The organism is Rhodopseudomonas sp. (assembly GCF_013377015.1).
Lineage (GTDB): Bacteria > Pseudomonadota > Alphaproteobacteria > Rhizobiales > Xanthobacteraceae > JARJEH01.
This window is the reverse complement of record NZ_JACABA010000002.1, coordinates 453255-564473: the sequence shown is the minus strand read 5'-3', so window position 1 is coordinate 564473 and position 111219 is coordinate 453255. Positions and strand designations below refer to the sequence as shown.

Genomic DNA, 111219 nt, shown 5'->3' with positions numbered 1-111219 from the left:
CGCCGGTTTCGTCGACATAGAGCGGCAGCGATTGCAGCTCGATCGAATAATCCCTGATCTTGTCGAAATCGGCTTCGGAGATGCCGCCGCGCCGGATCGTCGAGGAGGCGATCCCGGTCTGCTCGGCGAGAATACGGGTGGCGAGCTGTTCGGCCGACATTTCGCAGGAGAAGAATCCGACGATGCCGCCATTGACGGTCTTGCTGGTGCCGTCGGCCTGCAGTTCGGCGCGATGCGCGCGAGCGACATTATAGGCGATGTTGGTGGCCAGCGCGGTCTTGCCCATGCCGGGGCGGCCGGCGACGATGATCAAGTCGGACGACTGCAGTCCGCCCATCTTGTTGTCGAGATCGCGCAGCCCGGTCGCGATCCCCGACAATTTGCCGTCGCGCTGGAACGCCTTTGCCGCCATATCGACCGCGACCGTGAGCGCCTGCGAAAAACGCTGGAAGCCGCCGTCATAACGGCCGGATTCGGCCAGTTCGTAGAGGCGGCGCTCGGCGTCCTCGATCTGCGCCTTCGGGGCGAAATCGACCGGCGCGTCGAACGCGACATTGACCATGTCGGTGCCGATCCCGATCAGGTCGCGGCGCAGCGCCAGTTCGTAGATGGTCCGGCCATAATCGTGAGCGTTGATGATGGTGGTGGCTTCGGCGGCGAGCCGGGCAAGGTACTGACCGACGGTCATGCCGCCGAGATCGGTGTCGGCGGCGACGAACGTCTTCAGCGTCACGGGGGTCGCGACCTTGCCGGCGCGGATGATGCTGGACGCTGTCTCGAAGATGGTCTGATGGACCGGCTCGAAGAAATGTTTCGGCTCGAGGAAATCCGAGACCCGATAAAACGCATCATTGTTGACCAGAATGGCGCCCAGAACGCTCTGTTCGGCCTCGATATTGTGCGGCGCGGTCCGGTAGGCCGGAGTTCCCGGATCGGGCGTCAGCTTGAGAACGTTCGAATCGAATGCGGCCATGAGTTGGATTGTTCTCTGGATAATGTCGGATGCGGGGCGCGACTAAGCGCCACTCCGCGGACGGGTGAAAGCGCGTACGTGCCTTATGCCCGATTCACACAATGCTGGGGATGAAACCTGTGCCTCCCGACGACAATTGGCTTGACGGGCTACCGCGGCTGGCAACGGGGCGCAAATTTGGGCGCGGGGACGCGCAGCCGGCGTGAACCTCTCGGTGCGTGGCGCAGACACATCTCAATTGCGCCGGTTTGGTCAGATCAGAACGAGATAGATCAGGCCAATCAGGCCAGCCACGACTCCGGTCGCGATCAGGGCGTAATCGATGGCGATGTCCTTCGGCACTTCAAGGATGGATTTGGCGGATTTCTTGGCCATGAAATCGGGTCTCTTGGTGATGAAATGCATCGTGAAATTTGTTTACGACCCCGTGCCCGGTCGTTCTGTGAGAAAAATCACATAAAAAATGAACCCCGAAGCTAACGCTGCGGGAACTGCAGATGTGCGATTGGGTTGGTTACAAGGAAAATGAGGCAGCGTGCGATGGCTCCCCAGCAACAGGATAACTCCCGAAGCGGCAACGAGCTGTCGTGGCTGGCGACGCTAATTGAATCCTTCGAGCGGGTCTCGCGTTCCGATATCAGGGCAACGCCTTGCGATCCTTCCGTCTTGATGGCGGTGCGGGAACAGCTGGCGCGCCCCGCCGCGGCGCGGCCGGCTGATGCGGGGCACAGCCCGGCATGGCTGCGCTCCTCGGGCGCGTCGGATCTTCATTCTCCCGCCAATTGCAGTCGCGGCCGCTGGTCGCGCTCGACGCCGCGCAACCGCGCTTCCTCGCGAATGATATAGTCGCGGGTGATCGGGACCACGCCTTGGCGTTTGCTCATCTGGATCTGGAACACCATGGTGTTCTGCTTGCGAAACGTCATCTCGGACGAGGCGAGATAGAACTCCCACATCCGCACGAACCGCGCATCGTAGAGTTTTTCAGCCTCTTCCCTGCGCGCCAAGAACCGCTCGCGCCAGGCCTTCAGCGTCTCGGCATAATGCAGGCGCAAGATCTCGATGTCGCACACCAGAAGTCCGGCACGCTCGATCGCGGGCAGCACCTCGGACAGCGCCGGCAGATAGCCACCGGGGAAGATATATTTGGCGATCCAGGGATTGGTGATGCCGGGACCTTCCGAGCGGCTGATCGAATGCAACAGCATCACGCCGTCGTCGGCGAGAAGCTCGGCGCAGCGTTTGAAATAGGTGTCGTAATGGGCGATTCCGACATGCTCGAACATCCCGACCGAAACGATCCGGTCGAACGGGCCGGGGACGTCACGGTAATCCTGCGCCAGGAACCGCGCCGATCCGGTCAGGCCTTTTTCGGCGGCGCGCGCATTCGATGCCCGCAACTGTTCGTCCGACAGCGTAACGCCGGTGACGTCGGCGCCGCAGCTCTCCGCGAGATAAATGCCGAGGCCGCCCCACCCCGAGCCGATGTCGAGGATGCGGTGGCCGGGCGCGACCAGCAGCTTGGCGGCGACATGACGCTTCTTGGCGAGCTGGGCGTCATCGAGCGTGGCGTCGGCGCTCTCGAAATAGGCACAGCTGTATTGCTTGTCGGCGTCGAGAAACAGCGCGTAAAGCCGGCCGTCGAGATCGTAGTGATGCGAGGCGTTGCGCTTGGCACGCCGGCGCGGATTGAACTGTATCAAATAGCGGCCGAGGTAACGGAACCACCATTGCAGCTTGGCCCAGCCCGGTGCGAGGTCGGTCTGATCCATGGCGATCGCAAGCACGTCGGCGATCGATCCGCGCTCGACCACGAATTCGCCGTCCATGTAGATCTCGCCGAACGCCAGCTCCGGGTCGATCAGGAACCGGCGTTGCGCCGATGCGGTCAGGAACCGGACCGCGACCGGCGCGCCGCTGCCGTCGCCGCATCTGAACGATGTGCCGCACGCGGTGGTGAAGAGCAAATTGCCGCGGCGGATGAATCGACGCAAAAAGAAACGCAACAGGCGGTCCATCACAAGCACCCAACGATGAGCAGGCCTGAACCGACATCGCGGCCCGTTCGGCAAGGTCAAATCTCTCAGCTTGTCTCCCGGTTCCTTGATGGCATCATAATAATGCAAAATCGCCGATGCCAATGCGCCAGTTGCAGGGCTGATATCCCGCGCTCCGCCATTCACGAAGATGCGTCATCTGTCCGCTTCCATTCATTTCACAATCGGCTAAAAGGTGACCGCCGCAACCGAGGCGAATTCCGCATCTGGAGGATCAAATGTTGAGCCGAGCGCTCAGTTTAGCGACGGCGATGCTGCTGATGGTCTCATGCGCTGCGCCCCAGGCCCTGGCGCAGGCTCAGAACCTGGAAGCCGGCAAAAGCGCTGGCCAGATTTTCAACGGAACCTGCACGGTTTGCCACAAGAGCGCGCGCGGCCTGCTGAAGACGGTCGCTCCCGGCTCGCTGCCGGGCTTCCTGCGTCAGCACTACACCACCAGCAGCGACATGGCTGGGATGCTCAGCGCGTTTCTGATCTCCAATGGTGCGACCGACAAGCGCTTTGGTGTGGCGCCGCCGAAGGAGAAAGACGCGAAGTCGGAACCGGCGCAGGCCGAGGTCCGGCCGGGCCACAGGCAACGGCCGACGCCGACGGCGCAGGAGGCCGACAAGCCGGCCGCTACCCCGGAAGACCGCGAGGCGGCTTCGACCGCCGCCGAGGTCGAGGAAAAGTCGTCGGCCAAGGGGAAGCGGAAGCTGAGCCGGAGAGGCAAGCCGACTCCGGAAACTCCGACAGCCGCCGAGGCGGCCAAGGATTCGACCAAGGATTCAGCGAAGGGCGAATCGCGCAAGGATCAGGCCGCCAAGGGCGAGGCGGCGAAGACCGACGCCGCGAAAGCCGAGGGCACGAAACCTGACGACGGCAAGGAAGCAGCAAAGTCTGAAGCAGCAAAGCCAGAGGAGGCGACGTCCGAAACGGCCAAGCCTGACACGGCCAAGCCTGGCACTGCCAAGACCGAAGCCGCCAAGACCGATGCCGCCAAAGCTGACGACGGCAAGGGTGAGGCGAGCAAGGCGGATATGCCGTTGCGGGCCGATCCGGTTCCGGCGGTGACGCCGGCACCGAAGGCCCCGGCGGATGCGCCGATCGAGGCCACCACGCCGACGCCGGCCGCATCGCAACCGGCATCGGCCGCCTCGACGGAAACGCCTGCCGCCGGGCCAAGCGGTGGAGCCGCCGCGCCGGCCGCGACCAAACCTGCTCCGGCGCCCGCCGTCGCGGCCTCCGAGGCGCCGCCCGCGGGGCCGCCGGCGCCGCCAATCTCGCGATAGCAACGGCGGGCGTCCGCAGTTCGATACAACAAGCGCCAAAAACAAATCAGCCCGGCCTGACGGCCGGGCTGATTGCTGTGATCGCGGGCTCGCGTTTTGCGGGCGATTACTCCGAGGCGGCTTCGCCGTCCTGGGCTTCGTCGTGATGCGCCTCGGGATCGAAGAATTCGCCGGCGGCGGCGAGCGCTTCGGCGGCGGCGTCTTGATCTTCCTTGCGGCTCGAGATGTCCTCGCCGCGGTTGATCCGTTCGGCCTCATCGGCGCTGCGCGCGACGGTGACCGAAACGCTGACCTCGACCTCCGGATGCACCGCGATGGCGATCTTGTGCTTGCCGATGGTCTTGATCGGGGCATCGAGCATCACCTGGCTGCGGCTGATCATGACGCCATCGCTCTCGAACGAGGCGAGGATGTCGCGGACCGAAACCGAGCCGAACAACTGGCCGGTTTCCGAGGCCTGACGCAGCACGACGACGTTGCGGCCAGTGATCTTCTCGGCGACCTTGCTGGCCTCTTCCTTGGCCTTCAGATTGCGGGCCTCGAGATCGGCCTTCATGTGCTCGAACTTCTCGCGGTTGTCGGCGGTGGCGCGCAATGCCTTGCCGCGCGGCAGCAGGAAATTGCGGGCAAAGCCGTCCTTGACGCGGACCAGTTCACCCATTTGGCCGAGCTTGGCGACGCGTTCTAGCAGAATGACTTCCATGTTGTTCTCCTTGTGGGTTGTTGTTGGAATGGCGTGGGTTGAAGGGGAAGTTTAGGTGGCGGTCGGCGGTGGCCGGCGTTGAAAGTTGCGATGGCGAAGCCCCAGCACCGCGTCGGCGATTCCGAGCGCGACCAGCGCCATCACTGGCCAGCCGAACACCAGCACCAGCGCGTAGGTCGAGCTGAGCCAAAACGAGCGATGACGGACCGGCAGCGTCAGCGTATGCAGCGCGGCGAAGCCGGCCAGCGCATAGGCCATCGCCAGCGCCGCGCTGACGGTCTGCCCGAACAGCGCCAGCAGGCCGCCGGCAAAACACAAGGCGATTGCCGCCGACAGCGCCGCCAACGTCATCGGCGGCAGTTCGGTGTCCTTCAGATCGGGCCATGGCCGATGCAGCCGGCCCGACGTCTTGGCGATCTTCGCCGCGAGAAACAGATTGAGCGTCAGCGTGATCATCGCCACGATCGCGGCGGCCGCCGGCGCAATCACCGCCAGCGCATCGGCCAGCTTGGCGGCGTCGGCGGAGGCGGCCGCGTCGCGGGCCCCGATCACCCGCAGCAGGCCGTCGCGCAGCGCGGTGGTGATCGTCGCGCCGTCGGTGCCGAGGGTGAACAGCGCGGCCATCGTCGTCAGCGCGGCAAAGCCGGCGATCCAGGCGACGATGCGCCCGACCGGGTACCATTCCACGGCGGCTGCGACCGCCGCCGTGCCGCTGCCTAATGCGGTTGTCGCAGCCGCCGGCCGCCCGAGCAAGGCGATGTGACCGAGCCAGCAGGCCGGCAGCGCGACGGTGAGGATGAAGGCGAGGGCGTAGGGCAGGCCGAGCAGCGCGCCGAGCCGGGGGCGCCCCAGCCGAGCGCCGCGACCATCAGCGGCAGCGGCGCTAGATAGAAAAGCACGAGCGAGATCAGCGCGCCCGAGACGATCGAGGCGAACATCAGCGCCGAGGCGCAACTCGCCGCGAGGGCGATCAGGAGGTGCATCATCAGCTGTCCCGCTCCCTTCGAGCGGTTAGAGGTCATTGACCCCAACCATCGGCGACCGGACGACCCGGAAGCCTTATGACTGAAAAACAAGTCCCGCGGCGCGAACGCCGCGGGACAAGAAATGTTAGCGAATGACGTAGGGCAACAGGCCGAGGAAACGCGAGCGCTTGATGGCTCGCGCGAGTTCGCGCTGCTTCTTGGCGGAGACGGCGGTGATGCGGCTCGGCACGATCTTGCCGCGCTCGGAGACGTAACGCATCAGCAGCTTGGAATCCTTGTAGTCGATCTTCGGCGCATTCGGACCCGTGAACGGGCAGGTCTTGCGGCGGCGGAAAAACGGACGGCGGGCACCTGCTTCAGCCATGATTCTTACTCCTCAACCGATGCAGCGGGGGCGTCGGCGTCGTCACGCGGACGGCGCGGACCACGGTCGCCACGGAAGCCACCGCCTTCGCGGTCACCACGGAAACCACCTTCGCGGTCGCCACGGAAGCCGCCGCCACGGTCGTCGCGATCACGATCGCGATCGGCCTTACGCATCATCGCCGAGGGACCTTCCTCATGCTCTTCGACGCGGACGGTAATATAGCGAATGACGTCTTCGTTGATGCGCTCCTGGCGCTCGATCTCGGCGACCACCGCGGAGGGGCCGTCGATGTTCAACAGCACGAAATGCGCCTTACGGTTCTTGTTCATCCGATAGGTGAGCGAGCGCACGCCCCAGCTCTCCATCTTCACGACTTTGCCGCCGAGGCCTTCGATCACGCCGGTGATCTGGGTCGTCAGTTCTTCCACCTGCTGGGTGCTCGCATCCTGACGCGCGAGAAAAACATGCTCATAAAGAGGCATGGCTGTCCTTTCCAAGGTTAGCGCGGTTCCCGGCGGCAAGCCCTTCGAGGCCTTCGGAAAGGACTCGGAAATGCTCAGAAGGCGGAAGCACGGGACGACGGGCCAACTGGCCCTGCCACATCAGTTTCGCCCAAAGGTGAAATTGCTGAGACCGTCCGTTCAGCTCCCGGCCGGGATCTGCGGATGGCGCGGGTTATACGGAATCTGGCCGAAATGGCAAGGGATCACGGCGGATCGCAGCCGGAAAGGCGTCACCGACCGGATTACCCGGCAAACCCGGCGTATTTGGCCGGATTCGCCGCGTCCCGCGCTGCGTTCTGGCGTCGGCATCGGCCGCGGGGGCGATCGACGGCGTCTCGGACCGGTGCACCACATGGAAGCCCTTGCCGCGCCGCTTCGCCTCATACATCGCCGTGTCGGCCGCCAGCAACAGTGCGTCGGCGGTGTCGCCGTCGCGCGGGAAGCAGGCGCTGCCGATGCTGACGCCGATCCTGAGCGGCGAGTCGACGCCGGGATCGAACGGTTCCGAGATCCGCCGGATGATGCGGCTGGCAAATGCATCGGCTTCGGCGGCCACTACGGTGGGCAACAGCACGACGAATTCATCACCGCCGACCCGGAAGATGGCGTCGTCGGCACGAACGACGTCGCGCAGCCGCTCGGCCACGGCCACCAGGACGCGGTCGCCCGCCGCGTGACCAAATCGGTCGTTGATCGTCTTGAAGCCGTCGAGATCGAGCCAGAACACCGTGAACGGGTGCCGGCCGCCCGAGGAGGAAACGGTTCCGTCCAGCAATTCGGCGAGGCGTTTGACCTTCATGGTGCGGTTGGGGAGGCCCGTCAGCGCATCGTAGCTCGCCAGCCGGTGATTGGCGTTCTCCGACAGCACCAGATCGAGCAGCAGCTGGTAATTCTCCAGCAGGATCACCGCCAAGCCGATCGCATAGATCGGGCACACCACGGCCACGACGATGATATGCGGGATCGGCGAGGCGATCGAGGCGAGGGCAGTGGGCAGGATCAGGATGCAGACCTGGGCGATGCCGAAGCGGGGCGTTCCGGCGTTGCGCGAGGAGATGCCGCCGGTCAGACCGGCCACCACGATGCCGGCCAGCATGGTCAGGACCGGGTCGCCCGATCGCACGCACATCGCGCAGCCGATCGCAAAGGTCACCGACCAGGTCAGGGCGAGCACGATTGGCGCGGTGGTATTGCCTTTGCGGCCACTCGCCGTCGCCCGTTGCAGCGAGCCGACCGCGATCAACCGGGCGAAGTTCAACGAAAGGTCGACGCCGAGCCAGACAGAGGCCCACAGCGCGCCAGTAAAATATGCCGCGGCGATCACCGTCACCGTGGTACCGGCGATCGCCAGCACCAGCGTCGGCAGCTTGGCCTGGCTCTGCAACAGCAATCTTTCGACGACGGGCGCCGGCTGCGGCCGGTGGCCGCTGGTCAGCCAGGCGATGAACCTGGCAAAAAGGCCGCCCGGAACGACATCGTCGCTCCGCCGCAAGGGGCTGTTGGATGCAAAGTGGGCGATCATCGGGGTACTATTCTGCCGTTTGTTCTTCCTCGGCAAACTACCGGGGAACTTCTCAATGCGATTTAAAGGCGGCGGTTCTGATTAGGATCAGGGTGAACACTATGCTTCCGGAGCGGCGCGACCCCTGAAAGCCTGCCGGGTGCAAGGCGGGGTCCGGGGGCTCGCCGCGCCGCGCGGCCCCCGCGTCCAGCTTCTGTCCAGCTTGACACGGCGGGGCCGGGCAGTGTCTTACGGCGCGACTTGCCGGACTTCGGATCTCAGAGGCGCCAATGACCGCAGCATTTACCTTTCCCGGGCAGGGCTCGCAGACCGTGGGCATGGGCAAGGCGCTCGCCGATGCGTTTCCGGCCGCCCGCGCGGTGTTCGACGAGGTCGACGCGGCGCTCGGCGAAAAGCTGACCGCGATCATCTGGGACGGCCCCGCCGAAACCCTGCAGCTGACCGAAAACGCCCAGCCGGCGCTGATGGCGGTGTCGCTGGCGGCATTGCGGGTGCTGGAGACCGAGGCCGGATTCTCGGTCGGCCGGGACGCGGCGTTCGTGGCCGGGCATTCCCTAGGAGAATATTCTGCGCTGGCCGCCGCCGGCAGCTTCACCATCAGCGATACCGCGGGGTTGCTGCGCACCCGCGGTCTGGCGATGCAGAAGGCGGTGCCGGTGGGTGTCGGCGCGATGGCGGCGTTGCTCGGGCTCGATTACGAGGCCGCGGTCGCGGTCGCCGACGAGGCCGCGCAGGGAGAGGTCTGCCAGGCCGCCAATGACAATGGCGGCGGGCAGGTGGTGGTGTCCGGCGACAAGGCCGCGGTCGAGCGCGCGCTCGAGATCGCCAAGACGAAGGGCGCCAAGCGGGCGATGTTGCTGCCGGTGTCGGCGCCGTTTCACTGCCGGCTGATGCAGCCGGCGGCCGAGGCGATGGCAGAAGCGCTCGCCGGCGTCATCATCAAGCCGCCGGCGTCGCCGCTGGTGTGCAACGTGCTGGCGGCGCCGATCACCGATCCCGACGAGATTCGCCGCCGCCTGGTCGAACAGGTCACCGGAACGGTGCGCTGGCGCGAATCGGTGGCCTATATGGCCAGCCATGGCGTCACTCGTTTCTTCGAACTCGGCGCCGGCAAGGTGCTGAGCGGATTGGTCAAGCGCATCGCCGACGGCGCGGTCGGAGTGTCGGTAGGCGGCCCCAGTGATATCGCAGCGGCGAAGGACGCCATGGCTGCCGCGCGTCCGGCGTAAGCGGCGAAGGAGACGAGATGTTCGATCTGACAGGCAGAACCGCGCTGGTGACAGGCGCGACCGGGGGCATCGGCGGCGCGATCGCGCAGGCACTGCACGCCCAGGGCGCCACCGTGGCGCTGTCGGGGACGCGACGCGAGGTGCTGGAGACGCTGGCCGGCAAGCTCGGCGAGCGCGCTTACGTGCTGCCGTGCAATCTGTCCGACGCCGCCGAGGTCGAGGCGCTGGTGCCGGCGGCCGAAAAGGCAATGGGCCAGCTCGATATCCTGGTCAGCAATGCCGGAATCACCCGCGACAATCTGTTCGTGCAGTTGAAGGACGAGGATTGGGACGAGGTCATCAATGTCAATCTGACCGCGACCTTCCGGCTGGCGCGCGCGGCCACCAAGCTGATGATGCGCAAGCGGTTCGGCCGCATCATCGCCATCACCTCGGTGGTCGGCGTCACCGGCAATCCGGGGCAGGGCAACTACACCGCCGCGAAGGCCGGGCTGATCGGCATGATCAAGACGCTGGGCGCCGAATACGCCAAGCGCAACGTCACCGCCAACTGCATCGCGCCCGGATTCATCGCCACGCCGATGACCGACGCGCTGAACGACAAGCAGCGCGAGGCAATTCTGACCAAGGTGCCGGCCGGGCGGCTGGGCACACCGGACGACATCGCGGCGGCGGCGGTCTATCTTGCGTCCAACGAGGCCGCCTATGTCACCGGCCAGACCATTCACGTCAACGGCGGGATGGCAATGATCTGACGCCACTTGCGACCATTTGACGGTGTAAATCGGTGTCCGGAGCTTGGTCCTGGCTTGTGGTCAAGGCAACGGAAGTATGATAACCGAACCACCGGCGGATAGGCAAAGAAGGCCATTGCAGGAATTCGAAACCCTGTATATTGGCGGTGCAGAGCCTGCCGTTAAATATTCGGGCTTCGACCTCGGGGACGGGGCAAAATCAGTACACTGCGCGATTGCGACGGTACCTTAACGAGTTAACGCACCACGATGGCTCGTATCGTCTGTCGGTCGGGTCCAATGGAACAGCACGGGGTTAAACGATGAGTGAGATTGGCGAGCGGGTTAAGAAGATCGTGGTGGAACACCTTGGTGTCGAACCTGAAAAAGTGGTCGATGCGGCAAGCTTCATCGATGACCTCGGCGCCGACAGTCTCGACACAGTCGAACTCGTGATGGCGTTCGAAGAAGAGTTCGGCTGCGAGATTCCCGATGACGCCGCCGAAACCATTTTGACGGTTGGCGACGCCACCAAGTTTCTCGAAAAGAACGCGAAGAGCTGACGCCCCCGCGCGGTGTTGATGAAGCCGGACGGGCCGCGATCGAGCGGTCCACCGGCTTCTTGTTGTGGGCGGCTATTGTTGGGCCGGAGTGCTGGATATGAGGCGGGTTGTCGTCACAGGCCTTGGCATGGTTTCGCCACTCGGCTGCGGCGTTGAGGCGACCTGGAAACGTATCCTGAACGGCGAAAGCGGCGCCAAGCAGATCGACACGTTCGACGTTTCCGATCTGACCAGCCGGATCGCCTGCGTGGTTCCGCGCGGCGACGGCACCGACGACACCTTCAATCCCGATCAGTGGATGGAGCCGAAAGACCAGCGCAAGGTCGACGATTTCATCATCTACGCGATGTGCGCCGCCAAGCAGGCGCTCGACGACGCCAATTGGCATCCGTCGACCGAGGAACAGCGTTGCGCCACCGGAACGATGATCGGTTCGGGGATTGGCGGGCTGGCCGGCATCGCCGACACCGCCTTGCTGCTCAAGGAACGCGGACCGCGGAAGATTTCGCCGTTCTTCATTCCCGGCCGTCTGATCAATCTCGCCTCCGGCTACGTCTCGATCGCGCACGGGCTGAAAGGTCCGAACCACGCCGTGGTGACGGCCTGTTCGACCGGCGCGCATGCGATCGGCGACGCCGGTCGCCTGATCGCGCTCGGCGACGCCGACGTGATGGTTGCGGGCGGCACCGAATCTCCGATCAGCCGTCTGGCGATGGCGGGATTCTGCGCCTCCCGGGCGCTGTCGACTGGCTTCAACGACACGCCGCAGAAGGCATCGCGGCCTTATGACAAGGATCGCGACGGCTTCGTGATGGGCGAGGGTGCCGGCATCGTCGTGCTCGAAGAATACGAACACGCCAAGGCTCGCGGCGCGCGCATCTACGCCGAGTTGATCGGCTACGGCATGTCGGGCGATGCCTATCACATCACCGCGCCGACCCCCGACGGCGACGGCGCCTTCCGCTGCATGAGCGCGGCGATGAAGCGCGCCGGGATTTCGGTCTCGGATCTCGATTACATCAACGCGCATGGCACCTCGACGCCGCTCGGCGACGAGATCGAACTCGGCGCCGCGCAGCGGCTGCTGGGCAATACGGCACCGACGGTGTCGATGTCCTCGACCAAATCCTCCACCGGCCATCTGCTCGGCGCAGCCGGCGCGGTCGAGGCGATCTTCTGCATCCTGGCGATTCGCGACAGCGTCGCGCCGCCGACCATCAATCTCGACAACCCGTCGGTCGACACCGCAATCGACCTCGTGCCATGGAAGGCCCGGCCGCGCGAGATCAATGTCGCGCTGTCGAATTCGTTCGGCTTCGGCGGCACCAACGCGTCGTTGATCGTCCGGCGCGTAGCCAGCTAGCGCGCGATGCGAGACCTCCACCGTTTCGCCGCAATCGCTGCTAAACCCTAAGACATCGCGCCCGCGGGCGCGGTCTGGAATGGTTCCGGTCGGGCGGCGATCACCAAGTTCAGGTGTGGCGCCGGCTCTGAAACACGCTAAAGGAATCTCCGCAGGCGGGGCCGCGTTCGAATCGGAACCGGCGCGCACCGGCGAATGCGGTCGTTGCGACAAGTCAGAATTGAACCGACAGGACTCAGGTTGCACCGATGAGCGAAAGGCCGCCGATTTCACCGAGAAGCCCGCGCGCAGCGTTGGAGCCCGAGCAGGTTCCGCCGCCGCCGAAGCGCTCCGATCGCGCCCGCAATCCGTTCATCGTGATCGGCAATGCCATCATAACGGTGCTGCTGGTGGCGATGCTCGGCGCCGGCGGCATCTACGTCTACGGCAAGCAGAAGATCGAGGCGCCGGGGCCGCTCAAGGAAGACAAGGTCGTCAATATCCCGCAGCGCGCCGGAATGGGCGACATCGCCGACATCCTGCAGCGCGAGGGCGTGATTGACAACAACCGTTGGGCGTTCATCGGCAGCGTGTTCGCGTTGAAGGCGCGCGCCGACCTGAAGCCCGGCGAATATTCGTTCCAGAAGAACGCCAGCCTCCGCGACGTGATCGGCACCATCGTCGAAGGCAAGGTGGTGCAGCACGCGGTGACGATCGCCGAAGGCCTGACCTCCGAGCAGATTGTCGCCAGGCTTTCGGAGAACGAGATCTTTTCCGGCACCATTCGCGAAATGCCACGCGAGGGCACTTTGCTGCCGGAGACCTACAAGTTTCCGCGCGGCACCACGCGCGAGCAGGTGATCCAGCGCATGCAACGCGAGCAGAAGCGGGTGCTGGCGGACATTTGGGAACGCCGCAACCCGGATATTCCGGTGAAGACGCCCGAGCAATTGGTGACGCTGGCATCGATCGTCGAGAAGGAAACCAGCAAGGCGGACGAGCGCAGCCGGGTCGCCGCGGTGTTCGTCAACCGGCTGCGACAAAAGATGAAGCTGCAATCCGATCCGACCATCATTTATGGATTGGTGGGCGGTAAGGGCACGCTGGGACGGCCGATCAAGCGCAGCGAGATCCAGCAACCGTCGCCCTACAACACCTACGTCGTCGATGGTCTGCCGCCGGGGCCAATCGCCAATCCCGGCCGCGCGTCGCTCGAAGCCGCCGCCAATCCCGCGCGCACCCGCGATCTGTTCTTCGTCGCCGACGGCAGCGGCGGTCACGCCTTCACCGAGACCTACGACCTGCACCAAAAGAACGTTGCCAAGTTGCGCGCGCAGGAAAAGCAGCTTCAGAACGATACCGTCGAGCCGGCGGATGACACCCCGCCGACCGCTACGATCGCGCCGGACGCCAATGCCTCCGCGGCGTCGGATAAATCCGAACCGGCTGCGAAGCCGTCCAAGAAACGTGTGCGTGCCGGCGCCGCCCGACAATAGCATCGATGGTCAAGACGCTCACTTTCCGGGCGGTCATGGGCTATGGTCGACGTCGTCGTCCGAACGAATCTCACACCTGAAATCTGCGGAGATCATCACGCGATGTCGTTGTCGAGCATGACCGGGTTTGCGCGCAGCCACGGTAGCAGTGGGCCCTATACGTTCGAATGGGAATTGAAGTCGGTCAACGCCAAGGGCTTCGACTTCCGGATGCGGCTGCCGCCCGGCTGGGACGATGTCGAGCTGGTCGCTCGCAAGCGCGCCGCGGAATTGCTGTCGCGCGGCACGGTCTACGCCAATCTGAGCGTCAAGCGCGCGGGCGCGCTGTCGACGGTCCGCATCAATGAAGAGGTGTTGAATTCGATCCTGAAAGTCGCCGCCGATCTGGCCGGCAAGATCGATGCGGTGGCGCCGAGCGTCGACGGGCTGTTGGCGATCAAGGGCGTGATCGAGGTGGCGGAGCCGGAAAGCGACGAGGCCGAGGACAAGGCGGCGCGGGTTGCGGTCGAGGCCGCGTTCGAGCAGGCGCTGGCCAGCCTGATCGAGATGCGCAAGCGCGAAGGTGTAACGCTCGGCGAAATCCTGTCGCTGCGGCTAGACGAGATCGAGGCGCTGGCGAAGAAGGCCGAGGCCGCGCCGGGGCGCAAGCCCGAGGCGGTCAAGGCCCGTCTGGCAGAGCAGATCGCGGCGCTGCTCGAGGCATCGGACCGTTTCGATGCCGACCGGCTGCATCAGGAAGCCATCATGATCGCCACCAGGGCCGACATTCGCGAGGAGCTCGACCGCATCGCTTCGCACATCGCCCAGGCTCGCGAGATGATCGGCAAGGGCGGCGCGGTCGGCCGCCGGCTGGATTTCCTGTCCCAGGAATTCAATCGCGAGGTCAACACCTGCTGCTCGAAGTCGAACGATCTGGAATTGACCAACACCGGGCTGGCGATGAAGAACGTGGTCGAGCAATTCCGCGAGCAGGTGCAGAATCTGGAGTGATCATGACGGCCTCTGGGCACGGCTTCGAAAGTCTCGAGCGGCGCGGGCTGATGTTCGTGCTGTCGTCGCCGTCGGGCGCGGGCAAGACCACGCTGTCGCGCCTGCTGATCGAGCGCGTATCCGGGTTGAAGATGTCGGTGTCGGCGACCACCCGGACCAAGCGTCCGGGCGAACAAGAGGGACGCGACTACTACTTCGTCGATCATGCCCGGTTCGAAGCAATGGCTGAAAATGGCGAATTGCTGGAATGGGCCAACGTGTTCGACAATCGCTACGGTACGCCGCGCGCGCCGGTGGAAATGGCGCTGGCGGCCGGGCAGGACGTGCTGTTCGACATCGACTGGCAGGGCACCCAGCAACTGCGCGAGAAGGCCCGCGACGACGTCGTCAGCGTGTTTATTTTGCCACCCTCGGCCGCGGATCTGGAAAAGCGGCTGCACACCCGCGCGCAGGATTCCGACGAAGTGATTCGCGGTCGGATGAGTCGTGCCAGCCATGAGATGAGTCATTTCGCCGAATACGATTACATCGTTATCAATCACGACATCGACGAGGCCTTCGCCGAGGTGCAGTCGATCCTGAAAGCGGAGCGGCTGAAGCGTGAACGCCGCACCGGGCTGACCGCCTTCGTGCGCGATCTGCAGAAGCAGCTGGAGCGGTAGTCGCAACGTTAGGCAAGACAGACTGCGGAAAGGCGCGAGTTCAATGGACCATACGAAATACTTCGTCCGGACCGTCGTTTTCGCCGCACTCTGCTTCGGCTGCGCGGCCGCGCACGCCAACGATACAATGGCGGCGCTGACGACCGGCGGTCTGGTGTTCCAAACCAATCCGAATATCGAAATGCGCTCCGAAGATCTGTCAATCTCGCGCAAGCGGATCGACGTCCGTTACCGCTTCTTCAATCACGCCAGCGTCGACCAGACCGTCACCGTGGCGTTTCCGCTGCCGGAAGTGGACGCTCAGGAAGCTAGCAATATCGCGGTGCCGGATGACGATTCCGACAATTTCCTGCAGTTCCGCACATTGATCGACGGACGCGAGGTCAACGCCCGGATCGAGCAAAAAGCGTTCCTCGCCGGCCGAGACGTCACCGCGCGGCTGCAGGCACTGAAATTGCCGCTGCAGCCCCGCGCCAAGAAAACTAACGCGGCGCTCGATGCGCTGCCACCAGACCTGGAGCAGCAGCTGACGAAGGAAGGGCTGGTCCATGACGGCTCCTACGACGCCGGCAAGGGCATGGAGAAGCATGTCGCGCCCGATTGGAGCCTGCGCACCACTTACTACTGGGAGCAGACCTTTCCAGCCGGTCGCGAACTCATCATCGAGCATAGCTACGCGCCGAGCGTCGGCGCAAGCGTGCAGACCGCCGTGGCGTCGAAGGATGCCAGCGCGCAGGAGAAGCGGGAGTATCTGGCGCGGTTTTGCACCGAGACTTCGTTCATCTCCGGCGTCGCCGCCATGACCAAGAAGAACGGCGGCGCGCCGCCGCCGGAATTTCGGATCGCCTATGTGCTGAAGACCGGCGCCAACTGGGCGGGGCCAATCGGCGATTTCCGGCTGACCGTGGACAAGGGCGAGCCGACGGCGCTGGTCAGCTTCTGCGAGACCGGGGTGAAGAAGGTCGGTCCGACCACGTTCGAAGTGCGCAAGACCAATTTCACGCCGACGCGCGATCTCGACATCCTGATCGTCGACCTGTCGCCACAATAACGGTCAAGCCGCCGCTGACCTCGCGCGGCCGAGTCGTTCGGGCGGTCGCGCTCAGCCCGGTCGTTTGGCGGCGCCTGACAGCAATCGTTCGATTTCGTCGCTGCGGTCGAGCGCGGCGTGGCGCTCGCGCGCGATCTTGATCCAATTCATTGGCGACTCCGCGGGCTGCTCGGTCAAGGGCAGATCGTGCTCGACCGCGCCCCAGATGTCGGGCCGGCCATTGGCGTCGCGCCGGACCGCCGGCCTGCTGCCGCCGAATTTCATGACCGCCGCTACGGTCAGGCCGGCCACAGCCAACGCGGCCACCAGCGCGCCGAGCAGCGTCCAGATCGAACTGCCGGCGGGTTCCGTCGACGGGGCCACGGCCGGTGCTGCGATGGTCGCGGGCGGCGGCGCTTCAGCGCTGGCGATGGCCTGCGGAGCCGCGGTGGCGGCGCCCGACTCGCGATCGGCCGCGCTGAGCGTGTTGCCCTGATCGGCCCAGCGCCCCGCCAGCTGCCAATTCGGCGCGGTCATGGCTTGCGGGCCGGTCGCGCTGGGGTCGGACCCGGGGTTCGGGAATGGCGCAGTGGTCGGCTGCCGCGCGGGGTCCGGTGAGGGGGCCAGTTCGGCACGGGCATTCGCCACCGCCGGCCGCAGCGCGGCGCGGGCTTTGGGCGCCGCCGGCGTCTCCGGGGCGCGGTCCGCGGTCGCCGGGTTCGCCGCGGACGGCTGCCCCGCGGCGCGGACGTACCAGCAATTGCGTTTGCTGGAGCGGTCGACCCGGTAGTACCAATGACTGCCTTGCGGCGCCGCGGCATTCGGCTTGGCCAGACATTCGGCGGCGGCATGCGCGGTGAAGCCGGTGATCGCCGGCAATACGACGCCCGCCGCAACTCCCACGAAGACGATCGATACGAATTTCGCGGTTCGATTCTTCATTGCATCCCCCGATAAATTGACACGACTGAAACGGGACCCTGAGGCTCCCGTTTCTGGGTGGAAAATGGGGTCGCAATAAGCCGCAAATCCGGACGGTATTAGGCAAGAATCTGGCCGCGGACGCGGGCTCCTTGGGTGGAGTCCGCGCCGCAACTACGCGCGATGACGGCGCTTAGTTCTTCAGCATGATGCGGCCGACCACCTTGCCGGCGCGCAGTTCGTCGATCCATTTCTGGACCTCGCCCATCGGCTCTTCCTTCATCGGCGTCGGCTTGATCTTGCCAGCGCGCGCCAGCGCCATCAGTTCCTTGGCTTCCTCGAGCGTGCCGACCATGAAGCCTTCGATGGTCATGCGCTTGTAGATCCACTGCACCATCGGCAGACTGAAATTGCCGCCCATCAGGCCGGACACCACGATCTTGCCGCCGCGCGCCACTGTGGCGACCGCAAAATTCATCGACTTGTCGTTGCCGGCGAAGTCGACCACGGCATCGAAGCCGCCTTCGGTCTCCTTGATGATGCGCTTGACCACGTCGGGCTCCGACGGATCATAGGCGAACGACGCGCCGTTCTGCAGCGCGGTGTCGCGCGCCGCCGGGCTGAGATCAGCGACGGAAATCTTCTGCGTGAACATCGCTTGCGCGAACGACAGCCCCATCATGCCGACGCCGCCGAGACCAATCAGCAGGATATTGCGCTGCCGCGGCCGGTCGACCAGGCGCTTCAAGGCGCCATAGGCGGTGATGCCGGAGCACATCAGCGTCGCGGCGACGTTGACCGGCAGCGGATCGTAATCCAGCAGATACTTGGCGTCCGGCACCAGCACATGTGTGGCGAAGCCGCCGTCGATCGAGACGCCGAGAAAGCGGTTCTTGGCGCAGAGGTTTTCGTCGCCGGCGAGGCAATCGCGGCATTTGCCGCAGCCGATCCAGGGGAACACCGCTTTCTTGGTGCCGATAAGATCCTTGGAAGCATCAGGGCCGACTTCCTCGACGACGCCGGCGATCTCGTGGCCGAGCGTGAACGGCAGCGTCATGCCGCGCGTGGTGTCGAGCTTCTTGCCGCCGCCGAGGTCGGCATAGCCGTCCTGGATGTGCAGGTCGGAATGGCACAGGCCGCAGCGTTCGATCCGCACCAGCACCTCGTTGCCCTGCGGCTTCGGGGTATCGACGATGGTCTCGCACAGCGGGGCATCGAATTTGACGAGCGATTGGCGACGCATCAGCGCCATGGTGTGTCTCTCCCTTAAGCCAGGTTTGGTTTTGTGGTCCGTATATCGGTCAATTCATTGGCCATGGCAACAAAGCCCGAGACCGGGACGGTTTCGGCGCGGCGGGAGGCATCGACCCCGGCCGCCGCCGCCAGCCGTGCCGGATCGACGCCCAGCGATTTCAGGCTCTGCCGCAGCATCTTGCGACGCTGGCCGAACGCCGCCGCCGCGACCTGTTCCAGCGTCCTGCGGTCGCACGGTTGTGGCGCCGCGCGCGGCAGCAGTCGCACCACCGAGGAGGTGACCTTGGGCGGCGGTACGAAGGCCGCCGGCGAAATGTCGAACAGCATCTTGGTTTCGGCGCGCCAGTTCGCCAGCACTGCGAGCCGGCCATAGGCTTCGTCGTCTTCGTGGGCGACGATCCGCTCGGCGACCTCGCGCTGGAACATCAGCACCATGGTGTCGTACCAGGGCGGCCACGGCTCGACGCTGAGCCAGCCGATCAGCAGCGGGGTCGCGATGTTGTAGGGCAGGTTGGCGACGATCTTGGCGCGCTCGCCATGCAGCAATGGCCGCGGATCGAATTCCAGTGCATCGGCGCAGATGATTTCGAGCCGGCCGGGATAGTGCGCGGCAATCTCCTGCAACGGGCCGAGCGCGCGCTCGTCGCGCTCAATCGCGATCACCCGCTTGGCGCCGAGCGCCAGCAGCGCGCGCGTCAACCCGCCCGGGCCGGGACCGATTTCGATCACGGTGGAATCCTCAAGCGGACCCGCGGCGCGAGCGATCCGCGCGGTGAGGTTGAGGTCGAGCAGAAAATTCTGGCCCAGCGCTTTGCGCGGCGCCAGATCGTGCCGTTTGATCACGTCGCGGAGCGGCGGAAGATCGTCGATCGTGTTCATGCCGGTTGTGCCGCCGCCATGCGCGCCGCGAGCCGCAGCGCCGCGATAAGGCTCGACGGATTGGCGCGTCCGCTGCCGGCGATATCGAAGGCGGTGCCGTGATCGGGCGAGGTGCGGACAAAGGGCAGGCCGAGCGTGACGTTGACGCCTTCGTCGAACGCGATGGTCTTGATCGGGATCAGCGCCTGGTCGTGGTACATGCAGATCGCGCAGTCGTAGTTTTCGCGCGCGGCGGCGTGAAACATGGTGTCGGCCGGCAGCGGGCCGCGCGCCTCGATGCCGGCGCGGCGCAGGATCTCGACCGCCGGCGCGATGATGGCGCGGTCCTCGCCGCCGAGCGCGCCGTCTTCGCCGGCATGCGGATTGAGGCCGGAGATCGCCAGCCGCGGCTGGGCGATGCCGAAGCGGTTGCTCAGCGCCGCTGCGACGATGCGCGCGGTCGAGACGATCAGATCGGTCGACAATTGAGCAATGGCGTCGCGCAGCGAGACATGGATAGTCACCGGCACCACCGCGAGCGAAGGGCACCACAACATCATCACCGGCTGCGGCGCCTGGCCGTCGCCGCCAGCAAGGGCGGCGAGAAATTCGGTGTGACCGGGATGCGCGAACCCGGCCTTGTACAGCACGCTCTTGGCGATCGGATTGGTGACGATCGCGGCGGCGCGCCCCGCCGTCACGTCGGCGACGGCCTGTCGGATCGAGCCGATCGCGGCGGGTGCGCTGGAAGCGTCGGGATGACCGGGACTGGCGGTCGCGCGATCGCCGGTGCCGACCACCGGTAGCGCGCGGGCGAAGTGATCGATCGCCTGTTCGGGGCGCACATCGGCGCATGCGACGTCGAGCCCCAACGTCCTGGCGCGTTGCGCCAGAAAGTCGCGGTCGCCGAGCAGGTAGAACGGCGGAAGGTCGAGTTCGTCGCGCCGCAGCCATGCGGCGAGCGCGATATCCGGACCGATTCCCGCGGGTTCGCCGAGCGTCAGCGCCAGAGGTTTTGCCATGTCGCCGACCTGAATGCCTTCGTGTGCGAGGTTCGCCGGACGCGAACGCCGACGCCTATTTTGCCGAGCGGTACTCGATCATCGCCGCCTTGCGGATTTCCTGCAGATAGGCTTTCGACTTCGTTTCATATTTCTTGGAATACAACTTTTCCCGGATCTCTCGCTTCTTCGGCGTGTCGGCGGTGGTTGGCTTGCGGCTGCAAAGCACGACCATTTCGATCCCCCGCTTGGTGACCTCGGGTGGGGTCAGATGGCCGATTGGTGTCTTGTCGAGAACCTCGCGTAGCACCACCGGCAGATCAGCCGAGGTCTTGGTGACGGTACTGCGAATGGCGGCATTCCGCATGGTCTTGAAGAGGTTGTTGGCCTCGTCGCAGCTCTGCACGCGCTCGCGCAGCGTCTCGGCCTCCTTGCGTCGGGATTCCAGGTCCGAGCCGCGCGGGGCGATCAGGACCACCGGCTGCATCTGGTATTCGAAACTGTCGACCTCCTGCTTGTCCTTGCTGTCGAGCAGGGCTTCGACGTCTTTCTCGCCGACCAGCAGGCTGTCCTTGAAGCGACCGCGCACCAGGCTGGTCCAGACCATGTCGGCCTTCATCCGGCTCTTCAGCGTTTCCGGGCGAACACCCTGGCTCTCCAGCGACTTGGTCATTTGCTCCGGCGAGATCCGCAGCCGCGTGGCCATGCTCGCGAACGAAGCGTCGATATCCGAGGCGCTGGGATCGACGCCGAATTTCTTGCCTTCCTTGATCTTCACCTTCTCGTCGATCAACTCGTCGATCACTTGCTGACGCGTCGGAGTCTGACGGGTCGAGACGACGAGCAGCTTGGTGCGCTGCTCGATGTCAAAGTTGGTGATCGGTTCGCCATTGACCATGATGGCGACGGATTGAGCGCGCGACGAACCCATGCCGACCATCAGCATCACGGCGCAGCACAGCAGTAGGCAGAGGAGGCGATTACGAAGCATTGTCATCATGGTCAAGTCTGCCATCCAGCGAATCGAGGTTTGCCCTGTTTCGAATGCGACGCCATGGCGCCGCGATGGCGCATCTCCGCGCTATTGGCCCAACGCGCCGCTCGCTGCGCCAGTCAGGGTCTGCTGGACCGCGCCCATACCGAGCGTCCGTAGCCCGATCTGCAGCATCACCGAGTGACTGAGCGTCGGCGCCGCAGCGTAGTTGGAGTAAGCATACGCGGTCACATAATTCAGTGCCAGAACGAAACAGTCGTCGACGTAACCGGCACCGACGATATATTGGTCGATCTTGCTGGCCTCAAGATCCCAACGGGCGCCGCCGGAGACTACCCAATTCGATGCCAGCTTGATGGACGCGGTGCCCAAAATGCCTTGGCGTCGTGTCAAGAACCCGAGATCCGGCTGCGCCGCATAATTTCCGTAGATCATACTGACCGACCAGCGATTGAAATTCGCGCTGGCCTCGGCTTCAAAGCGATTGACGTCGAGCGTCGCCTGATCCAGTCGCACTCGTGTGGTGAACTTGTAGGTGCTGTTGGGCGAGTACGACACCCGGCCGACATAGTCCGAGCGCGGCGTCGTCAGTCCGGAGTCGACCCCGGTATTGGTCAGATCCCTGACCGCGAATGAATTCATTCCGAACAACTGATAGGACTGGCCGAACAGCACATTGATCGCGCCGCCGCGGTCGAATTGCGTGGTGGCCTGAATCCCGACATTGGCGCGTCCGCCACCTTCGGCGCGGTCGTATCCGGAAAACTTGTCGACGCTGAACAGGTTGCTGGCATCGAAGATCATGCTTTGCGCGTCTTCGTTGGGCAGCTTGCCGGCGTAGGTTTCGTTCGGCCGGACGATCACCTGTGCGATCGGTTCGATCGTCGTGGTTCCCCAGGGCTGAACGTTGATGAAGGGATAGCGATATTCGAGGCCGACCGTCGGCATCACGCGCACCGTCTGGGTGTCGCCGACCGGCAGGAAGTTGGAGACGCCCGGCTGATTCGAGATCGATGCGTCGATCGCATCGGCGCGAAGCGAGGCGAACGGAGTCCATATCTGTCCGTAGGGGTCGGTGAAGGAACGCCGCCACTGCGCCTCGGCGGTCAACCGCGAATAGGTGCCGGGAACGCCGCGTAGCAGGCAGCTCGCCGGCATCCGGGCCAGCGGGTCGGCCGAAGCCGACAGACACAGGCCGCTGGTGTTGGCGATCGTCGTCACCGGATCGAACGCGGCGTTCTGCCGGCTGATGCTGGTCAGGTTGGTCTTGTAACTGAATTCGCCGCCCAGGATCGAACGATCCAGCACGTTCGAATAGTCGATCACCGGATGCACGACCGGGATCTGGGCCTGGATGTCGGCTGCGGCAAAGCCGAGATAGTAGATCGTGCGCGCATCGAAGTAGCTGCGGTTGCCGACGCCGGTCAGATATAGCTGCGAGACGCCTTCGGTCGTTTGCGTCAGGAACGAGCCCCAAGCGTCCTTGTACTGCGACAGCCGATAGTCGACAAAAAACGCCTTGTCGGACAAGGCCACGGCGTCCCAGCCCCAGACCCATTTGTCGTTCAGCGCGAACTGGCCCTTGGACTCGACGCCACCGCGAAACGCGCGGTCGCCCGGCTGTCCGGCGAAGGTCGACTGACTCATCTGGTCGATGCCGTAGGCGCGAATTTGATAGGCGCCATCCATCAGGCGCTGCCGGAACTCACCCTGCATCAGCAAGCCCTGCTTGGTGGTGTAGCGCGGCGACAGCGTGAGGTCATAGTCCGGCGCCAGCGCCCAGTAGAACGGCGTCTCGAAACCCGAACCGAAGGTGGTGTTGGTGGTGTAGAATGGCATCAGAAAGCCGGTCTTGCGTTTGACCGTCGGATCCGGCGTCGAGAAATACGGCAGATAGGCGAGCGGCACGCCGAAGAATTCCAGCTGCGCGTTCTCGAAATACAGCATCTTTTCAGTTTGATTGTGGATGATCCGCGCGCCCTTCACCTGCCAAAGCGGCGGCTTCTTCGGATTGTCCTTGCAGGGGGCGCAGGCGGTATAAACGCCATTCTGAAACACGTTGTAGTTGCCGTCGGTGCGGTCGGCACGCGACGCGGCGATCCGGGTTTGATCCGCAGTATCGACCCGCAGCGAATCGACAAAACCGTCACGATAATCGTCGCTCAGATCGATCTGGTTGGCATAGGTGATCCTGCCGTCCGCGTCCGTCATGCGGACATTGCCCTCGGCCTGCAGCCGCTTGGTCTTCTGGTCGTAGACGATCCGGTCGGCCTCGACATTGGTGCCGTTGTAGAACATCTGCACGTTGCCGACCGCCGACACCCGCGAGTTGTTGTAGTCGTAATTGACCTCGGTGGCCTGCACGAACATCTGGCCGTTGTTTTCGGCCGGGCGAGGGGTCTTCGGTCGGACTGGAGGCTGGTTATAGGTGAAGCCCTGGGCAGAAGCTGGCGTTGCGGCGGTAAGATCAATTGCGCCAGCGAGCATGATCGCCAGCAACTGGCCCAGCCACACAGCCATGGCTCTGCGACCGCCGCGCATGATAATGCGCTGCCGAAGCGTGGACAGCTTTCCTTGGAGGGCGGCGATAACAGCCACTACCCGTCCTCCTGGTACAGCAAGGCCAAAAAACCAGCGAGGCCACCCACCGAGACAGGTAGCCACGCCGCAGCGAGCGGATGCATTAACTCAGCCTTGCTCAAATCCTCGGTTACTTTCGACAGGATATAGAGCAGAAAGCCTGCTGCCACGCCACTCAAAACCATCTTTTGCACGCCGCCGAATCGAAAGAATCGCAAGCTTACAGAAGCCGCTAGCATCACCATTGCGGCCAGCAAAAAGGGCTTCGCCAGCAGCTTATGGTACTGCAGGCGATAGCCTGATGTGGCGAAGCCGGAACTCTCGGATGACCGGATATAATTCGGCAGTTGCCAAAAGGACACACTCTCCGGGGTGGTGAAATTGTTGCGGATCTGGGCCTCGGTCAGCGTGGTCGCCAGCCGGAAGGTCTCCTCGTCGACGGGAAGCGCCCCGAGCGTATAGCGGCGCACATTCTTGAACAGCCAGAAGCCCGGCTCCAGCGTCGCCTCGCGGGCTTCGATCCGCTCCTTGAATTGGAAATCGGGCTCGAAACGGAACACGGTCAGTCCGCTGAGCAGCGTGCCCTGTCGCTGGCTCCGCGCCGCATTGATGATGGCCTGGCCCTCATTGGTGACCTGATTGATCCAGAAACCGTTGGCGTCCTGCAGCCCGCCCGCGCCGTTGCCGAACAGTTCCGCCTCCATCTGCTTGGCGCGTTCCTGCATGTAGGCCGACATCGGATTGAACACCGTGCTGGCGAAAACGCCGAGCGCCAGCGCGCTCCATAGCGCCGGCGAAATGAACTGCCAGGCGGACATGCCGGCGGCGCGCGCGATGACCAGTTCGAGACGGCGCGACAGTGCCAAATAGCAGCTCATGCCGCCGATCAGGATGCAAAACGGCATCATCCGTTCGAGCAATTGCGGGACCCGGTAAAACGACGCCTGAGCGATCACGAAGGCCGAGACGGCGAGCCCGCCGGCGCGTCGCAGCAAGTCGATATAGTCGACAAAAACCAGCAACACGAACAGACCGAAGAAGACGCCGAGCGAGGCCGACACGAAGCGGCCGGCGAAATAGCGCCCGAGAATGCCCCCCATCTCAGGCCCCGCTTTCGGATGGCTGCATCCGCCGGACGAGCCGCGCCAGCGAAGCGCTCAGCGCGTCTAATCCCTCGGTCAGCTTTGCCGGCGGCTCGATCACCACATGGCGTGCGATCACCCAAACCCCGCCCGAGATCGCAGCGGCCAGCAGCAGGTACTGAACGGCGGCGACCCATAGCGTGTTGTTGGTCATGACCGAACACGCAAAGCCGGCCAGCCGCACGGCGAAGGCCACGAAGATCGCGCCGACCATCGAGAAGTTTCGGCTCTGCCTGGTGGTGCGGGGCAGGCCCAGGAACATGAACGCGATCGAGGTGAACACGAACGGATAGACCGATGCGAGCAGACGCTCGTGCATTTCCGCGCGAAATCGGACCGGCAGCGCGATGTAGAGCGGATCTTCTTCCGCGGGCCACATCAATTCCCACAAATAGCGCTCGCGAATTCCATAAGTAACGTCGCGGGCGCGGGAGAATTTGGACATATCGAACGCATAGCGGCTGAACGCGACCAGCGCCGGATCGTTTTTCCCGACTTCGAATCGCTGGAGATTGCCGTCCTCGAGAACGAGGAACGATCCATCGTCGTTTTTCACCACCGAACCGTGATCGGCGATGATGCTGACGCGCTCTTTGGGGTCGCGGCGGTCGTCGATGAAGACGCCGACCAGCAGCCCGCCGGGCTGCCGTTCGCGCACCCGGATGGTCAGATTCGGCTCGATCTGCGCGAAGCGCCCAGGTTGCAGGATATTGGCAAGGATGTCGGCGGTGATCTCGCTGTCCCAGCGACTGATGCGGCGAAGCCCATCCGGCGCGATATAGGCGGAAATAACCGTGACCAAGATCGAGACCGCGATGGTGGCGTAGATGAACGGGCGGAACAGACGGATCGGCGAAAGCCCGGCGGCGTTCATGACGATGATTTCAGAATCGGTGGCGAGCCGGTTGAGGCTGTGGGCGACCGCGATCATCAGCGCGACCGGAGCGATCACCAAAATCAGCACCGGAACGGCGAGGCCGGTCAGACCGAGAAAGGTCACGATGGTCTGGCCCTGACTCGTCATCAAGTCGATGCCACGCAACGCTTGGGTAATCCAGATCACGCCGGTCAGGCTGGCCAGGACCACCGCAAACGACGTCATCGTCGTGCGAAAAATGTAGCTGTCGACAGACCCCATCAGTCGGTACGATCCCCGTTTGATCCGAAACCAGCCGACGCCAGGATTCAGCGAATCCCCCCATGGCAGCCAAGCTGGCTCCGGTCCCAGAGTGGCATTACCATCTGTTTGATCTGTCAACAAAATGGCTGAGCTGTGATGCGGTCGGAATATGGTTAACGTTCACCGGAGTGTCGCCCGAAAGACACGTGTCGCTATGTCGTAACGGTGTCTGGGCACCGTGGGGTGGCGATCGTTGCCAGCGGCGATTCGGCATGTGGTTCGACGCGATCCGAGGCCGACTCGACCGAATCGGCCGCGCGCGGTTTTTCCAGAGTTTGAAGGTGGTTCAGAAGCTGCCTTGACATAACGGCTCAGGAAACCAAAACCTCTTGCAGACCATTGCGCAGCGGAACTCTGTTACCCTGCGCCAGCCCTGATTTGGAGGATTGCCCATGTCCGACGCCGTCAAAGTCGGCTTCGTCCCGTTTTCCGCGAGTGCCCGCGGCACGTTGTTCGTGTTCTGTGACGACGCCCTGAAATTCGGCGTGGCGACCGGCAAAGCTCTCGGCGCGGCGGCGAGTCTCGTCAAGCGCGCGGCGACAACCAACCAGTTCAAGGGTAAGTCGGGGTCTGCTCTGGATATTCTGGCGCCGGAAGGCCTCAAGGTCGGCCGGCTGGTGGTGGTTGGGACCGGCAAGGCGGCGGCGATCAAGGATCACGACTTCCTCAAACTCGGCGGCACCATCGCCGGCAAGATCAATGCGGCCAGCGACGCCGTCACGGTGATCGCGGAGCTGCCGTCGGCGGCGCTGAAGCCGGCGCAGGCCGCGGCGGTGGCGTCGGGCATCCGGCTGCGGGCCTACAAATTCGATCGTTACAAGACCAAGAAGAAGGACGACGAGCAGGATCCAGTCAGGGCCAATGTCGCAATCGCGGTCGCCGACGTCGCCGCGGCGCGCAAGGCGTTCAGCCCGGAAAGCCATGTCGTCGACGGCGTCATCATCGCGCGCGAACTGGTCAACGAGCCGCCGAACGTGCTGTATCCGGTCGAATTCGCCCGCCGTGCGGCGCAATTGCGCAAGCTCGGCGTCGGTGTCGAGATCCTCGACGTCAAGGCGATGACGAAGCTGAAGATGGGCGCGCTACTCGGCGTCTCGCAGGGCTCAAGCCAGCCCGGCCGCACCGTGATCATGCGCTGGAACGGCGGCAAGCGCGGCGAACAGCCGGTCGCATTCGTCGGCAAGGGTGTCTGCTTCGACACCGGCGGCATTTCGATCAAGCCGTCGGGCAGCATGGAAGACATGAAGGGCGACATGGGCGGCGCCGCCTGCGTGGTCGGGCTGATGCACGCGCTCGCCGCGCGCAAGGCCAAGGTCAACGTGATCGGTGCGATCGGCTTGGTGGAGAACATGCCCGACGGCAACGCCCAGCGTCCCGGCGACATCGTCACCTCGATGTCCGGCCAGACCATCGAGATCATCAATACCGATGCTGAAGGCCGTTTGGTGCTGGCCGACGTGCTCTGGTACGTGGCGAAGAAGCACAAGCCGAAATTCATGGTCGATCTCGCCACGCTGACCGGCGCGATTCTGGTCGCGCTCGGCACTGAGCACGCCGGGTTGTTCTCCAACAACGATCAGTTGGCGGAACGGCTGACCGCGGTCGGTTTGTCGACCGGCGAGCGGGTTTGGCGGATGCCGATGGGGCCCGAATACGACAAGATGATGGATTCGCAGTTCGCCGACATGAAGAACGCCGGCGCCCGCAATGGCGGTTCAATTACGGCGGCGCAATTCCTGCAACGCTTCGTCGATGGCACGCCGTGGGCCCATCTCGATATTGCCGGCACCGCGATGGGTGCGCCGAAGACCGAGATCAACCAAAGCTGGGGATCGGGCTACGGCGTCCGGCTGCTGGATCGGCTGGTGGCGGAGTATTACGAAGCCAAGAAGTAGTCGCGCGCGATGACCGAAGTGCTGTTCTATCATCTGCAAAACATCACGCTGGAGCAGGTGTTACCGCCGCTTCTGGAGAAATCGTTGGAGCGTGGCTGGCGGGTCGTGGTGCAGGCCAGTTCGGAAGAACGTACAGATGCGCTGGATGCGCATCTGTGGACCTATCGCGACGATTCATTTCTGCCGCATGCGAGCTGGCGAGTAGCGGATGCGTCGCATCAGCCGATCGTACTGATCGCGGAGGACGGCAATCCGAACCGCGCCAATGTCCGCTTTCTGGTCGACAACGCCGCCTTGCCCGCCGATCCGGAGGCCTATGAGCGGATGGTGCTGGTTTTCAACGGCGACGATGCCGATGCGTTGGCAATGGCGCGCGCCGCCTGGACCGAGAGCAAATCTCGCGGCTTCGAGGTCACCTATTGGCAGGCGGACGAGGCCGGTCGATGGCGGCGGCGGAATTAGCGATAATAAGAGGTTAATGATATTCTGCGTTGCTGGGACGGCGCGATATGGCCATGGTCGTGCCGTAAATTGACGATTATACAAGCGCTTAAGCCTTGGGAGTGGGACCAACTTGATCGTGCGGCAGCATTCTTCTCATCGATACGCCCTGGTTGCTCTGGTGCTGACGGCTCCGCTGTTTGCCGGCTGCTCCGGCACGGCCGACATGTTCTCGTCCGATTTGCTGTCGCGGGATGCGGCGTGGTTTTCGCGCTCTGGTCGACTTTTCATCAAGAACGTCTCGATCGAAACGCCGCCGCTGACGCCGGACAAGCCGGTGACTCCTGACGACCTGATCAGCGCCGACGGCATGTGTCCGGGAATGGCGCCGCCGCCGGGGCCGAGTGAGGCCAATGCCTTGTCGGACAGCGATGCGACGGCCGCGGCGCCCGGGCCGGCGACGCGGCCGGGAGTTGTGGCGCTCGGGCATACCGAGTGCGACGTCGCGCGCGGCGCCGGCGTTCCCAACGAGGTCAGCATTTCGGCCAATGGCCGCGGCGACCGCGTCGCGCTTCTGACCTATTCGAGCGGTCCGCGCGCCGGCATCTATACGTTCACGGCCGGACGGTTGAGCTCGATCGAGCGCGGACCGGAGCCGCTGGTGCAGCCGAAGGCCGTCAAGCCGAAGGCGAAGAAGAAGCACGCCGCGACCTGAGTGACCTTCGTCGCCGTGGCTTGAACTCGGTTCAGCCGTTCGCCTCATCGTAGGATGAACTTGCCGCCAGCCATTGCTCTTCGGCGCGCTGAAGCGCGCTCTCGGCGCCGGCGCGCGCCTTGCTGAGCTGCGCCGCCTGTTTCGGATCGCGCTTGAACAGATCCGGCAGCGCCAGCGCGGTGTCGATCTTGGAAATGATCCCAGTGATGCGTTCGATCTCGGCCTCGGCATCCGAGATCTTCTGCTTCAGCGGCACCTTCTTTTCTGACTTGGCACGCGCCGGCTTGTCGCGGCCGTTGCCGCGCTCCTGCGCGTTGCCGCCGCGGTCGCGCGAACTGCTGCGCATGCCGCGCGACGACAGCACCATGCGGCGATAATCGTCGAGATCGCCGTCATACGGCGTGACCTTGTGATCGGCCACGATCCACAATTGATCGGCGCAGGCCTCGATCAGATAGCGGTCATGCGAGACCATGATCACGGCGCCGGGATAGTCGTTGATCGCCTCGGCCAGCGCGGCGCGGCTGTCAATGTCGAGATGGTTGGTCGGCTCGTCGAGGATGATCATGTTGGGGCCGAAGAAGGTCGCGAGCCCCAGCAACAGCCGGGCCTTCTCGCCGCCCGACAGGCTTTTCACGATGGTGTCGCCAGCCTTGCCGGAGAACCCGATCGCGCCGGTGCGGCCGCGGATCTTGGTCTCGGTGGCGTCCGGCATCAGCTTGCGGACGTGGTCGTAGGGCGAGCCGTCCTCGTTCAATTCGTCGAGCTGGTGCTGGGCGAAATAGGCAATCGCCAATTTGTCGGCGCGGGTCACCGAGCCGGAAAACGGCGCCAGTTTGTTGGCGAGTAGTTTCACCAGCGTCGTCTTGCCGTTGCCGTTGGAGCCAAGCAAAGCGATGCGATCCTCGGTGTCGATCCGCAGCGTGACATGCTTCAGCACCGGGTGCTTTTTGTCGTAGCCGACGGTGACGTCGTCGACAGCGATGATCGGCGGCGACAGCATCTTCTCCGGCGCCGGGAAATGGAATTCCTTGACGTCCTGCGTCACCAGCGCCGACACCGGCTTCATCCGCTCCAGCATTTTCACGCGCGACTGCGCCTGGCGTGCCTTCGAGGCGGTGGCCTTGAAGCGATCGACGAAGGACTGCAGATGCTTGCGCTGGGCTTCCTGGCGTTTGGCGTTTTTGGCGTCGAGCGCTTCCTTGTTGGCGCGGAATTCCTCGTAGCCGGAATAGGTGCCGCGGTAATGCACCAGCTTGCCGCGATCCAGATGCAGGATCTCGTTGACCGAGGTGTCGAGCAGATCGCGGTCATGGCTGATCACGATCACGGTGCGCGGATAGTTGGCCAGATGGTCTTCCAGCCACAGCGTGCCTTCGAGATCGAGATAGTTGGTTGGCTCGTCGAGCAGCAGCAGGTCGGGCGCAGAGAACAGCGTCGCGGCCAGTGCTACCCGCATCCGCCAGCCACCGGAGAATTCCGAGCAGGAGCGGACCTGGTCGGCGGTGGAGAAGCCGAGGCCGCTGAGGATCGCAGCGGCGCGCGACGGCGCCGAATGGGCGTCGATGTCGACCAGCCGGGTCTGGATCTCGGCGATCCGGTGCGGATCGTGCGCGGTTTCGGCCTCAATCAGCAGCGCGTCGCGCTCGAGGTCGGCCTTCAGCACGACTTCGAGCAGACTTTCGGGGCCGTTCGGGGCTTCCTGGGCGAGGCTGCCGATCCGCCAGCGCGGCGGCAGCGAGATGCTGCCGGTCTCGGTCGGTAGTTCGCCGCGGATGGCATGAAACAGCGTCGACTTGCCGGCACCGTTGCGGCCGATGAATCCGACCCGCGCGCCAGGTGCGATCTGCGCTGAGCCGTGATCGATCAAAAGCCGTCCGGCGATCCGGATCGAAATGTCTGTGATTGAAAGCATTCGGCGTTTTGACCGGGACGGGGGTCAAACGCAACAATTATTGGATCAAATCTTCGCTCAGCGCCGGCGCGGCGGCCCGCGGAGGGCTCAGTTCTGACGGTCCGGTTCGTGCAGGCTTTGACCTTCCCGGCGCCGCATCTCGTCGAGCAGGTTTCGCAGCGCGGAGGGCAGTTCGGAGCCATCGGGCCGCATATTGAGCCGCAAGCGTTCGCCGATCGCGCCACAGATCGACCGACTGGTCGCGCGATCAATGGTTTCGGAGTCGTCGGTGATTCGCATCTGCATCGCGAGTTCCATTTCGTCTGTATCTGGTCGCTGCATACCAAGTCTCGGGGGTGCCAATTGTTTCGTGCCAAATGGATTGCATTCCCAATCGGTGAAGATCTAGTGAAAGCCGACCGATCGCCGCCCCGGCGGCGCGGCTTGCCGTGCGGGAACAGCGTCGATATAAGCGCCGCAACCAACTGACCACCTGCGTATCAAGGACGAACTCATGGCGATTGAACGGACTTTCTCGATTCTCAAGCCCGATGCGACCGAGCGCAATATTACAGGCGCGATCAACGCCTTGATTGAAAAGGCCGGATTGCGGATCGTGGCGCAAAAGCGCATCCGCATGACCCGCGAGCAGGCCGAGACCTTCTATGCGGTTCACAAGGCCCGCCCGTTCTTCGGCGAGCTGGTGGATTTCATGACCTCCGGCCCGGTGGTGGTGCAGGTGCTCGAAGGCGAAAACGCCGTGCTCAAGCATCGCGACGTAATGGGTGCGACCGATCCGTCGAAGGCGGCTGACGGCACCATCCGCAAGCTGCATGCGAAGTCGATCGGCGAAAACTCGGTACATGGCTCCGACGCCCCCGAGACCGCGGCGATCGAAATCGCCCAGTTCTTCTCCGGCAACGAAATCGTTGGCTGAGCGTTGCCGCCAGTGATCACCGCGGACGCTGATCAACAGCGCCGCGGTCGATCTTTTCGGCCAACCCGGGAGTAGCGGTGAACTGGGTTGCGCAAATCTTTGATCCGGCGACGCTGTGGTCGCTGACCGCCCAGTTTCAGGGCGAAATGCAGCAGCCGGCGTTCTGGCTCGCGGTCGGCAAGATCATCTGGATCAACGTGCTGCTGTCCGGCGACAACGCGCTGGTGATCGCGCTGGCATGCCGCGGCCTCAGCCCGCGCCACCGGCTGTGGGGCATGGTCCTCGGCGCCGCGATCGCCGTCGTCCTGCGCATCATCTTCACCGGCATCGTCGCCACGCTGATGGAATGGCCGTACCTCAAGCTGGTCGGCGGCCTGGCCTTGCTGGTGATCGCGGCCAAGCTGTTGGTGCCGGAAAACGAGGACGAGGACAGCGTCGAATCCGGGGTGCATCTGTGGCACGCGGTGCAGATCGTCGTCGTCGCCGACATCATCATGAGCCTCGACAATGTGATCGCGGTCGCCGCCGCCGCCAATGGCAGCGTGCCGCTGCTGATCCTCGGGCTCGCGATCAGCGTGCCAATGATCGTCGCCGGCGCCGCGCTGATCATGCTGGTGCTGACCCGGCTGCCTCTGCTGGTTTGGGCCGGCGCGGCGCTGCTCGGATGGATTGCGGGCGAGGTGATAGCCACCGATCCGGCGGTCCACCCGCTGATGTCGGTGTTCGACAGCCCGGTCGGCGCTAAGCTTGACGCGCTGCTGGCGATGGTCGGATTGGCGCCGCACTACGGCATCAGCGGTAGCGCCGGCGAACATACCCTCGCGCTGCTCGGCGTGATCGTCGTTCTGGTCGCCGGGTCGATCTGGCGGCGTTCGCAATTGGCTCGAAATGGCCTGGACGAGCCCTCGGCCAAACAGGCCGACAGCTCGTCCCACGGGACCTAGCGACGGCTGCGTACCACCTGCATCGCAACGAAAACCTACGGCACGCCGGAACAGCTATTGCGCAAGGGGAACCGTCGTGAGCACATTCCTGCTCCTTGGCGCAACGAGAGCCGTCGGCGCCCACCGCGGCGCTCGACTGGTCGCAATGACTGACGCCAGATACTTGTTAGCGCCGATCAAAAAGAGGAAATGCCGCGATGCCCAATAACGCCGGAAATATCACCGCATTTTGCAGCAACCAGCAGTTGTCCGCGACCAGCGCAGGTGGCGGCTTGAAAGGGCGCTTCTCGCCCGCCGGTTTATTGGCGTCGCTGGCCATGGCCTTCGTCGTCGGCGCGGTCGGGCTTGTCCTTGCGGACAACGCAAACGCCGCGCCGCTGTCGCCGGGCAAAGCGGGCCTCCAGGGCGATCTGATTAAGGTTCGCGACGGCTGCGGCCCGGGCATGCGTTTCAGTCACAGCCGGGACACCTGTGTTGAGGATTCCCGGCGACGGGACGATTTCCGCGATGACCGGCGTTTTCGCGACGAGCGGCGTTTCCGTGACGACCGGCCTCGTCGCGACGACGACGGCGCGGCTGCGGGGCGCGGGGGTGACCGTTTCCGAAACGACAATAACCGGCGCGATGGAGACCGCGGCAATCGCGGACGTCTGGACAAGCGCGATTTCGGCACCGACGGCCAGGACGACTAGCTGACGACCAACTGAGCCGGGGGCCTACGCCCCGCCCGGAGACTTGCGAACGCGGTATTTTCATGTTGCAATCGGGTCGCAATCGGATTTGGGCCGTTCGGCTGTATGTTTCGCGACTCGGAAATTGGGCAGGCATCGGGATCGCCGTTTGTGGCGTGGCGCGCGTGAAGCGTGCCACGTCTTTTTTGTATCTCAATCAGGAGACAGGCGATGCAGAAAGGCACCGTCAAGTGGTTCAACCCGACCAAGGGTTACGGGTTCATCCGGCCGACCACCGGTGACAAGGACGTGTTCGTTCACATCTCGGCGGTCGAACGTGCCGGGCTCAGTACGCTCAATGAAAACCAGCTAATCGAATACGAGCTGGTGGAGAATCGCGGCAAGACCTCGGCGGAAAACCTGAAGGTCTCGTAGCTTCGCTGCGGCGGCCGGATCCTGCTGACCCCCGGCCGCAAGCCGAATCTCAATCCAGTGCTGGCGCGATCAGGACGTCCGCGGGAGCGCTTTGCGCGGCCGTTCTGCAGACGTCGCCGTCGATCCGCGTGCCGCCGGATGCCACCAGCCGCAGCGCATCGGGGTAGATGCGGTGTTCGACCGTGAGCACGCGCGCGGCCAGCGTGTCCGGCGTGTCGTCGTCGCACAGCGCGACCGCGCCCTGCATCACGATCGGGCCGGCGTCGGTTTCCGGGATCACGAAATGCACAGTGGCCCCGGAGATCTTGACGCCGGCGCGCAACGCCTGGCCATGCGGGTCGAGCCCCGGAAACGATGGCAGCAGCGACGGGTGGATGTTGAGCATCCGGCCGTGCCAATGCTGCACGAACTCCGCGGTGAACAGCCGCATGAAGCCACCGAGGCAGATCAACTCGATCTGTCGTGCGTCGAGTGCGGCCTGCAACATCGCCTCGAAAGCGGCGCGGTCCTTGCCGAACGGCTTGCTTTCGATCACCAGCGCCTCGACGCCGCTGCGCGCAGCGATCGCAAGGCCGCCGGCCGCCGCGGTGTTGGCAATCACCACGACAATCTGTGCGGGAAAATCCGGGTCGGCCGCCGCCGCATCGATCAGCGCGGCCATGTTCGATCCGCGGCCGGAGATCAGGATCGCGACGCGGCGCTTCATGGCGTCACCAGGCGAGGTCAAGATGACCATCATACACTACGCGATGCTCGCCCGCGGCGGGGATCACCTCGCCGAGCAGGTGGACGCTTTCGCCGTTCGCGGCGAGCACATCGGTCACCTGGTCGACCGCGTCGGCCTTCACAATCGCGATCATGCCGATGCCGCAATTGAAGGTGCGCAGCAATTCCAGTTCGGCGACGTCGCCTTGCTCTGCCAGCCATTTGAACACCGGCAGCACCGGCAAGCGCGGCAGGTCGATCCCGACGCCGAGATGCTTTGGCAGCACGCGCGGAATGTTGTCGGTGAAGCCGCCGCCGGTGATGTGGGCCAGGCCCTTGATCGCGCCGCTCTCGCGGATCGCCCGCAGACATGATTTGACGTAGAGCCGGGTCGGCGTCAGCAGCGCGCCGCCGAGCGTCATCACCGGCGAGAACGGCGCCGGCGCATCGTAGCCGAGGCCCGATCGCTCGACGATTCTGCGCACCAGCGAAAAGCCGTTGGAATGCACGCCCGACGACGCGAGTCCGATGACGGCGTCGCCGGCGGCGATGTCGGGGGAGGGCAGTAGCGTACCGCGCTCGGCGGCGCCGACCGCAAAGCCGGCGAGATCGTAGTCGCCATCCTTGTAGAGGCCGGGCATTTCCGCGGTCTCGCCGCCGATCAGGGCGCAGCCGGATTCCCGGCAGCCTTCCGCGATCCCGGCGACGATCGCAGCCGTCGCGTCCGGGTCGAGTTTGCCGCAGGCGAAATAATCCAGAAAGAACAACGGCTCGGCACCCTGAACCACGAGGTCGTTGACCGACATCGCGACCAGGTCGATGCCGATCCCGGCGTGCAGCCCGGCTTCGATGGCGATCTTGACCTTGGTGCCGACGCCATCGGTGGCGGCGACCAGGATTGGATCCTTGAAGCCGGCGGCTTTGAGGTCGAACAATCCGCCGAAGCCGCCGATCTCGGCGTCGGCGCCGGCGCGTGCGGTCAGGCGCACCATCGGCTTGATCAGGTCGACCAGACGGTTGCCGGCGTCGATATCGACGCCGGAGTCGGCATAGGTGAGGCCGTTCTTTCGATCGGTCATGGTCGGTTCCCAAATCGTGCTTGCGGTGGCCTGCACCACAGTTTCAGACAGATGCTCGGTTCAATTTACCGTGTGCGACAACGCTAGACCAAAGCCCACTTGCCGCCGCCCGCCGTTGCATTTTGGGGTGGTTACGTCGGATTCCGCCAGCGTGCAATGGCTCGCAAGCGTGGCCGGCCTGTACTATGTAGACACCAGCCGGTCGGGGTCGCAGCAGTGCGGTTCGTTGGCGAATTCGGGCCGGGAGCCGGGAACGTCGTGTGAGTATTCCGAATATCATTACGCTTGGCCGCATTCTGCTGGTGCCGGTCATTGTCTGGGCGATCGCGTCAAGCCAGATGGAAATCGCCTTCGCGGTGTTCATCGTCGCCGGGGTCAGCGACGCGGTCGATGGCTTCCTCGCCAAGCGCTTCAACATGGCTAGCGAACTCGGCGCGCTGCTCGATCCGCTTGCCGACAAGGCGCTTCTGGTGTCGATCTATGTCGCGCTCGGGATCTGGGGCGCGGTGCCGCGCTGGCTGGTGATCCTGGTGGTCTCGCGTGACATCATGATCGTCGGCGCGGTGATGATTTCCTGGCTGTTCGGCAAGCCGATGCCGATGAAGCCGCTGATGGTCTCGAAGCTGAATACCGTGGCGCAGGTGGCATTCGCCGCATTGGTGCTGGCGTCGCTCGGCTTCGGCTTCACGCCGGTGCCCTACGACCTTATTCTAATGGGCTTCGTGACCGTCTTGACCTTGGTTTCGGTGTCCTTCTATCTCGTCGAGTGGATGCGGCATATGAGCACGATCGAACCTCACCAGCCGCCTGCGTGAGTCAGGCGCGCCGCAGGTCGGCATGGAGCAATTGCGTGGCATCCCCGATTCAACCCCGACAGCTCGCTTTGGCCCTGCCGCACGCCGAGAGCCTGTCGCGCGATGACTTTCTCGAGGGCACCGCCAATGCTGCAGCGCTGCACCTGATCGAAAGTTGGCCGGATTGGCCGAACCGGATCATGCTGCTGGTCGGCCCGGAGGGTGCCGGCAAGAGTCATCTGGCCGCGATCTGGGCCGAGCAGGCCGGCGCGCGGTCCATCTCTGCGCACGCCTTGACCGCGGCGGCGGTGCCGGCGGCGCTGGCGACGGGCGCGCTGGTGGTGGAAGACCTCGTGCCGGGCAGCTTCGACGAACGCGCGCTGTTTCACCTGCTGAATCTCGCGCGCGAAGACGAAGCCTTCGTGCTGATCACCGCGCGGGTGCCGCCATCGGCGTTTCCCGCCGAGCTGCGCGACCTGCGGTCGCGGCTGCGCGCGGTACCTGTGGTGTCGTTGCTGCCGCCGGATGATCAGCTTTTTCGCGCCCTGATCGTCAAATTTTGCGCGGATCGGCAGATGAGCGTCGACGAATCGCTGGTCGGGTACCTGGTGACCCGGATCGACCGCTCCTTCGCCGCTGCGAGGCGGACCGTCGAGCTGCTCGATACCGAGGCGTTGCGGCTTGGCCGGCCGGTGACCCGGGCGCTGGCGGCGGAGCTGCTGCGCGACGGCTAGCTCGCCGCGGCAACTTGCCGACGGGCCTGGCTTGACGCCGCGACCCCAAGGTCGCTCAATGTCATGGGAACGTCATCCCGCTGCCGCAAGGTTCGCGGCGAATCGACCTCACTGCTTCGCGCTCCCGACCGCGATTGGACCGGCTTTCCATGGATTCTGACCAAGCTATTGCAATCGAAGAAAAAAAGGGTGAGGCCGAGTCCGCGTCGACGATCGCGTCGGGACCTGAGCGGTTCATCAATCGGGAACTGTCCTGGCTCCATTTCAACCGCCGGGTGCTCGAGGAGTCCGTCAATCCCGGACATCCGGTGTTGGAGAGGGTCCGGTTCCTGTCGATTTCGGCCAACAACCTTGACGAATTCTTCATGGTCCGGGTCGCCGGCATCAAGGCCCAGGTGCGCGAAGGCATTACCGAGCGCAGTCCGGACGGCCTTTCTCCGTCCGAGCAGCTGACGCTGATCAACGAGGCGGTCTCCCGGCTCGCCACCGATCAGCAGGCGATCTGGCGCGACCTGCGCGGCGTCCTTGCCGACGCGGGGATCGTGCTGCTCGACGGCCGCGACGCCACCAAGGCCCAACGGAACTGGATCGAGGACCATTTTCTCCACAACATTTTTCCGCTGCTGACGCCGCTGGCGATCGACCCGGCGCATCCGTTTCCGTTCATCCCCAGCCTCGGCTTCACCATCGGGCTGCAGCTGGCGCGGGTCTCTGACGGCCGGCCGATGAACGCGCTGATCCGCATGCCGGGCAAGATCGATCGCTTCATCCGGCTGCCAGCCGGCGGCAAGGACGGCTTGATCCGGGTGATGACGCTGGAGCAGGCCACCTCGCTGTTCATCGGGCGGCTGTTCCCCGGCTATGTCGTCAAGGGGCAGGGCTCGTTCCGGATCATCCGCGACAGCGAGCTGGAAATCGAGGAAGAGGCCGAGGATCTGGTGCGGCTGTTCGAGACCGCGCTGAAGCGGCGGCGACGGGGGTCGGTGATCAGGCTCGAAGTCGAATCGACAATGCCGGAGGAGTTGCGCGCCTTCGTGCAGCGCGCGCTGCCCGCCGCCGACGACGAGGTGCTGCTGGTCGACGGTGTGCTGGCGATGAACGAATTGTCGCAGCTGACCCGACTCGATCGGCCCGATCTGGAATTCGTGCCCTATGTGCCGCGCCATCCGGAACGGGTGCGCGATCACGGCGGTGATATCTTCGCGGCAATCCGGCAGAAGGATCTGATCGTCCACCATCCTTACGAGTCGTTCGACGTCGTGGTGCAGTTCCTGCAGCAGGCGGCGCGCGATCCCGACGTGGTCGCGATCAAGCAGACACTGTATCGCACCTCCAACAATTCGCCGATCGTGCGAACCTTGGCGGAGGCCGCCGAGGCCGGCAAATCGGTCACCGCGCTGATCGAGTTGAAGGCGCGGTTCGACGAGGAAGCCAACATTCGCTGGGCGCGCGATCTGGAACGCGCCGGCGTGCAGGTGGTTTACGGCTTCCTCGAACTGAAGACCCACGCCAAGCTGTCGCTGGTGGTGCGTCGCGAGGGCGGCAGCCTGACCACCTATGTTCACACCGGCACCGGCAACTATCATCCCGTGACGGCGCGGATTTACACCGACCTGTCATATTTCACCTCGGACCCGATTATCGGACGCGACGCGGCGCGGGTGTTCAACTACATCACCGGCTACGCTGAGCCGAGCGACATCGAGAAGATGGCGGTGTCGCCGCTGACGCTGCGCAAGACCATGCTCGAGCACATTCGCGGCGAATCCGCCTTTGCCCGCCACGGCAAGCCGGGGGCGATCTGGTTGAAGATGAACTCGCTGGTCGATCCGGAAATCATCGACGCGCTGTACGACGCCTCGAAGGCGGGCGTCTCGGTCGAACTGGTGGTCCGCGGCATTTGCTGCCTGCGGCCCGGCGTTCCGGGGCTATCGGAGAACATCCGCGTCAAGTCGATCATCGGCCGCTTCCTCGAGCACGGCCGAATCTATTGCTTCGGCATGGGGCATGGCCTGCCCAGCGCCAAGGCGGTGGTGTACATTTCGTCGGCCGATCTGATGCCGCGCAATCTCGACCGCCGCGTCGAAATCCTCTGTCCGCTGCAGAACCCGACGGTCCATCAGCAGGTTCTCGAGCAGATCATGGTCGCCAACCTGAAGGATACCGAGCAGAGTTGGCAGTTATTGCCGGACGGGTCGTCAACGCGTATGAAGGCCGCGAAAGGCGAGGAGCCTTTCAACGTGCACAATTACTTCATGACCAATCCGAGTCTGTCCGGCCGTGGAAAGTCGCTCAAGGAATCTTCGCCGCGACGCCTCACGCGCCGTTCGGAGCGCCATCAATCTTCTTAAGGAATTCGCGCGGTGACGAAGCGGGCGCGCAAGCGCGAATCCAGCGTGGCCGTGATCGACATCGGCTCGAATTCAGTGCGTCTCGTCGTCTACGCGTCGCTGGCGCGCAGCCTTATCACCGTGTTCAACGAAAAGGCGCTGTGTGGCCTGGGCAGCCAGGTGCAGAGCACCGGTCTGCTGGCGCCGGATGCTGTCGTCAAGGCGCTCACGGCGCTGCGTCGGTTTCGCGCGTTGATCCGGGTGATGCGGGTCGGCCGGGTTCACGCCATCGCCACCGCGGCCTGTCGCGACGCCAGCAACGGCGCCGAATTCATCGCCAGCGCGGAAAAGATCTGCGGCGTGCCGATCGAGATTCTGTCCGGACCGCGCGAGGCGAAATTATCGGCGCTCGGGGTGATTTCCGGCGTCCACAAGCCGAACGGGATCGTCGGCGATCTCGGCGGCGGATCGCTGGAACTGATCGGCGTGCGCGGCAACCGCGTCGGCAGCGGCGTGACGCTGCCGCTGGGCAGCCTGGCGCTTCAGGACGCCTCGCAGAAATCGCTGAAGCGCGCCGAACACATCGTGCAGACCGCGCTCACCGGCGCAGTGCCGCTGAAGGCCGGGCGCGGGCTCAATTTCTACGCGGTCGGCGGCACCTGGCGCGCGCTGGCGCGGATCCACATCGTGCAGAGCGGCTATCAGCTCAAGGTGATGCACGGCTACACGCTTCCGGCCGCCGAAGCGCTGGCGTTTGCCAGGCGGCTGCGTCGGCTGGTGGCCACCAATACGCTGGCCGACATCGAATCGATCGCCGAGGCGCGGCGGCCGTTGTTGGCCTATGCGGCGCTGGTTCTCGAATACATCATTCGGGTGGCGCAACCGAAGGCGATCGTGTTCTCGACCTACGGCGTGCGCGAGGGCCTGCTGTACGAATTGCTACCGGCGCCGGAGCGCGCCAAGGACGGCCTGATCTGCGCGGCGCAGACGCTGAACGAATTGCTGTCGCGGTCGGCGCGTCACGCCGAGGAACTGATCGGATGGACCGACCGGTTTTTCCGGATCACCAAGCTGCGGGAGACCGAAGAGGACCGCCGGCTACGCCACGCCGCCTGTCTGATGTCCGATGTCGGCTGGCGGGTGCATCCCGACCATCGCGGCGAGCAGACGCTCAACCTGATCACCAACGGTAATTTCGGTGACGTCAGTCACCAGGGCAGGGCGTTCATGGCGCTGTCGGTGTTCTATCGCTATGCCGGGTTCAGCGAGCAAAACGAGCCGCCGGCCTCGGTGCGCGAACTGGTGACACCGGCGATGGACGAGCGGGCCAGGCTGCTCGGCGCGGCGTTTCGTGTCGCCCATCTGATCAGCGCGGCGATGCCGGGCGTGCTGCCGGCGACGCATTTCTCCAGCAAGGGCCGCAAGCTGACGCTGGTGTTCGAGCATCGGCTGGTCGATCTGGTCGCCGACCGCGTCGGCAGCCGGTTCAAGCAACTGGCGCGCCTGACCGGTCGCTCGGGTTCGATCCTGCGGCGTTAGATCAGCGGCTATTCCCGATCGACCTTGACGACACGACCCTTTTCGATCGCCAGCGCCGAGCGGCCCTGTTTCAACGCCAGCGCCGCTTCGCCGAACAGTTCGCGGCGCCAGCCGCGTAGCGCGCCGACATCGGCGGCATCGTCGGCGGCGATCTGTTCGAGGTCGTCGACCGTGGCGATCACCTTGGCGGCCACCGCATGGCGCTCCGAGGTCATCCGCAGCAGCACTTTCAGCAGTTCGACGATTGCTGCACCATTGGAATTGCCGCGCGGCTTTTCGATCTTGGGCAGGCTGGCTGGATCGCGGGCGATGCCGCGTTGCACGGCGGCGACGATGTCGGCGCCCCATTTCGAGCGATCGAAGCCCTTTGGCAGCGAGCGCAGATTGGCCAAGCGCTCCAGCGAGGTTGGCGCATGGGTGGCGATGTCGCCGAGCGCATCGTCCTTCAGCACCCGCGAGCGCGGGACGTCGCGGCTCTGCGCTTCCTGTTCGCGCCAGGCGGCGACTTCCATCAGCACCGCCAGTTCCTTCGGCTTGCGCACCCGCGTCTTCAACCGTTCCCAGGCGCTTTCGGGGTGGAAGTCGTAGGTCTTCGGCGATGTCAAGACCTCCATCTCCTCGCTGACCCATTCGCTGCGTCCGCGCTTCTTCAGATCGGCGTCGAGGGCCGCGAAGACGTCGCGCAGATGGGTGACGTCGGAGACCGCGTAGTGCACCTGTTCCTCGGTCAGCGGCCGCCGCGACCAGTCAGTGAAGCGGTGGGTCTTGTCCGGGCGGTGTCCGCAGATGCGCTCGACCAGCTGGTCATAGGCGATGGAATCGCCGTAGCCGAGCACCATTGCGGCGACCTGGGTGTCGAAGATCGGATGCGGCACGATGCCAGCGCGGTGCCAGACGATTTCGATATCCTGCCGAGCGGCATGGAAGACCTTCAGCACCTTCTCGTCGGCCATCAATTCGAAAAATGACTTGAGGTCGATGCCGGGCGCCAGCGTATCGATCACCACCGCTTCCTCGGCGCTGGCCATCTGCACCACGCAAAGCAGCGGATAATAGGTGGTCTCGCGGAGGAACTCGGTATCGACCGTGATCACGGGGTGCTTGGCGAGGCGGGCGCAGACAGCTGAAAGCTGATCGGTGGTGGTAATCAGGTCCATGAAGGTCCATCACACTTTGAGAGCGGCGTTCGGCTGAACGTGCTGATGTGGCGAGCTCTTTCGCACATGAACCCAGTCGAATCCGATGCACTAGACACGCTCGACTGGCCGCGATCAAGTTCCGCAAAACGTTTCCGTAACCCGCTCATGCGGCTGCGGCGGATCGGCATAGCGGGCAAATTCCGGCTGGTCCTCGAACGGTCTGGCGAGCACCGCCAGCAATTGCCCGAATGGCGCGAAATCTTCGCGGTTGACTGCGGCGTCGATCACCGCCTCGACCCGGTGGTTGCGTGGGATGAAGGCCGGATTGACCGCTCGCATCGCCGCTTGCCGCGCGGCGCCGTCCTGCGGCTGGGCGGCGAGGCGTTGCTGCCAGCGCGCGCCCCAGTCGTCGAACCCGGCCGGATCGGCGAACAGCGCCCGCACCGCGCCGAGATCCGACGGGTCGATCGCCGCGTCGCTGAGCCGCCTGAAGGTCAGGGTGAAATCGGCCTGACCCTGTGTCATCGCGACCAGCAGATCCTGCAGCAGTGCCAGATCGTCGGCGCGGCCGGTGGCCAGTCCAATCTTGGCGGTGAAGCCGGCCTGATAGGCGGCGTTGAAGGTCTCGGCAAAGCCGCCGAGCGCCGCCTCCGCGGCCGCTATGCCCCGATCCTGGTCGTCCGCCAGCAGCGGGATCAGGCATTCCGCCAGCCGGGTCAGATTCCACAATCCGATCGCCGGCTGGTTGCCATAGGCGTAACGGCCCATCTGATCGATCGAGCTGAACACCGTCTTGGGATCGAACGCGTCCATGAAGGCGCACGGCCCGTAGTCGATGGTCTCGCCGGCGATCGAGCAATTGTCGGTGTTCATGACGCCGTGGATGAAGCCGACCTGCATCCAGCGCGCGATCAAACTGGCCTGCCGGGCGATAACCGATTCCAGCAGCGCCAGATAGGGGTTTTCGGCAGTCGTCGCATCGGGATAGTGCCGGGCGATGACGTGATCGGCGAGCCGGCGGACGCCGTCGTCGTCACGGCGCGCGGCGAAATACTGGAAGGTGCCGACCCTGATGTGGCTCGACGCCACCCTTGTCAGCACCGCGCCGGGCAGCATGCCGTCGCGGGCGACGCGCTCGCCGGTCAGCGCCGCGGCGAGTGAGCGGGTCGTCGGAATCCCGAGCGCCGCCATCGCCTCGCTGACGATGTATTCGCGCAGCACCGGTCCCAACGCAGCGCGGCCGTCGCCCCGCCGCGAATACGGGGTCGGGCCGGAGCCCTTGAGCTGGATGTCGCGGCGCTGGCCGTCGCGGTCGATCACCTCGCCGAGCAGGATGGCGCGGCCGTCGCCGAGTTGCGGCACAAACTGGCCGAACTGGTGCCCCGCATAGGCCATCGCGATCGAGGCCGCGCCGTCCGGAAGCCTTGTGCCGGCGAGGATCTCGGCGCCGGCCGTGCTCTCCAGCAGGTCCGGGTCGAGCCCGAGCTGGATCGCGAGCGGCCGGTTCAGCTTCACCAGCCTTGGCGCCGCCACCGGGGTCGGGGCGACCCGGGCGAAGAAGCTGTCGGGCAGCGCGGCGTAACTGTTGTCAAAGGGGAAATGAACGGTCATCAGGCACCAGATAAGCAGCCATCGAGCCCAGACAATCGGCTAGAAGCCGCGTGGCTTCAATATGTTCCGCGGCTTTCCTGACCCGGCGGGGCAGCGCCGTTGATTTCATGGCGATTTTCCCGTGCGGCACCGCCGCGATATGGTGCTCATCGCGGCTCATTCAGTTGCCGCGATGGGGCGGCTCGGCTAAACCCTGACGCTCTCCGCAAGGCTGCGGAACCGCTTGATTCTGCCCTCCGACGGCTTTCCAGGATTTCCATGCACCGTTATCGATCCCATACCTGCGGCGCGCTCCGCGACAGCGACATCGATCAGACCGTCCGGGTGTCCGGCTGGTGCCATCGCATCCGCGACCATGGCGGGCTGCTGTTCATCGACCTGCGCGACCATTACGGCCTGACGCAATGCGTCGCCGATCCGGATTCGCCGGCGTTCAAGGATGCCGAGAAGCTGCGCGCCGAATGGGTGGTGCGGATCGACGGCAAGGTGCGGCGCCGTCCGGAAGGCACCGACAACGCCGACCTGCCGACCGGGCAGGTGGAAATCTTCATTACCGAGATCGAGGTGCTGGGTCCGGCCGGCGAATTGCCGCTGCCGGTGTTCGGCGAGCAGGAATATCCTGAGGACATCAGGCTTAAGTACCGTTTTCTCGACCTGCGTCGCGACAAGCTGCACCAGAACATCATGACCCGCGGCGCGATCGTCGATTCGATGCGCAAGCGGATGAAGGAGCAGGGCTTCTTCGAATTCCAGACGCCGATCCTTACGGCGTCGTCGCCGGAAGGCGCGCGCGACTTCCTGGTGCCGTCGCGGATTCATCCCGGCAAATTCTACGCGCTGCCGCAGGCGCCGCAGCAGTACAAGCAGTTGCTGATGATGTCGGGCTTCGACCGCTACTTCCAGATCGCACCGTGCTTCCGCGACGAGGACCCGCGCGCCGACCGGTTGCCGGGCGAGTTCTATCAGCTCGACGTCGAAATGAGCTTCGTCACCCAGGACGATGTGTTTGCTGCAATGGAGCCGGTGATCACCGGCGTGTTCGAGGATTTCGCCAAGGGCAAGCCGGTGACGAAAGTCTGGCCGCGGATTCCCTATGCGGAGAGTCTGAAGAAATACGGCACCGACAAGCCCGACCTGCGCAACCCGATCGAGATGCAGAACGTCTCCGAACATTTCCGTGGCTCCGGCTTCAAGGTGTTCGCGCGGATGCTCGAGGAAGAGCGCAACCAGGTCTGGGCGATCCCGGGACTCGGCGGCGGCAGCCGCGCCTTCTGCGACCGGATGAATTCCTGGGCGCAGGGCGAGGGCCAGCCCGGGCTCGGCTACATCTTTTGGCGAGAAAAAGCCGAAGGTTTGTCCTCAACCGAGTGGAAATTGCTCGAAAGCGGCATCACAAAGGCATTGGAAAATGGACAGCATGAAGAGGCCCGCGAGTTATACGAAAAGTGGGCTGAAGGTGTTGAGGCTGCCGGTCCACTCGCGAAGAATATTGGAACGGAAAGAACCGAAGAGATCAGAAGGCAACTAGGATTGGGCGCCGGTGACGCCGCGTTCTTCGTCGCGGGTGATCCCGCCAAATTCGTCCGCTTCGCCGGTTTGGCGCGCACCCGGCTCGGCGAGGAGTTGAACCTGATCGACAAGGAGCAGTTCGCGCTGGCCTGGGTGGTCGATTTTCCGATGTACGAATACAACGAGGACGACAAGAAGGTCGACTTCTCGCATAACCCGTTCTCGATGCCGCAGGGCGGCATGGACGCGCTGCTCAATCAGGATCCCCTGACCATCAAGGCGTTCCAGTACGACATCACCTGCAACGGCTACGAGATCGCCTCGGGCGGCATCCGCAACCATCGCCCCGAAGCGATGGTGAAGGCGTTCGAGATCGCCGGCTATGGCGAGCAGGAAGTGGTCGACCGCTTCGGCGGCATGTACCGCGCCTTCCAGTACGGCGCACCGCCGCATGGCGGCATGGCGGCCGGCGTCGACCGCATTGTGATGCTGCTGTGTGGCACCAACAATCTGCGCGAGATCTCGCTGTTCCCGATGAACCAGCGCGCTGAGGATCTGCTGATGGGCGCGCCCTCCGAGGTCGCCCCCAAGCAGTTGCGCGAGTTGCACATCCGGCTCAATCTGCCGGACAATAAATAAGCCGCCGAAGTTTGAATTCGGGGCCGACGAAAGTCGCCGGGAGAATGCATGGCGTCCAATTCTGAAGATATGCAAACCGCGGCGCTGGCGTATCACCGCCTGCCGCGTCCGGGCAAACTCGAGATCCAGGCGATCAAGCCGCTCGCCAATCAGCTCGACCTGGCGCTGGCCTATACGCCCGGCGTCGCCGCCGCGTGCCTGGCTATCGCTGCTGACCCGTCGCAGGCCGCCTCGCTGACGATCCGCGCCAATCTGGTGGCAGTGGTCACCAACGGCACCGCGGTGCTGGGGCTTGGCAATATCGGCCCGCTGGCGTCGAAGCCGGTGATGGAAGGCAAGGCGGTGCTGTTCAAGAAGTTCGCCGGCATCGACGTGTTCGACATCGAGATCGCCGCCGACACCGTCGAGCGCGTGGTCGAGACCGTCGCGGCGCTGGAGCCGACCTTCGGCGGCATCAATCTCGAGGACATCAAGGGTCCGGAATGTTTCGAGATCGAAGCTCAGCTCAAGGAGCGGATGAAGATCCCGGTGTTCCACGACGATCAGCACGGCACCGCGATCATCGTCGGCGCCGCGGTGAAGAACGCGCTGCTGCTGAACGGCAAGAAGTTGGAAAACGTCAAGATCGTTACCGCCGGCGCCGGCGCCGCGGCGCTGGCCTGTCTCAATATGCTCGTGTCGCTCGGCGCACAGTGCAAGAACATCTGGGTCTGCGACCTCGACGGCCTGGTCTATGACGGCCGCAATACGCTGATGGATCGCTGGAAGGCGGTCTATGCGCAGAAGACCGACAAGCGCGCGCTGGCCGAGGTGATCGGCGGCGCCGACATCTTCCTCGGCCTGTCCGGTCCCAACGTGCTGACGCCCGACATGGTCAAGCAGATGGCCGACAAGCCGCTGGTGATGGCGCTCGCCAATCCGACCCCCGAGATCATGCCGGACGAAGTCCGCAAGGCCCGCCCGGACGCGATGATCTGCACCGGACGGTCGGACTTTCCGAACCAGGTCAACAACGTGCTGTGCTTCCCCTTCATCTTCCGCGGCGCGCTCGACGTCGGCGCCACCGCGATCAACGAGGCGATGAAGCACGCCGCGGTCGACGCGATCGCCCAGCTGGCGCGCGATCCGCCGTCGGAGGCGGTCGCGGTCGGCTTCGACGGCGACGAGGTGATGGGGTTCGGCGCGGGCTCGCTGATCCCCAGCCCGTTCGATCCGCGGCTGATCCTGCGCATCGCGCCGGCGGTGGCGATGGCGGCGATGGATTCCGGCGTCGCCACGCGGCCGATCACCAGTTTCGACGACTACTACGCGCAGCTCGAGCGCTTCGCATTCCGCTCCGGCCTCGTGATGAAGCCGCTGTTCACCAAGGCAAAGGCGCAGCCGGTCCGGGTGATCTACGCCGAAGGCGAGGACGAGCGGGTGCTGCACGCCACCCAGACCATCCTCGAAGAGAAGCTGGCGCGACCGATCCTGGTCGGGCGGCCCTCGGTGGTGGAAGCGCGGATCAAGCGGTTCGGGCTGTCGATCCGGGCCGGGCAGGATTTCGATCTGGTCAATCCCGAGGACGATCCGCGCTACCGTTCCTATGTGCAATCCTATATCGACGTCGCCGGTCGCCACGGCGTGACGCCGGAAACCGCCCGCACGGTGGTGCGCACCAACGCCACGGTGATCGCGGCGCTGGCGGTGAGCCGCGGCGAGGCCGACGCGATGATCTGCGGCGTCGATGGCCGCTATATGAGCCATCTGCGGCATGTCCGCGAGATCATCGGCTCGCTGCCCGGCATCACCGATTTCGCCGCATTGGCGCTGATGATCACCAGCAAGGGGGCGTATTTCATCGCCGACACCCAGGTGCGGCCGAATCCGAGCGCCGAAGAACTGGCCGAAATCGCCGCGCTGGCGGCGATCCATGTCCAGCGCTTCAACATGAAGCCGAAGATCGCTTTTGTGTCGCATTCCGATTTCGGTAGTTACGACACCGAGTCATCGCGCAAGATGCGCCGCGCCACCGCGATCCTGGCGCAGAACCATCCGGAGATCGAGGCCGACGGCGAGATGCAGGGCGATACCGCGCTGTCCGAGGCCGCGCGGCAGCTAATCCTGCCGCATTCGCGGCTGGAGGGCGTTGCCAACGTGCTGATCATGCCGAACCTCGACGCCGCCAACGTCGCCTATCAGATGGTCAAGGTGTTGGGCGATGCGCTGCCGGTCGGTCCGATCCTGATCGGTCCGGCTCGCCCGGCGCACATCCTCACGCCTTCGGTGACGGCGCGTGGCATTCTCAACATGACCGCGGTCGCGGCGGTGGAAGCGCAAGAACGCGCCGGCCGGCATCAGCCGACCCTGTTCAGCTAGCGAGGCGAGGATTTCATCACCACCACATCGACATTTGATAGTTTGAAAACGTCCGGCGAACGCTCATAATCCCGCGTCATCGCGTCGCGTCGGCTGCACTCCAGTGAGGTTTGAAATGCCTGCGTTTATTTCTTTCGGGCGATTTTTGTTCGCCGTGCTGTTCATCGTGGCCGGAGCGTCAAAGTTGTTTGACATCGCGGCAACCGCTGAATCGATCAAACCACAGCTGGCGGTCCTTCCAGAGGTGCTGAAGACCTACTCCGCGCAGGTCGAGACCATGACCGGCATGCTGATGCCTCAGATGCTGGCGATCATGGCGGGCGTGATCGAACTGGTTTGCGGCCTGATGATCGCTCTCAATTTCGGCGCGCGCTTCTTTGCCATCCTGCTCATCCTGTTCGTGATCGTGGCGACCTATTATCAGCACGATTTCTGGAACCAGACTGGTGCCGAATCGCGCAACAACATGATCCATGCGCTGAAGAACCTGTCGCTGATCGGCGCACTGTTTATCATTGCCGGCATCGGACGCGGACCGCGGCAGACGGAAACCAGCTATACCGACGCTTAGCTAAGCGCGACGCCATGCCGTGACGCTGACGTCATGCGCGGCGTCGAGGATTTCGGTCTCGGCGGCGCGCAGGCCATGTGCCGCAAGGATCTGTTGCGGCGTGCGCTCGGGCACGCCGGGCAGGCATGGCTCACCGCCGGGCAACCGGACCCGCGGCGCCTGCGATAACCAGAACGTGTCGTAGCCGTCGAGGAACATCGCGAAAACCTCGGGCCCGCCGATGATCGCGACCGTGCCTGCGGCGGCACCGGCGCGCTCGCAGGCCTCGGCGAACGACGCGCCCGCCGGATTCCACAGCGTGGCTTTCGGGTTGGCCGGATCGGGCGCGAGTGCCGCGATCGTTCGGGTCAGCACGATGCGTGTGCGCCGTGGTGAGTTCGGCTGGTCCTCGAAGGAGTGGCGGCCGTGCACGATCAGCGCGGCGCGGTCGAGTGCCTCGGCGAAAAAGCGCTGGTCGCCAGGGATTTTCAGCACATCCGGCATCACACCAGAAGCGTCTGCCAGCATCCCGTCGGCGGAGACGATGACGTAGCCTTCGATCCGCAACGCAGTCGTGGCGGACGTCACGGCACACAGACCCGCGGCATCGGGCTATTCCGAAATCGTCTGCACTACGCTGCTGATCGGCCGGGAGCTGACCGTCGGAAGCGCGACGTTCTTCAGCAGTTCCTCGTCATACTGCGCCATCGTCTGCACCGGCGCCTTGGCCTTCATCTGCACCACCTTGTAACCGCCGGCTTTCAGCTTGCGCAGCAATTCAGGCAGCGCTTCGGCGGTGTGCTTCTGGAAGTCGTGCATCAGGATGATGCCCTTGCCGAGCTTGTCCAGCTTCTTCATCACGGTGTCGATGATCTGCTGGCCATTGCGCGCCTTGAAATCGAACGAATCCAGGTCGCAGGAAAAGCTCGCGACGTCGCGGGTGCCGAGATAGGTCACCATCTCCGGCGGATGCTGCAGCGCCGGGAAGCGGAAGAACGGCGAGGGCGAAGCGCCGAGTGCCCATTTCACCGCGCTGAATCCCTTTTCGATCTCGTCCTTGCGCTGCTGCTCGTTGAGCTTCTTGTTGTTGAGGTTGGCATGCGACCAGGTGTGCGAGCCGATGCTGTGGCCGGCCGCGGCGACCTGTTTCAGAATCTCCGGGTAGTAGGTGGCGTGCTTGCCGATCGGAAAGAAGATCGCCTTGGTGCATTGCTCCGCCAGCGTCTTCAGCACCGACGGGGTGTTGACCGGCCAAGGGCCGTCATCGAAGGTCAGCACCACTTCCTTGTCGCGAAGGAAATCGAGCTGCTTGAAATGCTCGAAGCCGAAGCCCGGACCACCAGTGGTGTCGATCTGCACCACGCGGGCAACACCGAGCGCATCGGGATTGGCGCAAGCTGGTGTCGCCGCAGCGGCGACGGACGCGGGCTGCGGTGCTGCGGCAGCAGGCGCGGCTGCAGTGGCGGCCTGCGGTGCGGCACCGACGGTGCGGGGCGCTGCCTGCGACCAGACCACGCTCGAGGCGCAAACCGAAACCGCTCCAGCAAAGATCAAACCCGCCGCAATCCGCATGTCGTTTCCCTTCAGCGATAGGCCCGCGACCGGGATCAATTGACCGCGGAAATGGTGGCATTCGCCTAACTTGGCCGCAGCCTAGAGGCACCCCAGCCATGACGGCAACGGTTTTTATGCCCGCGCGGCGATTTGCCGGTGAGTCAGGCAAATTCCTGTGCATAGCGGATGAGGTGTCGGCGAGCGCAACGGCGACCGCGGTCTGGATCCTGGTGTCGATGGGCCGACCGACTCCCGAAACACCTCGGCAAACTAGCCGTCGGGGCGGTCAACAACCCGTTATGACCCCGATCGGGTCGCGCGAACCTAGCGCAGCCGGATGATGAAATCGGTGCCTTCTCCGGTCTCGCCGGCCGCGATGCCCTGATCGGAGACCACGATCGATCCGCCGGTCGAAAGCGCGTCGGCAATCCGGGCGATCGCATCGGCTGGAATGGTCAGGCGATCCAGCGCCTCGGCGGCGCTATTTGGCAACGGAATGGGCTTGGTCTCGATGGCGCCGGCGGCCTTTCTGCGCCGCGAGACGCGGTCATCGCGATCGCTTGCGTCGGCCTGGCGCGACGTCGCCGGCAGCGACACCACTGACCAATGGAAGGTGTCATCCTTGTCGGCTTGCGCGGTGAAGACATGGGTGCCGAGCGGACGATCGCTCGGCGCTATCGTGACCGGCGCATCGAACAGCGGTGTGAGATTCTGCCGGACGTAGATCTTGCCGTCCTTGCGGCTAACGAACACGGCGATCCGACCGGCGGGCTTGGGCGCGGCGGCTGGTTCGGCCTTCGCGGCGGCTTTCTCGGTATCGGGCGAGCGGGTCTGATGCTTGGCGGGATCGGGCCCGGAGGCCGCGCCGCTCGCGGCTTGGGTCGCTGGCTATGCCGCCTCCGATGGCGTGGCTTTGCCGCTGGTGTCGTCAATCTTGGCGGCGTCGCGCTTGACCGGGTCCGCGGCTTTGTCGGTCGCGATCTCATCGCCATTGGTGGCTTCGGTCTTTTCGGTGGCGGTCGCTGGTAGCGGCGCCTTGACGCTGTTCGATTCCGGGACGGTCGGGACCGCTGCAGCGGCAGCTTCGTCGTCGGTCCGGGGTGCCGCCTTGGCGCTGGACACGGCGTCGGACAGTACGACAGACTCAGCGACGCTGGGCAGGATCGGGCTGGCGTCCGCGGTCCGCACCTGATCGTGCGATGCCGCCGAGCCGCCGTCGACGCCCTCCGGCTTGTGATCGTCCAGATTGACGCTGGAGCGCAGTTCGGCATGCGCCGATCCGACCGTTGGGTTGGCCGTCGTATCGGCAATTGGGGTCTTGTCGGTGTTGCCGGTAGCGGAGTCCGGTTTTGGCGTCAGCGATGCCACCGGGGTTTCCGGGACTGGCGCGGGCTTCTTGGCAATCAGCAGCGGATGCGAAAAGTTCTCTGGGGTGATTTCGCCCGGGGTGACGATCACCCGCGCGCCCATCTTGGTCCAGCCCCACATCTTGACCGCGAAATTCATCGGCATTCGGATGCAACCATGCGACGCCGGATAGCCCGGCAGCACACCGGCATGCATCGCGATACCTGACCAAGTGATTCGCTGCATGTAGGGCATCGGCGCGCCGCTATAGATATTGGAGCGATGGTATTTGTGTTTCTGGATCACGCTGAAGACGCCCAGCGGGGTCGGATGTCCGCGCATCCCGGTGGAGATCGGCGTTTCGGCGAACAATCCGTTGGCGTCGTAGACCTTGAGTTTCTGGTTCTGGATCGAGACCGAAATGATCAGCGGTCCTTGCGGTTTGGCGGCCTGCTTTTCCTGCTGCTCGAGTTTGGCGTCGTGATGGCGAGGCGCCTTGTGTCGCCGCTTCGGCACCGGCTGCACGGGGCGGGTATAGCTGGTGTCGCTATCCGGCCAGAACAGTGAGTGTGAGGCAGCCGCTTCGGCATAGGAGGAGACCCCGAACACGGCGGCCGCAGTCAAGGCGCCAATTCGCATCAGCGATCCGGAAAAGCTCAGATCAACCCCGACATACCGTTTGATGGTCCGCGTTTGATACCGCCCGGCCAAAATCGACATCTGCTGCGTGCTCAAGCGATCGCCCCCGAATCCGGTTGACAATTAGTCTCATAATAAGTCTCGCAGATGCGAGATAAGTTCACCAGCGCGGGCCGCCAATTCACTGCGCAATTGATTCCAACAGTAACAAAAAAGCCTCACAGCTGGTTAATGCCAGGTCACCAAATGCGGTCAGCACCTTTCAGGACGATTCTTCCGACCCCACATGGGAGGAACCATTGTTTACGGAGATTTCGATGAGCGTTCGCGAACCCCGACATTCTGTCACACGTTTGAAATCATGTGCGCTGGCCGCACTTGTCCTGGCTGCCTTGTCGGGGGCGCCAGCAATCGCCGCCGACGAGCCGGACCTGATCTTCCGCCGCTCCACGGTGTTCAAATTGCTCAGTCCGAACGACAAGCTGGCGACCTATGCGGTCGACGATCCCGAGGTCGACGGCGTGGCCTGCCACTTCACGGTGCCGGAGAGGGGCGGTTTCAAGGGCTGGCTGGGATTGGCCGAGGAGGTCTCGGACATTTCGCTGGCCTGCCGGCAAATCGGCCCGATCCACTTCAAGGCCAAGCTAGACCAGGCCGAGGACATGTTCAGCAAGCGGCGTTCGCTGTTCTTCAAAAAGATGCAGATTGTTCGCGGCTGCGACGCCAAGCGCAATGTGCTGGTCTACATGGTGTATTCGGACAAGCTGATCGAGGGCTCGCCGAAGAACTCGACGTCGTCGGTGCCGATCATGCCGTGGGGAGCAGCCGCTCCCGTCGAGCAATGCGGCGAATTCATCAAGTAGGTCGCGCTGATTGGTCAGGTAGTGACGAGCGATCGCGCTCGTCACCAGGCGATCACGACTACTTCGCCTCGTGGCGGGGCGGCCGGCCGGTTGCGGCAGACCTGGAGGGATCGCGATATCCCACCAGTTGCACCAGCTTCTGCGGGGCCGATTCGTTTCCGTGGTGATCGATGAACCCTTGCAAGGTCATCTCTCCGGCGGTGTCGCAGCCATAATCGGAGGCCGCGGAAACGCTTTTTGCCGCGGCCGCCGGTGGAGCCGCCTTGGCTGACACTGCCTCAGAAGACGCCGCGACGACGGTCGCGTGTGGAATGTTGCCCTGATCGAAGATGGTATGGCGGCCCCCGCCAAGCCTGTTGCTTCCCACGGATGCATCCTCCCTTGACGTGACTGCATAACGCGCAACTCGCTGAAATGTTGCGTAAAGGGGCCAGGCAATTTGACGACGGTCGGCTCCCCGGCCGATGCCGAATCTCGATTCGTTGAAATTGCAGGTGTTTTTCGTCGTTTGCTTCGTCGTGCCGATGGTGACGAAACAATTCCGGCGGGCGACGAAACCATTTTGCGCATTGACGCAGAGATCCGGAAACAGCGTTTGGTTAATCAGGCTGCAACCAAACGGCGGACGCGGCGCGCCCCAATTCGGAGACAGTCAGATGCGGACCCTCAGCTTCATCTTCGCTTTCGGCATCGCCCTGATCGGCTCCTCGATGGCTGGATCGCCCGACCGCGGCCAGCCCGGAATCGGCACCTTCTCCTACATCGGTTCCCCGGTCCTGACCGATGCGGTCATGGTCGTCGCAGCGCGCTGAGCAGCCGGCATCCCTTCCATCAACCGCCGGTCCCGTATTGATGATGTATCGCATCGCTTCGCTCACGCTCGCCAGCTTCGTGCTTGTCTGTAGCCCGGCGCAGGCCCAGTTTCGCTCACTGTTGAACACACCGGATCCGCGCGCCGAATTCATTCGGCAGTGCACCACGCATATGGCCGGGCGCTGGGCGCATCCCGACGCGGTCTGCGGCTGCCTGCACGATCACGCCGCGGCGGCGATCGAGGACAGCGATCTGCGCGCCGCAGTGTTACGCGGAATCAGCGAGAGCGGGGTGCCGAACATCGACAACGGCTGGGTGCCGGCGTCGAAGCAATCGCAGATCAGCGCCACATTCACCGTAATCGCGAAACCGACACTGCAGTGCATGTTCGCGCCGCTGGATTAGTTGCGAGGCGGCGCGCTGGCGCGTTCTAGCGTTTGATGAATCGCGGCACGCATTTCTGTGACCGGGTAACCCCCGCCGCGGTCAGATTGGTGCCGGTCACTTCCTTCATCTGGCCGGCGGGGCAGGAGCCGTCGTCGACCAAAATCTTTTGCCCAAGCCGCAATCCGACGATGTCCTGTTCGCGCGACACCTGTTCGGCCGCGGCCGGCCCCGCGAGCGTGACAAACGCCGCTGCGCCGAGCAGCGCGACGAGCAAACACGACGAACGAATCAATGCAGGCATGGAACCGGACCTCACTTGCTCTGGATCTTCAGACCATCGGGGCCGACATTGATCTGAACGCCGCTCGGTTCTTTCTTCGCCAGATAGAGATTGTAGCCGAGCACACCGATTCCGACGATCAGCGCGCCGACGATCAGGTAAAGGAAATTGCGATTGGCGGGCATGATGCCTCCTGGTTGTGAGCGCGCACGTTAATCGGGCAATGGCGATTCTGAAAGCGATGCAAGGTGCCTGCAAAGTCCGGCGATCTATGATTTGATCGCGATCGGCCGGTTCCGGGCAGTCGGATCACCCACGGGAGCAATCAGCGTATGAGCGTCACCGAACAGCATCGCAAAATCCTTGACGCCGTCGATGCCGGCTTTGACGCCCAGCTCGCCGCGACGCGGGATTTCGTCGCGATTCCCAGCACCCGCGGCGCCGAAGGGCCGTGCCAGGACATGATCGCGGACCTGCTGCGGCAGCGTGGTTACGAGGTCGACGACTGGCACATCGACGTCGAGGATTTGAAGGACCTGCGCGGCTTCGGGCCGATCGAGCATGATTTCTCCAAGGCTCGCACCGTGGTCGGTACCTATCGGCCGGCGACCAACGCCGGAAGATCGCTGATCCTGCAGGGCCACTGCGACGTGGTGCCGACCGGGCCGCTGGAGATGTGGGAGACGCCGCCGTTCTCGCCGGTCGTGAAGGACGGCAAGATGTTTGGCCGCGGCGCTTGCGACATGAAGTCCGGCACCATCGGCGCGCTGTTTGCTCTCGATGCGATCAAGGCGGCCGGGCTGAAGCCGACCGCGCGGATTCATTTTCAATCGGTGATCGAGGAGGAGAGCACCGGCGTCGGCGCGCTGTCGACCCTGCAACGCGGCTACCGCGCTGATGCCTGTTTCATCCCGGAGCCGACCTCAGGCAAGATGGTGCGGTCGCAGGTCGGGGTGATCTGGTTCCGCCTGAAAGTGCGCGGCCATCCGGTGCATGTGTTCGAGGCCGGTTCCGGCGCCAACGCTATCACCGCGGCCTATCACCTGATCCAGTCGCTGCAGAAGCTGGAAGCGGACTGGAACGCGCGCGCGGCGAGCGATCCGCATTTCAGGACGGTCAACCATCCGATCAATTTCAATCCAGGGATCATCAAGGGCGGCGACTGGGCCTCCAGCGTTCCGGCCTGGTGCGACGTCGATTGCCGGATCGCGATCCTGCCGGGCTGGTCGGTGGCCGATCATCAGGCGGAGATTCTTGCCTGCGTCTCGGCCGCCGCGCGCGACCATCGCTTTCTGTCGAACAATCCGCCGCAGGTGGAATGGTCCGGGTTCCTCTCTGAAGGCTATGAGCTGAAAGATTCCGCGGCGCCGGAAGCCGCATTCGGCAAGGCCTTCAATGCGGTTTATGGTGGAGCGGTGCCCGACCTGGTGTTCACCGCGCTGACCGACACCCGGTTCTACGGGCTGAACTACAACATTCCGAGCCTGTGCTTCGGCGCCAGCGGCGGCGCGATGCACGGCTTCAACGAATATGTCGATCTCGCCTCGCTGCGCCAATCCACCAAGGCCACCGCCTTGTTCATCGCGGAGTGGTGCGGCGTGGAGCCGATCTGATCCACGCCGATCGATCGTTCGTGCAATTCAAAAAAGCGCCTGCGCGATCAAGCCAGGCAATTTCGGGGAGGTTTCTTCATGACACCGCTTGAGCTGATCAATTCGCGGCCGCTGCCGTTCGCGGTGCTGATGGGCATCGTCTTTACCGAGGCCGAGAAGGAACGCGTCGTCGCCACCATGACGGTGCGGGGCGATCTGTGCACCCTGGGCGATGCCGTCCATGGCGGCGCGGTGATGGCGTTCGCCGACACCGTCGGCGCTGCGGCGACCATCGTCAATCTGCCGGCGGACGCCACGGGCACCACCACGATCGAGAGCAAGACCAATTTCATCGGCGCGGCCAAGGCCGGGGCGACGATCCGAGCCACCGCGACGCCGATCCACCGGGGCAGGCGGACCCAGGTCTGGCAGACCCGGCTGGAGACCGAGGGGGGGCGACTGGTCGCGGTGGTAACCCAGACCCAGATGGTGCTGTAGCCAGCCCGGATGCCCCCGTAAGACTACCAGAGTGCGGTGCAAAATGCGGTTTTGGCGGTCCGGCGGCCTGGTTTTTGAGTTGGCTCAAGCGATTGTTAAGCCGCTTGGAATATGAAGATATTGAGAAACGTTCGGGGTCGGCAGCACATTCTTTGATGTCGCTGCCCGCCAAATGATCTTGAATATTATTGTGCGTCGCACAATATAGGCTGTCTAGGGATTCGAACGCCTCCTTGAGGGCCGTCCAAAAGGAGAGATGCAATGCACGACGCTGTAATCGAGGGTTTGACGGGGTCAAAAGGCACCATCCGGTCCTTGATCAATCAAGAACTGCCGTTGCTGAGGGATCATCTGCTGCGTCTGGATCCGGAAAGTCGGCGCGATCGGTTCAACGGCTATGCCGATGAAGGTTTCGTTGATCGCTATTCGAAGAAGTGCGCCAGCGATGGAACCATCATCATCGCGTATTTTGCCGAGGATGGCACCGTCCACGCCGCTGCGGAGTTGCACCAGCCCGATCTTTCCACCGACTCACTGCCGGAGATCGCATTCAGCGTCGAGGGCCATTTGCGACGGAAGGGGATCGGCAGCATCCTGTTCAAGCAGCTGATCGCGGTCGCCCGGTCGCTCGGCTACGAGAACCTTCGCATCACCACCGGTTCGCAGAATCAGGCGATGCGAGCGCTGGCCAACAAGTTCGGCGCGCATCTGACGTTCCGCCAGGGTGAATCGACCGGGACTATCAACCTCTATGATGAACAGTCCAGTGCCGATCAGCCGACGATCGAAATCCCGGCCGGTGCCGCTAGCGCACTGATCGATTTCAATCAGGCGTGCTGGAGATTGTTTCTGAAGATGTCGGGGATCGGCAAGGCCGCCTAACCGACCTCGATCGCCGCTCATTCATCATGCCGCGCTTCACAGCGCGGCATTTGTCGTGTGCGCAGGAAAGAAGTTCCGCACGAGCATCGGCGGTTAGGAGCCGACCCGCTTGTCGTTGCCGAGTATCTTGCGCGACACCCGACGCTCGACCACGATCGAGCGCTGAAATCCCTGCTCGCCGGTGATCACCCGCGTAGTACGCGCTGCGGCGCGCCCGGCCTTCTTGACTTCGGTCTGCACCGCTTCGAGCGGCAATCCCATCAGCGAAGCGGCGATCTCGGCCTGCGACTCCAGATCGTCGGTAATCCCCATCGCCGCGAAGATCGCCTCGTCCAGCGTTGGCGGATCACGCCGCACGCGTCGCGAGCCATATTTCGTATTCCAATCTTCACTCATCGACCGCCCCGATTTGACTACAGCTTACCTAGTGGAGCCGATGCTGCATTGCAATATGTGAATCGGCAGCGCCGCTATAACAATGGTCGAATGTGCTTGATCGGCAATTGCGGCAAATCAACTCGGCCGCAAATCATGGCAGCTGTGCGCTGTTTGCGCCGTGAAGTTAACTTTGCGTTTGCGATGTAGTGTTCGCAAATTTGTCTTTCTCAAGTCTTCGGACCCGGTCGGACGTGATGAGCGATGGTCGCCGCTGCGTCGTGGTTCGTAATCGATGTGATCACCGTCACAGTCAGATGCAATCGGAGCGAGCAGGGTGTGCCCATCCACGGCGATGCATTCGGAGGTCGACATGACCAGGAACCGTTCGGGCCAATCTCCCCTGGCCAACACCTGTTCGACGCCTCTCCGGTTCGGATTGACGATTGCGCTGGTCGCGGTCTCGCTAACGGCGGCGGCAACGGCGAGCCAGGCCTTCACCGCCGACCAGCAGAGGCTGTGCACCGGCGATGCGTTCCGGCTGTGCGGGAGCGAAATTCCCAACATCGATCGCATCACCACGTGCATGCGGCAGAACAGGTCGAGTCTCAGCCAAGACTGCAAATCGGTATTCGACAAGTAAGCAGCCCAGGCGTTTTCCGATTGCAGCAACCGGCCCCGTATCGCGATACGGCAAGACCCGCTAGATTGAACCGGGATGGCGCCGAGGGAACGTGGTTAGTGTTGGAGGGGTTCTACAAAGTCAGATATCAGGTCGACGATGCGGTCGGCCGCAGCGTGATGTATGTGCATGACGGCAAGATGCTGGGAGGCAATTCGGCATTTGCCCATTTCGGCACCTACCGCGAGGCCGACGGTGTGGTCACCGCCGAGATTACCAGCCAACGCGCCCACCAGGACCCGAACTATCCGTCGCTGCTGGGCGCTGACATTGCCACCATCGAGGCGACGGGCAGGGCGCAAGGCAATGTCTATCACTTCCGCGGCGGTTCCGCGCAGATGCCCGGCGCGGTGTTTCAGTCGATGATGACGCCGATCGACCACGACACCAAGCCTCCCGACGGCGCGGTCGGTGAAGGCGGTATCGTCAACGGCCTGTATTCGATCCACATCCGGATGCTCGACGGCGTCGAGGGCCGGTTGACCGGGATGCTGTTGCTGTCCGACGGACGGATTCTCGGCGGCGACGCGTTCTTCTACTATCAAGGCACCTACACCTCGGCGCTGGGCCGCTGGAAGGGCCAGATCCTCAATCAGGAACATACCCCGGCCAAAATTGAGCATCCGATCTTCGGCGGCCATGAAGTCGGGATCGGCTTTTCCGGCAGCTGCGACCAGGAGGCGGCGGAACTGGAAGCGATGGCGCTGGTGGGAAAGCGCAGCATCCGGCTGTCGGCGTCACTTAAATTGATGCGACGGGCATAGCAGAGCAGGTCCTCCGGGCACGCCGGAGCAAATCGGCGCCTTCGGGCAGATCGGGCGCGGCAGGCCACAGAATACCGCCGCCGCCAAAGCGGACTATGAAAAGGCCGCGGCACTCGGTAATGACGTGGCCAAGACGGCGCTGAAGCGTGCGGATTGCCGGTTTGCGATTAGGGACAAGTTTGACCAATCCGCACCTCTAGCTGCGTACTTCGCCGCGCTTCTGAACTGAAAAATAATTCAATGAATCAATGAGATATGTGTCTTTCGCCGGGGCGGCGACAGCTCCGTCCTGATCCAGCTCCATAACAAAGCCGGTCCGATGTGGAAAGAAGAAACCATTGCAGAATCGTGCGCTAGCAGGATGGGTATCGCAGCAGAGCCAATGCTCCTTGATGCCGGAATTGGCAGTTCGGTCGGTTCGAGACCAGATCTCGCCTTGGCAAATCGATTGACGCGGGCCAGGGGCGGGCAATGAGCGAACACAACAAGAAGGGCGCGGGCCTGATCGTCAGCGCCATCGGGGTCGTCTATGGCGATATCGGCACCAGCCCGCTTTATGCGCTGAAGGAAACCTTCGCCGGCCACCATCCGATTCCGGTCACGCCGGACAACGTGTTCGGCGTGCTGTCGCTGGTGTTCTGGACCGTGATGCTGCTGGTCACGGTGAAATACGTCATCATTATCATGCGCGCCGACAACCACGGCGAGGGCGGCAGCCTGGCGCTGCTGGCGCTGGTCACCGAACTGACCAAGGGCCGCCGCGTCGCCTATCCGCTGATGCTGCTCGGCGTCATCGCCGCGGCTCTGTTCTACGGCGACAGCATGATCACGCCGGCGATCTCGGTGTTGTCGGCGGTGGAAGGCCTCGAGGTCGTCACTGCCGACCTCAAGCCGTACGTCGTTCCGATCACCGCGGTGGTGCTCACGGCCTTGTTCTTCATTCAGAGCCGCGGCACCGGCCTGGTTGGCCGGCTGTTCGGACCGGTGATGTGCGCGTGGTTTGTGGTGCTCGCGGTGCTCGGCATCGCCAATATCGCGGCGGCGCCGGTGGTGCTCGAGGCGATCAGTCCGACCTTCGCGGCCGCCTTCATCTACGCCAATCCGATGCTGAGCTTCTTCGCGCTCGGCTCGGTGGTGCTCGCCGTCACCGGCGGCGAGGCGCTGTACACCGACATGGGACATTTCGGCCGTTTCCCGATCCGGGTGGCGTGGTTCTGTCTGGTGCTGCCGGCGCTGCTGTTGAACTATTTCGGTCAGGGCGCGCTGCTGGTCACTGATCCGGGGGCGATTCAGAATCCGTTCTTCCGGCTTGGGCCGGAATGGATGGTGGTGCCGATGGTCGGACTTGCGACGCTCGCCACCGTGATCGCCTCGCAGGCGGTGATTTCCGGAGCTTACTCGGTCGCCCGTCAGGCGATTCAGCTCGGCTTGCTGCCGCGTATGACGATCGTGCACACCTCGGGCGAGGAAGCTGGGCAGATCTACGTCCCGTTCACCAACTGGACGCTGTACCTCGCGGTGATGGCGCTGGTGATCGGCTTCCAGTCGTCGAGCAATCTCGCTGCCGCGTACGGCATTGCCGTCACCGGCACGATGATGATCGACACCATCCTGGTCTCCTTCGTGATGTCGCTGCTGTGGCGTTGGCACTGGACTGCCGTCGTCGCGGTAGCCGGCACGCTGCTGCTGGTCGATTTCGCCTACTTCTCCGCCAACATCATCAAGGTCGCGCAGGGCGGTTGGTTTCCGCTGTTCGTCGGCTTCATCTCGTTCACGGTGCTGACGACCTGGCGCCGCGGCCGTTCGCTGGTGCGCAAGCAGCTGAAGAAACAGGCGGTCCCGCTCGACGTGGTGATGCGGGCGCTCGGCCCCAACGTGTCGCGCGCGCGCGGCACTGCGGTATTCCTGACCGCCGCCACCGACGGCGTGCCGCCGGCGTTGCTGCATAATCTCAAGCACAATCAGACCGTCCATCAGCGCGTCATCCTCGCCACCGTGATGACCGCGGAGACGCCTTACGTGCCCGACTCCGAGCGGGTCGAGATGACCGATCTCGGCGACGGCTTCCATCGCCTGACCATCCGCTACGGCTTCATGCAGACCCCCGACGTGCCCGCCGCGCTGGCGCTGTGCAAGAAGTTCGGCCAGGAGTTCAACATGATGTCGACCTCGTTCTTCCTCAGCCGCGAGACCTTTGTGCCGAGTCTCAATCCCGGCATGGCGCTGTGGCGGGAGCGACTGTTCACCTTCATGACGCTGAATGCCACGCGGGCGACGATCTTCTTCAAGATCCCGACCGAGCGCGTGGTCGAGCTCGGCACCCAACTGGAAATCTGACGCGCGCGCCGCGCGGCGTCAGGATTCCAGGTAGCGCCGGTCGAGCGCGGCCTGTTCGCGCGCGCCGATGCCAAGGCCGTCCGCGAGATAGGCGTCGAGACTGCCGTAGTCGGCATGCACGGCCTCGAACGCCGCAGCGAGGAACGATTCCTCGACCGAAACCAGCACCGCCTTGACGTCGTCGGGCAGCTCGATGCTGCGCGCGGTCGCCGGATCGATCCGGTAATGGCGATTGGTCAGCAGATAATCTTCGACGATCAGATCCTCGGACACGCCGAGTGCGTTCAGGATCAGCGCGCAGGCGAAGCCGGTGCGGTCCTTGCCGGCGGTGCAATGGATCACCAGCGGCGCGTGGTCTTCGAGCAGATGCGCGAACAGGGCGCGGAACGCTGGGGTGTTCCGCCGCACATAGTCGCGGTAGGAATCGCGCATCAGTTCCGCGGTCTCGGCGGCGGTCAGCGGCTCGGCGCTGAGCAGCCGAGTTTTCAGGGCCACCAGGACTGCCGGCTCGATCGGTAGCGAATGGACCGTGATGGCGTCGAAGCAACACATGCTCGCCAGCCGCTCGTCCGCGCCGCGCAGATCGAATGCGCTCTTCAAGCCGAGGCCGCGCAGCACGTCGATATCCTGCGCGGTCAAATCGCCGAGATGATTGGAGCGGAACATCCGCCGCCAGCGGACCAAGCGGCCGTCGCGTCCGGGATAGCCGCCGAGATCGCGGAAATTGCTGGCGCCGGTCAGCGCGAGATGACGCGTCGGAGAATCGAACATGAGATCAACCTACGCGATCGGAGCGGCGAATGAATGACAGTAGGTTTGCGTGCTGGTGATGGCAGGCCCGCTGATCGGCGATTGCCGCGTCCGTTCACGCCAGTCCGAGCGAAAACGCCAGCGTCCCGATCGCGGCGTGGGAGATGATCAACGGCCAGATGTTGCGCATCCGCAGATAGGCGAAGCCCCACACCACGCCGAGCAGGAAGGTGTTCAGCAGCAGCGCGGTGTCGCCATAGGCCAGATGGATCAGGGAAAACATCGTGGCGGAATATAGCACATAGGCCCAGCCGTTGGTTTGCAGACGGTCGGTCATGAGTTTGGGGATCGACCGGCACACCACCTCCTGACATGGGCTGGAGACCAGCACATAGAACGGCGCAAAGCTCAGCCAGACTGGTTGCTGATGATCGAAGCTGAACAGCTTTGTCGCCAGCACCATGATCGCGGCAAGCCCGACCGTCAGCGTGCCGCAACCGATCCAGTGCCGACGTGACGAGGGCCGGCCGAGGCCGAGCTCGGCGTATGAAAAGCCGGCCAGCAGGCACAGCGCTATGCAGACGGCCGAAACCACCAACAGCGCGTATATTCTGTACTCGAACGGCAGCATCCCGGACTGGATCGCAAGTCCAGGCAAGGTGAGCAGGACCGCAAATCCGGCCAGCGGCACGATCGGTCGCAGTTGACGCAAATATGTCATCGAACTGTCAAGATAACATAGTGCGACTGGTTCCGAGCAGCAAAACGCGCCCGTGCCGATCACATTTCCGTCCCCGTAATTGCCCGGGGCCGGCGGCCAAGAGCGGCCAAATATGCGAAATCCAAGACGAGCCGGCGAGCGGAGGCATTGCACAACAACAGGCTGCCGCGCGCCTGCGGGGGCGGGGGCGGGTTAACGCGAGCGACCGCCGGCGCCAACGCTGATGCTGCCGCCGATCCTGACGCAGGTGGAAGTGCCCTCTACCATCACAAAGCCCGGCCCGAACGCGGCGCAGGGGTTGGTCTTGGCCTGCCGCGGCGGCAGCGGCTTGACGGGGCGTTTGTCCTCGGCCATCGCCGCGATCGGCAACGCTGCAATGATGAACACCGCGAGGATAAATTGCATCTGCCTTGATAGCGCAGCCGGGACGCTTGTTCCAGCCGGCATCGTCTTTTCAGCGCTTGCGCACGAACACGGTGCCGGCCGAGTAGCCGGCGCCGAACGAGCAGATCAGGCCGACGTCATCCGCCACCAGATCGTCGGAGTGCTTGTGGAAGGCGATGATCGAACCTGCCGACGAGGTGTTGGCATATTGGTCGAGGATGATGACGTTCTCGTCCGCCGTCGGCTCGCGGCCGAGCACGCGGCGGCCGATGATCTCGTTCATGTTGATGTTGGCCTGATGGAGCCACATCCGCTTCAGCGCCTGCGGGTCGAGGCCGAGATCGCTGGCGTGCTCCAGGATCATCTCCGAGACCAGCGGCACCACCTCCTTGAACACCTTGCGGCCCTGCTGGACGAACAGCTTGTCCGGCAGGTCGCGGCCCTCCGGCGCAGCGCGATTAAGGAAGCCAGAATTGTTGCGGATGTTGTTGGAGAATTGGGTTCTCAGCCTGGTGCCGAGAATATCCCAGCCACCCTCGGCCTGGTCGGCGCGTTCGACGATCACTGCGGTGGCGACGTCGCCGAAGATGAAGTGGCTGTCGCGATCGCGGAAATTGAGATGGCCGGAGCAGATCTCGGGGTTGACCATCAGCACCGCGTCGACCGATCCGGTGGCAACATAGTCGGCCGCGGTCTTGATCCCGAACGTCGCCGACGAGCAGGCCACGTTCATATCGAAGCCGAAGCCGCCAAGCCCCAACGCAGCTTGAACCTCGACCGCCATCGCCGGATAGGCGCGCTGCATGTTCGACGCCGCGCACAGCACGGCGCCGATTCGCTCGCGCGGCTTGCCCCAGCGCGTCAGCGCATCCTCGGCGGCGGCGACCGCGATCTCGGCCAGGATCGAGATTTGTTCGTTGGGACGCTCCGGAATCACCGGCCGCATCACCGCGGGGTCGAGGATGCCGGACTTCTGCACCACGAAGCGCGACTTGATGCCGGAGGCCTTCTCGATGAATTCCACTGACGACGGCTGCAGCGGTTCGATCCGCCCGGCCTCGATCGCGTCGCGATTGTCGGCGTTGAAGCGTTCGACATAGGCGTTGAAGGCGGCGACCAGCTCGGCGTTCGAGACGCTGTCGGGCGGGGTGTAGAGGCCGGTGGTGGCAATGACGGCAGGGCGCACCGTAGACTCCAGATCGGATGGTTGAGGGGGCGCGGCGGCCGGCGGATAGAGGACGGGCCAAATACCCGCACAAATATCCGACGCCGATTTCAGGCGGCATGCCTTGACGCCAGACAAAATGATCCCGGATTTCGGGTTCGTCAATCCGGACCGTTCGCAGGGCCGCTCGGCTCCGACCGTTGCGGGGCTTGACGCCGCGCCGAGTCTTCGATTTGAGGGGGACGCGAACAATGCCGGCCGCGCGCTGCGATGCGGTGCAATCGATGAGGGATCCGATGAGAGCGTGGTTGATACTGGGCGCGATGCTGGTTTCGGCGACGGCGCTGGCGCAGAGCCCGCCGCCGATGGTCGGCGACAAGCCGCTGGTGCAGATCAAGCCGAAGCAGGCCAAGCCGGCCGGCGCGGCCATCAAGCAGCCCGGCAAGCCGCAATCGATCGCGGTGCGGCTGCAGGCCTGCCTCGACATCGAAGACGGCTCCAAGGAGCGGCTCGACTGCTACGATGCGGTGTTTCCGCCGAAGGCCAAGCCCGGCGCCAAGCCGCCGAAGGCGGCAGCGAAGGCAGTCGCCGACTGCCGTTTGCAGCCCGAGCAGGACGAGCGGCTGGCCTGCTTCAACGGCTTTGCGGACTCGATCCCGAAGCTGCCGCGCTGAGCGTCAGATCAGCGGGCCAGCGACAGCGCCATGCCGCTGAGGTCGAGACTGACCATCAATCCGGTCTGCCGGCCGCTCAATTCCAGCAGCGCGCCGTTCTGATTGGTCAGCACGATCGCCTGCGCGCCCTGCACCACGGTGGCGCCGGCGCCGGCAGCGCCATAGACGCCCTCGACATCCTGCGGGCGGAAGATGTTGCTGACCCGGCCGTGCAGATCGGTTTGCGAACCGCCGAAGGTGAGGCCGTAGCTGAGGCCGCCGATCGAGAGCGGATAGGTCCGGCCGCGAAACGTCAGGGTACCGCTGCCGAACGAGCCGCCGATCACCCAGCCGGCCTTCAGGAACGAGATGTGGATGGTGCCGCTGTCGGCGCGGGCCGGCGGCGCCAGGCCCGCCGCCAGCAGCGCGATCAGGGCGACGACGAGAGTACGAACGCTGCGCAATGACATGGCGGATCCTTTGGGGTTCGCGAACACGCTGGTGTTCCGGTCACATCGACGCCGCGGCGGATGTTCGCTGCGAGAGAGCCACACGAATCGGACGCGCGCAACGGCGGCGGTTCGATCCGGTTGGCGAACCGCAAGGTGTCTGACGGGCGATTTCTGCGGGTGATGCATATCAACGACATCCCCGGCGGGTTCGCTTGTGATGCCGGCGTTGTCATGCCAACATACTGTAATCATTACTGAAATAGGTATTAGAAAACCTTTTGACTGGAGGGTGTCCGATGAAATTGATCTTGAGCGCCGCGCTCGTCGTTGCACTTGGTTCAACAGCAATCGCCGGTGGCGGCGCGTCTTTCGTCGACGGCGTCTGGGTCGGCAAGGGCACCTTCCAGATGGCCGACAAGATCTACAGCTGCGGCGACATCAAGATGAAATTCGTCGGCAGCGAGACCAGCTACCAGGTGCATGAAGCCCACATGGTATGCGACGAGCTCGGCAAACAGACCTTCGCCGAAATCGACAAATTCACCATCGACAAGGACGGCGTCATCACCTTCGTCGAAGGCACCGCGACCACGCTGAAGCCCAACACCAAAGTGGGCTCGGTCAAGGGCGAGAGCCTGGTGACGCTGAACCCGATCGACAATGACAAGATCGACGATATCAAACTGCGCCTCGACGGCGACTTTCTGATTTACGACCAGATCGCCAGCAAGCCGGGCACGACGCCGGACTACGCGCTGGTCGCGATCCTGACCAAGGAGAAGCCGGCGACGGAACCGAAGAAGTAGTCGGGCAAGGCGGCCCGGATCGAGCAATGCCGCATCGCTATCGAAATCCACGCCGAATCCATGCCCAAGAATTCCCGCGATCTGATCTCGGGCTAAGAGTCGTCGTCATCCAAACGCTGCCGAGCGGCATGATGAATGTGCAGGATCTCGACGGCATCAGCGGTGACGCGATAGAAGATCAGTTATGGATAGCGCCCGAGCGGCACCACGCAAACGTTCGGCCGGCCGGCGGACCGTCGCGCGCTTTGCGGCCAACGCGCGATGTGGGCCACGACGCTCTGAATGCGCCGCCCGACGGCCGGCGCGACCGTCGGGTAGTGCGCGGTCAACCAATCGGCGATGGCATCGAGATCACGCAGTGCTTCGTCGGTATAGACGACCTTCATTGACCGCGAAATTTGGCGAACGCGGCTTCGACCTGCGCCTCGCTGGCAAAGCGGCCTTCCGCCGCGTCGCGCAATCCACGGTCGATTCCGGCCAGTTCCTCCGGCGTCGGCTGATAGTCGCGACCGTTGGCACCGGCGTCGAGCTCACGCGCGAAGGCGGCCAGCTCGTCCTGCAGATGCGGCGGCCAAGTTTCGACCCGCGCGAGAATGTCGGTCAGCGGTTTGGTTTTCATGGGATGCAATCTAGCATGAGGCTGGAGCGCTGTCAGCGTCCGGCGGACTGGACTGCAGCGGGCGACGCTGCGCGCAAGCGGCCGAAGCTCGATTTGCACCCAGATTTGAATGGCCTGCCGGCAGCCGAGCGTCTATCGTCGACCGATGTCGCGCCTCATCTGTCTATCGATCGCTGTCGTCCTGTCGCTGCTCTCCGCCGCTGCGCAGGCTGCGCCGGTGCACAAGCGGTCGCCGCCGCGCTGGCATGGCTACGGCTTCCTGCCGGGCTATCATCAGCCGCTGAGCAACAGCGTTCCGCTGTTTCGCCAGAAAGCTTCGGATCTGCGCATGGCCCGCCGCAACCGGCGCCCCTGGTATATCGACCCGACGCCGCGCTATTACGGATGGGACGGGGAATTGCACTATGTCGGCCGGCCCGGCTTCTACGGCGGCCGCTACAATGGCGGCAGTTTTGGTCCGTGCTGGACCCAGACGCCGATCGGCCCGATCTGGAATTGCGGCAGATGAAGCGGCAAAGCGCCGAGCGAAGCCAGTAGCCCTGATGAAGCGCAGCGTAATCCGGTGAGGTGCGTTTCAGTGCTGAGCGAGGTCCCGGATCGCGCTGCGCTGGATCCGGGCTACGCTCGCTGTTGCAGTTGAACCCAGGCGAATGTGGCGCGACTAAACGTCATGCTGCAAAGCCTGCTCAGCGCGATCGTGGAAACGCTCGTCACGGCCACGGGCCACGCCATCCTCAAATTCCTCGGCTGGGACCAAGCTGCCGAGTTCGTCGGAGCTGTTGTCGGGCTGGCATGTATCGCGACCGGCTTCGCGATCTGGTGGCTGGGCTCCTGACGATCCAATCGCAAAGCGAGACGTCGATGTTCGAGGTGTTTTCGTTTTGGGGGCGGGTCTGAAGCGGCATGAATGAGGGCCGGTAGCCCGGATTGAACGCAGCGCAATCGCGTTAACCACGAAATCAAGAGTCATGGATTGCGCCGCGCTTGGTCCGGGCGACGCTTGCCAGAAACTACCTGCGTCTGTAGTTTGAAAGAGGTAGTTAATTTTCCGTTAATGGATCGGCTGAAAATGACCGCAATTCAGGGCGTGGCGTCGGAACAAGGCGCGGACCATAAAATGCCGCCGGGCGTGCTGGTCGACGGCCCGGTGGTCGAGGCCAAGTTTTTCGATTCCTATATCGCCTTCGGCTTCATGATCGGAGGCTCGATCGCAGGATTGCTCTGGGCCTTCACCCAGGGCATCGGCCGGGTGGAGATCGCGGTGTTCGCCGGCATGTTCATGCTGACCACGATCGGGATCGGCGTCGCCATGCACCGGCTGTTCGTGCACCGCGCCTTCCGCTGCGGTCCGGTGATGCGGGCGCTGTTCGCTGCGATCGCCACGATGGCGGTGCAGGGCTCGGTGCTGAAATGGGTCTCCAATCATCGCCGACACCATTTGCACACCGACAAGCCCGGCGACGTCCACAGCCCTTACTATGACGGCGGCGGCAACCGCATTGCCGGCTTCGTCAAGGGCATGGCGCATGCGCAAGGCGGCTGGGTGTGGGATCGGGAAACAACCGACGCCGAATTCTACGCCAAGGATATTCTGGCCGATCCGATCGCGATGTTCTTCACCCGGACCCGCTGGTACTGGTACGCGCTGTCGGCGGTGATCATTCCGGGCGCGATCGGCTACGCCTTCGGCGGCGTGCATACGATGATCGGCTGTGTGCTGTTCTCCGGCTTGTTCCGCAGCTATGTGATGACGATGGCGACCTCGCTGGTCAATTCGGTCTGCCACAGCGACGGCCGCTACGGCTACCGCCGCTACGAGATCAATGACGGCACCACCAACGAGCTGGTGACCACGATCCTCACCTTCGGCGAGGGGCTGCACAACAACCATCACCGCTTTCCGCGCGACGCCTATCTGTCGCACGCCTGGTACGAAATCGACATCAACGGCCTGATCATTCTGGGGCTGGGGAAACTCGGGTTGGTGCACGACATTTTCATTCACCCCGCATCCAGCGCTGGGGCCGTCGCCGTCCAGACTGCATCCGACGGCTTGGCCGAAGACCTCGGCGCGTCCGGCGCAAGGTAGCTCAGCCGCGCGTCGCGAAAGCCGGGCCGCTCGCTCCCGGCTCCGAACGGCGGAACTCGTTCAATCCAGATGCGGAAGCGATGGCCTGAAGCAACCCTGTAGCCCGGATGGAGCGCAGCGCAATCCGGGAACGACATTTCAGCGATGAGGGAGGACCCGGATTTCATCCGGGCTAGCTTGCTGGCTAACCGATCAAGCGGTCGTAGTCGGCATGCGAGCCGATCCAGAACCAGACGAATTCACCGTCGGCCTCGACGGCGAGGGCGCGATAGCGCAGGCCGACGCGAACCGACCAATAGCGGCCGACCTTCTTGAACTGCAATGAGGGGTGCCGCGGATCGGTCTTCAGCAAGGCCTATTGGGCGTCGGCGAATTTCCTGATCGGCGCGGGGAGGTCGTCATACGCCGCCCAGAATCGCGGCGTCGCCTTGTGGGTCACAGCTCGCGCGACAGGCCGGCGCGATGCGCGGCGACGGCTTCCTCAGCCAGGGCATCGAGCTTGCCGGCCGCGGCATCGCGCGCAATCGCCGCATCGAACCGCTCCGCATCGAACGCCTCGAACCAGGCGCGAAACCGCGCCAGCTCGCGGGAGCTGAGTTGTTCGACGGCCTTCTCGATGTCCTCGGCGGTGGTCATGAAGCCAATTTAGCATGCGGCGCAGGTGAGAGAAAAGACCTGTAGCTCGGATGGAGCGAAGCGCAATCCGGCAGCGGCATTTCAGCGGGGAGGGAAGACCCGGATTGGCATCCGGGCTACGCTTGCTAGTGGTGTGAGCGAGTAGCCCCGTAGGCGCAATAGCGAAGCGTATTGCGCCGCTCGAATCTTATGCAGATAACTTATCGATGAGCTTGTAGATGATCTCCGAATCCGCACGGGTCCTCCAGTCGGGTAACGTGGGGTCGAACGTAAATGGTATTCCTACGATATCTTGGGGAATGCCAACGAATTTCGTTTTGTCGAGGAAGATCGGAATCACGCTCGCACTCGCCACTCGGGGTGAGAACACTTCTCTTTCAAAAGTAGGCCAGATTTTGTTTGCATGATTCTGGTCTAGGAGGCAGACAACGTATCGGCTCGATTTGCCGAATATTTCTGCGAATTGAGCCGACCACGCTTTTCCAAGGTAGTTTGCTTCGAACATTGCGTCATAAAACACAGTGACATCAAGAGTTCGAAGCCCTTCGTAGATGTGCTGAGCTAGTTCTCGATTCTCACCTGCAAACGACAAGGCAACGTCGAACTGATAGTCATCGCTGCTCTCTCTAAATCCACAGTCCTGACGAAGTTGGTTCCAATCAAGATGTTTGATGAAATAGAATAGGGCAGGATCTTCGATCGCGAACGTCTTCGTATCAGTGTTGTAGTAAAAATGAGTTGCGACCAGGGGTTTTGATTCGATTAAGATCTGAAGGCGATAGTCTTTGATGTTATTTATGCTGCCACGAACGGTTGGTACCGCATTGGCCATCTCGGTAAGGTCAACTATCGAAGATTCCTGCTGGCCGACTTCTCGAAGGAGCTTAAAGTACGGGTCATTGCTCGGTCTGAAGCGCCTACCGCGGCAAAATTCTTTAACTGCTGGATAGTAGGCCGCCCTGAGCCTTTCGACGACGCGCTGCCGTATTTCGTCTATATTGAACTCTATTGATTTTATATCTTCTTGCGTCTGAGTCACGTTGCTAGAGATGCAAATGGATTGGCAAAGCTGCTGAGTCAGCCAGTAGTCACCGCGACTTTCGTTATAAATGGCGTCTGAATTGACAATTTTAACATTGAGGCTGGAGCACCCGCTTTCAACGAGTTCAGCGATGTCGGCTTTCCGGCCCGGGGAGATTCTGTGAATTCCGGTACGTTTCGCAATATCCGGAACAAGTTGAATCAGAGCAGAGCCGACCTGATTGATGCCAATAATGATTAGCTTTGGTAGGTCTGCTTCGTCGCCCAACTCTGCCGAGAGTTTGGCGACGTTAGCAATCTGCTCTTGTAGGGGCTGAGACAATCGATGGAAATCGTCGATTACAAATCGACCTGTGAGATGCTGTTGAACAATAGTTTCTATTCGTGACACGTGAACAGGATTGCGAGCAGTCAGGTATTCAGTCTGAAGTCCATCACCCAACTCGGCAACAATCCGCTTGACGCAAGTTGTCTTTCCCGTGCCCGACTGCCCCTCTAGAACGACCGGCTTCCCCGACCTGCGGATGTCCAAAAGGATCTCCGAGTAATTCGGCGGTGCGACGAATGTGAATTCCGGTACGCCTTCCGTGCGGAATACTTCTTCGAGAAGCAAAACCATCGGGATTCCATTTACGATGTTTCAAGGCGGCGCAATAGCGAAGCATATTGCGCCGCGCTGAGCGCGAGGGCATTACGCTCCGCCAACTCGCCTCACGGGTCAGTCTTTGCTCACCCGAAGCGACGCTAATCCTCCTTGCGGACACCTTTGAAAGGTTTGCCGTCGGACTTCACGTCCATGAATCGACCAGTATCGGTGTCGCGTTTCACCCAAGTTTCGGTCTTGGTGTTGTACGTCTGCGATCGTTCTTTCACGGCGCCGTTGCGATGTCCGTCGCCTTTAGGTGGGTTCGTTGCCATGGCTATTCTCCTACGTGATACAGGTGGCATAGTTCGTGATTTGTTCTGATGTGTCAAGGGCGGCGAGTAGTCGCCGCCCTTCTACCTGTGGATTAGTAGCTCAGCTACACCCCGTCGTTGACCCGCACGTATCGCACTTCATGCAGGTGCCGTTCCGTACCAGCGTGAAATTCCCGCATTCCCCACATGAATCGCCTTCGTAGCCGCGCGCCTTGGCTTCGGCGCGGCGTTCGGCTTTGGAGGTGACGGGCTGGGCATGCGCTGCGGCGCCGGCGCGGCTCCATTGCAGGGCTTCGAGCTTTTCGGTCGGCGACAAATCGTGCTGGGCTTCCTGCTTCAGCGCGGTGGCGCCTTCGAGCGCATCGGCGACGCGGGCGGAGGAGAGGGACGTGACGCCGCCCCTGTTGGCCTCAGACACCGGGCCGGCGGTGGGGGAGGGTGTCGCGCCGCGCGTGTCGCTGGAGCGCATCACCACCAGATTGTCGGTGCGCGAGCGGGTCAGGCCCTTCGACAGATACTTGTTGTTGGGCTGCTCCGGCGCGCGGCCTTCCTCGACGCCCTTGCCCATGGCGTCGAAACCCGACTCCGAGGGATCGACATGGGCGAGGTCGAAGCGGCCCATGTAGCTGACCGCGAGTTCGCGGAACACGTAGTCGAGGATCGAGGTGGCGTATTTGATCGAGTCGTTGCCCTGGACCGGGCCGGCGGGCTCGAACCTCGTGAAGGTGAAGGCGTCGACATATTCCTCCAGCGGCACGCCGTATTGCAGGCCGAGCGACACCGCGATGGCGAAATTGTTGATGAAGGAGCGCAGCGCTGCGCCTTCCTTGTGCATGTCGATGAAGATCTCGCCGATCCGGCCGTCGTCATATTCGCCGGTGCGCAGATAGACCTTGTGGCCGCCGACCACCGCCTTTTGGGTATAGCCCTTGCGGCGATCCGGCATCTTCTCGCGCTCGCGCATCACCACGATGCGCTCGACCAGCCGCTCCACCACCTTTTCGGAGATGTGCGCGGTGCGCGCCGCCATCGGCTTGTCGTAGAACGCCTCGATGGCGTCGTCCTCGTCCTCGTCGTCGCTGATCAGCTGCGAGTTCAAGGGCTGCGACAGCTTCGAGCCGTCGCGATACAGCGCGTTGGCCTTCAGCGCCAGCTTCCACGACAGCAGGTAGGCGGACTTGCAATCCTCCACGGTGGCGTCGTTCGGCATGTTGATGGTCTTGGAGATCGCGCCCGAGATGAACGGCTGCGACGCCGCCATCATCCGGATGTGGCTCTCGACCGAGAGATAGCGCTTGCCGATCTTGCCGCAGGGATTGGCGCAGTCGAACACGCCGTAATGCTCGGCCTTCAGATGCGGCGCGCCCTCGATGGTCATGGCGCCGCAGATGTGGATGTTGGCGGCCTCGATCTCGCGCTTGGAAAAGCCGATCGCGGACAGCAGGTCGAAATTCGGCGCCGCGATGGTCTCGGCGTCGAGCTTCAGCGCATCATGCAAAAAGTCCTCGCCGAAGGTCCATTTGTTGAAGGCGAATTTGATGTCGAAGGCGGTCGGCAATGCTGCCTCCGCCTTCTTCAGCGCCTCGTCGGTGAAGCCCTTGGCCTTCAGGGTCGAGACGTTGATCGCCGGCGAATTGCTGAGCGAGCCGTGGCCGACCGCATAGGCCTCGATCTCGGCGATCTGGTTTTCCGGATAGCCGAGGATCCGCAGCGCGGCGGGCACCGCGCGGTTGATGATCTTCCAGTAGCCGCCGCCGGCGAGCTTCTTGAATTTCACCAGCGCGAAATCGGGCTCGATCCCGGTGGTGTCGCAATCCATCACGAGGCCGATGGTGCCGGTCGGCGCCACCACCGTGGTCTGGGCGTTGCGATAGCCGTGCAGCTCGCCGAGTTCGAGCGCCTTGTCCCAGGCCGCCTTGGCGTGCTCGACGGCGTCGGGCAGCGGGCAGGAGATCTGGTCGAGCGGCTCCGGCGACACCGCCAGGCCCTCATAGCCGCGGGATTCGCCATGCGCGGCGCGGCGATGATTGCGGATCACCCGCAGCATGTGGCTGGCGTTCTTCTTGTAGCCGGGGAACGGGCCGAGCTCCTTGGCCATCTCGGCCGAGGTGGCGTAGGCGACGCCGGTCATGATCGCGGTCAGCGCGCCGCACAGCGCGCGGCCTTCCTTGGAGTCGTAGCTGAGGCCCATGGTCATCAGCAGGCCGCCGATATTGGCGAAGCCGAGGCCGAGCGTGCGGAATTCGTAGCTCAATTCCGCGATCTGCTTCGACGGGAACTGCGCCATCATCACCGAGACTTCCAGCACCACGGTCCACAGCCGGCACAGATGCTCATAGGCTTCGATGTCGAACACGTTCGCGGTGGTGTCGTAGAAGGTCAGCAGATTGGCGGAGGCCAGATTGCAGGCGGTATCATCCAGGAACATGTATTCCGAGCAGGGATTGGACGCGCGGATGTCGCCCGAGGCCTTGCAGGTGTGCCAGTCGTTCATCGTGGTGTTGAAGTGGAGGCCGGGATCGGCGCTGGCCCAGGCGGCGTAGCCGATCTTCTCCCACAGATCGCGGGCCTTGATCGTCTTCATCACCTTCTTGTTGGTGCGGCCGATCAGATTCCAGTCGCCGTCGGTCTCGACCGCGCGGAGGAAATCATCCTTCAGCGACACCGAGTTGTTGGAGTTCTGGCCGGAGACGGTGAGGTAGGCCTCCGAATCCCAGTCGGTGTCGTAGGTCGGGAAATCGATTTCCTTGTAGCCCTGCTTGGCGAACTGGATGACGCGCTTGATCATCGCGTCCTGCACCATTGCGCGGCGCGCCAGCTTGACCTCGCGGCGCAGCGCCGGGTTCTTGTCGGGATCGAAGCAATCGTCGCCGCTGCCTTCGCAATTGACGCAGGCGCGCATGATCGCCTTGAGGTGCTTCTGGTTGATCTTGGAGCCGGTCACCATCGCGGCGACCTTCTGCTCTTCCTTCACCTTCCAGTCGATATAGGTCTCGATGTCCGGATGGTCGGCGTCGACCACCACCATCTTGGCGGCGCGGCGCGTGGTGCCGCCCGACTTGATCGCGCCGGCGGCGCGGTCGCCGATCTTGAGGAAGCTCATCAAGCCGCTGGAGCGACCGCCGCCCGAGAGTTTTTCACCTTCGCCGCGCAGCCGCGAGAAGTTGGAGCCGGTGCCGGAGCCGTACTTGAACAGCCGCGCCTCGCGCACCCACAAATCCATGATGCCGCCCTCGTTGACGAGGTCGTCCTGGATGCCCTGGATGAAGCAGGCGTGCGGCTGCGGGTGCTCATAGGCCGATTTCGACTTGGTCAGCTTGCCGGTCTGCCAGTCGACATAGAAATGGCCCTGGCCGGGGCCGTCGACGCCGTAGGCCCAGTGCAGGCCGGTGTTGAACCATTGCGGCGAATTCGGCGCCACCATCTGCTTCGCGAGCATGTAGCGCAGCTCGTCGTGGAAGGCGTGGGCGTCATCCTCGGAGGTGAAGTAGCCGCCCTTCCAGGCCCAATAGGTCCAGCAGCCGCTGAGGCGATCGAACACTTGCTTGGACGACAATTCGCTGACATAGCGCTCGTGCTCGGGCAGATGGGCCATCGCTTCGGTGTCGGGCACCGAGCGCCACAGCCACGACGGCACGGTCTCTTCCTCGACCTTCTTCAGACGGGCGGCGACGCCGGCCTTGCGGAAATATTTCTGCGCCAGCACGTCGGAGGCGACCTGCGACCAGAACTCCGGGACCTCGACGTTTTCGAGACGAAACACCACCGAGCCATCGGGATTGCGAATCTCGCTGGTGGTCATCCGGAACTGGATCTCGGCGTAGGGTGACTGGCCGTCCTTGGTGTAGCGCCGCTCGATCTTCATCTCGTGCCCCGTTCATAAGACCGGACCCGCATCTTATGCGGCCCGGCGAGTTCAACCATCGCGAACTTTGTTCGCAGCTCGAGCCGGTATCCCGACCCTGTTTCTCTTTTGCCGCTTCGCCCACCCTGAGCGCCGCTCAGGTTCACGGGGGCGATGCTGTTCAACGCCTTGCACGCTCGTCGGAGCCGTTGTCCGGCTCGTTTTTTTGTCGCCCAGACGCCGGTTCGCGGCACAGACAAGCCCACGCCCCGTTGCCGCGCCGGCTGACGGAGTTGGCCTGTTGGATACCCTTCTGGGAGTGTCCGGCGGGACCCAAAACAACCCGCGTTGGACGGTCCAAAACTAGGCCGACTCCGTTGCGCCCGTCAAGAACTAGTGCGAGTTCCTGAATCAAATACTAAATATGGTGGAAAATCGGAAATCACAGGGGGCATGGCCGCGTCCTGATGGTGGCAAGTATCGGTGAGTCCTCACGGAATCGGAAGCGCAAAAAAATGGCCGAGGCGGTTCGAAACCGAGCTACACCCACTGTTCACAGGCAGGTATTTTTTCTCCGCGCGGGGTTGCCAAAGCGCGACTCAGGCGCCGCGAATGGCGGTATCGCTTTCCGGGTGGTGCCAAGGCTCCAATACCGGCAATGTGAGCCGGTCCTACCCACCGGATGCATCATGTCCGATCTCGACATATCCCCCGCGCGCAGCCGCGCCGCGGCCACCGGCTTTGTCCTGCTCGCCGTCACCTCGGTGGCGTGGGGCCTGAGCTGGCCGGTCACCAAATTCGTGATTTCGGAATGGCCGCCGCTGCCGGCGCGCGGCTTCACCGGCCTTGCGGGGTCGCTGGCGCTGTTCGCCTATGCGCGGCTGCGCCGCGACGATTTGCGGGTGCCGCGGGCGCAGTGGATGCGGGTTCTGGTCTCGGCCTTCTTCAACGTCACGCTCTGGATGGTGGTGATGGGGATCGCGCTGTTGTGGCTGCCGGCCGGCGAGACCTCGGTGATCGCCTTCACCATGCCGGTGTGGACGGCGCTGCTGGCGTGGCCGCTGCTCGGCGAGCGGCTGACGTCGCTGCGCGTGCTGGCGCTGATCATGGCGTTCGGTGGCATCGCGGCGTTGCTCGGCGCCAACGGCTTCGCCGCCAGCCTCGCCAAGCTGCCGGGCGTGCTGCTGGCGCTGAGCGGCGCGATCGGCTTCGCGCTCGGCACCATCTTCCTGAAGCGCTTTCCGATCGCGCTGCCGGGCGCGACCTCCGCGGCCTGGCAGATCGGACTGGGCTGCATTCCGGTGACGCTGATCGGCCTTGCGTTCGAGGTGCCGCGGCTCGACGCGCTGTCGCCGCTCGGCTGGGCGGCGCTGATCTATCTGACGCTGATCCAGTTCTGCGTCGCCTATTTGTGCTGGTTCGCAGCCCTCGAACGACTGCCGGCCTCGGTGGCGGCGATCGGTACGCTGGCGGTGCCGGTGATCGGCGTGGTGGCTTCGGCGATCGTGCTGCATGAACCGCTGGGCTGGGGCCAGATCGCGGCGCTGATCTTCACGCTAGCGGGCGTGGTGCTGGCGACGCGGTCGTGATGCCGCGAACGGCCCGGCGCTACTTGCCGTTCGGCTGGCTGACCGATTGCGGCACGACGTGAGGCGCCGTCTTCGGCTTCAGCGAACCGGCGTAGAACGACAGCCCGCCGATCAGGACCACAGCGATCAGATACATCACATAGGATTGCGGCGGCTGCATCGCCCACCGGACAAAGCCTCGGATCGTTCCCGCATCGGTTTCATCTGCCATGGCGGCGTTCTGCAAGAAAATCGCGGCTAAGGAAAGCGGGAAGATCGTCGATTCGCGACAGGCTACCTGGCGCGCGCCCGCATCGCGTACAGCGCCAGTGCCAGCCCTGACGCGCCGGTCAGCACCATGCCGAGCCCGGTCATCGCGTCGGGGTGAACCGTGGCGGCGAGCCAGACCCCGATGGCCGCGCCCATCATCTGCCAGAAGCCGAGCAAAGCGGAGGCGGCGCCGGCCTTGTCGCCGAACGGCGACAGCGCCTGCGCAGTGCCAAGCGGATTGACGATCCCCATGCCCAGCAGGAACACCGAGATCGCCGCCAGGAACGGCAGGAACCGGCCGTCGAACAGCGCCACCAGCAGGATTGCGGCGCTGCCGGTGGCGGCAATCCACAGCCCGGCGCGGATCGCGCGATCAAGCCCGAACCGCGGCGCCAGCCGGGTCGCCAGCATGCCGGCGCCGAACACCACCAGCACGGTGCCGGCGAAGAACAGGCCGAGCGCGATCGGGGTGAAGCGCAGGCCTTCGATCAGCACCCGCGGCGCTGCCGAGAACATCGCGAACAGCCCGCCCATGATCAGGCCGACGGTGGCGGCCGGCACCAGGAAGCGGCGGTCGGTGGCGAGGCCGTAGTAAGTGCGGGTGATCGCGAACGGGTTGAGCGGGATTCGCAGCGAGCGATGGGTCTCGCCCAGCACCGCCGCGTAAGCGAGTGCCGCGACCGCGGCGAAGATCGCAACGAACACGAACTCCGAGCGCCAGCCGAAATAGTGATCAAGCGCGCCGCCGAGCAGCGGCGAGAAGCCGGGCGCCGCCGCCATCGCGATCATGATCAGCGCCATCGCACGGCCGAGCGCCGCACCGCTGAACAGGTCGCGGGCGATCGCGCGCGACAGCACCGAGGTGGCGCAGGCGCCGGATGCCTGGATCACCCGGCCGATCAACAGGCCGGTGAGATCGGTCGCCAACGCGCAGCAGATGCTGCCGGCGATGAACACGACGAATCCCGCCAGCACCGGAACGCGCCGTCCGTAGCGATCCGAGATCGGTCCGACTGCGAGCTGGCCGGCCGCGAACACCGCCAGAAACACCGTGATCGACGCGGTGACGGCCGCGGTCGAGACCCGCAGCGACGCCGCCATCTGCGGCAGCGACGGCAGCAGGATGTTGGTCGCCAGTGTGCCGATCGCGGCCAGCGCTGCCAGCACCGCGATCTGCGGCGTGGTCGAGGCGGCCGCGGCGGGCGGCGTCTCGACGATCGTGGTGATGGCCTGGTCGGTCATGGCGCTGGCTCCGCTCTTTAGATGATCTACATCATCTAAAGAGCGGTCGTAAAGCCCACGTTTCCGTGTTCGGGGTTCAGGCGCTGCGTAGCGCGCCGCCGGCGGCGGGTTGCTCGATCAGGCTGACCGCCGGCGACAGCAGGATCACCAGCGCCTGCGCGGCGAAGCCAAAGACCGCGAGATAGAGGCAGATCTCGGCGCCCCAGATGCCGCCAATCAGCGCGCCGAGCCCGGCGCCGACCGGCCGCGCGCCATAGCTCATGATGTTGATTGCCGAGACCCGGCCGAGCAGCTGCGGCGGCGTCACCGCCTGGCGCAGCGTGGTGGTGCTGATCACCCACAGGATCGGACCGGCGCCGAGCAGGAAGAAGCTGAGGGCCGCGAGCGCCGGCGAGGGGATCAGCGTGGTCAGCGCCATCACCAGCGCGGCGACGAAGCCGGTGACCGGGCCGAACCCGACCACGACGCCGAACGGCAGCCGCCGCATCACCCGCGTCGCCAGCAGCGCGCCCACCACCATGCCGGCGCCATACATCGACAGCGTGACGCCGATGCCGGTCGCCGACAGGCCGAGACGCCGCACCGCATAGGGCACGAACACCGCCAGGATCAGGAACGAGGCGGTGTTGAAGATCAGCTGGGTGATGAACACTGGCCGCAGCAGCGGATGGCTGGCCACGAAGGATGCGCCCTCGACGACGTCGCGCCACGGATGGCGCGGCGGCGCCGGCGCTCGTGTCGGCTCGTCGATGCCCGCGAGTAGAATCACCGCGGCGATCGACAGCGCGGCGGCGACGCCAAAGGCCGACGCCGCGCCGAGCCATCCGACCAGCACGCCGCCGAGCGCGGGGCCGCTGGCGAAGGCGATGGTGCGGGCGAGTTCAATCCGCGCATTCGCCGCGGCCAGCGAGCGCGGCGGCACCAGCGCGGGCACGAGCGCCGGCGCGGCGACGCTGTAGACCACCGTGCCGCACACCGCGACGAAGCCGAGCAGCGCCAGCATCGGAAGGGTCAGCGCGCCGATCCCAATCAGCCCCAGCACCCCCAGCAGCGCGACGGCCCGCAGCGCCTCGGCGCCGGCCATCAGCCAGCGCCGCGAGATCCGGTCGGCGAGCAGGCCCGCGGGAATTGCGAACAGCACGAACGGCAGGGTCAGCGCGGTCTGCAGCAGGCCGGTTTGCGCTTCGCCGACCCCCAGCAGCAACACCGCGACAATCGGCGCCGCAGCCAGCGCGATCTGCTCGGCCGACTGCGCCGCCAGATTCGACCACGCCAGCCGCGCGAAGCTCGGCGGCAACAGGTCAGGATGCGGCTGGGTCATGGGTGGCTCCTCGGGCGCGACGCTGCCACCATGGACTGCGTCGCGCGCCGGCAAGCCACCCGGTTCCCGTATCCGGAGCGCGAAAGCGTCCGCCGGCTGCGTCGGATCAAGGAATACCGCCGGTGGATCGGGTCAGACTGGGCCGCGATTCGGGGCGACGGACAGGATTTTGCTTCATGCACATGCAAGTTAGTTGCATTAAGCTCGATCATCCGCCAGATTGTGGACATGGATGCGAGAACTCCCGGTTTGAACCCTGAATTGCCTCCACCGTCGCTGGACGGCGGCTGGCGCAGCGCGCGCGGCGAGCCGTCACTGTCCGGGATGTTTGGCTCGGTGCCGACCGCGCGTGGCGGCTCGTTCTGGCGCAAGCTGGTGGCGTTCCTGGGGCCGGGCTATCTGGTCGCGGTCGGCTACATGGACCCCGGCAACTGGGCGACCTCGCTCGCCGGCGGCTCGAAATTCGGCTACGCGCTGCTCACCGTCGCGCTGCTCTCCAACGTGATGGCGATCGTGCTGCAATCGCTGTGCACGCGGCTCGGCGTCGGCTCCGGCCGCGATCTGGCGCAAGCCTGCCGTGACGCCTATCCGCGCTGGGCCTCGCTGCCGCTGTGGCTGTCGGCGGAAATCGCCATCACCGCCACCGATCTGGCCGAAGTGATCGGGACCGCGATCGGGCTCAATTTGCTGTTTCACATTCCGCTCGAGATCGGCGTGATCATCACCGCCGCCGACGTGTTCCTGGTCCTGGCGCTGCAGGCGTTCGGGTTTCGCTGGATCGAGGCCTTCGTAGTGGCGCTGCTCGGCGTGATCGCGGCGTGCTTCGCGATTCAGATCGCGATGGCGGATCCGAACTGGGGCGAGGTGATCCGCGGCTTCGCGCCGACCACGCAAATCCTGCGCAATCCGGAGATGCTGTATCTGGCGTTGGGAATCCTGGGCGCCACCGTGATGCCGCACAATCTGTATCTGCATTCCGGGCTGGTGCAGACCCGCGGTTATGGCGACAGCGTTCCGGAGAAGCGCGAGGCGATCAAGCTCGCCACCATCGATTCCACCATCGCGCTGTGTCTGGCGCTGACCATCAATGCCTCGATCCTGATTCTCGCCGCGGCGACCTTCCACAGCGCCGGCAAGACCGACGTCGCCGAACTCGATCAGGCCCACGCGTTTCTGGCACCATTGCTCGGCTCGGCGCTGGCGCCGACGCTGTTCGGCATCGCGCTACTATGCTGCGGGCTGAACTCCACCATCACGGCGACGCTGGCCGGGCAGGTGGTGATGGAAGGTTTCATCCAGCTCAAGATTGCGCCGTGGCTGCGGCGGATGATTACCCGGATGATCGCGATCGTGCCGGCCGTCGTGGTCACGATCTGGGCCGGCGAGAAGGCCACCGGGCAATTGCTGATCCTCAGTCAGGTGGTGCTCAGCCTGCAACTGCCATTCGCGGTGGTGCCGCTGGTGCTGTTCACCGCCAGCCGCGCCAAGATGGGCGTGTTCGTGGCGCCGCGCTGGCTCACCGCGGTCGCCGCGCTGGTGGCGGCGATCATCATCGCGCTGAATGCCAAGCTGGTGGTGGACTACGTCGCGGGTTGATGCGGCGAGCAGTGCTGCGCAACGAGAACAACCGTCACCACCCGCGAAAGCGGGTGGCCCAGTATTGTAGAGCGAGTGTAATCAATCGAGATGCTGCGGCGTACTGGATCCCCGCTTTCGCGGGGATGATTGCATCCACCGGCGATGCGCCGAGCTATCGCCGCGACGGCCGCTACTCCCACGGCTCCGGATGTTCGCCCTCGGCGTCGACGCGGAGCCAGCCTGATGGGGCGAGCCGCTGCTGCGGCAGGTAGCGGCCCTTGTAGTCCATCTTCTGCGAGCCTTCGATCCAGTAGCCGAGATAGACGTAGGGCAGGCCGAGCCGGCGGGCGCGGGCGATGTGATCGAGGATCATGAAGGTGCCGAGCGAACGGTGTTGCTCGGACGGCTCGAAGAACGAGTACACCATCGACAGCCCGTCATTGAGCACGTCGGTCAGCGCCACAGCCAGCAGGTCGCCGCCGCGGCCGGTGATGCCGGTGTCGATATTGCGCTTGCGGTATTCGATGATCCGGGTTTCGACGTGGCTGTCCTCGACCATCATCGCGTAGTCGAGCACGGTCATGTCGGCCATCCCGCCGTTGCGGTGGCGCTGGTCGAGATAGGCGCGGAACACCGAATACTGCTCCGAGGTCGGCACCGCGCTGCGCAGCTCGCCGACGATGTCGGCGTTACGCGCCATGTTCTTGCGCAGATTGCGCGAGGCCCGGAACTCGCCGGCGATCACCCGGACCGAGACGCAGGCGCGGCACTGGTCACAGGCCGGTCGATAGGCGATCGACTGGCTGCGCCGGAATCCGCCATGGGTGAGCAGATCGTTGAGCTCGCCAGCTTTGCCGCCGACCAGATGGGTGAACACCTTGCGTTCGTGCCGCCCGGGAAGATACGGGCAGGGCGAGGGTGCCGTCAGATAGAACTGCGGGGTGTCGCGCGAGTGCTGTGTCACGTCGGTCCGTCAACCTCCAGGCTGGCACAGCATCGCCCCGCGAATCGCGGCGGTCAATCGCTTTGCGGGCTCAGTACGAGCGCGCCGGAAGCTGGACCGCGGCGTTGATCACCACGGTTCCCAGCACGATGTCGTGCAACAGCCGGCGGCGGCCGTTGAACAGACCGACCAGCAGCACGAACGGCGACAGCATCGTGATCGAGATCCAGAACAGCACCGCATGCACCGCGCCGAGCACGAAGTAGCTCGGTTCGCCGAACCAGGTGCGCATCTCCAGCCCCATCACCCGCATCCCCATGGTTGCCGAATAGGGGCCGCCGAGCGACGCGCCATAATAGATCAACGCCCAGATCACCGACGCCGGCGATACCAGCCAGAACAGCGTCCAGCCCAGCCCGAGCGTGACGACGCCGAACACCGCGATGAACACCACCGCCAGAATCACCGGGATCGCCAGCACCACGAGGTCGATCAGGAACGCCAGCACCCGCTTGGTGAGGACGCCCTGAAACAGTTCCGGAGACAGCCACGGGTCGAACGCCGGCGGCCGGACGTCCGCGCCGTCGCCGCGCCAGCCGCCACGCGAACCATATTCAGACATGACCGTTGCTCCCTGAAAGTGCCGAACCCAGATATCGAACCATGGCTCGACATGGAGACGGCCGCGGCCCGGTACAAGGCCACGGCCGCATTACAAAGAAGCAATCAACCCGGCGTTAGGGCCGGACTCTCAGGTCTGCGCCCGCAGCTTCTCGGCGGCCTGCGGCGCGAAATAGGTCAGCACGCCGTCAGCGCCGGCGCGCTTGAAGCCGAGCAGGCTTTCCATCATCGCCCGCTCGCCGTCGATCCAGCCATTGGCGGCGGCGCCGGCGATCATCGCGTATTCGCCGGACACCTGATAGGCGAAGGTGGGCACCGCGAAGGTGTCTTTGACCCGGCGGATGATGTCGAGATAGGGCATCCCCGGCTTCACCATCACCATGTCGGCGCCCTCGGCGATGTCGAGCTCAACCTCGCGAATCGCCTCGTCGGAATTGGCGGGGTCCATCTGGTAGGTGCGCTTGTCGCCGGTCAGCGCCTTGGCCGAGCCGATCGCGTCGCGGAACGGGCCATAGAATGCCGAGGCATATTTCGCCGCATAGGCCATGATCTGGACGTCGAGGAAGCCGGCCTGGTCGAGGCCTTCGCGGATCGCGGCGACGCGGCCATCCATCATGTCGGACGGCGCGATGATGTCGCAGCCGGCCTCGGCCTGAACCAATGCCTGCCGCACCAGCACCGCGACGGTCTCGTCGTTGAGGATCTTGCCGTTCGCGATCAGCCCATCATGGCCGTGGCTGGTGAAGGGATCGAGCGCCACGTCGCACAGCACGCCGAGATCGGGGAATTCCTTCTTGATGGCGCGGACCGTCTGACACACCAGATTGTCGGAATTGGTCGCCTCCGAGCCATGCTCGTCGCGCAGCGACGGTTCGGTAAAGGGAAACAGCGCGATGCAGGGGATGTTCAGCCTGGCGGCGCGCTCGGCGTCGCGGACCACCTGGTCGACGCTGAGCCGCTCCACCCCGGGCATCGACGCCACCTGGACGCGCTGGTTGTTGCCGTCGATCACGAACAGCGGCCAGATCAGGTCGTCGGTGGTCAACACGTTCTCGCGGATCAGCCGGCGCGCCCATTCCGCCTTACGGTTCCGCCTCGGACGGACCACCAGGTCGAGTGACGGGGCGGCGGGGGGGCGCTGGTCGCGCATTTCGATGGGGCGCCCGAATTTGATCGCCATTGTTCCAACACTCCCTGCAGGCAGTCCAATTTTAATGTGTTCTAGAGTAGCACCATGCCATTGTCGCGTCACCGCAGTCTTGATTTGCCGCAATTGTCCGGGCCGCGTCGCCGCAGCTGGGCGATTGATTTTGCGGGGCCGCCGGGTCAAGACTCGGCTGGAGATTCCGGTCCACCGCCTCCCGATCACCCCATTGAGCCCTGAAACGCATGTCTGAGACCCCATCGCGCGAACCATCGCCGCGGGACCGTGCGATGTCGGTGGCGGCGATTTCCTCGGAACGCGCCGACAACCACGACAACGACTGGACCCAGCGGCTGGTGCTGTTCCTGCGGGTGATGGCGGTGCTGTCGGTGATCAAGGGGCTTTACCATTGGGCACAGATCACTGGATTCATAGGCGGCGAGGACGACGCCTTCGAAAGCCAGGCGATGGCTTGGCAAACCGCCACGGTGTATTTCGCGGTGATCGAACTGGTCGCCGCGGTCGGGCTGTGGCTGGCGACGCCGTGGGGCGCTGTGGTCTGGCTGACGACCGTGGTGTCGATGGCGGTGATCGAGCTGATGTTTCCCGCCATCTACGGCGGCAGCCTGGTGATCGTTTCGATTGAAGCACTGCTGCTGGCGGCGTATCTGGCGCTGGCATGGATGGCGGCGCGGGAACGGCCGCCATAGGATTTTGGACCGCTCAGAGCCTCCGCTAGAAGGCTGCGCGGCGAAGGGGAGGGCATCATGAATCAGATCAATCAATTGCACTGCGGCGGAACCGGCGGTGGCCTGATCGTCAACGCGGTGGCGCGCTATGGCGACCGGCCGGCAATCGCCGACGGCAATCTGCGCTGGAGCTACCGCGAATTCGGCGAGGCGGTCGGCCGCTTCATCAGCCTGTTCCGCGCCGTCGGCCTGACCAAGGGCGATGCCTTGTCGATCCTGTCCGGCAACCGCGCCGAATCCTGGGCGGCGATTTCGGCCGCGATGGTGATGGGCCTGCGCTACACGCCGCTGCATCCGATGGCGGCCGAGGACGACCATGCCTTCATCATCGAGGACGCCGAGATCGACGCGCTGATCGTGGAGAGCGGCAAATTCGCCGAGCGCGGGCTGGCGATCCGGCGCCGGGTGCCCGGCCTGAAGCATCTGCTGTCGTTCGGATCCGTCGACGGCGCCCGCGACCTGCTGGCGGGCTTCGCCGAGGTCACGCCGGAGCCGCTGGTCGACGACAGCGCGACCGGTGAGATTGCCTGGCTGGCCTACACCGGCGGCACCACCGGCCGCTCCAAGGGCGTGATGATCCCGCATCGCGCGCTGACCACGATGGCGGTGCTGCTCTATGCCGATTGGGACTGGCCGGCCGAAATCCGCTTTCTTGCCGCCACCCCGATCAGCCACGCCGCCGGCGTCACCGTCTATCCGGTGATGATGCGCGGCGGCTTCGTCCGGCTGGTGCAGGGCTTTGAGACCGAGTCCTATTGCCGTGTCGTTGAGGAAGAGAGGATCACCGCGGCGTTCCTGGTGCCGACGCTGATCTATGCACTGATCGACGCGCCGGCGGTCCGCGCCAAATACGATCTGAGCTCGCTGGACATGATCGTCTATGGCGCGGCGCCGATGTCGCCGGACCGGCTGCGCGAGGGGATGAAGATCTTCGGTTCCGTCTTCGTGCAGCTTTACGGCCAGACCGAAGCGCCGCAATGCATCACCACGATGCGCAAGATCGATCACGATGATAGCAAGCCCGGCCGGCTCGGCTCGTGCGGAAGGCCGAATCCGCTGGTCGACGTCAAGCTGTTCGATTCCGACATGCGCGAGGTCGGCGTCGGCGAGCCCGGCGAAATCTGCGTTCGCGGCACGCTGGTGATGGACGGCTACTGGAAACGTCCGGAGGCCACCGAAGAAGCGTTCCGCGGCGGCTGGCTGCACACCGGCGACGTCGCGGTGAAGGACGCTGAGGGCTATCTCTATATCGTCGACCGCACCAAGGACATGATCATCTCCGGCGGCTTCAACATCTATCCGCGCGAAGTCGAGGACGCGTTGATGGCGCATCACGCGGTCGCTTCCGCCGCCGTGATCGGCGTGCCCGACGACAAATGGGGCGAGGCGGTGAAGGCCTTCGTGGTGCTGAAGCAAGGCGCCAACAACGACGCCGCGGAATTGCAGGCGCATGTGAAGCAGAAGCGCGGCGCGCCGTGGTCGCCGAAGACCATCGACTTCGTCGACGCGATTCCGGTCACCGGGCTTGGCAAGATCGACCGCAAAGTGCTGCGCGCGCCATATTGGGAAGGCCGGTCGCGCGGCGTCGCGTAAAATTCGACGACAATTGTCGCGGTCGGGAAGAAATTCGACGCGGTAAGATTTGAGTCACCCTAACGCGGTGGTCACACCTGTTACGCGAATCTTTCGAATTCGAACGATGTTGTATTCGAATGTGACAGGTCGCCAGACGAAGCGTGAACAGAGCCCTCCAAACGTGAATCGGAGGTTGCGAAAAGCCCTTTATTCGCGGGCTTAATCGGCGATTCACTGTCTTAAATTCATGATCTCTTTATTGTCTTATTTAAGCGGATGTTCAAACGGCCCCATTAAGTTGGCGATATCAGGCGGAACACAAGTTTCGTCGAATAAGTCGATAAAAACGACAACAGGGGTTCGTCATGATCAAAGCCGTAGCCACGGCGGCGGAAGTCGCTGCACCTGCATCCGGACACGCGCCGGTGCAGCCGCTCTATCTCGAGGCGTTGACCTTGGTGGAGCGGCTGCATCGCCGCCTGCTCGACGTCATCAAGGACGAATTCGACCGCCGCGGCCGCGCCGATATCAATTCGGTGCAGGCGTTGCTGCTCTACAACATCGGCGACAAGGAACTGACCGCGGGCGAGCTGCGCACGCGCGGCTACTACCTCGGCTCCAACGTCTCCTACAATCTGAAGAAGCTGGTCGAACTCGGTTTCCTCGATCACCAGCGCTCGCGGGTCGATCGCCGCTCGGTGCGGATCAGACTCACCGCGCAGGGCCAGGAGATCCGGCACATCGTCGACGCGCTGTATCAGAAGCACGTCCGCACCGTGGAGCAGGTCGGCGGCATCTCCAACGACGAATTCGCCACGCTGAACAAGTCGCTGCATCGGCTGGAGCGGTTCTGGACCGACCAGATCCTGTACCGGCTCTGAGCTCCTTAGTTTTCGGGAGCGCGCAAAGGACCGCCGGCGGGGCAAACCCGATCGGCGCTGCCCGAACGAGGCAGCCACGCGCGCTCCCCAAATTGTCGCGCCCCTTTGTTGCATCGATCGGCCTTCCTCGCGGGAGGCCGACTTTTTTGCGTCGCCGCCAAAACCGGGTTTTGGGTGGAACTTTTCGGGCCCTGCGTGCTTGTCACATCACAGCGGAGGAGGATGCCATGTTGGTCGAACGTGGAGTGCGGGTGATGAATGTCGACGTGATCGGCAAGGCCTATGACATTGCGGCGGACTATCTGCGCCGCACCGGCGTGATTCCCGATCATTCGGCGACCAACGACGCGTTGCTGGAATGCATCGTGCAGACGTTCCAGCGCGGCGAAACCAACCAGATACGGCTCGCCAACAAGGCGATTGTGAAATTCGAAACCGCGCGGATCATCGCGGCCTGAACCAACGAGGACTTGCATGAAAGCCGCCATCGACCGCGTGATCCAGACTTACGGCCTTCTCACCAGCCGCGAGGCCGCCGCAGAGGCGCAGCCGAAGCTGGAGAATTACATCCGCACACTGTTCGAAGCCGGCGAGACCGACGACAATCGATTGACGGTGTGCGGTCTGGTTTACCTGCGTGAGCGCGACGGCAGCCACGATCCGGTCAAGGCCGGCTATACCGGGATGTGAGGCGAGGCGGTGCTGGACTGACGTTAGCGCGCGAGATTGCGCACTTCGCCGTCCCACTGTTTTCGTCGTTGCCGGGCTTGACCCGGCATGACGCAGAAAATCTGTCTGCGCCTGGCGTCATCCCGGATTCAAATTTCAAACAGCCACAATTCGCTCACGTCCTCGCAGTCTCGCGACTCCGTTGAGCCCGAGCTTTGCTAACGCCGCCCCGAAACATGAGGGGCGGGGGCGCGCCACTAGGCGCGGGAATGGAGCGTCGCAATCGGCTTGAGCCGATCGCGCATCGCCTTGCGGCGCGCCCCGCAGGCGGCGTCCAGCCGGCCTGCCATTGCGCGGCGATTTTGGGCCTCGGGACCGTGCTTCCGGGTACAGGCGCGAGCCCCACGACCCGCTGATCCGGGCGGATTTCCCGCCGTTCACCTGTGCCGCGTCCAGCCAACGAACAAGTGGCAGGCTCTCGTAGTGGAGCCGGATGGCGACCCAAGGCCTCCCGGGTGATGCTGGCGAGGCATCGGCGCGGGACGCCGCATCGACCGCGCCGGAATTCCTCCGTTGCGGCCAGCCCTGGCGGGTTGCCCCGCGTTGGCTCTGTCCCGCTTCAAGAACGCCTCCGGAAGCGCCCCTCATGGACAGGACATTAGGAATATAGTCCATCGTCACAATCCGGTCAATCCGAATCTTGCAGACGCGTCGAAATTCGGCGCTAAAAGCCTTTCCGGGATTCGAATACGGCGGAGCGGACCATGGTGGACAAGCAGGCGATGCGCGAGGAGGCCGAACGGCTGATGCGCGAGGCGATGGCGAAGAAGAACCTCACGGTGAAGCAGGGCGACACAAGGATCATGGCGACCTGCGGCAAATGCGGCGCTGAGAACAAGGTCAAGGCGCCGCGCGGCGAAACCCGGGTCAAGTTCACCTGCAAGGAATGCGGCGTGGTGCAGACGACGATTTGAGGGGGGTAGGATAAGCCGGCCCGAAATCTGGGGGAGGATTGTGACCGAAGAATACTCTACGCTTTCTTCAGATAGTTGATAGCCTATTATTCTTGAAGGTTTCGTTCTCTAGCTCTTTGGTAGCAAGATGATTTCTGATAAAGACACTTTGACCGCAATTCACAGAACGCTAATCGGATTCAACAAGAGAGCAGAGCGGTCCTCCAATGACTTATTGGTGGCAACTTTTGTTGATTCTGCGCCCCTGTACGACTTGCTTTCGACGTCGAACAATCAAGTAATTTATGGGAGGCGCGGCACTGGAAAGACACACGCACTGAAATTTCTAGCTGAGAATGTAACGAAACTTGGCGACCTGGCAATTTATCTAGATTTGCGTTCAATTGGATCAAATGGATCCATCTACAGCGACTCCTCTAAGGGGCTTTCGGAGCGGGCGTCGGTTCTTGTTGTTGATGTTCTGCGAGCCATTCATGATGAACTATTCCAGCTCGCTGTGGCTCAAATTGACGGCGCCATCAATCCTGAGCAGATTACTATGCGGATTGATGATTTAGCCGCCTCAATTTCGACCGTGCAGATTAGTGGATCTGTCGAATCTGAGGACAAAGAGGCGAGGTCAAACGATGCGCGAGCTCGCGCATCTATAAAGCTCAATCCCAAAGAGGGGTTTGCTGCAGAGATTGGTGCCGATTCGAATCGGAGAATTTCCGAAGATCACTCAACAAAGAGGAGTGGAAAGGAACGTATCCATCTGAACTTCGGCAGCGTGATGAACGCTCTGGCCGGACTCTTGCAGGTGCTTGGTCAGAGCCGGGTCTGGTTATTGATCGATGAGTGGAGCGAAATTCCTATAGATTTGCAGCCCTATTTGGCTGATCTCTTGCGAAGGACGGTTCTTCCGGTCGGGACAATCACGGTCAAGATTGCCGCGATAGAACACAGATCGAATTTTGCAATTTTGGAGGCCAGGGGCGAGTACGTTGGAATCGAGCTGGGAGCAGATATGTCTGCCGACCTAAATCTTGACGATTTCCTTGTGTTTGAAAACAATCAATTGAAGTCGACGAATTTTTTCAAGAATTTGATCTTCAAGCACTACAGTACGAGCGATGGCGCGTTGCCGGAGATTGATACTGCTGATAAACTTGTCCAAATTGCTTTTACACAAACTCCAGTATTTGAAGAATTTGTACGCGCTGTCGAGGGTGTCCCACGCGACGCTCTCAATCTTGCTGCGAAAATCGCAACCAAAGCGTTCGGACAAAAGGTGGCCGTGCAGCACGTGCGAGGAGCAGCTCGGGACTGGTATCAGCAGGACAAAGCATCGGTCATTCGTGGCAACGAACGACTGGCCAATTTGCTCGATCATGTCATCGACGAGGTGATTGGAAACAGAAAGGCGAGGGCGTTTCTCTTTGCGAGCAACGCGCGTGACAGCAGGATCGATCAATTGTTTGATTCGAGGCTTCTTCACATACTGAAACGGAACATCTCATCAAACGATGAGCCCGGCGCGCGATACGATGTCTACAAGATTGACTATGGCTGCTACGTCGACCTGATTAATACAAACAAGATGCCCGAAGGCTTGTTCTTCGCAGATGAGGCTGGTGAGGAGAAGTTCGTCGAGGTACCGAAAGATGACTATCGCTCGATTCGAAGAGCCATCCTGAAGATATGAGCGATACTTGACGGGAATTTGTTGGCCCCTTTCGGAAAGCTTACCCACCATGCTCACCCTGCACCACCTCAACGACTCCCGCTCGCAGCGCATCCTCTGGCTGCTGGAGGAGCTTGGCGCGCCGTATGAGTTGAAGCGTTATGAGCGCAACGCGACGACGCGGCTGGCGCCGCCGGAGTTGAAAGAAGTGCATCCGCTCGGCAAGTCGCCGGTGATTGTCGACGGCGACATCACGCTGGCGGAGTCCGGGGCGATCGTCGATTACATCATCCGCCGATACGGCAAGGGCGCGCTGCGGCCGGACGAGGGGACGCGCGAGTTCGAGGCCTATCAGGAATGGCTGCATTACGCCGAGGGCTCGGCGATGCTGCCCTTGATGCTCAACCTCTATGTCGGCCGGCTGCGCGAGGCCGGTGCGCCGCTGCATCCGCGGATCGACAGCGAGATCGCCAACCATCTGTCCTATGTCGAGGGCGCGCTCAACGGCCGCGACTTCTTTGTCGGCCAGGCGCTGACCGGCGCCGACACCATGATGATCTTCGTTGCAGAGATGGCAAAAGTGTTCGGCAAGCTGCCGGCCTATCCAAACCTCGATAGCTGGCTCAAGCGGATGCATGCCCGGCCGGCGTTCCAGCGTTCGATCGAAAAGGGCGGCGCCTACCGCTTCGCCGCCTGAGCGGCCGTGGCCCGCCCGCCGCGCCGGAACTGCCGGTATCCCCCACATCTTGCCTAAATCGAACGCCCAACCCGCAAAACCTTGGCCAGCGCGGCCCGATATGGTATGGCCCCTGCGCCGCTTCCGACCGCACCAGATGACCGCCCGCACCCCGCGCTAAGGGCCTGCGGCGGTGGAGACATTTCGCCATGAGCAGCTCAGCCAAGACCCAGTCCGCCCCCGACTCCTTCTTCTCCGCCTCGCTGGAACAGGCCGATCCCGAGATCGCCGCCGCGATCAAGGGCGAACTCGGCCGCCAGCGCCACGAGATCGAGCTGATCGCCTCCGAAAACATCGTCAGCCGCGCCGTGCTCGAGGCGCAGGGCTCGGTGATGACCAACAAATATGCCGAGGGCTATCCGGGCAATCGCTATTACGGCGGCTGCGAATTCGTCGATGTCGCCGAGAATCTGGCGATCGAGCGCGCCAAGAAGCTGTTCGGCGCCGGTTTCGCCAATGTGCAGCCGAACTCCGGCAGCCAGATGAACCAGGCGGTGTTCCTGGCGCTGCTGCAGCCCGGTGACACCTTCATGGGGCTGGATCTGGCCGCCGGCGGCCATCTCACCCACGGCTCGGCGGTCAACATGTCGGGCAAGTGGTTCAAGCCCGCGCATTACACGGTGCGGCGCGAGGATCAGATCATCGATATGGACGCGGTCGCCAGGCAGGCCGAGGAGGTCAAGCCGAAGCTGATCATCGCCGGCGGCTCGGCCTATTCGCGGGCCTGGGACTTCAAGCGGTTCCGCGAGATCGCCGACAGTGTCGGCGCCTATTTCCTGGTCGATATGGCGCATTTCGCCGGCCTCGTTGCCGGCGGCGTCCACGCCAATCCGGTGCCGCATGCCCATGTCACCACCACCACCACGCACAAATCGCTGCGCGGGCCGCGCGGCGGCCTGATCCTCAGCAATGACGAGGCGCTGGCCAAGAAGCTGAATTCGGCGATCTTCCCCGGCCTGCAGGGCGGCCCCTTGATGCATGTGATCGCCGCCAAGGCGGTGGCGTTCAAGGAAGCGCTGCAGCCGGACTTCAAGATCTACGCGAAGAACGTCGTGGAAAACGCCAAGGCGCTTGCGGAAACGCTGCGCGCGGCTGGCTTCGACATCGTCTCCGGCGGCACCGACAACCATTTGATGCTGGTCGATCTTAGGCCGAAGGGCCTGAAGGGCAACGTCTCCGAAAAGGCGCTGGTCCGCGCCGGCATTACCTGCAACAAGAACGGCATTCCCTATGATCCGGAAAAGCCCTTCGTCACCTCCGGCATCCGGCTCGGCACCCCGGCCGCGACCACCCGCGGTTTCGGCGTCGCCGAGTTCAAGCAGGTCGGTAGCTTGATCTCCGAAGTCCTGAATGCCATTGCGCAATCTGCTGACGGATCGGCCCCGCTGGTGGAAGCCTCGGTGAAGGAGCGGGTCAAGGAGCTGACGGGCCGCTTCCCGATCTACCAGTAAGGGCCGCGAGATGCGCTGCCCGAGCTGCAACAGTCTTGATACCCAGGTGAAGGACTCTCGGCCCACCGAGGACTCCGCCGTGATCCGGCGGCGCCGGGTCTGCATGGCCTGCAATTTCCGCTTCACCACCTTCGAGCGGGTGCAGCTGCGCGAACTCACGGTGATCAAGCGCAACGGCCGCCGGGTGCCGTTCGACCGCGACAAGCTGGTGCGCTCTCTGCAGATCTCGCTGCGCAAGCGGCCGGTCGAGCCGGAGCGGGTCGAGAAGATGGTGTCGGCGATCGTGCGTGAGCTGGAAAGCGGCGGCGAGGCGGAGATCTCCTCGGAGACCATCGGCGAGATCGTGATGGATCATCTGCGCAAGCTCGACGACGTGGCTTACGTCCGCTTCGCCTCGGTGTATCGCAATTTCCGTGAGGCCAAGGATTTCGAGGCGGTGCTGGGCGAATTGTCCGGCGACGACGAGACCCGGCCGGCGCTGGTCCGCAAATGATCTTCCGGATTTTGGAGGATCAGTACGCGGAAAAAGCCAAAGCCGGCAAAGCCGCCGACCAGCGCTTCATGCAACTGGCACTGACGCTGGGCCGCCGCGGGCTCGGTCGCACTTGGCCCAATCCGGCGGTCGGTGCGGTGATCGTCAAGGACGGCGTCATCCTCGGCCGCGGCTGGACGCAAGCTGGCGGCCGGCCGCATGCCGAAATCGAAGCGCTGGCGCGCGCCGGCGACGCCGCGCGCGGGGCCACGCTTTATGTGACGTTGGAGCCGTGCTCGCATCACGGCAAGTCGCCGCCCTGCGCCGACGCGGTGATCGCCGCGGGCATTTCGCGCGTGGTGTCGGCGATCCAGGATCCCAATCCGGAGGTGGCCGGGCAGGGCCACGCGCGGCTGCGCGCCGCCGGCATCGTGGTCGATGTCGGGCCTGGCGCGGCCGAAGCGGCGCACGATCATGCCGGGCATTTTCGCCGCGTCCGCGACGGCCGGCCGCATGTGATCCTGAAGCTCGCGGTGTCCAGTGATGACCGGATCGGCGCGGCCGGCGGCCAGCCGGTAGCGATCACCGGCGCGGCGACGAAAGCGCGGGTGCATCTGCTGCGCGCGCAATGCGACGCCATTCTGGTCGGAATCAGAACCGCTTTGGCGGATGATCCGCTGCTAACCTGCCGGTTGCCGGGCATGGAGAAGCAATCGCCGGTTCGGGTGGTGCTGGACCGCGCGCTGCGGCTGCGCGGCGACAGCCGGCTGGTGCATTCGGCCCGCGAGGTGCCGCTGTGGCTGATGACATCCAACCTCGCCGAGCCCGCTGCCGTGGCGAAACTCGGCGCCGCCGGCGCGCAGGTCATCCGCGTTCCCACCACCGCCGCGGCTCCGGGGCTGGACCTCGCCGCGGTGCTGCGCGCGCTCGCCGACAAGGGCATCACCCGGCTCATGGTCGAAGGCGGCGCGCGGGTGGCGGCGTCATTCGTCGCTGCCGACCTGGTTGACGAGGTCTGGCTGCTGCGCGGGCCGGCGCCGATCGGCGAGGGCGGCGTCGATGCGCTGGAGGGCCTGCCGCTCGCCGCGATCACGGCATCGCCGGCCTTGAAATTCCATGCGAGCGAAACGCTCGGACCCGATACCCTCACGATTTACGGACGCGCATAATGTTCACCGGCATTGTCACGGACGTAGGCGAGATTGTAGCCCTGACGCCGACCGCGCAGGGCAGCCTGCACCGGCTGCGCATTGTGTGCAATTTTGACCGCGCCAGCATCGCTGATGGCGCGTCGATCGCCAGCAATGGTGTTTGCCTGACCGTGGTCGGCTCCGGCGTGGAGGGCGGCAAGACCTGGTACGAGGTCGATGCCGGCGCGGAGACGCTGGCGATGACCTCGGCCAAGCACTGGAAGGTCGGCACCAGGCTCAATCTGGAACGTGCGCTGAAGATCGGCGACGAGCTCGGCGGCCACATCGTCACCGGCCATGTCGACGGCATCGCCACGGTCACGCGCCGCGACGAACTGCCGGGGATGGCGCGGTTTCACCTTTCCACCACCCGCGAACTGGCGCGCTTCATCGCCACCAAGGGCTCGGTGACGCTGGACGGCGTGTCGCTGACGGTCAACAGCGTCGACGATGTGGCGTTTTCGGTACTGATCATTCCGCACACGCTGAGCGTCACCACGCTGGGCGGCTGGCAGGCCGGCAGCGAGGTCAATCTCGAAGTCGATCTGATGGCGCGCTATGCCGCGCGTTTGAGCGAGATGAAATAAGCCGCAGCGGCGATTTGATTCCTTGGCTTTCGCCGCCTGCGCGCCTAGAACCCTGCATCCAACAATTTGGCAGTGACAAACGATGGCAGACGCGCGACGCGCCCAGTTGCAGGATCAGACCGATATTGCGGGCGCGCGCGTCCTGATCGTCGAGGCGCGGTTCTACGACGACATCCAGGACGCGATGCTGGAAGGCGCGCTGGCGGAGCTGAGAGCCGCCGGCGTCACCCACGACATCATCACGGTGCCGGGCGCGCTGGAAATTCCCGCCGCGATCGCGATCGCGCTGGATGCCGCGGAAGCCAACAACAGGCCCTATGACGCGGCGATCGCGCTCGGCTGCGTGGTGCGCGGCGATACCATCCATTTCGAGATCGTCTCGATGGAATCCTCGCGCGCGCTGATGGATCTGGCCGTCGCGCGAAAGTTTCCGCTCGGTAACGGCATCATCACCGTCAACACCGACGCGCAAGCCTGGGCGCGCGCCAAGGCCAGCGAGCTCAACAAGGGCGGCGACGCCGCGCGCGCGGCGCTGGCGATGCTGCGGATCAAACGCCGTCTGGCGAAGGGCTAAGCGGCGTCATGGCTGATATCAAGAAGATCCAACCCAAGATCGGGCCCAAGAGCGGCGACCGGAAGGCCAATCGGCGCGGCGCGGCGCGGCTGGCCGCGGTGCAGGCACTATACCAGATGGATATCGGCGGCGCCGGCATCAACGACATCTTCGCCGAATTCGAAAGCCACTGGCTCGGCAACGAGGTCGAGGGCGAGCAATATCTTCCGGCCGAGCAGGCGTTCTTCCAGGACATCGTGTCCGGCGTGGTGCGCGACCAGGGCAAGCTTGACCCGCTGATCGACGACGCGCTGTCGAAGGGCTGGCCGCTGGCGCGGATCGACGCGATTTTGCGCGCGGTGCTGCGCGCCGGCTCTTACGAACTCGAGCACCGCAAGGACATTCCGGCCCGGGTGGTGGTGTCGGAATATGTCGACGTCGCCCACGCCTTCGTCGAGAAGGACGAGACCGGCATGGTCAACGCGGTGCTGGACCAGATCGCCCGGCAGTTCCGCGCCGAAGAATTTGCCGCACGGAGCACCTGACCGGCGACGCGTCGGAACGACGCTGGACCGGGGGCGATCGATCTATTTGCGCCGGAGCGCTGCGGCCGCCATCGGCAACGCCAGCATCAGCAGATAGTACAGATAGACGTCGAGCTTGTAGTAGCCATCGGGCGGCGCGAGCAGCTTGACGATGAAGGCGTAGTCGCAAACCACCGCGATCACGCTCCAGCCGATCCCGAGCAACAGCGCGTCGCGCCATCGACTGACTCGCACCCATCGCCAAAGCACCAGACAGGTCGTCGCGATCCCGAACGGCATGACGTACCATCCGATCAGCGCCACCGGCACCAAGGCGTAAAACGCGAAGCCGAGCAGATAGCCGACCAGCCACAGCAGCAGGCCCCAGACCAGCACGTCGCGGATCAGGAATTTTGTCGTCATCGCGGCAGGGTAGTCCAAGCGAACGCGCCGGTCGTTGATCAATTCGTCGCGTTGCGGCGGGATGACGGGCTTGGAGCATTCCGTTTGCCCGTGCATAGGTTGGATCGAGAGGGCGGCAGGATGATGCGCCAGCCGCCCAACCAGGATTCGGGAACCTCACGATGGCCGCCTCCGGCGAAGACTCCCTGATCGTGCGCTATTTCGGGCCGCTGGCGACCGATCCCGGCGCGTTCGACCTGTCCGACGACGCCGCGATCCTGAAATCCTCCGCCGACGATCTGGTGGTGACCACCGACGCTATCGTCGAGGGTGTGCATTTCCTCCCCGGTGATCCGCCCGACTCCATCGCCCGCAAGGCGCTGAGGGTGAACCTGTCGGATCTTGCCGCCAAGGGGGCCGAGCCGGCCGGCTTCCTGCTGACGCTGGCGCTGCGCGCCGCCGATGACCAATGGCTGGCGCCGTTTGCCCGCGCGCTCGGTGAGGACGCGGTGTCGTTTCGTTGCCCGCTGCTCGGCGGCGATACCGTCTCGACGCCGGGGCCGCTGATGATTTCGGTGACGGCGTTCGGCCGCACCTTGCCCGGACGGATGGTGCGGCGGAGCGGCGCCGAAGTCGGCGACCGGATCGTCGTAACCGGCACGATCGGCGACGCCACGCTCGGGCTCGACATTCTGAAAGGCGGCGCCGCGGCCACAGCGCTGGATGCCGCCGCGTGCGACACTCTGGTGCAGCGCTACCGGGTTCCGCAGCCGCGCTGCGCTCTGGCGATGGCAGTGCGCGATCACGCCAGCGCGGCGATGGATGTCTCCGACGGGTTGGCCGGCGATCTTGCCAAGCTGTGCGCGGTATCAGGGCTGTCGGCGACCATCGATGTCGGCGCGATCCCGTTGTCCCCTGGCGCGCGCAGCATGGTCGAGGCCGGCGCGGCCGGGATCGACCGGCTGCTCACCGGGGGCGACGATTACGAGATTCTGTGCACTGTTCCGGAGAATCGCTTCGAGCCCTTCGCGGCGGCGGCGCGGCTTGCCGGAATCCCGGTCACGCAAATCGGTCTCGCCGTCGCCGGCACAGGGCTGCCGCGGTTCCGGAACCGGCGGGGTGACGACATATTGCTGAAGGCATTGTCGTATAGCCATTTCTAGATGGCGCACAATGATGGTCGCCAACCGGGACGCGGCTTTCTGGATCCATGCGTTAGGCGGTTCGTCGTAAGGCTGTCTTGACACCGGCCTGGCCAAAATCAGTCAGAAAAATGACGGTTTACACCGTTCGCAGCGTTGCGCCGGGATGACGATTTTGGCATGGTCCCGCCGATTTGAGGCCGCTCTCTTGAGCAGGGCAGGCCTTGTTTTTGTGCGTCCTCCGCGCCTTGCGGTGAATGACGCGGGGCAAGATCTAGGGACGAGGCAATATCAATGACAGCATTATGGGTGATTGTGCTCTGCGGAGCGCTTTCGATCGTTTACGCCATCTGGGCGACGTCGTCGGTGCTCGGCGCCGATGCCGGCAACGCGCGGATGCAGGAAATCGCCGCGGCGGTGCGTGAGGGCGCGCAGGCTTACCTCAAGCGCCAATATATGACGATCGCCATCGTCGGCGTCGTGATCTTCGCGCTCTTGTACTACTTCCTCGGCGCGCTGGTCGCGGTGGGCTTCGTGATCGGCGCGGTGCTCTCGGGCGCCGCCGGCTTCATCGGCATGAACGTCTCGGTGCGCGCCAACGTCCGCACCGCGCAGGCGGCGACCACGTCGCTGGCCGGCGGTCTTGAACTGGCGTTCAAGGCCGGCGCCATCACCGGCATGCTGGTGGCGGGTCTGGCGCTGCTCGGCGTCACCATCTACTTCGCCTACCTGACGCATTACCTCAATCTGGCGGCCAACAGCCGCACGGTCGTGGATGCGCTGGTCGCGCTCGGCTTCGGCGCCTCGCTGATCTCGATCTTCGCCCGACTCGGCGGCGGCATCTTCACCAAGGGTGCGGACGTCGGCGGCGATCTGGTCGGCAAGGTCGAAGCCGGCATTCCGGAAGACGATCCGCGCAACCCGGCCACCATCGCCGACAACGTCGGCGACAACGTCGGCGATTGCGCCGGCATGGCCGCCGATCTGTTCGAGACCTATGCGGTGACCGCGGTCGCCACCATGGTGCTGGCGGCGATCTTCTTCGCGAACTCGCCGCATCTGGTCAACATGATGACCCTGCCGCTCGCCATCGGCGGCGTCTGCATCATCACCTCGATCATCGGCACTTTCTTCGTCAAGCTCGGTGCCAGCCAGTCCATCATGGGCGCGCTGTACAAGGGCCTGATCGCCACCGGCGTGCTGTCGCTGTTCGCGGTCGCCGGCGTGATCTACTGGCTGGTCGGCTTCGGCCCGCTCGGCGTCAAGGCCGCCTCCGGGGTGGAGTATACCGGTCTCGCGTTGTTCGAATGCGGGATCGTCGGTCTGGCCGTCACCGGCCTGATCATCTGGATCACCGAATACTACACTGGCACCGATTATCGCCCGGTGAAGTCGATCGCGGCGTCCTCGGTCACCGGCCACGGCACCAATGTGATCCAGGGTCTGGCGATTTCGATGGAGTCGACGGCGATGCCGGCGATCGTCATCATCGCCGGCATCCTGGTCACCTTCAGCCTGGCCGGCCTGTTCGGCATCGCGATCGCCACCACCACGATGCTGGCGCTGGCCGGCATGATCGTGGCGCTCGACGCCTTCGGCCCGGTCACCGACAATGCCGGCGGCATTGCCGAAATGGCCGGCCTGCCGAAGGAAGTCCGCAAGGCCACCGACGCACTCGACGCCGTCGGCAACACCACCAAGGCGGTCACCAAGGGCTACGCGATCGGCTCCGCCGGTCTCGGCGCGCTGGTGCTGTTCGCGGCCTATAACGAAGACCTGAAGTACTTCACCGCCAACGCCGCGCAGTTCCCCTATTTCAAGGGCGTGCTGCCGGACTTCTCGCTGAACAACCCCTACGTCGTGGTCGGCCTCTTGTTCGGCGGCCTGCTGCCGTATCTGTTCGGCGCGATGGGCATGACCGCGGTCGGCCGCGCCGCCGGCGCGATCGTCGAGGAAGTGCGTCGTCAGTTCCGCGAGAAGCCGGGCATCATGCAGGGCACCGACAAGCCGGATTACGGCAAGGCCGTCGACCTGCTGACCAAGGCGGCGATCAAGGAAATGATCATTCCGTCGCTGCTGCCGGTGCTGTCGCCGATCTTCGTCTACTTCGCGATCTTCGCGATCGCCGGTGGCGGCACAGCCGGCAAGTCGGCGGCGTTCTCCGCGGTCGGCGCAATGCTGCTCGGCGTGATCGTTACCGGCCTGTTCGTCGCGATCTCGATGACCTCGGGCGGCGGCGCCTGGGACAACGCCAAGAAGTACATCGAGGACGGCCATTATGGCGGCAAGGGCTCTGACGCCCACAAGGCTGCCGTCACTGGCGACACCGTCGGCGATCCCTACAAGGATACGGCGGGCCCCGCCGTCAACCCGATGATCAAGATCACCAACATCGTGGCGCTGCTGCTGCTGGCGATCCTGGCGCACTGAGCTGCGCATTCTGAACGAGACGAAAACCCCGCGGCGCGAGCCGCGGGGTTTTTGCGTTGTAGCCGGTACGAAACGAACCGAAATGCGAGGCTGTGCTTGCAGATACGCTATCCCGGATTGCGCTTCGCTGCATCCAGACTACAGATCTGATCACACGAAAGGACGACGCATGTCACTCTCATCCGCCAAGAACTACGCGCTGCGCGCGGCCAAGTCGCAGGACCAGAAGGAGGCCATCGAACTGCTCTCCAAGGCGATCCTGGAGCTTGCGGCCTCGATCGAAGATACCGATGCGAGGCTCAAGAAGATCAACAAGTCGAAGGGGTAGAGCCCGGCCCGGATGCTCCCGGCATGAACCGCCGGGCGTTGTTGAACTTCGGCGTGATGGGCAGCGACTGACAGCAGGCAGCCACGGTCCGAAGAGGTCATCATGGAGTTCGACACCACCAACTGCAATTGGTGCGGAAGCACCATCCCGATGGGCGTGACGACCTGTCCGTGCTGCGGCGGCATCCAAAGGGGCTCCGGACGCGCGAACCCGGTTCAGCCGGGAATGCTGATCGCGATTGCGCTGTCAGCGGCGGTGCTGCTGGCCTGGAACTGGTTCAAGGCCACGCCGCATTAGCCGGAGGTGACGGACTTCACCTCCATCTGCAGGCCTTCCTGGTGGCTCGACACCTCGCAAGCAGGTTCGATTCGCCACTCAATTCAGGTTTTGAAAGATTTGCTCGATCGGCGCCGGCGGCGTGATGCGGAAGGTCTCATCGAGCAGCCGATGCAATTCTGCGGCATCGGTGATCGCTCGTTCATCGACGACCCGACCGTCGCGCGCCTCGGTGATGAACCTGCGATTGACCAGCTTGTAACGGGTGTCGCGGCTCAGCCGTTCGACGATCAGATTGCTGAGAAACGGCGCCGCCGGACTGGTCGAGGTGAACCAGTTGCCAAGCTCGTAGTCCGAAGGGAATTGCGGCTCCAGGTTGAAGACGTACATCTCACGCCAGTCGTCGGGCTGCCTTGCGCTCAGCGCGTACAGGCCATCGGCTGCACTGAGCCGGTAAGTGCCCATCGCGCTGCTTTGCTCGACGTCGGTCGCAAATTGCAGCGGTGTGTCGAGCAGCCGAGCGCCGAAGCCGACATCGGCGAGGTAGGATCCATCGTCCAGATCGACCTTGAGCAACATGTGCACGCGCGGACCGAGCGGCGCCTCGGGCGGCGACATCCACCGCACGCGTCCGCTGAGGCCGGTCACCCTGAAGCCGACCGCCTCGAGCGCAGCCCTGAACAGTGCATTCTGTTCAAAGCAATATCCGCCGCGCCGGCTATCGACGAGCTTTCGCTGGACCGAGGCGAGATCGAGATCAACCGGCCGGCGCAGCAGCGGATCGAAGTTTTCGAACGGGATCGCATCGACGTGAGCCGCATGGAGCGCGGCCAGCGTCGTCAGATCCGATCGGAGCGTTCCTTGAAAGCCGATCCGTTCTAGGTAGCTGTCCAGTCGAAACCCGGCCGCCATGACACCGCTCCGGCGCCGTGGACGGGCGCGATCCGAACCCGGCTATTTGCCTATGATTGGCAAATGCTAGTGGAAGCTGAGCAGCTTGAAAAGCGGGGTGAGGTAGCTCATTTCCTGGCCGCTGGTCGGTGTGGTGCGGCTAATGAAGTCGAAAATCTTGCCGTCCTGCAGGCCGTAATTGGCGATTCGCCGGACCAGACGGTTCTGGTCGAAATAGATCGCGATTACCCGCTGGTCGGTCACCTTCTGCGGCATGAACGCCACCGGGCGCTCGGCGCGCTGTGAAATGTAATAGAACACCTCGCCGCTCAGGGTGGCCACCGTCGACGGCGTTCCCATCACGATCAGCACCTGGTCCTGGCTGGCGCCGATCGGGATTTGCTCGAGCGCGCCATTGGGTAGAATGTAGCCCTTCTGGAAGCTCTCTGAGGTGCAGCCGCTCATGCCGGCGAACAGCAGCGCCACGGCGAGGGCTGGCCCGAGCTTGCGCCAAATTGCGACTCGAGCGCGCGTCCGGTTACCGCGTTCGCCATGTTGGTTCGAAATACTCATACGGGAGCAGGCCCTATCCCCTTGCATCGCGCAAGGCGTTGACGTACCGGGCAGCAGTTCGGATTGCAATCTTCGCGGCCCGCATGGGCTCGCTTCTGGAACCCACAATGTTTTGGCCGTTCAATCGCTTCAGTAAGCCCCGGACGCCATCGCGCGGCACCATCGAGACCATCTATGGCATGATCGTGGCGCAAGCGCGAGAACCGACGTTTTATCAAGACCTCGGCGTGGCGGACACGGTTAACGGCCGTTTCGAGATGATCGTGCTGCATTTGTGGATGGTGTTGCGGCGAATCCGGGCGATCCCGGACAACAAACCGTTCGCCCAGGCGCTGTTCGACTATTTCTGCAGCGATCTGGACGCCAATCTGCGCGAATTGGGGGTCGGCGACCTGACCGTGCCGAAGCGGATGCAGGCGTTCGGCGAAGCTTTTTATGGCCGCGCCGCGGCCTATGATCAGGCGATCGCGGCGGGCCAGGACGAGTTGATCAAGGCGCTGAACAAGAATGTGCTGAACGGCTCCGGGTTTGAACAGGCGCAGCGGCTCGCGACCTATGTTGTACGGTCGGTTGCGGCGCTGGAACAGGTCGACCGGGCGCATCTCCGCACCGGGTCGTTCGGCTTTCAGCAGCCTGTGGTAGTCTGATGAACAGAGCGAGCCCAATGACGGATGCGGATAATCCCTGGAGCGTGGCGGTCACGGTGATGCAGATTCCCGAGACCGGGCTGCATCGCGAGATCGAGGCCGGCCCCGGCGAACGCGACGCCATGGCGGCGCTCGGCGGCCTGCAGAAGGTGATGGCGGCCAAAGCCACGCTGGACCTGACGCCGGTCGGCGAGGGCCGGGTGCGGGTGCAGGGCGGGGTCAAGGCCCGGGTGTGTCAGACCTGCGTGGTCACGCTCGATCCGGTTGAAAACGAGGTCGACGAGGCAATCGATTTGATTTTTGCCCCGGCGTCGCAGATTCGCGAACTGGCCGAGTCGATCGATGACGGCAGCGAGGCCGAGACCGCCGATCCGCCGGAGCCGATCGTGAAAGGCATCATCGACATCGGCCGGCTGGCGACAGACGCGCTGTTTCTGGGACTCGATCCCTATCCGCGCAAACCTGACGCGGTGTTCGAGCCGATTGTCGAACCGGTCAACCCCGACGAGCATCCGTTCGCGGCATTGAAGGCGCTCAAGACGCCGCCGAAACCGTCCCGTTCGCGGAAATCGAAGGGCGATTGATCCGCTCCGGTGGAAAATTACCGGTCTCGTTCAAACCCCACAGAATTCAACGGAATCGACGATCGGCCGGTGCCGAACAACCGGCATCTCCGACTTAAATCTGCCGGGTCAAGATGTTGTATCGGAGCCGGGAAACGCTATTGTCCCGCCCGAACGGGGTACAGCGCTGCACCTCGTCGATCGCCTCGACGGGGCCGATTTTTAGTCCGCGGCCGAGCGCTTCACGGCCGCAACACATCAGGTTTCCGGAACGTCCATGGCTCAGAAGGTTCGAATAGCGCTTGACGCCATGGGGGGCGATTTTGGGGCTTCGGTCGTCGTTCCCGGTGCGGCGATCTCGCTGACGCGTCACCCGGACTCCGAATTCCTGCTGTTCGGCGACAGCGCTTTGATCAACAAGCAGCTCGATCTGCATCCGGCGCTGAAAAAAGTGTCGCGCGTCATCCATACCGACGTCTCGGTGAGCATGAACGACAAGCCGAGCCAGGCGCTGCGTCGCGGCCGTAAGACTTCGTCGATGTGGCTGGCGATCGAGGCGGTGAAGAAGGGCGAGGCCGACGTCGCGGTGTCGGCCGGCAACACCGGGGCGCTGATGGCGATGGCGCGGTTCTGCCTGCGGATGCTGCCGGGGATCGACCGGCCGGCGATCGCGGCGATCTGGCCGACCATCCGCGGCGATTCCATCGTGCTCGACCTCGGCGCCTCGATCGGCGGCGACGCCCAGCACCTCAAGGCGCTGGCAGTCATGGGCGCCGCGACGGCGAGCGTGCTGTTCGACCTGGAACGGCCGACCGTGGGTCTGCTCAACATCGGCACCGAGGAGATCAAGGGCGGCGAGGAAATCCGCGAGGCTGCCGAATTGCTGCGGGCGATGCAGTCGCCGCAGTTCGAGTTCATCGGCTTCGTCGAGGGCGATGGCATCGGCAAGGGCGCCGCGGACGTCATCGTCTCCGAGGGCTTCAGCGGCAATATTGCGCTGAAGGCGGCCGAAGGAACTGCGCGCCAGATTACCGAGTACCTGCGCAGCGCGATGTCCAGCACGCTGATGTCCAAGATCGGCTATCTGTTCGCTCGCGGGGCGTTCCGGGCGCTGCGCGAGAAGATGGACCCCAACAAGTCGAATGGCGGGGTTTTCCTCGGCCTCAACGGCATCGTGGTCAAGAGCCACGGCGGAACCAATGCCGACGGCTTTGCCTATGCGGTCGATGTTGGCTATGAGATGGTTCGCTACGATCTCCTGACCAAGATCAATCAAACGCTCAATCGTGACGGCGGCGCACTGGCTCAGGCGAAGACCGCTCAGGAGGCTATCTCGTGACTGCAATACGTTCGGTGGTGCTTGGCTGCGGCGGTTATCTGCCGGAGCGGATTCTGACCAACGCCGAACTGGCAGCCAAGGTGGATACGTCCGACGAGTGGATCGTCCAGCGCACCGGGATCAGGGAACGCCACATCGCCGCAGAGGGCGAGTTCACCTCGCATCTGGCAATCCACGCGGCCAAGGCCGCACTCGCGGACGCTGGGATCGACGCCCAGCAGATCGACCTGATCGTGCTGGCGACCTCGACGCCCGACAATACATTCCCCGCCACTGCGGTGGCGGTGCAGGCCGCGCTCGGCATCAACCACGGCGCCGCCTTCGACCTGCAGGCGGTGTGTTCGGGCTTCGTGTTCGCGGTCGCCACCGCCGACAATTTCTTGCGCGGCGGTTCCTTTAAGCGTGCGCTGGTGATCGGCGCGGAAACGTTCTCGCGGATTCTCGATTGGAATGATCGCGGCACCTGCGTGCTGTTCGGCGACGGCGCCGGCGCGATCGTGCTGGAGGCGCAGGAAGGCTGGGGCACCAGCGCCGACCGCGGCGTGCTGACCACGCATCTGCGCTCCGACGGGCGCCATAAATCGAAACTCTACGTCGACGGCGGCCCGTCCTCGACCCAGACGGTCGGCCATCTGCGGATGGAAGGTCGCGAAGTGTTCAAGCACGCCGTCGGCATGATCACCGGGGTGATCGTCGATGCGTTCGAGGCCAGCGGCACCAACGCCGAGCAGGTCGATTGGTTCGTGCCGCACCAGGCCAACAAGCGGATCATCGACGCGTCCGCGCACAAGCTTCATATTGCACCGCAAAAAGTGGTGATGACGGTCGATCGTCACGGCAACACCTCGGCGGCCTCGATTCCGCTGGCGCTCGCAGCTGCGGTCGCCGATGGCCGCATCAAGAAGGGCAATCTGGTGCTGCTGGAGGCGATGGGCGGCGGCTTCACCTGGGGCTCGGCGTTGCTGCGCTGGTAAGCGAACTGCTTAAATATTTCAGCATTTCCATTGAGTTCCATGCTAGTCTTGGAACTGGCGCTGTTGACCGCTGATCGTTTAACTCATAATTTCAGCACTCAATTTTTTCGCCGTGAGCGGGGCAGGCGATGACCGGAACCGGGAAGACAGTTACACGCGTCGATCTGTGCGAAGCGGTCTACCAAAAGGTGGGGCTGTCGCGTACGGAGTCGTCGGCCTTTGTAGAATTGGTCCTGAAGGAAATCACCGATTGCCTGGAAAAGGGCGAGACCGTGAAATTGTCTTCGTTCGGATCGTTCATGGTGCGCAAGAAGGGCCAGCGAATCGGCCGCAATCCGAAGACCGGCACCGAGGTGCCGATCTCGCCGCGGCGCGTCATGGTGTTCAAGCCGTCGGCGATCCTGAAACAAAGGATCAACGCTAACGGCTCCGGCAAGCCGGAAGCCACCGGCAACTGACGAGGAGCACGCATTTGGACAAAGCGCCGGATGCATTCCGAACCATCAGCGAAGTCGCCGACGAACTCGACATCCCTCAGCATGTCCTGAGATTCTGGGAAACCCGCTTTACCCAGATCAAGCCGATGAAGCGCAGCGGCGGCCGCCGCTATTATCGCCCCGACGACGTCGATCTGTTGAAGGGCATTCGCCGGCTGCTGTACGGCGAGGGCTACACCATCCGCGGCGTCCAGCGCATTCTCAAGGAGCACGGCATCAAGTCGGTGCAGCGGCTTGCCGACGGCTCGGCAACCGCCACCTTCGGCGCGGTGGAAGAAGCGATTGGACGCAGCGTCTCCGAAAAAGAACACGATCTCGCGCCGGGCATCGACATCGACGACGACGATTACGATGGCGAAGATGGGGGGCTCGACATTCACGCCGCGCTGCGCGAGCCGGGATTCGGGGCGGAGGTGGAGTCGGCCGCGGCCGATCGCGACAACGACGTGATCCCGGGCGTCGAGAGTTCGGCGCACCCGTTCGACGTAGTCTGGCTGCGCGGCGTGCTGGACGATCTGGTGGCCTGCCGGCAGATGCTCGACAGCGCCATGAAAGAGGGCTGACGGCGCCTGGTGCCTCGCTGCCGCATCGGCGGGTCTCGCGGCGGCAAAAGTCGGCCCGGCGCCCCTTCAGAGCCTATTCAGGACCTATCGGCTTCTTGCGCCCCGGGCCGAACGAAGCTACAGGAACGGCATCGGAGCGTGGCGCAGCCCGGTTAGCGCACTAGTCTGGGAGACTAGGGGTCGGAGGTTCAAATCCTCTCGCTCCGACCAATTTAAGCCGTTGCCTTTCCTCACCGTGGTTTTGATCCTGTTGGGGTGATTGCGACCCTCGGCCATTGCCAATCCCGGCTCCGTCGCGTCGTCGATCGAGCATCCTGAGCGGAAAACTGTGACGCGTTCTCAGTTGCTTTTCTCCCGGCAAGGATCAATCCGTGGCGCTCGCTGACGACGGGCACCAAAAACAGTCCATCAGCGAACGCCATCAGCCGACGCCACAAGTTTCGGTCGCCGCCCGCAGGGTTTGCTTCCTAATTGGACAAAAAAGTCCTAGCTTTGGTGGCTTCACGAAGGTGAGTCACCCCCATGCGATTCCGTGTCAGAAAAGCTGCCCACATCTTGGAGCGCAGCGGCCTGTCGATGGCCGGCGCGGCGAGCGGCATGTTCGTCGGCGCCCATGTCGGATCCAGCATCGCGTTGCTGACCTCGGTGGGGTTTTTGCTCACCATGATGGTCGCCGGCGCGATCGGTTTCTATCTGGGGATCGACATTCCGCGGCTTACCTTTCATCCGCCGGAGAGCGGGCTCGCCGCCGGCGCCCCGCGCGGCAAGATCGACGCGGCGGAATTTCTCAGCGCGGTCGGCACCTTTCTCGCTTCGCTGACGGCGTTCGTCTCGGTCAGCGTTGTGGTGCTGCGAACCAACCCGCATCTGTTCTGGACGGCGATCATCCTGCTGGGCTGGCTGGTCGGCGTCACCATGCAGATCGTCGCCGGCGTAATCGCACGCCGACGCGCCTAACCGCGGCGTTCGCGACCCGACCGAATCCCCTCGTCCCTGGCGCTACTTTTTACCGAGCATTCCGGTCACCGCCGCGGGGACCGGGATCTTCGCCACCAGCTGCGGCATGAACACCACTGCGGCCACCGCCAGTGCGATCAGGATCGGCAGTAGGTCGAAGCCGCTGATCTCGACCACGATCCACACCGCGCAGATCAGCGCGGCGAGCTCGGCGGCGAAATACAGCAACACCGAGGTGAAGCTCAGCGCCGGCGATTTCGACACCGGCGGCGCCATGAACGCGACGAACACCGAAAACACCATCATCACAATCAACAGCAGGAACAGAAACGCCGCGGTCTGAAGGGTTGCTGCAAGCATCGCATGCTCCTCGGTTGTCCAGAATGTTATACAAAGATAGGCCGATTCCAGCTGGCGCGGAAGATCGTCCGCTGTCCGGGTCGCACCTGACGACCAATGTCCGCGAGCCGGAATGTCGAGTTCGGCGTGGTCAAAGGGGGCTGTTGCGACGGACTCGCTTGGCCGGGAATCGCGGGCTATGGTCGCCGCAACGGGGGGCTCGAACCGTCCGGCACGACCAAGAACACCAACCCGGGAAGGACTGCGACCGTCTCATGAGGGATTTTGCCGACAGGATCGCTGTCATCACCGGAGGCGGCACCGGCATGGGCCGCGAACTCGCGCGCCAGCTCGTTGCCGAAGGCTGTAATGTCGCGATCTGCGACGTCTCCGCCACGGCGATGGCCGAGACAAAACGGCTCTGCGAAGTCGAGCGGCTGCCGCAGGGGCTGCGCATCACCACCCATCTTGCCGACGTCTCCGACGAGGAGCAGATGCGGCGGTTTCGCGACGAGGTCGCCGAGCAGCAGGAGACCGACAAGATCCATCTGTTGTTCAACAATGCCGGGATCGGCGGCGGCGGCAGCATGTTCACCAACAGCCGCGAACAATGGGAGAAGACTTTCAACATCTGCTGGGGCGGGGTCTATCTCGGCACAAGGCTGTTCCTGCCGATGCTGCTGCAGGCCGACGAGGGCCACATCGTCAACACCTCGAGCGTCAACGGCTTCTGGGCATCGATCGGGCCGAACACCCCACACACCGCCTACAGCGCCGCGAAATTCGCCGTGAAGGGATTTTCCGAAGCGCTGATGTGCGACCTGCGGCTGAACGCGCCGCACATCAAATGTTCGGTGGTGATGCCGGGACATATCGGCACCGCGATTGTCTCGAATTCCCGCAAGATCCAGAACGGCATCGACACCGACAGTCTCAGCCCGGAGGAGATCGCCGGCGCGCGCAGGCGGCTCGACGCCGGCGGCATCGATACCTCGCCGATGACCGACGACGATATCCAGGCGATGGCGCGGGAGCGGGCGCGCAGCTTCCTCGAAGAGGCGCCGACCACTGCGGCCGCGGCGGCGCGGATCATCCTCGACGGCGTCAAGACCGAGCGTTGGCGCATCCTGGTCGGCGACGATGCCCACCGCCTCGACGAGTTGGTCCGCGCCACGCCGGAGCAGGCCTATGACACGAGCTTCTATCAGAGCTTCGCCGCCGAAGTCGGCTGGAAGCTGGGTTGAGCGTTGCCCGGCGAGTTCGCCCACGATGCGCGGAGCGGCGAGAAACCAATCAAGAAGCAAATCAGCCAAGGAAGCCACGCCATGCAGCCAGCCGCCTCGCACCACCAGCTTGACCTCTCGGCCATGGTCGCCGACCTCAACGCGCTGTTGCGGCTGAAGACCACCGTGATCGGCATGACGATGTTCGCATCGATCGCCGAGATGGAAGCGATCCCGAAGATCAGGCGGCCGACCGCGATCCACACCACCGACCAGATCGTCAGCATGGCATCGCGGCTGGGCTGGACCGTCGGCATCACCGCCGACGATCTGGTCGGCGCGCAGTGCCGCGCGGTCATTGGCCTCGCGCCGCAGGATGACAAATGGCTGGCCGGCGCGAATTATGTCGGGGTCTGGCACGGCACCGCCGAGGACGCCGCCTTGCGCCAGCAGGCGCTCAGCGTAGTGCCGTTCGGCCAGTATCAGGCGATGGCGGTGTCGCCGTTGTCGAGTGGGCGGCTCGATCCGCCGGACATCTGTCTCGTCTACGCCACGCCGGGGCAGATGATCATCCTGATCAACGGCCTGCAATATACCGGCTACAAGAAGTTCGACTGGAGCGTAGTCGGAGAGACCGCCTGCGCCGATTCCTGGGGCAGGGCGCTGGCGACCGGCGAACCAAGCCTGTCGCTACCGTGCTTCGCCGAGCGCCGCTATGGCGGCGTCCCCGACGAGGAAATGCTGATGGCACTGTCGCCGGCGCAACTCGCCAAGGCGATCGTGGGCATGAAGGCGCTGGCGAAAAACGGGCTGCGCTATCCGATCGCGCCCTACGGCATCCAGGCCGACGTCCGCGCCGGGATGGGCGTGTCCTACGCGGGCAAGTAACCGAGGCGCCCGGCTGTATAGATTTGCTCACTCCGCGAGATATATCGCGAACGCCATGGAACTCTGCGGCATCGGCCGGATTGTCCCGCGCAACTAAATGCACGGAAA

At 63.9% G+C, this 111219-nt stretch carries 117 protein-coding genes, 1 tRNA gene and 2 pseudogenes (1 of these 120 cut by a window edge); 66 read left to right on the top strand and 54 right to left on the bottom strand.

What is annotated here, in order from left to right:
• The 3 genes from HXX15_RS11065 to HXX15_RS11055 form a co-directional block, all read right to left on the bottom strand.
• Positions 1-973, bottom strand: partial view of a replicative DNA helicase gene (locus HXX15_RS11065; protein WP_296516006.1) — the 5' portion only. Its footprint begins 527 nt before the window's first position; only the first 973 of its 1500 coding nucleotides appear in the window; it begins with the start codon at positions 971-973; its stop codon lies off the left edge, out of view.
• A 252-nt stretch (positions 974-1225) separates the two neighbouring features.
• On the bottom strand, positions 1226-1348 hold the full coding sequence (locus HXX15_RS11060; RefSeq protein ID WP_296516004.1) for a hypothetical protein: 123 nt from the start codon (positions 1346-1348) through the stop codon (positions 1226-1228).
• 392 nt (positions 1349-1740) lie between these two features.
• On the bottom strand, positions 1741-2991 hold the full coding sequence (locus HXX15_RS11055) for a cyclopropane-fatty-acyl-phospholipid synthase family protein (protein ID WP_296516002.1): 1251 nt from the start codon (positions 2989-2991) through the stop codon (positions 1741-1743).
• Positions 2992-3281: 290 nt separating this feature from the next.
• On the opposite strand from HXX15_RS11055, the gene HXX15_RS11050 reads away from it, so the two are divergent.
• A complete protein-coding gene (locus HXX15_RS11050; RefSeq protein WP_296516000.1) occupies positions 3282-4301 on the top strand; it encodes a hypothetical protein in 1020 nt (339 codons plus the stop codon).
• A 106-nt stretch (positions 4302-4407) separates the two neighbouring features.
• Here the strand turns inward: HXX15_RS11050 and rplI are convergent, their stop codons facing one another.
• The 5 genes and pseudogenes from rplI to HXX15_RS11025 form a co-directional block, all read right to left on the bottom strand.
• Positions 4408-5004 carry a 50S ribosomal protein L9 gene (gene rplI, locus HXX15_RS11045; protein ID WP_296515998.1) on the bottom strand — a complete coding sequence of 199 codons (597 nt, stop codon included), beginning with the start codon at positions 5002-5004 and terminating at the stop codon, positions 4408-4410.
• A gap of 51 nt (positions 5005-5055) precedes the next feature.
• Positions 5056-5993 (bottom strand): annotated as a pseudogene (locus HXX15_RS11040) (hypothetical protein).
• A gap of 121 nt (positions 5994-6114) precedes the next feature.
• Positions 6115-6354 carry a 30S ribosomal protein S18 gene (gene rpsR / locus HXX15_RS11035; protein WP_002711478.1) on the bottom strand — a complete coding sequence of 80 codons (240 nt, stop codon included), beginning with the start codon at positions 6352-6354 and terminating at the stop codon, positions 6115-6117.
• A gap of 5 nt (positions 6355-6359) precedes the next feature.
• Positions 6360-6839, bottom strand: a complete 480-nt coding sequence (gene rpsF, locus HXX15_RS11030) for a 30S ribosomal protein S6 (protein WP_296515995.1) — start codon at positions 6837-6839, stop codon at positions 6360-6362.
• A gap of 193 nt (positions 6840-7032) precedes the next feature.
• Positions 7033-8382 (bottom strand): GGDEF domain-containing protein, encoded by a 1350-nt coding sequence (locus tag HXX15_RS11025; protein WP_296515993.1) that lies wholly within the window; start codon positions 8380-8382, stop codon positions 7033-7035.
• 269 nt (positions 8383-8651) lie between these two features.
• On the opposite strand from HXX15_RS11025, the gene fabD reads away from it, so the two are divergent.
• The 8 genes from fabD (at position 8652) to HXX15_RS10985 (ending at position 16449) form a co-directional block, all read left to right on the top strand.
• Positions 8652-9611 carry an ACP S-malonyltransferase gene (gene fabD, locus HXX15_RS11020; RefSeq protein ID WP_296515991.1) on the top strand — a complete coding sequence of 320 codons (960 nt, stop codon included), beginning with the start codon at positions 8652-8654 and terminating at the stop codon, positions 9609-9611.
• A 17-nt stretch (positions 9612-9628) separates the two neighbouring features.
• The gene (gene fabG, locus HXX15_RS11015; protein ID WP_296515989.1) at positions 9629-10366 is read left to right on the top strand and encodes a 3-oxoacyl-[acyl-carrier-protein] reductase; all 738 of its coding nucleotides are present in this window, start codon (positions 9629-9631) and stop codon (positions 10364-10366) included.
• A 302-nt stretch (positions 10367-10668) separates the two neighbouring features.
• Complete coding sequence (locus HXX15_RS11010; RefSeq protein WP_006020277.1) at positions 10669-10908, top strand: acyl carrier protein; 240 nt, start codon at positions 10669-10671, stop codon at positions 10906-10908.
• Between the two features lie 97 nt (positions 10909-11005).
• Positions 11006-12271, top strand: coding sequence for a beta-ketoacyl-ACP synthase II (gene fabF / locus HXX15_RS11005; RefSeq protein ID WP_296515987.1), 1266 nt, complete (start codon positions 11006-11008; stop codon positions 12269-12271).
• Between the two features lie 248 nt (positions 12272-12519).
• On the top strand, positions 12520-13746 hold the full coding sequence (gene mltG / locus HXX15_RS11000) for an endolytic transglycosylase MltG (RefSeq protein ID WP_296515986.1): 1227 nt from the start codon (positions 12520-12522) through the stop codon (positions 13744-13746).
• Positions 13747-13848: 102 nt separating this feature from the next.
• Positions 13849-14736, top strand: a complete 888-nt coding sequence (locus HXX15_RS10995; protein ID WP_296515985.1) for a YicC/YloC family endoribonuclease — start codon at positions 13849-13851, stop codon at positions 14734-14736.
• 2 nt (positions 14737-14738) lie between these two features.
• Positions 14739-15398 (top strand): guanylate kinase, encoded by a 660-nt coding sequence (gmk, locus tag HXX15_RS10990; RefSeq protein WP_296515984.1) that lies wholly within the window; start codon positions 14739-14741, stop codon positions 15396-15398.
• 43 nt (positions 15399-15441) lie between these two features.
• The gene (locus tag HXX15_RS10985; RefSeq protein WP_296515983.1) at positions 15442-16449 is read left to right on the top strand and encodes a DUF4424 domain-containing protein; all 1008 of its coding nucleotides are present in this window, start codon (positions 15442-15444) and stop codon (positions 16447-16449) included.
• Between the two features lie 51 nt (positions 16450-16500).
• On the opposite strand, the gene HXX15_RS10980 is transcribed toward HXX15_RS10985, so the two are convergent.
• The 8 genes from HXX15_RS10980 to lptF form a co-directional block, all read right to left on the bottom strand.
• Positions 16501-17370: a hypothetical protein gene (locus tag HXX15_RS10980; protein ID WP_296515982.1), complete on the bottom strand. Its 870-nt coding sequence runs from the start codon at positions 17368-17370 to the stop codon at positions 16501-16503.
• Between the two features lie 172 nt (positions 17371-17542).
• The gene (locus HXX15_RS10975) at positions 17543-18601 is read right to left on the bottom strand and encodes an alcohol dehydrogenase (protein ID WP_296515981.1); all 1059 of its coding nucleotides are present in this window, start codon (positions 18599-18601) and stop codon (positions 17543-17545) included.
• Positions 18602-18615: 14 nt separating this feature from the next.
• Positions 18616-19482 carry a 16S rRNA (adenine(1518)-N(6)/adenine(1519)-N(6))-dimethyltransferase RsmA gene (gene rsmA, locus HXX15_RS10970; RefSeq protein WP_296515980.1) on the bottom strand — a complete coding sequence of 289 codons (867 nt, stop codon included), beginning with the start codon at positions 19480-19482 and terminating at the stop codon, positions 18616-18618.
• On the bottom strand, positions 19479-20483 hold the full coding sequence (pdxA, locus tag HXX15_RS10965) for a 4-hydroxythreonine-4-phosphate dehydrogenase PdxA (protein WP_296515979.1): 1005 nt from the start codon (positions 20481-20483) through the stop codon (positions 19479-19481). The genes rsmA and pdxA overlap by 4 nt, the downstream gene beginning before the upstream one ends.
• Before the next feature lie 55 nt (positions 20484-20538).
• Positions 20539-21462, bottom strand: a complete 924-nt coding sequence (locus HXX15_RS10960; protein WP_296516908.1) for a SurA N-terminal domain-containing protein — start codon at positions 21460-21462, stop codon at positions 20539-20541.
• Positions 21463-21543: 81 nt separating this feature from the next.
• Positions 21544-23997, bottom strand: a complete 2454-nt coding sequence (locus HXX15_RS10955) for an LPS-assembly protein LptD (protein ID WP_296515978.1) — start codon at positions 23995-23997, stop codon at positions 21544-21546.
• 56 nt (positions 23998-24053) lie between these two features.
• Positions 24054-25136, bottom strand: coding sequence for an LPS export ABC transporter permease LptG (gene lptG, locus HXX15_RS10950; RefSeq protein ID WP_296515977.1), 1083 nt, complete (start codon positions 25134-25136; stop codon positions 24054-24056).
• A 1-nt stretch (position 25137) separates the two neighbouring features.
• Complete coding sequence (gene lptF / locus HXX15_RS10945; protein ID WP_296515976.1) at positions 25138-26316, bottom strand: LPS export ABC transporter permease LptF; 1179 nt, start codon at positions 26314-26316, stop codon at positions 25138-25140.
• A gap of 434 nt (positions 26317-26750) precedes the next feature.
• On the opposite strand from lptF, the gene HXX15_RS10940 reads away from it, so the two are divergent.
• From HXX15_RS10940 to HXX15_RS10930, 3 genes are all read left to right on the top strand, one after another.
• Positions 26751-28253, top strand: coding sequence for a leucyl aminopeptidase (locus tag HXX15_RS10940; protein WP_296515975.1), 1503 nt, complete (start codon positions 26751-26753; stop codon positions 28251-28253).
• A 9-nt stretch (positions 28254-28262) separates the two neighbouring features.
• On the top strand, positions 28263-28715 hold the full coding sequence (locus HXX15_RS10935) for a DNA polymerase III subunit chi (protein ID WP_296515974.1): 453 nt from the start codon (positions 28263-28265) through the stop codon (positions 28713-28715).
• 205 nt (positions 28716-28920) lie between these two features.
• Positions 28921-29409 carry a hypothetical protein gene (locus tag HXX15_RS10930; RefSeq protein WP_296516907.1) on the top strand — a complete coding sequence of 163 codons (489 nt, stop codon included), beginning with the start codon at positions 28921-28923 and terminating at the stop codon, positions 29407-29409.
• A gap of 31 nt (positions 29410-29440) precedes the next feature.
• Here HXX15_RS10930 and HXX15_RS10925 read toward each other — a convergent pair whose 3' ends face one another.
• The gene (locus HXX15_RS10925) at positions 29441-31324 is read right to left on the bottom strand and encodes an ABC-F family ATP-binding cassette domain-containing protein (RefSeq protein WP_296515973.1); all 1884 of its coding nucleotides are present in this window, start codon (positions 31322-31324) and stop codon (positions 29441-29443) included.
• A gap of 87 nt (positions 31325-31411) precedes the next feature.
• Positions 31412-31609: a hypothetical protein gene (locus HXX15_RS10920; protein WP_296515972.1), complete on the bottom strand. Its 198-nt coding sequence runs from the start codon at positions 31607-31609 to the stop codon at positions 31412-31414.
• Between the two features lie 208 nt (positions 31610-31817).
• Between HXX15_RS10920 and ndk the strand changes: the two genes are divergently transcribed.
• The 4 genes from ndk to HXX15_RS10900 all read left to right on the top strand — a co-directional run bounded on the left by ndk (position 31818) and on the right by HXX15_RS10900 (position 34290).
• On the top strand, positions 31818-32240 hold the full coding sequence (ndk, locus tag HXX15_RS10915; protein ID WP_296515971.1) for a nucleoside-diphosphate kinase: 423 nt from the start codon (positions 31818-31820) through the stop codon (positions 32238-32240).
• Between the two features lie 77 nt (positions 32241-32317).
• The gene (locus HXX15_RS10910; RefSeq protein WP_296515970.1) at positions 32318-33184 is read left to right on the top strand and encodes a TerC family protein; all 867 of its coding nucleotides are present in this window, start codon (positions 32318-32320) and stop codon (positions 33182-33184) included.
• Positions 33185-33381: 197 nt separating this feature from the next.
• Positions 33382-33876, top strand: a complete 495-nt coding sequence (locus HXX15_RS10905) for a hypothetical protein (protein ID WP_296515968.1) — start codon at positions 33382-33384, stop codon at positions 33874-33876.
• A gap of 210 nt (positions 33877-34086) precedes the next feature.
• Entirely contained in the window at positions 34087-34290 is a 204-nt protein-coding gene (locus HXX15_RS10900) for a cold-shock protein (RefSeq protein WP_296515966.1), read from the top strand.
• A gap of 49 nt (positions 34291-34339) precedes the next feature.
• Here HXX15_RS10900 and purN read toward each other — a convergent pair whose 3' ends face one another.
• Together purN and purM are read right to left on the bottom strand one after the other, a co-directional pair.
• Entirely contained in the window at positions 34340-34996 is a 657-nt protein-coding gene (purN, locus tag HXX15_RS10895; protein ID WP_296515963.1) for a phosphoribosylglycinamide formyltransferase, read from the bottom strand.
• 4 nt (positions 34997-35000) lie between these two features.
• Complete coding sequence (purM, locus tag HXX15_RS10890; RefSeq protein WP_296515961.1) at positions 35001-36074, bottom strand: phosphoribosylformylglycinamidine cyclo-ligase; 1074 nt, start codon at positions 36072-36074, stop codon at positions 35001-35003.
• A 260-nt stretch (positions 36075-36334) separates the two neighbouring features.
• Between purM and HXX15_RS10885 the strand changes: the two genes are divergently transcribed.
• The 4 genes from HXX15_RS10885 (at position 36335) to ppx (ending at position 41471) form a co-directional block, all read left to right on the top strand.
• Positions 36335-36889, top strand: a complete 555-nt coding sequence (locus HXX15_RS10885; RefSeq protein WP_296515959.1) for a CDP-alcohol phosphatidyltransferase family protein — start codon at positions 36335-36337, stop codon at positions 36887-36889.
• 35 nt (positions 36890-36924) lie between these two features.
• A complete protein-coding gene (locus HXX15_RS10880) occupies positions 36925-37602 on the top strand; it encodes a chromosomal replication initiator DnaA (protein ID WP_296515957.1) in 678 nt (225 codons plus the stop codon).
• A gap of 149 nt (positions 37603-37751) precedes the next feature.
• Positions 37752-39953 (top strand): RNA degradosome polyphosphate kinase, encoded by a 2202-nt coding sequence (locus HXX15_RS10875; protein WP_296515955.1) that lies wholly within the window; start codon positions 37752-37754, stop codon positions 39951-39953.
• A 12-nt stretch (positions 39954-39965) separates the two neighbouring features.
• Positions 39966-41471, top strand: a complete 1506-nt coding sequence (gene ppx, locus HXX15_RS10870; protein ID WP_296515953.1) for an exopolyphosphatase — start codon at positions 39966-39968, stop codon at positions 41469-41471.
• Positions 41472-41479: 8 nt separating this feature from the next.
• Here the strand turns inward: ppx and rnd are convergent, their stop codons facing one another.
• From rnd to HXX15_RS10855, 3 genes are all read right to left on the bottom strand, one after another.
• Positions 41480-42628: a ribonuclease D gene (rnd, locus tag HXX15_RS10865; RefSeq protein ID WP_296515951.1), complete on the bottom strand. Its 1149-nt coding sequence runs from the start codon at positions 42626-42628 to the stop codon at positions 41480-41482.
• A 114-nt stretch (positions 42629-42742) separates the two neighbouring features.
• Positions 42743-44221 carry a protein adenylyltransferase SelO gene (locus HXX15_RS10860; protein ID WP_296515949.1) on the bottom strand — a complete coding sequence of 493 codons (1479 nt, stop codon included), beginning with the start codon at positions 44219-44221 and terminating at the stop codon, positions 42743-42745.
• Positions 44199-44381, bottom strand: a complete 183-nt coding sequence (locus HXX15_RS10855; RefSeq protein ID WP_296515947.1) for a hypothetical protein — start codon at positions 44379-44381, stop codon at positions 44199-44201. The genes HXX15_RS10860 and HXX15_RS10855 overlap by 23 nt, the downstream gene beginning before the upstream one ends.
• A 98-nt stretch (positions 44382-44479) precedes the next feature.
• Between HXX15_RS10855 and aspS the strand changes: the two genes are divergently transcribed.
• The 3 genes from aspS (at position 44480) to HXX15_RS10840 (ending at position 49298) form a co-directional block, all read left to right on the top strand.
• Complete coding sequence (gene aspS / locus HXX15_RS10850; protein WP_296515945.1) at positions 44480-46369, top strand: aspartate--tRNA ligase; 1890 nt, start codon at positions 44480-44482, stop codon at positions 46367-46369.
• 48 nt (positions 46370-46417) lie between these two features.
• Positions 46418-48727: an NADP-dependent malic enzyme gene (locus HXX15_RS10845; protein ID WP_296515942.1), complete on the top strand. Its 2310-nt coding sequence runs from the start codon at positions 46418-46420 to the stop codon at positions 48725-48727.
• A gap of 115 nt (positions 48728-48842) precedes the next feature.
• A complete protein-coding gene (locus HXX15_RS10840) occupies positions 48843-49298 on the top strand; it encodes a DoxX family protein (RefSeq protein ID WP_296516906.1) in 456 nt (151 codons plus the stop codon).
• Here HXX15_RS10840 and HXX15_RS10835 read toward each other — a convergent pair whose 3' ends face one another.
• From HXX15_RS10835 to HXX15_RS10825, 4 genes are all read right to left on the bottom strand, one after another.
• Positions 49299-49805, bottom strand: a complete 507-nt coding sequence (locus HXX15_RS10835; protein WP_296516905.1) for a dihydrofolate reductase — start codon at positions 49803-49805, stop codon at positions 49299-49301.
• Between the two features lie 84 nt (positions 49806-49889).
• Positions 49890-50849 (bottom strand): polysaccharide deacetylase family protein, encoded by a 960-nt coding sequence (locus tag HXX15_RS10830; RefSeq protein WP_296515940.1) that lies wholly within the window; start codon positions 50847-50849, stop codon positions 49890-49892.
• Between the two features lie 306 nt (positions 50850-51155).
• On the bottom strand, positions 51156-51584 hold the full coding sequence (locus HXX15_RS23170) for a hypothetical protein (protein WP_366558577.1): 429 nt from the start codon (positions 51582-51584) through the stop codon (positions 51156-51158).
• A gap of 135 nt (positions 51585-51719) precedes the next feature.
• A complete protein-coding gene (locus HXX15_RS10825) occupies positions 51720-52817 on the bottom strand; it encodes a L,D-transpeptidase family protein (protein ID WP_366558576.1) in 1098 nt (365 codons plus the stop codon).
• Between the two features lie 317 nt (positions 52818-53134).
• Between HXX15_RS10825 and HXX15_RS10820 the strand changes: the two genes are divergently transcribed.
• Positions 53135-53680 carry a CreA family protein gene (locus HXX15_RS10820; RefSeq protein WP_296515938.1) on the top strand — a complete coding sequence of 182 codons (546 nt, stop codon included), beginning with the start codon at positions 53135-53137 and terminating at the stop codon, positions 53678-53680.
• A gap of 58 nt (positions 53681-53738) precedes the next feature.
• Here HXX15_RS10820 and HXX15_RS10815 read toward each other — a convergent pair whose 3' ends face one another.
• A complete protein-coding gene (locus HXX15_RS10815) occupies positions 53739-54047 on the bottom strand; it encodes a hypothetical protein (RefSeq protein WP_296515937.1) in 309 nt (102 codons plus the stop codon).
• 97 nt (positions 54048-54144) lie between these two features.
• Between HXX15_RS10815 and HXX15_RS10810 the strand changes: the two genes are divergently transcribed.
• Both HXX15_RS10810 and HXX15_RS10805 read left to right on the top strand, forming a co-directional pair.
• Complete coding sequence (locus tag HXX15_RS10810) at positions 54145-54492, top strand: hypothetical protein (protein WP_296515935.1); 348 nt, start codon at positions 54145-54147, stop codon at positions 54490-54492.
• Between the two features lie 40 nt (positions 54493-54532).
• Positions 54533-54898: a hypothetical protein gene (locus HXX15_RS10805; RefSeq protein ID WP_296515933.1), complete on the top strand. Its 366-nt coding sequence runs from the start codon at positions 54533-54535 to the stop codon at positions 54896-54898.
• Between the two features lie 25 nt (positions 54899-54923).
• Here HXX15_RS10805 and HXX15_RS10800 read toward each other — a convergent pair whose 3' ends face one another.
• Together HXX15_RS10800 and HXX15_RS10795 are read right to left on the bottom strand one after the other, a co-directional pair.
• A complete protein-coding gene (locus HXX15_RS10800) occupies positions 54924-55181 on the bottom strand; it encodes a DUF6719 family protein (protein ID WP_296515931.1) in 258 nt (85 codons plus the stop codon).
• 11 nt (positions 55182-55192) lie between these two features.
• The gene (locus tag HXX15_RS10795) at positions 55193-55345 is read right to left on the bottom strand and encodes a hypothetical protein (RefSeq protein WP_296515929.1); all 153 of its coding nucleotides are present in this window, start codon (positions 55343-55345) and stop codon (positions 55193-55195) included.
• Between the two features lie 147 nt (positions 55346-55492).
• Between HXX15_RS10795 and HXX15_RS10790 the strand changes: the two genes are divergently transcribed.
• The 3 genes from HXX15_RS10790 (at position 55493) to HXX15_RS10780 (ending at position 58132) form a co-directional block, all read left to right on the top strand.
• A complete protein-coding gene (locus tag HXX15_RS10790; RefSeq protein ID WP_296515928.1) occupies positions 55493-56773 on the top strand; it encodes an ArgE/DapE family deacylase in 1281 nt (426 codons plus the stop codon).
• 78 nt (positions 56774-56851) lie between these two features.
• On the top strand, positions 56852-57250 hold the full coding sequence (locus tag HXX15_RS10785) for a PaaI family thioesterase (protein ID WP_296515926.1): 399 nt from the start codon (positions 56852-56854) through the stop codon (positions 57248-57250).
• A 261-nt stretch (positions 57251-57511) separates the two neighbouring features.
• Positions 57512-58132, top strand: a complete 621-nt coding sequence (locus HXX15_RS10780) for a GNAT family N-acetyltransferase (protein ID WP_296515923.1) — start codon at positions 57512-57514, stop codon at positions 58130-58132.
• A gap of 93 nt (positions 58133-58225) precedes the next feature.
• On the opposite strand, the gene HXX15_RS10775 is transcribed toward HXX15_RS10780, so the two are convergent.
• On the bottom strand, positions 58226-58528 hold the full coding sequence (locus HXX15_RS10775; RefSeq protein ID WP_296515921.1) for a hypothetical protein: 303 nt from the start codon (positions 58526-58528) through the stop codon (positions 58226-58228).
• A gap of 117 nt (positions 58529-58645) precedes the next feature.
• Complete coding sequence (locus HXX15_RS10770) at positions 58646-59146, bottom strand: hypothetical protein (protein WP_296515920.1); 501 nt, start codon at positions 59144-59146, stop codon at positions 58646-58648.
• Between the two features lie 102 nt (positions 59147-59248).
• Between HXX15_RS10770 and HXX15_RS10765 the strand changes: the two genes are divergently transcribed.
• Positions 59249-59953 (top strand): GrlR family regulatory protein, encoded by a 705-nt coding sequence (locus HXX15_RS10765; RefSeq protein ID WP_296515917.1) that lies wholly within the window; start codon positions 59249-59251, stop codon positions 59951-59953.
• A gap of 471 nt (positions 59954-60424) precedes the next feature.
• Positions 60425-62290 carry a potassium transporter Kup gene (locus tag HXX15_RS10755; protein WP_296515915.1) on the top strand — a complete coding sequence of 622 codons (1866 nt, stop codon included), beginning with the start codon at positions 60425-60427 and terminating at the stop codon, positions 62288-62290.
• 18 nt (positions 62291-62308) lie between these two features.
• Here the strand turns inward: HXX15_RS10755 and HXX15_RS10750 are convergent, their stop codons facing one another.
• The 4 genes from HXX15_RS10750 to HXX15_RS10735 form a co-directional block, all read right to left on the bottom strand.
• Complete coding sequence (locus HXX15_RS10750; protein ID WP_296515913.1) at positions 62309-63061, bottom strand: tyrosine-protein phosphatase; 753 nt, start codon at positions 63059-63061, stop codon at positions 62309-62311.
• 94 nt (positions 63062-63155) lie between these two features.
• Positions 63156-63761, bottom strand: a complete 606-nt coding sequence (locus HXX15_RS10745) for a CPBP family intramembrane glutamic endopeptidase (RefSeq protein WP_296515911.1) — start codon at positions 63759-63761, stop codon at positions 63156-63158.
• Between the two features lie 192 nt (positions 63762-63953).
• Positions 63954-64166, bottom strand: coding sequence for a hypothetical protein (locus HXX15_RS10740; RefSeq protein ID WP_296515909.1), 213 nt, complete (start codon positions 64164-64166; stop codon positions 63954-63956).
• 49 nt (positions 64167-64215) lie between these two features.
• Positions 64216-65331, bottom strand: coding sequence for a beta-ketoacyl-ACP synthase III (locus HXX15_RS10735; RefSeq protein WP_296515907.1), 1116 nt, complete (start codon positions 65329-65331; stop codon positions 64216-64218).
• Positions 65332-65606: 275 nt separating this feature from the next.
• On the opposite strand from HXX15_RS10735, the gene HXX15_RS10730 reads away from it, so the two are divergent.
• Positions 65607-65984 (top strand): hypothetical protein, encoded by a 378-nt coding sequence (locus HXX15_RS10730; RefSeq protein WP_296515906.1) that lies wholly within the window; start codon positions 65607-65609, stop codon positions 65982-65984.
• Between the two features lie 8 nt (positions 65985-65992).
• On the opposite strand, the gene HXX15_RS10725 is transcribed toward HXX15_RS10730, so the two are convergent.
• Positions 65993-66433, bottom strand: a complete 441-nt coding sequence (locus HXX15_RS10725; protein ID WP_296515904.1) for a hypothetical protein — start codon at positions 66431-66433, stop codon at positions 65993-65995.
• A 278-nt stretch (positions 66434-66711) separates the two neighbouring features.
• Between HXX15_RS10725 and HXX15_RS10720 the strand changes: the two genes are divergently transcribed.
• A complete protein-coding gene (locus tag HXX15_RS10720; protein WP_296515902.1) occupies positions 66712-67221 on the top strand; it encodes a hypothetical protein in 510 nt (169 codons plus the stop codon).
• Positions 67222-67403: 182 nt separating this feature from the next.
• Here the strand turns inward: HXX15_RS10720 and HXX15_RS23165 are convergent, their stop codons facing one another.
• Both HXX15_RS23165 and HXX15_RS10710 read right to left on the bottom strand, forming a co-directional pair.
• Positions 67404-67607 carry a type II toxin-antitoxin system RelE/ParE family toxin gene (locus HXX15_RS23165; RefSeq protein ID WP_366558575.1) on the bottom strand — a complete coding sequence of 68 codons (204 nt, stop codon included), beginning with the start codon at positions 67605-67607 and terminating at the stop codon, positions 67404-67406.
• Positions 67604-67840 (bottom strand): hypothetical protein, encoded by a 237-nt coding sequence (locus tag HXX15_RS10710; RefSeq protein WP_296515898.1) that lies wholly within the window; start codon positions 67838-67840, stop codon positions 67604-67606. Before HXX15_RS10710 ends, HXX15_RS23165 begins: the two co-directional genes overlap by 4 nt.
• 145 nt (positions 67841-67985) lie before the next feature.
• Between HXX15_RS10710 and HXX15_RS10705 the strand changes: the two genes are divergently transcribed.
• The 3 genes from HXX15_RS10705 to HXX15_RS10695 all read left to right on the top strand — a co-directional run bounded on the left by HXX15_RS10705 (position 67986) and on the right by HXX15_RS10695 (position 69929).
• Positions 67986-68348, top strand: a complete 363-nt coding sequence (locus tag HXX15_RS10705; protein ID WP_296515896.1) for a hypothetical protein — start codon at positions 67986-67988, stop codon at positions 68346-68348.
• Positions 68349-68510: 162 nt separating this feature from the next.
• Positions 68511-68675, top strand: coding sequence for a hypothetical protein (locus HXX15_RS10700; RefSeq protein ID WP_296515894.1), 165 nt, complete (start codon positions 68511-68513; stop codon positions 68673-68675).
• 234 nt (positions 68676-68909) lie between these two features.
• Complete coding sequence (locus HXX15_RS10695) at positions 68910-69929, top strand: fatty acid desaturase (RefSeq protein WP_296515892.1); 1020 nt, start codon at positions 68910-68912, stop codon at positions 69927-69929.
• A gap of 184 nt (positions 69930-70113) precedes the next feature.
• Here HXX15_RS10695 and HXX15_RS10690 read toward each other — a convergent pair.
• The 5 genes and pseudogenes from HXX15_RS10690 to HXX15_RS10670 form a co-directional block, all read right to left on the bottom strand.
• Positions 70114-70368, bottom strand: a pseudogene (locus tag HXX15_RS10690) (hypothetical protein).
• On the bottom strand, positions 70365-70565 hold the full coding sequence (locus HXX15_RS10685) for a hypothetical protein (RefSeq protein ID WP_296515890.1): 201 nt from the start codon (positions 70563-70565) through the stop codon (positions 70365-70367). The pseudogene HXX15_RS10690 and the gene HXX15_RS10685 overlap by 4 nt, the downstream one beginning before the upstream one ends.
• A 187-nt stretch (positions 70566-70752) precedes the next feature.
• On the bottom strand, positions 70753-72225 hold the full coding sequence (locus tag HXX15_RS10680; RefSeq protein ID WP_296515888.1) for a TIR domain-containing protein: 1473 nt from the start codon (positions 72223-72225) through the stop codon (positions 70753-70755).
• Positions 72226-72350: 125 nt separating this feature from the next.
• Positions 72351-72524: a hypothetical protein gene (locus HXX15_RS10675; protein WP_296515886.1), complete on the bottom strand. Its 174-nt coding sequence runs from the start codon at positions 72522-72524 to the stop codon at positions 72351-72353.
• Positions 72525-72624: 100 nt separating this feature from the next.
• Positions 72625-76389, bottom strand: coding sequence for a vitamin B12-dependent ribonucleotide reductase (locus HXX15_RS10670; protein WP_296515885.1), 3765 nt, complete (start codon positions 76387-76389; stop codon positions 72625-72627).
• Between the two features lie 668 nt (positions 76390-77057).
• Between HXX15_RS10670 and HXX15_RS10665 the strand changes: the two genes are divergently transcribed.
• Entirely contained in the window at positions 77058-77957 is a 900-nt protein-coding gene (locus HXX15_RS10665; protein WP_296515882.1) for a DMT family transporter, read from the top strand.
• A 19-nt stretch (positions 77958-77976) separates the two neighbouring features.
• Here HXX15_RS10665 and HXX15_RS10660 read toward each other — a convergent pair whose 3' ends face one another.
• The 3 genes from HXX15_RS10660 to HXX15_RS10650 form a co-directional block, all read right to left on the bottom strand.
• Positions 77977-78168: a hypothetical protein gene (locus HXX15_RS10660; protein WP_296515880.1), complete on the bottom strand. Its 192-nt coding sequence runs from the start codon at positions 78166-78168 to the stop codon at positions 77977-77979.
• A 62-nt stretch (positions 78169-78230) separates the two neighbouring features.
• Positions 78231-79448, bottom strand: coding sequence for a multidrug effflux MFS transporter (locus tag HXX15_RS10655; protein ID WP_296515877.1), 1218 nt, complete (start codon positions 79446-79448; stop codon positions 78231-78233).
• Positions 79449-79524: 76 nt separating this feature from the next.
• On the bottom strand, positions 79525-80769 hold the full coding sequence (locus tag HXX15_RS10650) for an MFS transporter (RefSeq protein ID WP_296515875.1): 1245 nt from the start codon (positions 80767-80769) through the stop codon (positions 79525-79527).
• A gap of 228 nt (positions 80770-80997) precedes the next feature.
• Between HXX15_RS10650 and HXX15_RS10645 the strand changes: the two genes are divergently transcribed.
• The gene (locus tag HXX15_RS10645) at positions 80998-82365 is read left to right on the top strand and encodes an Nramp family divalent metal transporter (RefSeq protein WP_296515873.1); all 1368 of its coding nucleotides are present in this window, start codon (positions 80998-81000) and stop codon (positions 82363-82365) included.
• Positions 82366-82537: 172 nt separating this feature from the next.
• On the opposite strand, the gene HXX15_RS10640 is transcribed toward HXX15_RS10645, so the two are convergent.
• From HXX15_RS10640 to hemB, 3 genes are all read right to left on the bottom strand, one after another.
• A complete protein-coding gene (locus tag HXX15_RS10640) occupies positions 82538-83311 on the bottom strand; it encodes an arginyltransferase (RefSeq protein ID WP_296515871.1) in 774 nt (257 codons plus the stop codon).
• Positions 83312-83381: 70 nt separating this feature from the next.
• A complete protein-coding gene (locus HXX15_RS10635; protein ID WP_296515869.1) occupies positions 83382-83912 on the bottom strand; it encodes an RDD family protein in 531 nt (176 codons plus the stop codon).
• Positions 83913-84041: 129 nt separating this feature from the next.
• A complete protein-coding gene (gene hemB / locus HXX15_RS10630) occupies positions 84042-85091 on the bottom strand; it encodes a porphobilinogen synthase (RefSeq protein ID WP_296515866.1) in 1050 nt (349 codons plus the stop codon).
• Between the two features lie 209 nt (positions 85092-85300).
• Here hemB and HXX15_RS10625 point away from each other — a divergent pair, with 209 nt between their 5' ends.
• The 14 genes from HXX15_RS10625 (at position 85301) to nusB (ending at position 97100) form a co-directional block, all read left to right on the top strand.
• A complete protein-coding gene (locus HXX15_RS10625; RefSeq protein WP_296515863.1) occupies positions 85301-85765 on the top strand; it encodes a DUF6163 family protein in 465 nt (154 codons plus the stop codon).
• A 66-nt stretch (positions 85766-85831) separates the two neighbouring features.
• Positions 85832-87397 (top strand): AMP-binding protein, encoded by a 1566-nt coding sequence (locus HXX15_RS10620; RefSeq protein WP_366558590.1) that lies wholly within the window; start codon positions 85832-85834, stop codon positions 87395-87397.
• Positions 87398-87744: 347 nt separating this feature from the next.
• Positions 87745-88260 (top strand): MarR family winged helix-turn-helix transcriptional regulator, encoded by a 516-nt coding sequence (locus HXX15_RS10615; protein ID WP_296515858.1) that lies wholly within the window; start codon positions 87745-87747, stop codon positions 88258-88260.
• A 227-nt stretch (positions 88261-88487) separates the two neighbouring features.
• Positions 88488-88718, top strand: a complete 231-nt coding sequence (locus tag HXX15_RS10610; RefSeq protein ID WP_296515855.1) for a hypothetical protein — start codon at positions 88488-88490, stop codon at positions 88716-88718.
• 16 nt (positions 88719-88734) lie between these two features.
• Positions 88735-88950: a hypothetical protein gene (locus HXX15_RS10605; protein ID WP_296515853.1), complete on the top strand. Its 216-nt coding sequence runs from the start codon at positions 88735-88737 to the stop codon at positions 88948-88950.
• A 746-nt stretch (positions 88951-89696) separates the two neighbouring features.
• Entirely contained in the window at positions 89697-89903 is a 207-nt protein-coding gene (locus tag HXX15_RS10600) for a hypothetical protein (RefSeq protein WP_296516904.1), read from the top strand.
• A 127-nt stretch (positions 89904-90030) separates the two neighbouring features.
• Positions 90031-91587, top strand: coding sequence for a hypothetical protein (locus HXX15_RS10595; RefSeq protein ID WP_296515850.1), 1557 nt, complete (start codon positions 90031-90033; stop codon positions 91585-91587).
• 49 nt (positions 91588-91636) lie between these two features.
• Positions 91637-92263 (top strand): glutathione S-transferase, encoded by a 627-nt coding sequence (locus tag HXX15_RS10590; RefSeq protein WP_296515847.1) that lies wholly within the window; start codon positions 91637-91639, stop codon positions 92261-92263.
• A 188-nt stretch (positions 92264-92451) separates the two neighbouring features.
• Positions 92452-93753 (top strand): serine hydroxymethyltransferase, encoded by a 1302-nt coding sequence (glyA, locus tag HXX15_RS10585; protein ID WP_296515845.1) that lies wholly within the window; start codon positions 92452-92454, stop codon positions 93751-93753.
• A gap of 10 nt (positions 93754-93763) precedes the next feature.
• On the top strand, positions 93764-94246 hold the full coding sequence (nrdR, locus tag HXX15_RS10580) for a transcriptional regulator NrdR (RefSeq protein WP_296515842.1): 483 nt from the start codon (positions 93764-93766) through the stop codon (positions 94244-94246).
• On the top strand, positions 94243-95394 hold the full coding sequence (gene ribD / locus HXX15_RS10575; RefSeq protein WP_296515840.1) for a bifunctional diaminohydroxyphosphoribosylaminopyrimidine deaminase/5-amino-6-(5-phosphoribosylamino)uracil reductase RibD: 1152 nt from the start codon (positions 94243-94245) through the stop codon (positions 95392-95394). The genes nrdR and ribD overlap by 4 nt, the downstream gene beginning before the upstream one ends.
• Positions 95394-96002 carry a riboflavin synthase gene (locus HXX15_RS10570; RefSeq protein ID WP_296515839.1) on the top strand — a complete coding sequence of 203 codons (609 nt, stop codon included), beginning with the start codon at positions 95394-95396 and terminating at the stop codon, positions 96000-96002. Before ribD ends, HXX15_RS10570 begins: the two co-directional genes overlap by 1 nt.
• Positions 96003-96084: 82 nt before the next feature.
• Positions 96085-96576 carry a 6,7-dimethyl-8-ribityllumazine synthase gene (gene ribH / locus HXX15_RS10565; RefSeq protein WP_296515836.1) on the top strand — a complete coding sequence of 164 codons (492 nt, stop codon included), beginning with the start codon at positions 96085-96087 and terminating at the stop codon, positions 96574-96576.
• 8 nt (positions 96577-96584) lie between these two features.
• Positions 96585-97100, top strand: a complete 516-nt coding sequence (gene nusB, locus HXX15_RS10560) for a transcription antitermination factor NusB (RefSeq protein WP_296515834.1) — start codon at positions 96585-96587, stop codon at positions 97098-97100.
• Positions 97101-97142: 42 nt separating this feature from the next.
• On the opposite strand, the gene HXX15_RS10555 is transcribed toward nusB, so the two are convergent.
• Complete coding sequence (locus HXX15_RS10555) at positions 97143-97520, bottom strand: hypothetical protein (protein ID WP_296515832.1); 378 nt, start codon at positions 97518-97520, stop codon at positions 97143-97145.
• Between the two features lie 143 nt (positions 97521-97663).
• Here HXX15_RS10555 and thiL point away from each other — a divergent pair, with 143 nt between their 5' ends.
• The 4 genes from thiL to HXX15_RS10535 all read left to right on the top strand — a co-directional run bounded on the left by thiL (position 97664) and on the right by HXX15_RS10535 (position 101678).
• Complete coding sequence (gene thiL / locus HXX15_RS10550) at positions 97664-98644, top strand: thiamine-phosphate kinase (RefSeq protein ID WP_296515830.1); 981 nt, start codon at positions 97664-97666, stop codon at positions 98642-98644.
• Positions 98645-98917: 273 nt separating this feature from the next.
• Positions 98918-101053, top strand: a complete 2136-nt coding sequence (locus HXX15_RS10545; protein ID WP_296515828.1) for a sodium-translocating pyrophosphatase — start codon at positions 98918-98920, stop codon at positions 101051-101053.
• A gap of 169 nt (positions 101054-101222) precedes the next feature.
• Positions 101223-101381 carry a hypothetical protein gene (locus HXX15_RS10540; protein ID WP_296515826.1) on the top strand — a complete coding sequence of 53 codons (159 nt, stop codon included), beginning with the start codon at positions 101223-101225 and terminating at the stop codon, positions 101379-101381.
• A 102-nt stretch (positions 101382-101483) separates the two neighbouring features.
• Complete coding sequence (locus HXX15_RS10535; protein ID WP_296515825.1) at positions 101484-101678, top strand: hypothetical protein; 195 nt, start codon at positions 101484-101486, stop codon at positions 101676-101678.
• Between the two features lie 78 nt (positions 101679-101756).
• Here HXX15_RS10535 and HXX15_RS10530 read toward each other — a convergent pair whose 3' ends face one another.
• Both HXX15_RS10530 and HXX15_RS10525 read right to left on the bottom strand, forming a co-directional pair.
• Complete coding sequence (locus HXX15_RS10530) at positions 101757-102569, bottom strand: arylamine N-acetyltransferase (RefSeq protein ID WP_296515823.1); 813 nt, start codon at positions 102567-102569, stop codon at positions 101757-101759.
• 66 nt (positions 102570-102635) lie between these two features.
• On the bottom strand, positions 102636-103121 hold the full coding sequence (locus HXX15_RS10525; protein ID WP_296515821.1) for an outer membrane protein assembly factor BamE: 486 nt from the start codon (positions 103119-103121) through the stop codon (positions 102636-102638).
• Between the two features lie 107 nt (positions 103122-103228).
• Between HXX15_RS10525 and HXX15_RS10520 the strand changes: the two genes are divergently transcribed.
• The 8 genes from HXX15_RS10520 to HXX15_RS10485 all read left to right on the top strand — a co-directional run bounded on the left by HXX15_RS10520 (position 103229) and on the right by HXX15_RS10485 (position 108661).
• Positions 103229-103768, top strand: coding sequence for a ubiquinol-cytochrome C chaperone family protein (locus tag HXX15_RS10520; RefSeq protein ID WP_296515819.1), 540 nt, complete (start codon positions 103229-103231; stop codon positions 103766-103768).
• Between the two features lie 17 nt (positions 103769-103785).
• The gene (locus tag HXX15_RS10515; RefSeq protein WP_296515818.1) at positions 103786-104352 is read left to right on the top strand and encodes a DUF177 domain-containing protein; all 567 of its coding nucleotides are present in this window, start codon (positions 103786-103788) and stop codon (positions 104350-104352) included.
• A gap of 256 nt (positions 104353-104608) precedes the next feature.
• Complete coding sequence (gene plsX, locus HXX15_RS10510) at positions 104609-105670, top strand: phosphate acyltransferase PlsX (protein WP_296515816.1); 1062 nt, start codon at positions 104609-104611, stop codon at positions 105668-105670.
• Positions 105667-106644, top strand: a complete 978-nt coding sequence (locus HXX15_RS10505) for a beta-ketoacyl-ACP synthase III (RefSeq protein ID WP_296515813.1) — start codon at positions 105667-105669, stop codon at positions 106642-106644. Before plsX ends, HXX15_RS10505 begins: the two co-directional genes overlap by 4 nt.
• A gap of 128 nt (positions 106645-106772) precedes the next feature.
• Positions 106773-107102, top strand: coding sequence for an integration host factor subunit alpha (locus tag HXX15_RS10500; RefSeq protein ID WP_296515810.1), 330 nt, complete (start codon positions 106773-106775; stop codon positions 107100-107102).
• A gap of 14 nt (positions 107103-107116) precedes the next feature.
• Positions 107117-107704 carry a MerR family transcriptional regulator gene (locus tag HXX15_RS10495; RefSeq protein WP_296515808.1) on the top strand — a complete coding sequence of 196 codons (588 nt, stop codon included), beginning with the start codon at positions 107117-107119 and terminating at the stop codon, positions 107702-107704.
• A 132-nt stretch (positions 107705-107836) separates the two neighbouring features.
• Positions 107837-107914: transfer RNA gene (locus tag HXX15_RS10490), tRNA-Pro, on the top strand.
• 312 nt (positions 107915-108226) lie between these two features.
• A complete protein-coding gene (locus tag HXX15_RS10485) occupies positions 108227-108661 on the top strand; it encodes a hypothetical protein (protein ID WP_296515806.1) in 435 nt (144 codons plus the stop codon).
• Positions 108662-108703: 42 nt separating this feature from the next.
• On the opposite strand, the gene HXX15_RS10480 is transcribed toward HXX15_RS10485, so the two are convergent.
• On the bottom strand, positions 108704-109021 hold the full coding sequence (locus HXX15_RS10480; protein WP_296515804.1) for a hypothetical protein: 318 nt from the start codon (positions 109019-109021) through the stop codon (positions 108704-108706).
• Positions 109022-109275: 254 nt separating this feature from the next.
• On the opposite strand from HXX15_RS10480, the gene HXX15_RS10475 reads away from it, so the two are divergent.
• Together HXX15_RS10475 and HXX15_RS10470 are read left to right on the top strand one after the other, a co-directional pair.
• Positions 109276-110244 (top strand): SDR family oxidoreductase, encoded by a 969-nt coding sequence (locus tag HXX15_RS10475; RefSeq protein WP_296515802.1) that lies wholly within the window; start codon positions 109276-109278, stop codon positions 110242-110244.
• 81 nt (positions 110245-110325) lie between these two features.
• Positions 110326-111111 carry a DUF169 domain-containing protein gene (locus tag HXX15_RS10470; protein ID WP_296515799.1) on the top strand — a complete coding sequence of 262 codons (786 nt, stop codon included), beginning with the start codon at positions 110326-110328 and terminating at the stop codon, positions 111109-111111.
• Positions 111112-111219 lie beyond the last annotated feature (108 nt).

Bases quoted from the DNA above. Each gene is read 5' to 3' on its own strand.
- HXX15_RS11060 (WP_296516004.1), bottom strand. From the start codon at position 1,348: ATGGCCAAGAAATCCGCCAAATCCATCCTTGAAGTGCCGAAGGACATC.
- HXX15_RS11055 (WP_296516002.1), bottom strand. From the start codon at position 2,991: ATGGACCGCCTGTTGCGTTTCTTTTTGCGTCGATTCATCCGCCGCGGC.
- HXX15_RS11050 (WP_296516000.1), top strand. From the start codon at position 3,282: ATGCTGCTGATGGTCTCATGCGCTGCGCCCCAGGCCCTGGCGCAGGCT.
- rplI (WP_296515998.1), bottom strand. From the start codon at position 5,004: ATGGAAGTCATTCTGCTAGAACGCGTCGCCAAGCTCGGCCAAATGGGT.
- rpsR (WP_002711478.1), bottom strand. From the start codon at position 6,354: ATGGCTGAAGCAGGTGCCCGCCGTCCGTTTTTCCGCCGCCGCAAGACC.
- rpsF (WP_296515995.1), bottom strand. From the start codon at position 6,839: ATGCCTCTTTATGAGCATGTTTTTCTCGCGCGTCAGGATGCGAGCACC.
- HXX15_RS11025 (WP_296515993.1), bottom strand. From the start codon at position 8,382: ATGATCGCCCACTTTGCATCCAACAGCCCCTTGCGGCGGAGCGACGAT.
- fabD (WP_296515991.1), top strand. From the start codon at position 8,652: ATGACCGCAGCATTTACCTTTCCCGGGCAGGGCTCGCAGACCGTGGGC.
- fabG (WP_296515989.1), top strand. From the start codon at position 9,629: ATGTTCGATCTGACAGGCAGAACCGCGCTGGTGACAGGCGCGACCGGG.
- HXX15_RS11010 (WP_006020277.1), top strand. From the start codon at position 10,669: ATGAGTGAGATTGGCGAGCGGGTTAAGAAGATCGTGGTGGAACACCTT.
- fabF (WP_296515987.1), top strand. From the start codon at position 11,006: ATGAGGCGGGTTGTCGTCACAGGCCTTGGCATGGTTTCGCCACTCGGC.
- mltG (WP_296515986.1), top strand. From the start codon at position 12,520: ATGAGCGAAAGGCCGCCGATTTCACCGAGAAGCCCGCGCGCAGCGTTG.
- HXX15_RS10995 (WP_296515985.1), top strand. From the start codon at position 13,849: ATGTCGTTGTCGAGCATGACCGGGTTTGCGCGCAGCCACGGTAGCAGT.
- gmk (WP_296515984.1), top strand. From the start codon at position 14,739: ATGACGGCCTCTGGGCACGGCTTCGAAAGTCTCGAGCGGCGCGGGCTG.
- HXX15_RS10985 (WP_296515983.1), top strand. From the start codon at position 15,442: ATGGACCATACGAAATACTTCGTCCGGACCGTCGTTTTCGCCGCACTC.
- HXX15_RS10980 (WP_296515982.1), bottom strand. From the start codon at position 17,370: ATGAAGAATCGAACCGCGAAATTCGTATCGATCGTCTTCGTGGGAGTT.
- HXX15_RS10975 (WP_296515981.1), bottom strand. From the start codon at position 18,601: ATGGCGCTGATGCGTCGCCAATCGCTCGTCAAATTCGATGCCCCGCTG.
- rsmA (WP_296515980.1), bottom strand. From the start codon at position 19,482: ATGAACACGATCGACGATCTTCCGCCGCTCCGCGACGTGATCAAACGG.
- pdxA (WP_296515979.1), bottom strand. From the start codon at position 20,483: ATGGCAAAACCTCTGGCGCTGACGCTCGGCGAACCCGCGGGAATCGGT.
- HXX15_RS10960 (WP_296516908.1), bottom strand. From the start codon at position 21,462: ATGATGACAATGCTTCGTAATCGCCTCCTCTGCCTACTGCTGTGCTGC.
- HXX15_RS10955 (WP_296515978.1), bottom strand. From the start codon at position 23,997: ATGCGCGGCGGTCGCAGAGCCATGGCTGTGTGGCTGGGCCAGTTGCTG.
- lptG (WP_296515977.1), bottom strand. From the start codon at position 25,136: ATGGGGGGCATTCTCGGGCGCTATTTCGCCGGCCGCTTCGTGTCGGCC.
- lptF (WP_296515976.1), bottom strand. From the start codon at position 26,316: ATGGGGTCTGTCGACAGCTACATTTTTCGCACGACGATGACGTCGTTT.
- HXX15_RS10940 (WP_296515975.1), top strand. From the start codon at position 26,751: ATGTCCGACGCCGTCAAAGTCGGCTTCGTCCCGTTTTCCGCGAGTGCC.
- HXX15_RS10935 (WP_296515974.1), top strand. From the start codon at position 28,263: ATGACCGAAGTGCTGTTCTATCATCTGCAAAACATCACGCTGGAGCAG.
- HXX15_RS10930 (WP_296516907.1), top strand. From the start codon at position 28,921: ATGTTCTCGTCCGATTTGCTGTCGCGGGATGCGGCGTGGTTTTCGCGC.
- HXX15_RS10925 (WP_296515973.1), bottom strand. From the start codon at position 31,324: ATGCTTTCAATCACAGACATTTCGATCCGGATCGCCGGACGGCTTTTG.
- HXX15_RS10920 (WP_296515972.1), bottom strand. From the start codon at position 31,609: ATGCAGATGCGAATCACCGACGACTCCGAAACCATTGATCGCGCGACC.
- ndk (WP_296515971.1), top strand. From the start codon at position 31,818: ATGGCGATTGAACGGACTTTCTCGATTCTCAAGCCCGATGCGACCGAG.
- HXX15_RS10905 (WP_296515968.1), top strand. From the start codon at position 33,382: ATGCCCAATAACGCCGGAAATATCACCGCATTTTGCAGCAACCAGCAG.
- HXX15_RS10900 (WP_296515966.1), top strand. From the start codon at position 34,087: ATGCAGAAAGGCACCGTCAAGTGGTTCAACCCGACCAAGGGTTACGGG.
- purN (WP_296515963.1), bottom strand. From the start codon at position 34,996: ATGAAGCGCCGCGTCGCGATCCTGATCTCCGGCCGCGGATCGAACATG.
- purM (WP_296515961.1), bottom strand. From the start codon at position 36,074: ATGACCGATCGAAAGAACGGCCTCACCTATGCCGACTCCGGCGTCGAT.
- HXX15_RS10875 (WP_296515955.1), top strand. From the start codon at position 37,752: ATGGATTCTGACCAAGCTATTGCAATCGAAGAAAAAAAGGGTGAGGCC.
- rnd (WP_296515951.1), bottom strand. From the start codon at position 42,628: ATGGACCTGATTACCACCACCGATCAGCTTTCAGCTGTCTGCGCCCGC.
- HXX15_RS10860 (WP_296515949.1), bottom strand. From the start codon at position 44,221: ATGACCGTTCATTTCCCCTTTGACAACAGTTACGCCGCGCTGCCCGAC.
- HXX15_RS10855 (WP_296515947.1), bottom strand. From the start codon at position 44,381: ATGAGCCGCGATGAGCACCATATCGCGGCGGTGCCGCACGGGAAAATC.
- aspS (WP_296515945.1), top strand. From the start codon at position 44,480: ATGCACCGTTATCGATCCCATACCTGCGGCGCGCTCCGCGACAGCGAC.
- HXX15_RS10845 (WP_296515942.1), top strand. From the start codon at position 46,418: ATGGCGTCCAATTCTGAAGATATGCAAACCGCGGCGCTGGCGTATCAC.
- HXX15_RS10840 (WP_296516906.1), top strand. From the start codon at position 48,843: ATGCCTGCGTTTATTTCTTTCGGGCGATTTTTGTTCGCCGTGCTGTTC.
- HXX15_RS10835 (WP_296516905.1), bottom strand. From the start codon at position 49,805: ATGCTGGCAGACGCTTCTGGTGTGATGCCGGATGTGCTGAAAATCCCT.
- HXX15_RS10830 (WP_296515940.1), bottom strand. From the start codon at position 50,849: ATGCGGATTGCGGCGGGTTTGATCTTTGCTGGAGCGGTTTCGGTTTGC.
- HXX15_RS10825 (WP_366558576.1), bottom strand. From the start codon at position 52,817: ATGCGAATTGGCGCCTTGACTGCGGCCGCCGTGTTCGGGGTCTCCTCC.
- HXX15_RS10820 (WP_296515938.1), top strand. From the start codon at position 53,135: ATGAGCGTTCGCGAACCCCGACATTCTGTCACACGTTTGAAATCATGT.
- HXX15_RS10810 (WP_296515935.1), top strand. From the start codon at position 54,145: ATGCCGAATCTCGATTCGTTGAAATTGCAGGTGTTTTTCGTCGTTTGC.
- HXX15_RS10805 (WP_296515933.1), top strand. From the start codon at position 54,533: ATGATGTATCGCATCGCTTCGCTCACGCTCGCCAGCTTCGTGCTTGTC.
- HXX15_RS10800 (WP_296515931.1), bottom strand. From the start codon at position 55,181: ATGCCTGCATTGATTCGTTCGTCGTGTTTGCTCGTCGCGCTGCTCGGC.
- HXX15_RS10795 (WP_296515929.1), bottom strand. From the start codon at position 55,345: ATGCCCGCCAATCGCAATTTCCTTTACCTGATCGTCGGCGCGCTGATC.
- HXX15_RS10790 (WP_296515928.1), top strand. From the start codon at position 55,493: ATGAGCGTCACCGAACAGCATCGCAAAATCCTTGACGCCGTCGATGCC.
- HXX15_RS10785 (WP_296515926.1), top strand. From the start codon at position 56,852: ATGACACCGCTTGAGCTGATCAATTCGCGGCCGCTGCCGTTCGCGGTG.
- HXX15_RS10780 (WP_296515923.1), top strand. From the start codon at position 57,512: ATGCACGACGCTGTAATCGAGGGTTTGACGGGGTCAAAAGGCACCATC.
- HXX15_RS10775 (WP_296515921.1), bottom strand. From the start codon at position 58,528: ATGAGTGAAGATTGGAATACGAAATATGGCTCGCGACGCGTGCGGCGT.
- HXX15_RS10755 (WP_296515915.1), top strand. From the start codon at position 60,425: ATGAGCGAACACAACAAGAAGGGCGCGGGCCTGATCGTCAGCGCCATC.
- HXX15_RS10750 (WP_296515913.1), bottom strand. From the start codon at position 63,061: ATGTTCGATTCTCCGACGCGTCATCTCGCGCTGACCGGCGCCAGCAAT.
- HXX15_RS10745 (WP_296515911.1), bottom strand. From the start codon at position 63,761: ATGACATATTTGCGTCAACTGCGACCGATCGTGCCGCTGGCCGGATTT.
- HXX15_RS10740 (WP_296515909.1), bottom strand. From the start codon at position 64,166: ATGCAATTTATCCTCGCGGTGTTCATCATTGCAGCGTTGCCGATCGCG.
- HXX15_RS10730 (WP_296515906.1), top strand. From the start codon at position 65,607: ATGAGAGCGTGGTTGATACTGGGCGCGATGCTGGTTTCGGCGACGGCG.
- HXX15_RS10725 (WP_296515904.1), bottom strand. From the start codon at position 66,433: ATGTCATTGCGCAGCGTTCGTACTCTCGTCGTCGCCCTGATCGCGCTG.
- HXX15_RS10720 (WP_296515902.1), top strand. From the start codon at position 66,712: ATGAAATTGATCTTGAGCGCCGCGCTCGTCGTTGCACTTGGTTCAACA.
- HXX15_RS23165 (WP_366558575.1), bottom strand. From the start codon at position 67,607: ATGAAGGTCGTCTATACCGACGAAGCACTGCGTGATCTCGATGCCATC.
- HXX15_RS10710 (WP_296515898.1), bottom strand. From the start codon at position 67,840: ATGAAAACCAAACCGCTGACCGACATTCTCGCGCGGGTCGAAACTTGG.
- HXX15_RS10705 (WP_296515896.1), top strand. From the start codon at position 67,986: ATGTCGCGCCTCATCTGTCTATCGATCGCTGTCGTCCTGTCGCTGCTC.
- HXX15_RS10700 (WP_296515894.1), top strand. From the start codon at position 68,511: ATGCTGCAAAGCCTGCTCAGCGCGATCGTGGAAACGCTCGTCACGGCC.
- HXX15_RS10695 (WP_296515892.1), top strand. From the start codon at position 68,910: ATGACCGCAATTCAGGGCGTGGCGTCGGAACAAGGCGCGGACCATAAA.
- HXX15_RS10685 (WP_296515890.1), bottom strand. From the start codon at position 70,565: ATGACCACCGCCGAGGACATCGAGAAGGCCGTCGAACAACTCAGCTCC.
- HXX15_RS10680 (WP_296515888.1), bottom strand. From the start codon at position 72,225: ATGGTTTTGCTTCTCGAAGAAGTATTCCGCACGGAAGGCGTACCGGAA.
- HXX15_RS10675 (WP_296515886.1), bottom strand. From the start codon at position 72,524: ATGGCAACGAACCCACCTAAAGGCGACGGACATCGCAACGGCGCCGTG.
- HXX15_RS10670 (WP_296515885.1), bottom strand. From the start codon at position 76,389: ATGAAGATCGAGCGGCGCTACACCAAGGACGGCCAGTCACCCTACGCC.
- HXX15_RS10665 (WP_296515882.1), top strand. From the start codon at position 77,058: ATGTCCGATCTCGACATATCCCCCGCGCGCAGCCGCGCCGCGGCCACC.
- HXX15_RS10660 (WP_296515880.1), bottom strand. From the start codon at position 78,168: ATGGCAGATGAAACCGATGCGGGAACGATCCGAGGCTTTGTCCGGTGG.
- HXX15_RS10655 (WP_296515877.1), bottom strand. From the start codon at position 79,448: ATGACCGACCAGGCCATCACCACGATCGTCGAGACGCCGCCCGCCGCG.
- HXX15_RS10650 (WP_296515875.1), bottom strand. From the start codon at position 80,769: ATGACCCAGCCGCATCCTGACCTGTTGCCGCCGAGCTTCGCGCGGCTG.
- HXX15_RS10645 (WP_296515873.1), top strand. From the start codon at position 80,998: ATGGATGCGAGAACTCCCGGTTTGAACCCTGAATTGCCTCCACCGTCG.
- HXX15_RS10635 (WP_296515869.1), bottom strand. From the start codon at position 83,912: ATGTCTGAATATGGTTCGCGTGGCGGCTGGCGCGGCGACGGCGCGGAC.
- hemB (WP_296515866.1), bottom strand. From the start codon at position 85,091: ATGGCGATCAAATTCGGGCGCCCCATCGAAATGCGCGACCAGCGCCCC.
- HXX15_RS10625 (WP_296515863.1), top strand. From the start codon at position 85,301: ATGTCTGAGACCCCATCGCGCGAACCATCGCCGCGGGACCGTGCGATG.
- HXX15_RS10615 (WP_296515858.1), top strand. From the start codon at position 87,745: ATGATCAAAGCCGTAGCCACGGCGGCGGAAGTCGCTGCACCTGCATCC.
- HXX15_RS10610 (WP_296515855.1), top strand. From the start codon at position 88,488: ATGTTGGTCGAACGTGGAGTGCGGGTGATGAATGTCGACGTGATCGGC.
- HXX15_RS10605 (WP_296515853.1), top strand. From the start codon at position 88,735: ATGAAAGCCGCCATCGACCGCGTGATCCAGACTTACGGCCTTCTCACC.
- HXX15_RS10595 (WP_296515850.1), top strand. From the start codon at position 90,031: ATGATTTCTGATAAAGACACTTTGACCGCAATTCACAGAACGCTAATC.
- HXX15_RS10590 (WP_296515847.1), top strand. From the start codon at position 91,637: ATGCTCACCCTGCACCACCTCAACGACTCCCGCTCGCAGCGCATCCTC.
- glyA (WP_296515845.1), top strand. From the start codon at position 92,452: ATGAGCAGCTCAGCCAAGACCCAGTCCGCCCCCGACTCCTTCTTCTCC.
- nrdR (WP_296515842.1), top strand. From the start codon at position 93,764: ATGCGCTGCCCGAGCTGCAACAGTCTTGATACCCAGGTGAAGGACTCT.
- ribD (WP_296515840.1), top strand. From the start codon at position 94,243: ATGATCTTCCGGATTTTGGAGGATCAGTACGCGGAAAAAGCCAAAGCC.
- HXX15_RS10570 (WP_296515839.1), top strand. From the start codon at position 95,394: ATGTTCACCGGCATTGTCACGGACGTAGGCGAGATTGTAGCCCTGACG.
- ribH (WP_296515836.1), top strand. From the start codon at position 96,085: ATGGCAGACGCGCGACGCGCCCAGTTGCAGGATCAGACCGATATTGCG.
- nusB (WP_296515834.1), top strand. From the start codon at position 96,585: ATGGCTGATATCAAGAAGATCCAACCCAAGATCGGGCCCAAGAGCGGC.
- thiL (WP_296515830.1), top strand. From the start codon at position 97,664: ATGGCCGCCTCCGGCGAAGACTCCCTGATCGTGCGCTATTTCGGGCCG.
- HXX15_RS10545 (WP_296515828.1), top strand. From the start codon at position 98,918: ATGACAGCATTATGGGTGATTGTGCTCTGCGGAGCGCTTTCGATCGTT.
- HXX15_RS10540 (WP_296515826.1), top strand. From the start codon at position 101,223: ATGTCACTCTCATCCGCCAAGAACTACGCGCTGCGCGCGGCCAAGTCG.
- HXX15_RS10535 (WP_296515825.1), top strand. From the start codon at position 101,484: ATGGAGTTCGACACCACCAACTGCAATTGGTGCGGAAGCACCATCCCG.
- HXX15_RS10530 (WP_296515823.1), bottom strand. From the start codon at position 102,569: ATGGCGGCCGGGTTTCGACTGGACAGCTACCTAGAACGGATCGGCTTT.
- HXX15_RS10525 (WP_296515821.1), bottom strand. From the start codon at position 103,121: ATGAGTATTTCGAACCAACATGGCGAACGCGGTAACCGGACGCGCGCT.
- HXX15_RS10520 (WP_296515819.1), top strand. From the start codon at position 103,229: ATGTTTTGGCCGTTCAATCGCTTCAGTAAGCCCCGGACGCCATCGCGC.
- HXX15_RS10515 (WP_296515818.1), top strand. From the start codon at position 103,786: ATGACGGATGCGGATAATCCCTGGAGCGTGGCGGTCACGGTGATGCAG.
- plsX (WP_296515816.1), top strand. From the start codon at position 104,609: ATGGCTCAGAAGGTTCGAATAGCGCTTGACGCCATGGGGGGCGATTTT.
- HXX15_RS10500 (WP_296515810.1), top strand. From the start codon at position 106,773: ATGACCGGAACCGGGAAGACAGTTACACGCGTCGATCTGTGCGAAGCG.
- HXX15_RS10485 (WP_296515806.1), top strand. From the start codon at position 108,227: ATGCGATTCCGTGTCAGAAAAGCTGCCCACATCTTGGAGCGCAGCGGC.
- HXX15_RS10480 (WP_296515804.1), bottom strand. From the start codon at position 109,021: ATGCTTGCAGCAACCCTTCAGACCGCGGCGTTTCTGTTCCTGCTGTTG.
- HXX15_RS10475 (WP_296515802.1), top strand. From the start codon at position 109,276: ATGAGGGATTTTGCCGACAGGATCGCTGTCATCACCGGAGGCGGCACC.
- HXX15_RS10470 (WP_296515799.1), top strand. From the start codon at position 110,326: ATGCAGCCAGCCGCCTCGCACCACCAGCTTGACCTCTCGGCCATGGTC.